Annotated in this window: 76 protein-coding genes; 29 read left to right on the top strand and 47 right to left on the bottom strand. The window is 64.6% G+C overall.

Annotated features, from left to right (window positions below; genetic code table 11):
- Positions 1–343: 343 nt before the first annotated feature.
- Positions 344–1,069, bottom strand: a complete 726-nt coding sequence (locus E3T27_RS12550; RefSeq protein WP_198416534.1) for a pyridoxamine 5'-phosphate oxidase family protein — start codon at positions 1,067–1,069, stop codon at positions 344–346.
- Positions 1,070–1,102: 33 nt separating this feature from the next.
- Here E3T27_RS12550 and E3T27_RS17385 point away from each other — a divergent pair, with 33 nt between their 5' ends.
- Positions 1,103–1,534 carry a GntR family transcriptional regulator gene (locus E3T27_RS17385; RefSeq protein ID WP_104196155.1) on the top strand — a complete coding sequence of 144 codons (432 nt, stop codon included), beginning with the start codon at positions 1,103–1,105 and terminating at the stop codon, positions 1,532–1,534.
- Between the two features lie 42 nt (positions 1,535–1,576).
- Here E3T27_RS17385 and E3T27_RS12540 read toward each other — a convergent pair whose 3' ends face one another.
- On the bottom strand, positions 1,577–2,821 hold the full coding sequence (locus tag E3T27_RS12540; protein ID WP_134573146.1) for an IS256 family transposase: 1,245 nt from the start codon (positions 2,819–2,821) through the stop codon (positions 1,577–1,579).
- Between the two features lie 398 nt (positions 2,822–3,219).
- Here E3T27_RS12540 and E3T27_RS12535 point away from each other — a divergent pair, with 398 nt between their 5' ends.
- Positions 3,220–3,615: a TM2 domain-containing protein gene (locus tag E3T27_RS12535; RefSeq protein ID WP_134573144.1), complete on the top strand. Its 396-nt coding sequence runs from the start codon at positions 3,220–3,222 to the stop codon at positions 3,613–3,615.
- 80 nt (positions 3,616–3,695) lie between these two features.
- Here E3T27_RS12535 and E3T27_RS12530 read toward each other — a convergent pair whose 3' ends face one another.
- On the bottom strand, positions 3,696–4,463 hold the full coding sequence (locus E3T27_RS12530) for an SDR family oxidoreductase (protein WP_104195822.1): 768 nt from the start codon (positions 4,461–4,463) through the stop codon (positions 3,696–3,698).
- A 143-nt stretch (positions 4,464–4,606) separates the two neighbouring features.
- Here E3T27_RS12530 and E3T27_RS12525 point away from each other — a divergent pair, with 143 nt between their 5' ends.
- From E3T27_RS12525 to E3T27_RS12515, 3 genes are all read left to right on the top strand, one after another.
- A complete protein-coding gene (locus E3T27_RS12525) occupies positions 4,607–5,488 on the top strand; it encodes a helix-turn-helix transcriptional regulator (RefSeq protein WP_104195821.1) in 882 nt (293 codons plus the stop codon).
- A gap of 74 nt (positions 5,489–5,562) precedes the next feature.
- Entirely contained in the window at positions 5,563–5,865 is a 303-nt protein-coding gene (locus tag E3T27_RS12520; protein WP_134554354.1) for a hypothetical protein, read from the top strand.
- A 31-nt stretch (positions 5,866–5,896) separates the two neighbouring features.
- Positions 5,897–6,199, top strand: a complete 303-nt coding sequence (locus E3T27_RS12515) for a hypothetical protein (RefSeq protein ID WP_104195819.1) — start codon at positions 5,897–5,899, stop codon at positions 6,197–6,199.
- 150 nt (positions 6,200–6,349) lie between these two features.
- Here E3T27_RS12515 and E3T27_RS17380 read toward each other — a convergent pair whose 3' ends face one another.
- The 18 genes from E3T27_RS17380 to E3T27_RS12415 all read right to left on the bottom strand — a co-directional run bounded on the left by E3T27_RS17380 (position 6,350) and on the right by E3T27_RS12415 (position 22,707).
- A complete protein-coding gene (locus E3T27_RS17380) occupies positions 6,350–7,702 on the bottom strand; it encodes a site-specific integrase (RefSeq protein ID WP_420898067.1) in 1,353 nt (450 codons plus the stop codon).
- Between the two features lie 133 nt (positions 7,703–7,835).
- Positions 7,836–9,038 (bottom strand): flagellar hook protein FlgE, encoded by a 1,203-nt coding sequence (locus E3T27_RS12495; protein WP_134573143.1) that lies wholly within the window; start codon positions 9,036–9,038, stop codon positions 7,836–7,838.
- An 80-nt stretch (positions 9,039–9,118) separates the two neighbouring features.
- The gene (locus E3T27_RS12490; RefSeq protein ID WP_134573141.1) at positions 9,119–9,601 is read right to left on the bottom strand and encodes a flagellar hook capping FlgD N-terminal domain-containing protein; all 483 of its coding nucleotides are present in this window, start codon (positions 9,599–9,601) and stop codon (positions 9,119–9,121) included.
- Between the two features lie 12 nt (positions 9,602–9,613).
- A complete protein-coding gene (locus tag E3T27_RS12485) occupies positions 9,614–11,254 on the bottom strand; it encodes a flagellar hook-length control protein FliK (protein WP_166786208.1) in 1,641 nt (546 codons plus the stop codon).
- Complete coding sequence (locus tag E3T27_RS12480) at positions 11,251–11,934, bottom strand: C40 family peptidase (RefSeq protein WP_134573137.1); 684 nt, start codon at positions 11,932–11,934, stop codon at positions 11,251–11,253. The genes E3T27_RS12485 and E3T27_RS12480 overlap by 4 nt, the downstream gene beginning before the upstream one ends.
- Positions 11,931–12,425 carry a flagellar export protein FliJ gene (gene fliJ, locus E3T27_RS12475; protein WP_134573135.1) on the bottom strand — a complete coding sequence of 165 codons (495 nt, stop codon included), beginning with the start codon at positions 12,423–12,425 and terminating at the stop codon, positions 11,931–11,933. The genes E3T27_RS12480 and fliJ overlap by 4 nt, the downstream gene beginning before the upstream one ends.
- Positions 12,422–13,759 (bottom strand): FliI/YscN family ATPase, encoded by a 1,338-nt coding sequence (locus E3T27_RS12470; RefSeq protein ID WP_134573133.1) that lies wholly within the window; start codon positions 13,757–13,759, stop codon positions 12,422–12,424. The genes fliJ and E3T27_RS12470 overlap by 4 nt, the downstream gene beginning before the upstream one ends.
- Positions 13,756–14,373, bottom strand: a complete 618-nt coding sequence (locus E3T27_RS12465) for a FliH/SctL family protein (RefSeq protein ID WP_104195811.1) — start codon at positions 14,371–14,373, stop codon at positions 13,756–13,758. Before E3T27_RS12465 ends, E3T27_RS12470 begins: the two co-directional genes overlap by 4 nt.
- The gene (fliG, locus tag E3T27_RS12460) at positions 14,363–15,379 is read right to left on the bottom strand and encodes a flagellar motor switch protein FliG (RefSeq protein ID WP_104195810.1); all 1,017 of its coding nucleotides are present in this window, start codon (positions 15,377–15,379) and stop codon (positions 14,363–14,365) included. The genes E3T27_RS12465 and fliG overlap by 11 nt, the downstream gene beginning before the upstream one ends.
- Positions 15,376–16,992 carry a flagellar basal-body MS-ring/collar protein FliF gene (gene fliF, locus E3T27_RS12455; protein WP_134573131.1) on the bottom strand — a complete coding sequence of 539 codons (1,617 nt, stop codon included), beginning with the start codon at positions 16,990–16,992 and terminating at the stop codon, positions 15,376–15,378. The genes fliG and fliF overlap by 4 nt, the downstream gene beginning before the upstream one ends.
- Positions 16,992–17,252 carry a flagellar hook-basal body complex protein FliE gene (fliE, locus tag E3T27_RS12450; RefSeq protein WP_478213407.1) on the bottom strand — a complete coding sequence of 87 codons (261 nt, stop codon included), beginning with the start codon at positions 17,250–17,252 and terminating at the stop codon, positions 16,992–16,994. The genes fliF and fliE overlap by 1 nt, the downstream gene beginning before the upstream one ends.
- 53 nt (positions 17,253–17,305) lie before the next feature.
- Positions 17,306–17,695 (bottom strand): flagellar basal body rod protein FlgC, encoded by a 390-nt coding sequence (locus tag E3T27_RS12445; RefSeq protein ID WP_134573127.1) that lies wholly within the window; start codon positions 17,693–17,695, stop codon positions 17,306–17,308.
- The gene (locus tag E3T27_RS12440) at positions 17,692–18,033 is read right to left on the bottom strand and encodes a flagellar basal body rod protein FlgB (protein WP_134573125.1); all 342 of its coding nucleotides are present in this window, start codon (positions 18,031–18,033) and stop codon (positions 17,692–17,694) included. The genes E3T27_RS12445 and E3T27_RS12440 overlap by 4 nt, the downstream gene beginning before the upstream one ends.
- Positions 18,034–18,190: 157 nt before the next feature.
- Positions 18,191–18,550, bottom strand: coding sequence for a hypothetical protein (locus E3T27_RS12435; protein ID WP_134573123.1), 360 nt, complete (start codon positions 18,548–18,550; stop codon positions 18,191–18,193).
- Positions 18,543–18,971, bottom strand: a complete 429-nt coding sequence (locus E3T27_RS12430; protein ID WP_166786207.1) for a flagellar export chaperone FliS — start codon at positions 18,969–18,971, stop codon at positions 18,543–18,545. Before E3T27_RS12430 ends, E3T27_RS12435 begins: the two co-directional genes overlap by 8 nt.
- Positions 18,972–18,982: 11 nt before the next feature.
- The gene (gene fliD, locus E3T27_RS12425) at positions 18,983–20,362 is read right to left on the bottom strand and encodes a flagellar filament capping protein FliD (protein WP_134573121.1); all 1,380 of its coding nucleotides are present in this window, start codon (positions 20,360–20,362) and stop codon (positions 18,983–18,985) included.
- A 162-nt stretch (positions 20,363–20,524) separates the two neighbouring features.
- Positions 20,525–21,691 (bottom strand): flagellin N-terminal helical domain-containing protein, encoded by a 1,167-nt coding sequence (locus E3T27_RS12420; RefSeq protein ID WP_134573119.1) that lies wholly within the window; start codon positions 21,689–21,691, stop codon positions 20,525–20,527.
- Between the two features lie 191 nt (positions 21,692–21,882).
- Complete coding sequence (locus E3T27_RS12415; RefSeq protein ID WP_104195802.1) at positions 21,883–22,707, bottom strand: sigma-70 family RNA polymerase sigma factor; 825 nt, start codon at positions 22,705–22,707, stop codon at positions 21,883–21,885.
- Positions 22,708–22,979: 272 nt separating this feature from the next.
- Between E3T27_RS12415 and E3T27_RS12410 the strand changes: the two genes are divergently transcribed.
- The 4 genes from E3T27_RS12410 to E3T27_RS12395 are packed head-to-tail and all read left to right on the top strand — an operon-like array spanning position 22,980 to position 26,288.
- Complete coding sequence (locus tag E3T27_RS12410) at positions 22,980–23,483, top strand: flagellar protein FlgN (protein ID WP_338144901.1); 504 nt, start codon at positions 22,980–22,982, stop codon at positions 23,481–23,483.
- A 40-nt stretch (positions 23,484–23,523) separates the two neighbouring features.
- Entirely contained in the window at positions 23,524–24,972 is a 1,449-nt protein-coding gene (gene flgK / locus E3T27_RS12405; RefSeq protein WP_134573117.1) for a flagellar hook-associated protein FlgK, read from the top strand.
- A gap of 3 nt (positions 24,973–24,975) precedes the next feature.
- Complete coding sequence (gene flgL, locus E3T27_RS12400; RefSeq protein WP_134573116.1) at positions 24,976–25,893, top strand: flagellar hook-associated protein FlgL; 918 nt, start codon at positions 24,976–24,978, stop codon at positions 25,891–25,893.
- Entirely contained in the window at positions 25,890–26,288 is a 399-nt protein-coding gene (locus tag E3T27_RS12395; RefSeq protein WP_134573114.1) for a flagellar assembly protein FliW, read from the top strand. Before flgL ends, E3T27_RS12395 begins: the two co-directional genes overlap by 4 nt.
- Positions 26,289–26,318: 30 nt before the next feature.
- Here E3T27_RS12395 and sufU read toward each other — a convergent pair whose 3' ends face one another.
- Entirely contained in the window at positions 26,319–26,798 is a 480-nt protein-coding gene (sufU, locus tag E3T27_RS12390; RefSeq protein ID WP_104195797.1) for a Fe-S cluster assembly sulfur transfer protein SufU, read from the bottom strand.
- Entirely contained in the window at positions 26,795–28,135 is a 1,341-nt protein-coding gene (locus tag E3T27_RS12385) for a SufS family cysteine desulfurase (RefSeq protein ID WP_134573112.1), read from the bottom strand. Before E3T27_RS12385 ends, sufU begins: the two co-directional genes overlap by 4 nt.
- 96 nt (positions 28,136–28,231) lie before the next feature.
- Between E3T27_RS12385 and clpS the strand changes: the two genes are divergently transcribed.
- Positions 28,232–28,516 carry an ATP-dependent Clp protease adapter ClpS gene (clpS, locus tag E3T27_RS12380; protein WP_104195795.1) on the top strand — a complete coding sequence of 95 codons (285 nt, stop codon included), beginning with the start codon at positions 28,232–28,234 and terminating at the stop codon, positions 28,514–28,516.
- Complete coding sequence (locus tag E3T27_RS12375) at positions 28,513–29,049, top strand: DUF2017 family protein (RefSeq protein WP_134573111.1); 537 nt, start codon at positions 28,513–28,515, stop codon at positions 29,047–29,049. The genes clpS and E3T27_RS12375 overlap by 4 nt, the downstream gene beginning before the upstream one ends.
- Here the strand turns inward: E3T27_RS12375 and E3T27_RS12370 are convergent.
- Positions 29,031–30,524: a dihydrolipoyl dehydrogenase family protein gene (locus E3T27_RS12370; protein WP_241992240.1), complete on the bottom strand. Its 1,494-nt coding sequence runs from the start codon at positions 30,522–30,524 to the stop codon at positions 29,031–29,033. The two genes, E3T27_RS12375 and E3T27_RS12370, sit on opposite strands and share 19 nt — an antisense overlap.
- Positions 30,525–30,788: 264 nt before the next feature.
- Between E3T27_RS12370 and E3T27_RS12365 the strand changes: the two genes are divergently transcribed.
- The 4 genes from E3T27_RS12365 (at position 30,789) to E3T27_RS12350 (ending at position 36,719) form a co-directional block, all read left to right on the top strand.
- The gene (locus E3T27_RS12365; protein ID WP_134573109.1) at positions 30,789–31,610 is read left to right on the top strand and encodes an FAD binding domain-containing protein; all 822 of its coding nucleotides are present in this window, start codon (positions 30,789–30,791) and stop codon (positions 31,608–31,610) included.
- 35 nt (positions 31,611–31,645) lie between these two features.
- The gene (locus E3T27_RS12360; protein ID WP_134573148.1) at positions 31,646–34,462 is read left to right on the top strand and encodes a molybdopterin-dependent oxidoreductase; all 2,817 of its coding nucleotides are present in this window, start codon (positions 31,646–31,648) and stop codon (positions 34,460–34,462) included.
- A gap of 127 nt (positions 34,463–34,589) precedes the next feature.
- Positions 34,590–36,002 carry an amidohydrolase family protein gene (locus E3T27_RS12355; RefSeq protein ID WP_134573107.1) on the top strand — a complete coding sequence of 471 codons (1,413 nt, stop codon included), beginning with the start codon at positions 34,590–34,592 and terminating at the stop codon, positions 36,000–36,002.
- Positions 36,003–36,041: 39 nt separating this feature from the next.
- A complete protein-coding gene (locus E3T27_RS12350) occupies positions 36,042–36,719 on the top strand; it encodes a nucleotidyltransferase family protein (RefSeq protein WP_241992239.1) in 678 nt (225 codons plus the stop codon).
- 12 nt (positions 36,720–36,731) lie between these two features.
- Here E3T27_RS12350 and E3T27_RS12345 read toward each other — a convergent pair whose 3' ends face one another.
- The 4 genes from E3T27_RS12345 to E3T27_RS12335 form a co-directional block, all read right to left on the bottom strand.
- Positions 36,732–38,069, bottom strand: a complete 1,338-nt coding sequence (locus E3T27_RS12345; RefSeq protein ID WP_134573103.1) for a nucleotide disphospho-sugar-binding domain-containing protein — start codon at positions 38,067–38,069, stop codon at positions 36,732–36,734.
- On the bottom strand, positions 38,066–40,429 hold the full coding sequence (locus E3T27_RS12340) for a glycosyltransferase (protein ID WP_134573102.1): 2,364 nt from the start codon (positions 40,427–40,429) through the stop codon (positions 38,066–38,068). The genes E3T27_RS12345 and E3T27_RS12340 overlap by 4 nt, the downstream gene beginning before the upstream one ends.
- Positions 40,430–40,730: 301 nt before the next feature.
- Positions 40,731–40,832 carry an MFS transporter small subunit gene (locus tag E3T27_RS17375; protein ID WP_420898066.1) on the bottom strand — a complete coding sequence of 34 codons (102 nt, stop codon included), beginning with the start codon at positions 40,830–40,832 and terminating at the stop codon, positions 40,731–40,733.
- Positions 40,829–42,223, bottom strand: a complete 1,395-nt coding sequence (locus E3T27_RS12335; RefSeq protein WP_104195823.1) for an OFA family MFS transporter — start codon at positions 42,221–42,223, stop codon at positions 40,829–40,831. Before E3T27_RS12335 ends, E3T27_RS17375 begins: the two co-directional genes overlap by 4 nt.
- A 208-nt stretch (positions 42,224–42,431) precedes the next feature.
- Here E3T27_RS12335 and E3T27_RS12330 point away from each other — a divergent pair, with 208 nt between their 5' ends.
- Positions 42,432–44,732 (top strand): FdhF/YdeP family oxidoreductase, encoded by a 2,301-nt coding sequence (locus E3T27_RS12330; protein WP_134573100.1) that lies wholly within the window; start codon positions 42,432–42,434, stop codon positions 44,730–44,732.
- 69 nt (positions 44,733–44,801) lie between these two features.
- Here E3T27_RS12330 and fdhD read toward each other — a convergent pair whose 3' ends face one another.
- The 7 genes from fdhD to E3T27_RS12295 all read right to left on the bottom strand — a co-directional run bounded on the left by fdhD (position 44,802) and on the right by E3T27_RS12295 (position 54,491).
- Positions 44,802–45,653: a formate dehydrogenase accessory sulfurtransferase FdhD gene (gene fdhD / locus E3T27_RS12325; protein ID WP_104195788.1), complete on the bottom strand. Its 852-nt coding sequence runs from the start codon at positions 45,651–45,653 to the stop codon at positions 44,802–44,804.
- Between the two features lie 49 nt (positions 45,654–45,702).
- The gene (gene moaA / locus E3T27_RS12320; RefSeq protein WP_104195787.1) at positions 45,703–46,821 is read right to left on the bottom strand and encodes a GTP 3',8-cyclase MoaA; all 1,119 of its coding nucleotides are present in this window, start codon (positions 46,819–46,821) and stop codon (positions 45,703–45,705) included.
- 130 nt (positions 46,822–46,951) lie between these two features.
- Complete coding sequence (gene fdhA, locus E3T27_RS12315; RefSeq protein WP_104195786.1) at positions 46,952–48,169, bottom strand: formaldehyde dehydrogenase, glutathione-independent; 1,218 nt, start codon at positions 48,167–48,169, stop codon at positions 46,952–46,954.
- 181 nt (positions 48,170–48,350) lie between these two features.
- On the bottom strand, positions 48,351–50,381 hold the full coding sequence (locus E3T27_RS12310) for a PhoX family protein (RefSeq protein WP_420898068.1): 2,031 nt from the start codon (positions 50,379–50,381) through the stop codon (positions 48,351–48,353).
- A 208-nt stretch (positions 50,382–50,589) separates the two neighbouring features.
- On the bottom strand, positions 50,590–51,948 hold the full coding sequence (locus tag E3T27_RS12305) for a GntP family permease (RefSeq protein WP_134573096.1): 1,359 nt from the start codon (positions 51,946–51,948) through the stop codon (positions 50,590–50,592).
- 35 nt (positions 51,949–51,983) lie between these two features.
- Positions 51,984–53,156 (bottom strand): glycerate kinase, encoded by a 1,173-nt coding sequence (locus tag E3T27_RS12300; protein WP_134573094.1) that lies wholly within the window; start codon positions 53,154–53,156, stop codon positions 51,984–51,986.
- Positions 53,157–53,231: 75 nt separating this feature from the next.
- Positions 53,232–54,491, bottom strand: a complete 1,260-nt coding sequence (locus tag E3T27_RS12295; RefSeq protein ID WP_166786206.1) for a CdaR family transcriptional regulator — start codon at positions 54,489–54,491, stop codon at positions 53,232–53,234.
- 151 nt (positions 54,492–54,642) lie between these two features.
- On the opposite strand from E3T27_RS12295, the gene E3T27_RS12290 reads away from it, so the two are divergent.
- A complete protein-coding gene (locus tag E3T27_RS12290; protein WP_104128500.1) occupies positions 54,643–54,915 on the top strand; it encodes a hypothetical protein in 273 nt (90 codons plus the stop codon).
- Complete coding sequence (gene dnaE, locus E3T27_RS12285; RefSeq protein ID WP_134573090.1) at positions 54,912–58,346, top strand: DNA polymerase III subunit alpha; 3,435 nt, start codon at positions 54,912–54,914, stop codon at positions 58,344–58,346. The genes E3T27_RS12290 and dnaE overlap by 4 nt, the downstream gene beginning before the upstream one ends.
- Before the next feature lie 63 nt (positions 58,347–58,409).
- Here dnaE and E3T27_RS12280 read toward each other — a convergent pair whose 3' ends face one another.
- Together E3T27_RS12280 and E3T27_RS12275 are read right to left on the bottom strand one after the other, a co-directional pair.
- Entirely contained in the window at positions 58,410–60,746 is a 2,337-nt protein-coding gene (locus E3T27_RS12280) for a transglycosylase domain-containing protein (protein WP_134573088.1), read from the bottom strand.
- Positions 60,747–61,125: 379 nt separating this feature from the next.
- On the bottom strand, positions 61,126–62,712 hold the full coding sequence (locus E3T27_RS12275) for a flotillin family protein (protein ID WP_134573086.1): 1,587 nt from the start codon (positions 62,710–62,712) through the stop codon (positions 61,126–61,128).
- Between the two features lie 206 nt (positions 62,713–62,918).
- Here E3T27_RS12275 and E3T27_RS12270 point away from each other — a divergent pair, with 206 nt between their 5' ends.
- A complete protein-coding gene (locus E3T27_RS12270; protein WP_233200526.1) occupies positions 62,919–63,773 on the top strand; it encodes a TIGR00645 family protein in 855 nt (284 codons plus the stop codon).
- A 194-nt stretch (positions 63,774–63,967) separates the two neighbouring features.
- On the opposite strand, the gene E3T27_RS12265 is transcribed toward E3T27_RS12270, so the two are convergent.
- A complete protein-coding gene (locus E3T27_RS12265; protein WP_134573083.1) occupies positions 63,968–65,671 on the bottom strand; it encodes an AMP-binding protein in 1,704 nt (567 codons plus the stop codon).
- A 239-nt stretch (positions 65,672–65,910) separates the two neighbouring features.
- Between E3T27_RS12265 and E3T27_RS12260 the strand changes: the two genes are divergently transcribed.
- Together E3T27_RS12260 and E3T27_RS12255 are read left to right on the top strand one after the other, a co-directional pair.
- Entirely contained in the window at positions 65,911–66,411 is a 501-nt protein-coding gene (locus E3T27_RS12260; protein WP_134573081.1) for a GNAT family N-acetyltransferase, read from the top strand.
- Between the two features lie 689 nt (positions 66,412–67,100).
- Positions 67,101–68,642, top strand: coding sequence for a maltokinase N-terminal cap-like domain-containing protein (locus E3T27_RS12255; protein ID WP_134573079.1), 1,542 nt, complete (start codon positions 67,101–67,103; stop codon positions 68,640–68,642).
- Between the two features lie 86 nt (positions 68,643–68,728).
- Here E3T27_RS12255 and ku read toward each other — a convergent pair whose 3' ends face one another.
- Positions 68,729–69,568, bottom strand: coding sequence for a non-homologous end joining protein Ku (gene ku, locus E3T27_RS12250; RefSeq protein WP_134573077.1), 840 nt, complete (start codon positions 69,566–69,568; stop codon positions 68,729–68,731).
- Between the two features lie 71 nt (positions 69,569–69,639).
- Between ku and E3T27_RS12245 the strand changes: the two genes are divergently transcribed.
- From E3T27_RS12245 to E3T27_RS12235, 3 genes are read left to right on the top strand one after another with little or no spacing between them, the layout of a single operon-like run.
- On the top strand, positions 69,640–72,132 hold the full coding sequence (locus E3T27_RS12245) for an ATP-dependent DNA ligase (RefSeq protein WP_134573075.1): 2,493 nt from the start codon (positions 69,640–69,642) through the stop codon (positions 72,130–72,132).
- 36 nt (positions 72,133–72,168) lie between these two features.
- Positions 72,169–72,483: a hypothetical protein gene (locus E3T27_RS12240; RefSeq protein ID WP_134573073.1), complete on the top strand. Its 315-nt coding sequence runs from the start codon at positions 72,169–72,171 to the stop codon at positions 72,481–72,483.
- Positions 72,484–72,525: 42 nt separating this feature from the next.
- Positions 72,526–73,527, top strand: coding sequence for a glutathione S-transferase family protein (locus tag E3T27_RS12235; protein ID WP_134573071.1), 1,002 nt, complete (start codon positions 72,526–72,528; stop codon positions 73,525–73,527).
- Between the two features lie 230 nt (positions 73,528–73,757).
- Here E3T27_RS12235 and E3T27_RS12225 read toward each other — a convergent pair whose 3' ends face one another.
- Positions 73,758–74,591 carry an aldo/keto reductase gene (locus E3T27_RS12225; protein WP_104195769.1) on the bottom strand — a complete coding sequence of 278 codons (834 nt, stop codon included), beginning with the start codon at positions 74,589–74,591 and terminating at the stop codon, positions 73,758–73,760.
- Between the two features lie 397 nt (positions 74,592–74,988).
- Here E3T27_RS12225 and E3T27_RS12220 point away from each other — a divergent pair, with 397 nt between their 5' ends.
- Positions 74,989–75,477 (top strand): DUF427 domain-containing protein, encoded by a 489-nt coding sequence (locus E3T27_RS12220; protein WP_104195768.1) that lies wholly within the window; start codon positions 74,989–74,991, stop codon positions 75,475–75,477.
- Between the two features lie 98 nt (positions 75,478–75,575).
- Positions 75,576–75,893, top strand: coding sequence for a DUF6457 domain-containing protein (locus tag E3T27_RS12215; protein ID WP_104195767.1), 318 nt, complete (start codon positions 75,576–75,578; stop codon positions 75,891–75,893).
- Positions 75,894–75,902: 9 nt separating this feature from the next.
- On the opposite strand, the gene E3T27_RS12210 is transcribed toward E3T27_RS12215, so the two are convergent.
- Positions 75,903–78,194, bottom strand: a complete 2,292-nt coding sequence (locus E3T27_RS12210; RefSeq protein ID WP_134573069.1) for an FdhF/YdeP family oxidoreductase — start codon at positions 78,192–78,194, stop codon at positions 75,903–75,905.
- Positions 78,195–78,352: 158 nt separating this feature from the next.
- On the opposite strand from E3T27_RS12210, the gene E3T27_RS16615 reads away from it, so the two are divergent.
- From E3T27_RS16615 to E3T27_RS12200, 3 genes are all read left to right on the top strand, one after another.
- Complete coding sequence (locus E3T27_RS16615; protein WP_166786205.1) at positions 78,353–78,517, top strand: hypothetical protein; 165 nt, start codon at positions 78,353–78,355, stop codon at positions 78,515–78,517.
- A gap of 172 nt (positions 78,518–78,689) precedes the next feature.
- The gene (locus tag E3T27_RS12205; protein ID WP_134573067.1) at positions 78,690–79,166 is read left to right on the top strand and encodes a DoxX family protein; all 477 of its coding nucleotides are present in this window, start codon (positions 78,690–78,692) and stop codon (positions 79,164–79,166) included.
- Positions 79,167–79,200: 34 nt separating this feature from the next.
- A complete protein-coding gene (locus E3T27_RS12200; protein WP_104195764.1) occupies positions 79,201–79,734 on the top strand; it encodes a GNAT family N-acetyltransferase in 534 nt (177 codons plus the stop codon).
- An 83-nt stretch (positions 79,735–79,817) separates the two neighbouring features.
- On the opposite strand, the gene E3T27_RS12195 is transcribed toward E3T27_RS12200, so the two are convergent.
- From E3T27_RS12195 to E3T27_RS12170, 6 genes are all read right to left on the bottom strand, one after another.
- A complete protein-coding gene (locus E3T27_RS12195; protein ID WP_134573065.1) occupies positions 79,818–80,435 on the bottom strand; it encodes a hypothetical protein in 618 nt (205 codons plus the stop codon).
- Between the two features lie 214 nt (positions 80,436–80,649).
- On the bottom strand, positions 80,650–84,021 hold the full coding sequence (locus tag E3T27_RS12190) for an ATP-binding protein (RefSeq protein ID WP_134573063.1): 3,372 nt from the start codon (positions 84,019–84,021) through the stop codon (positions 80,650–80,652).
- Positions 84,018–84,701, bottom strand: coding sequence for a DUF4194 domain-containing protein (locus E3T27_RS12185; RefSeq protein WP_104195761.1), 684 nt, complete (start codon positions 84,699–84,701; stop codon positions 84,018–84,020). Before E3T27_RS12185 ends, E3T27_RS12190 begins: the two co-directional genes overlap by 4 nt.
- Positions 84,694–86,241 (bottom strand): DUF3375 family protein, encoded by a 1,548-nt coding sequence (locus E3T27_RS12180; protein WP_166786204.1) that lies wholly within the window; start codon positions 86,239–86,241, stop codon positions 84,694–84,696. Before E3T27_RS12180 ends, E3T27_RS12185 begins: the two co-directional genes overlap by 8 nt.
- 59 nt (positions 86,242–86,300) lie before the next feature.
- On the bottom strand, positions 86,301–88,451 hold the full coding sequence (locus E3T27_RS12175; RefSeq protein ID WP_134573059.1) for a S9 family peptidase: 2,151 nt from the start codon (positions 88,449–88,451) through the stop codon (positions 86,301–86,303).
- Between the two features lie 62 nt (positions 88,452–88,513).
- Positions 88,514–89,683, bottom strand: a complete 1,170-nt coding sequence (locus E3T27_RS12170) for an HNH endonuclease signature motif containing protein (RefSeq protein WP_478213406.1) — start codon at positions 89,681–89,683, stop codon at positions 88,514–88,516.
- Positions 89,684–89,769 lie beyond the last annotated feature (86 nt).

Raw genomic sequence — 89,769 nt, 5'->3', positions numbered from 1 at the left:
CCAACCGATCGGCTGGGTGGCAGACAGTACTTCACGTTCACTTTCACCTCGTCCCTCGCTCCGACGACGACGGCTTAGTTCCTTCGTGGACGAAACAGGATGGTGACGTTGATGAGCTCGCTGTTATCGCTGGCAAGCTGAAGTAACATTGCGGATCCCCTTGAGGCATAATTCCGATGCCCCGCTCAAGGTTCGGCTTACGGGCCTGTGCTGGCGCCCGCAGTGGCATTCGCATCCGGCTCGGTTCGTGTCACTCTTGGATGCCCTCGGAGTCACCGTGAATGTTGGATCGCTCTTCGTTGTGGGTACTTTCCCGTTGAACGGTGGCGAACCATCGTGGGTTTTAGAGTTGGTTGAGGTGGTGGCGAGTGGCGAGGACAGAGTAATCGACTGGGGCATTTGCCGTTTCAGCGGAGGGTTCTGGTTCCCCTGCCACGATGCGTAGAGGGAGTAGGCCAGCCCACACAGAGCGATCCTCTCCATCTCCTGGCTCCTCAATTAATGACGAACTGTTGTCTTTCACGCTTGCCGTCGTGAGCGGCACCCGAAGGACCATCGTTGCGGCCAGCTCACGCTGAAGAATTGGCCGTACTTCCCCTGCCCGACCAGGCATCAGGTGTTCAGCCAGCATCACGAGTGCGGCTTCTTTCTCGGCGTCCGGAAGGGCGGTCGCAACCCCGTGAATAACGGCCGCGCGATACCGCATTGAGCTATCGAAGAGCGAGCGAGCATAGACGAGCCCATCGAGATGAGTCACGGTGATGCATAGCGGCACACCCGCGGCCAGTCGTCGGAAGAAGTCGCTACCCGTCGACCCGTGGAGGAGAATTGAATCGCCGTCGCGTGCGAACCCGACCGGCAGTGCTACTGGCAAAGAATCACGCACAATCGCGACGTTCGCGGCCAAGCCCTCGTCGAGCACCGAATACAAGGCGGAACGTTCAGTGGTTTGGTAGTGAGCCAGACGACGCACCTGTGTCTGTTCAGTCAAGGGCAGGGCACCTTCAGCTTTAGTTTCCATTCCATCATCAAAACTGACGAAGCGGACCATGTAATAGACCAGTTTCATAGGTTTCTACTGGACCAGTAGGAAAATAGAGCCATGATCCTCCTCGAGCCTCTTTGCCCTGGCACGGACACGCCACTCTCCGAGCAACTCGCGCGTCAGATACGGTCTGCGGTTGTCGACCAGTTCCTCAGAGCGGGCGATGCTCTCCCGTCATCACGCGAACTTGCCATCACCTTGAAGATCGCGCGAGGGACAGTTGTGACTGCCTACGACACACTCGTTGGGGAGGGCTTTCTCCTGAGCTATCCAGGTCGCGGGACGTTCGTCGAAGACATTCCCCGCCTCCCATCGAGTCCGCACCCTCAGGAAGACCGATCCACCGCTAAATGGACAATGTCGGAGGGAGGCATCGATTTGCGGCCTGGGTACCCATCCACCCGGGGCCTGGCGGATGCGACGTGGCGCTCCGCGTGGAGGCAAGCGACCTCCCGTGACCCGAGCTCCGTGAGGGTCACGTCCCGCTGAGTGGTGGAGTTTCTCAACACCGTGCGGGTCAGTTGGTTTAGTTTAAGCGGCAGCGAGTTCTGGGAGGATCACCGCCTCGTCGAGGACCTCGACGGGGTTGTTCATGGTGGTCAGCTCGAGCATCGAGGCTTCGGAGAAGTAGCGACGTTCGCCGGCTTCCCATTCGTCATGTTGCTCGATCAAGACAGACCCTGCCAAGCGCAGCAGGGCGGCAGCGTTGGGGAAGACACCGACGACGTCAGTGCGGCGTTTGATCTCTTTGTTGACCCGTTCCAACGGGTTGGTCGACCAAATCTGTCGCCAGTGACGCCGCGGAAAAGCAGCGAACGCGAGCAGGTCAGGTTGGGCATCAGTGAGCATCGCGGCGACCTTCGGGTGCGAGCGACCGAGCATGGTGGTGACCTCCCGAAACTGCTTCTCGATGTGCTCACGGTCGGGCTGGGCGAAGATGGTGCGGATGATCGACGCCACCATCTCTTGGGATCCTTTCGGGACCACGGCGAGGACGTTGCGCATGAAGTGCACCCGGCATCTCTGCCAGCCGGCGCCTTGAAAGACCGTCCCGATGGCTTTCTTCAGCCCGGTGTGGGCGTCAGACATGACCAGCTTCACCCCGTCCAGACCTCGAGTTTTCAACGACCGCAGGAAGCTGGTCCAGAAACCTTCGTTCTCGCTGTCGCCCACGTCGAACCCCAGTACTTCCCGGCGTCCGTCGGCGGCTATGCCGATCGCGACGACGACGGCCTGGGACACGATACGGTGTCCAACGCGCGCTTTGCAGTATGTGGCGTCGAGGAACACGTAGGGGAAGTCCTGCGCGGCCAGGGTCCGGTCGCGGAACTCGGCCACTTCCGCGTCGAGGCCGGCGCAGATCCGGGACACTTCCGATTTGGAGATCCCCGTATCAGCGCCGAGCGCCTTGACCAAGTCGTCGACCTTGCGGGTTGAGACACCGTGGACATAGGCCTCCATCACAACGGCGAACAGTGCCTGGTCGACGCGGCGGCGGCGCTCGAGCAGGGCGGGGAAGAACGACCCGGCGCGCAGCTTGGGGATCTTCAGATCGAGGTCCCCAGCCGTGGTGCTCAAAGTCCGGGATCGGGTGCCGTTGCGGTAAGTGGTGCGGTCGCCGGAGCGTTCAAACGGGGCGGCGCCGATGAATGCGCTCGCTTCCGCATCGATCAGTTCTTGGTACAGAGTTTCGGTCGCGACGCGGATGCGGTCGGTGACATCGGTGAGTTTGAGTTCTCCCAGCAGGTTGAGCAGGGCAGACTGGTCTAGAGCCATCGTGTGGTGTCCTTCGTGAGTTGCTTTAGTCGGTACTCACTGACCATCCCACGGTGGCTCCTCGCGTTGGCGAAGCAACGCTCAAGGCCGGGAAACTCCACCACTCAATGGGACATGACCGTCGCGAAAGCCCAAATACGGGTTCAGAGTGGTCATCGAAATTCTCCTCGGTGAGTGTGCGCTGACTGCTGGATTCAGCCATTATGTCCCGGTTCCCCCGGTTTTTCAGCGCGTGGCCGAGCGCTCATTGCGCTGCGCACGCGGTGAATGAAACCCGAGTCTGAGGGTCGACAGGCACCAGCGGAGTGGCCAGAATAGGGGCAACGTTTTGCTCGTCGTTGACGTGCCTGTGTCGAACCGGCGGCGGCAACGGCGTGGTCCCGAAGACGAGAAGTCCGATGAGCACAGGAAAAGCCGACCGCGCCGCGCGCAATCTGTCTGCGAGTCACCCGCCGTACCCCGCATCTTCCGGCTACGCCCCCGTGTCGGATCGCTCCTTCGTAGCAACCTGGCTGTTCTCCTGGTTGCTCGGATTTCTCGCCGTGGACCGGTTCTATCTGGGCAAAGCAGAGACCGGAACACTCAAACTGATCACTCTGGGAGGCTTCGGCCTCTGGTGGCTCATCGATCTGATTCTCGTGCTGACCGGTTCACAGCGTGACAGGCAGGGCCTGCCCCTGTCCGGTTTCGACGCGAACAAAAAAACGGCCTGGCTGGTCACGGTGGTGGGGGTCCTCGTGTCGGCCGCCGTGTCGGGCCTCAGCGCGATCTTTGACGTGCTGGTGGGAGGCTGACCGGCTCACCTCACCCATCACACCGAAACGCCCCCGGCCTCGGTACAGGAGGTCGGGGGCGTTTCGGTGCTGCGGCTGCGTTACGAGGGCTGTCCGGTGGGAAGGACGGCGATGTGCTGCAGATTCACGTGTGCGGGGAGGCTCACCGTGAAGGTGATGATTTCGGCGATGTCTTCAGCGTTGAGCAGTGTGATGCTGTCGTCAGCACCGGCAATCCAATCCGACACGCCGGCGTCGGTCACGTGACCGGCCAGTTCGGTCTTCACAAGCCCCGGTGCGATCGATCCCACGCGCACGCCCTGTGCACCGAGCTCCACACGCAGTGTGGTGGTCAGGTGCGTGACGAACGCCTTCGTGGCGGAGTACACCGAGAAGTTGGGAAAGATGTTCTGCCCGGCGATGGAGCTCGTGTTGATGAGGTCCGAGGGGCCGCCCTTCGCGGCACTGACAACGAGCTGGTCGACGAACGCACCGATGGTGGTGACGAGCGCCGTGACGTTGAGGTCGATCTGGTGCTTCCACTGATCGACGGCGTGCTCCTGCATGGGGGCGGGGAGCATGATGCCGGCGTTGTTGAACAGGATGCTCGTGGTGCCGAGCTCCTTCTCAACGGTGGCGGCGGCGCGGCTGATGGCGTCGGCATCCGTCACGTCCGCGACGATCACGAGCGCGGTTCCGCCGGCGGCGGTGATCTCAGCGGCGAGCGCTTCAAGCTTGTCAGCGCGACGCGCGATCAGTGCAACCGATGCGCCGCGGGAAGCGAGCTGACGTGCAGTTGCCTCACCGATTCCGCTCGACGCGCCGGTGATGACCGCGACGCGGCCGTTGAGGTTTGCGGACAAAGTCATGGTGTTCCTTTCGTGCGGACGTGAATGCCCACACCTAGGGGAACCATCGGAGCGCCCGGATATGCCCGCACAACCGCGCCCCCGTCTTCCTAGGACAAGTTGTCCCCGGCTGATGTGCAGCCGGCCTGGGCGATACTGGAGTCATGGACACCGCTGGCACCCTCACTGATTTTCTGCGCTCTGCCCGGGCTCGGCTTGCGCCCGGCGACGTGGGACTGCCCCTGAACCGGACCGTGCGGCGGGTGCCGGGATTGCGCAGGGACGAAGTTGCCGGAATAGCCGGGGTGAGCGTGGATTATTACGCCCGCATGGAACAGGGCCGCGTGACCCAGGCATCCGACGCGGTGATCAATTCCCTGTCCGTGGCCCTGCGCATGAACGAGACCGAGCGCACCTACCTGTTCACGCTGTTGTCAGCGTCGACGGGTGGGCGGCTCGACGTGCGGGGACGCACGAGCACGGTGCGCGCGCCGCTGCAGGGCATCATGGATTCCCTCACCGGCTCCCCCGCCTTCGTGCTGGGACCGGGGATGCAGGTTCTGGCCATGAATTCCCTCGCGGTGGCGCTGATGGCCGACTTTGGCGCTCGCACGGGTCACCGGCGGAGCCTGGCGCACTGGACCTTTCTCGACCCGTCTGCACGGTCGTACTACCAGGACTGGGACCTGATCGCAGCGGATGTGGCCGCGATCCTCCGACGGGACACGTTGAGGCACCCGCACGACCCCGCCATGACAATGCTGATCAAGGAGCTGATGGAGCAGAGCCCCGAATTTGAAGCGATGTGGGCCGAGCATCGGGTCTACGAGTGCACCTTCGGCATCAAACGGCTGGTGCACCCCGTCGTCGGGCGCATCGATGTGGACTTCGAGAACTTTGCCGTTGCCGGAGAACCGGATCAGGAATTGTTTGTGTACAGCGCCCCGGTCGGCTCGCCGTCCGCCGATGCGCTGAGCATTCTGGCCGCCTGGAACGTGCAGCAGACACGGCCGGCGCGGAGCCCAGAAACCACCGTTGCCGGGTGACCGGGCACCAGCAGCGCTAGGGTCAGGGTATTCGGCTCGACCGCGTTGATCAGACGCGTTATTAGAGGAGACCCATGCGCTATCAGGCAACGATCATTGTGGTGGCGGCCGTGACCAAGCCGGAGGCGCTGAGCGCGATTTCTCAGGTTGTGGGCCGGCCCGTGCAGGGTAGCGCGGCGCATCCGTTCGTCGCGTTGCCCGACGGGGGTCGCGTCACGGTGGAGGTACCGAAGTTCGGCGAAGCGCCCCCGTTGGCCATCGACGTCACCGATCCGCGGAGTGACAGCGACGCCCGGGCTGCTGCTGAGACGCTGCTGGTCTCCCTCGGCGACGCCACCGGGTGGGCCATTCATCATCTGCAGGCCTCGGCCGAGTAGCCGATACAGTGATCTTCATGGAACGATCATCATGAAACTCACCGACGTTGGCGCCCCGGATCGCAGCTTTTCGCGGTGGCTGAGCGACGACGAGATCGGCCAGGTGATCGCGCATAAGCGCGGCTGGCGGCTGGCTCCAGACGGGCGGGTCATTGCCGGCAAGATTTTGCACCGCACCATTGCCTCATCGCTGGCCGCGTTGAGCAGCGCGGCGGTCGCGAACCGTTGGGCGTCTCGCCCGGCCGAGCCGCGCAGCGACGGCAGCGGCCCCACCCACATGATGTGGGGCATCGTCGACGCCCGTTCCGACGCGGAAATCGCCGAACAGATCTAATCACCCGGTGCGCTACGCACCGGCAGGCAGGAACACACCGGCTGGCACGGAGGCATTCGTTGTAGCGTGAGAGCATGACCAACCTGACGCCCCGTTACATCGAACCCGGCCAGCCCTTCGATCGCGACACCAACTACATCGAAGATTGCATCACCCGTGACGCGCGGGACGGCTGACCCGTCCAGACCGGTCGATATCGCCTTGTGGCCGCGCGGGCATGCCCCTGGACGAACCGCACCGCAATCGTGCGGCGGTTGCTGGGTCTTGAACGGCGCTGCGGATGTCGACGCGTTGGGGGTTGCCGTGCATGTCACGGCCGGCGCCGGTGGCGACGCCGAGGAAGAACAGCGCGGCGAGATGGGTGGCGTAGGTGTGGCGGAGGTCGTGACTGTGGACGTGCGGGAAGAAGGTGCCGCGCTTGTGGGCGTTTGTTTCGGCCATGGCGGACACGTCTCCGGTGATCTCTTGCGCGGTAGCGTATTGCAGTGGTGCGCCGTCGCGGGTGGAGATGAAGAGCATGGCGGGTTCGCCGCTGGGAGTGACGAGGCGGCGGCGTTCGCTGGCGGTCATGGTGTTGAAGAGCCGGGCGGTGCCGGTGGTGTCGATGATGCCGCGGAAGGTGGGTGTGGGCAGTTGGGCGACGTGAATGGGGTCGGCTGGTGTCCAGCCTTTGAGAAGTGCGTTGCGGGAACCACCGTCGGGGTTGGCGTAGTCGTGGACGCGTTGTAGGTGGTGGCGGAAGGCTGGGAGGCGCACTTCGCGGCGGATTTTGCTGGTCGCGCCGGGGAGGTACATCTCGACGAGGTCGCCGGGGCGGCTTTGGTCGGGGAGTTCGTAGATGGTGAGGTGGGCGAGTGTGTCGACGCGGCCGCCGCAGGCGACGCCGAGTGCGATGAAGGCGGCGTCGCGGGCGCCGGTGAGGCTTCCGGTGGTGGCGCGGTTGGCGCCGTGGATCCAGGCGGTGCCGAGGAGTTCGTCAATCTGTGGTGGCTCAAGGGGGGTGCCGGCGGCGCTGGCCTTTGGTACGTTGCGGCCTTCACGCATGGAGGTTACGACGCCTCGGGGCGTCCGGATGTTGTCGAGGGTGATGGGGACTTGGATGCGGTGGGTGTCGCGCAGCCACACGTAGAACTGCTTAATGGCTGTGCGGTCGCGGCTCCAAGTTGTTCCGGCGACGCGGGTTTGGTCGTTGACGGTGCGTTGGTTGACGTAAGCCACGATGTGTCTGTTGGTGGCGCCGCGGAGAGAAGTGTTTCGGTCGACGAGGAAGGCGACGTACTGGGAGAGGCTTTCGGCGTAGCTGGCGGACGTCTTCGTGCTGTAGGGACCGCCCGTGCGGGCGGCGACGTAGGCGAGCCATGCTGAGGCGTCAGGTTCGATGTGGCCGTCGATGGTGAGGACGGGGGCGAGCAGGGGTGGGATGTCGAGCGGGGGTTGGCCGAGGTCCTGTTCGATGAGGTCGGGGTCCCAGACGCCGCCTTGTTGGATCCGAACCCGTCGCATTTGGAGCCTCTCGTTCTGAGTGACACCAGTATGACGTGAAGCAGAATTGAGGGATAGTCATGGTCCCGGTATTTACCCGGGACCATGACTTGGAGCAGCTCTGGATTAGGAGACAGACGACATTCCCGGAGATTTACCGCTTCAGGTTGGTGAGCTCCTGCAAGACCTCGTCTGAGGTGGTGATGATTCGGGCGTTGGCCTGAAAGCCGCGCTGGGCGACGATCAAGTTGGTGAATTCCTGCGAGAGGTCAACGTTGGACATTTCGAGCGCACCGCTGGTGAGGGAGCCGAGGCCAGCCGCGCCCGGGGTGCCCAGTTCGGCGCCACCGGAATTGAAGGTCGCGCGGTACGCGGAGGAGCCAGCCTTCTCGAGCCCGCCGGGGTTGACGAAGGTGGCCAGGGCTATGCGACCGATGGCCTGCTGTTCGCCATTGCTGAACAGGCCGATGAGCGTGCCGTCGGCACCGAGCGTGTAGCTGTTGAGCGTACCGGCCGCGCTGCCGTCGTCGGTGTTGCCGGCAACGGTGGGGAGACCGGCGAAGCCCTTCAGGGCGCTCAGGTCCATGGCGATCTCGTCAACCGTCAGGTTATTCAAGCTGGTGAAATTACCCGTGGCCTTGCCTTGCGCGTCGACCTCAGCGGTGAGCTGCAGGGTTTGAGCAGCGTCGTCATTCGTGTTCGACACAATCCAGCCATCAGCGCCGGGCTGGCCGGTGCGGGTGAACGTCAGTGACACCGTTCGGGAATTGCCGAGGTCATCGTAGACATCGACGGTGCGCACAAGGGACTCGCCAACCGGGGAATCCGCTGGCAGGTTTCCGGTGAAGGTCGCGCTGAGTGACCTGACCGCGGGAACAATCGCGCCGACGGGTAGCGTGATGTTGCTGACCGGTCCGCCAGCGTTGACGACGCCGTTGACGGCGCCCCAACCCTGTACGATCGCGCCGTCGGGCGAGACCAGCCGGCCGGCCGAGTCGAAATTGAAGGAACCGGCGCGGGTGTAGAGGCTTTCACCGCCGAGAGACGTGATGAAGAAGCCATCGCCGGAAATCATAAGGTCGGTGGTCTTGCCGGTAGATTGCGCGGAGCCCTGGGCGAAGTTCGTGGAGATTCCGGCGACCTGCACACCGAGGCCGACCTGGGCCGGGTTGGTACCACCGGTGGTGGCCGTGGCGCCGCCGGCGGCCTCGGTCAACTGCGACAGGGTGTCCTGGAATTGAGTGGCAGACGCCTTGAACGCCGTCGTGTTGACGTTGGCGATGTTGTTGCCGGTCACGTCGAGCATGGTCTGGTGTGAACGAAGGCCAGAGATACCGGAGTAGAGAGAACGAAGCATGAGATGCAAGCCTTTCGAGAAAGAAGGAGTACGTGGTGAAGTTGGTGAAGTGACGGGATCGCTGGGCTTGGGGCCGGGGGTCAGGCCGCGGTGGTCGACTCCGCGGAGTCTTTAGCGACTGAGGTGTCGTCGGTGACCGTGGGGCTGGTCACGCCGGAGATGACGTCGAGGGCCACAGGTTCACCGTTGACGGTGACCGTGGGAATGGGGCCGGCGAATGATACCGACGAAGCGAGCCCTGTGATTTCGACGCCGTCGGCGTCGGTATAGGTGACCGTCTCCCCCACCAGGGCTGTCGCCGAGGTGCGCATCTGTAAGGAGAAGCCCTCCTCGCTCGCGGTGGCCATTTCGGTGAGCTTTTCCATCATGGCTAGCTGGGTAGTCTGGGCGATCATCTCGTTGGTATCCATCGGGGAGCTGGGATCCTGGTTTTGCAACTGCGTCACCAGAAGCGACATGAACACCTCCGAGTCCATGGACTGTTTGGGGGTGCGCGTCGTAGTTGTAGACGAGTACATTCCGGTCGGAGCGGCGGCAGTGGCCGCCAGGGCGTCGATAGTCACGGTTTTCTCCTTCTAAGCCAGTACGTCAATGGTGTGGGTAGATCCGAATTGGGGTGGTCGTTGCTCGCGCGGAGTATCCGGTGCTCGGCCGTCTGCGCTACGAGCGTCGCTATTGCGTGCGTCAGCCTCGGAGCGCGGCTGACGGGTGGCGCTCGGATCGCCGGCCTGGCTATCGGACGACAGGTTGAGCTGGGCGCTCAGCCCGGAACCGGCGAGGTCACGACGTAGGTCGGGCAAAATCACGCGCAGGGCGTCGCGGGCCAGGTCTGTAGGAGCGAACAGCTCCACCCGAATACCCTCCCCCGTCACATGCGCCCGCACGGTGACCGGTCCCAGATTGTCGGGCGACACGCTGATGGTCAGCACGTGCTCACCGGGGGCCGCGGTGGTGAGCGAGAACAGTGGCTTCATGATCTGGGCGGTGAGCGGCATGGCGTTGACCGAAGCGGGCGCGGCCACTCCAGCGGTTGTGGGGGTCGACACCACGGCCGGCAACCCGATGGCCCCAGCAGTGGGCAGGGCGGATGCCGCGGGCGCCGATGATGCCGAGTGCGCGACGGCGTCGGTGTCGGTGTCGGCAACGGCGTCGGTGCCTCGCCCGGTCAGCCGTACGGACTCGGGCACCGCGAAGCTAGACGCCCCCGCGATGGTAACCGCGGTGTTCAGCGTGGCAGTGTTTTGCACCGCACCGGCCTGCGCCGCACCAGCCTGCGCCGCACCACCTGCCGCAGTTGCCGGGACGTCTGCCGCAGTTACCGGGACGTCTGCCGCAGTTACCGGGACACCTACCGCAGTTGCCGGGACACCTACCGCAGTTGCCGGGACACGTGACGCAGTTACCACTCCGGAGATTGCTGAGGCGGGCGGCGGAGCCGTCGACGCTGTCACAGACGCTGTGACATCCGCTGTGACTTCAGCCGTGGTGAACGCCGTGGGTGTGGCATCAGCCGCGGACGCTGCCGTGACGGTGGCACGGCTCGAGGCCGCCGCCGCTTGAGCCGCAGCGGTCGGAGCTGCGACGACGACGGAGGCGAACGTCGTGGCGGTCGGGGCTGCTGCGCCCGCATCGCCGGTGGGGAGTACAACAGCGATAGTTCTTGTTGCAGGGTCGGGCGTACGAAGTGCGGGGATCGTTGCTACGGCGGCCGAAGCAATCGAGGCCGCTGAACCCGCCGTGACACCGAACGTACCTGCCGTTGCGGCCAGTGCCGCAACGGCCGCCGTGACAGGTGCCGCCGCATCGAGTGCGTTCCAGTGAGCAGCCGAAACGGAGGTTACCGAATGGCCAGTGCCGTCGGCTACCACTGCGGCCGTATTATCCCACGCAAAAGCCGCCGGGAACGACACGGGGACGACCGGAATGGTGGCATCCGCTGCGACGAAATCAGGGTGCACTACGGACAACGACGACGTCGAACCGGCTGTGGAATCCGCAGCATGATCCCCCGTCGGCTCCGTCGGCTCCGGCGGCTCCGTCGACACCGGCGGCTCCGTCGGCTCCGGGGCCGATGAAGCGCCAGTGCGCCCCGCAAGGGCGTCATCCATGATCGACCCGAAGGCATCGGCGCCCGGCGACACCGACCTCGTCTCGCGCGCGGCGACGGGCGCAGACGGCGCTGCGGCTGGGCGAAAGTGACCGAGAATGAGAGTCATAGTGCGCTTCCCGTGACTGTTGGGTTCTGCTGGGCGAAAGCGGTAAAGGCTGCGTTGAGCATGTCGGCAGGGCCGGCGCCCGTGACAGCGGTGTCGGTCGGAATGATGCGGCGGATGGTGGTGATGTCGGCATCCGTCATATACGCCTCGCGCAGGCAGACGGTGCGGCCTGGATACGGCGCGTGAATGACCTTGTTGTCGCCGGCGTAGATGAGAATGTGGTCGCCACCACTGGTGACGATGAGGTCGCCCGGCTGGGCTTCCGCAAGGGAAGCGACCTCCGTTCCCATCTTCATCTGCCCCGACACGAGTCGCGGCAGTTCTATACCGATATCGGCATAGACGGTCTGCACGAGTCCGGAGCAGTCCATTCCGCTGGAATCTTCACCACCGAACACGTAGGGCACGCCGAGGTATTTCTGTGCGGAGGCGACCACGTCAGTGCCGCTTGCGCCCGTGCCCGATCCGGTCACGCTGGTTGCGGTCGTGCCGGCAGTGCCGAGCGCCGCCGCCAGGGTCGCTGCAAAGCTACCAGCCGAAGCGGATGCCGCACCGGTCGTCGCCGCTGTGGCCGTTGTCGCTGTAGCCGTTGTCGGTACCCGGTCTGAAGCCACGCTGGAGAGCTGCTGCAGTGTGGCCTGGATCTGGCTGATTCGCCCCATGGCCGCGATCATCGTCATGGTGTCTCCTCCTCGTTCATCGTGGCGGTATTGTTCGTGCCGGTACTGTTCGTGGCGGTATTGTTCGTACCGGGATGGGAGCGGTGCCACCGCGCCCCGGCAATTTCGTCGAGCACGGTCTGCTCGGCGTGCAGGTCTTGCGCCAGCAGCGCGGCAGCGTGCCGCTCGTGCAGTTTTTCGAGCGCGACCGACTCGGCCCTGGCCGCGTTGTACGTAGTCTGGGCCGAGTCCAGGCTCTCCTGGTGGTTGCGGCCAACGGCTTCAAGCTCGGCAAGCATGCTGCGCGACGACGACCGCGCCGCGGCCATGGCGTTGAGAGCAGCGATGGTCTGCGGGGAATTGCCGAGGGAACCGAGCGCAGTGCGGGCGCGCCCATGGCGGGCCTCGATCGTCGCCACCCGGGCGTTCGCTTCGGCCAGGTCGAGGGCAGCCTGGTCCTGCTGCAGCTTGCGCAATCGCAGCAGTCCGGCAAGAGGAAAGAGGCGGCTCATGCGACAGCCCCGAACGCACGGGTCAGTCGGGTGAGCTGGGCCCAGGCCTGCTCGCTGGGAGTCTGGTCGTTCATCCGCTGCTGTAGGAAAGCTTTGATGGCCGAGTCATTCTCAACGGCCGCATCGACCATTGGGTTGGTGCCGGCCCGATACGCTCCGACGTCGAGCAGGTCCTGGGCGCCCTGACGGGCCGCCATCACCGTGCGCAGGGCCGTCGCGATCGCGTTTCGTTCCGGACTGTTCACCCGCGAGGCAACGCGAGAAATGGAGGCGAGCACATCGACCGACGGAAAATGGCCGGTGACGGCAAGCTTACGGTCGAGCACAACGTGACCGTCGAGAATAGACCGCGCCGCATCTGCGATCGGTTCGTTGTGGTCATCGCCGTCGACGAGCACGGTGTAAATTCCAGTGATCGAGCCGGTTTCACCAGTTCCGGCGCGTTCGAGGAGTCGGGCCAGCACCGAGAAAGTCGACGGCGGATAGCCACGGGTAGCCGGCGGTTCGCCGACCGAAAGGCCGATTTCGCGCTGGGCCATGGCGACGCGGGTGAGCGAGTCCATCATGAGCATGACGTCGGCGCCCTGATCGCGAAACGATTCGGCGATGCGGGTCGCGGTGAACGCGGCGCGTAACCGCATCATTGCGGGTTCGTCTGAGGTGGAGACCACGACGATGGAACGGGCCAGGCCTTCCGGGCCAAGGTCGTCTTCGAGAAACTCCCGAACCTCACGCCCGCGTTCCCCCACCAGCGCGATGACCGATACCTGAGCATCCGTTCCACGAGCGATCATCGACAGCAATGACGACTTTCCCACGCCGGAACCGGCGAACAGTCCCATGCGCTGGCCGCGACCGACCGTCGTGAGCGTGTCGAGTACGCGTACGCCCAGGTGCAGCGGGGTCGTGATGCGTGCCCGGTGCATGGCCGACGGGCTGTCGTGTTCGAGCAAAACGGCACCGTCGGAATCGAGCGGTCCCTTGCCATCGATCGGGCGGCCGAGACCGTCGATGACGCGCCCGAACAGGCCGCGACCGGTGGGCACGAGCAGGGACGAACCGGCTGATCGCACCCGGGCCCCCGCCTGCAACCCGGTGATACGGCCAAGCGGCATACACCGAATGCTGGTCTGGGTCGTGGCGACGACCTCCGCATCGATTCCTTCGTGGCCTGGACGGGCGTCGAGAGTGACAATGTCGCCGATTGCCGAGCGCAGGCCACGCACCTCCACGCCGAGCCCGACGATGGACGACACGATACCGACCCGCTCAGGGCGGCCGGCTTCGATCGCTTGTGCGAGCTGCGCGGTGCGTGGACGCCAGGCTGTGATCATGCTTCGACCTCGGCAAGGGCGGCCTTCGCGCGGGCGAACGCCGTGCTGATGCGTGCGTCGAGAAACCCGTCACTGAATTCCGTGATGGCGTCTCCGCGCTTGAGCTCGGAATCGGCGACGAAGCGGATGCTCTCCAGCGCCCGCGTCTGCGCGTGCAGCACGACAAGGTCCTCCGGGTGCATGCGAATGCTGTGGACCTCGCTGCGATCGAGTTGGTCAGGCTGGTACAGGGCGCGTTCCAAAGCCCGGCGAGCCGACGGCTCGGTGTGGCTGAGTTCGCAGCCCAGAATGGCTTCGGCCAGTTCGAGCGACGTGTTCACGAGGGTGGATTCCGCCTGCTGAATAAGTGGGATGCTGCGTTCGTCGAGGGCTCGGGCGGCGGCAGCGAGCAAACGCACCACGTGGTCGATCTGCGTTTCACCGTAGCGTTCGTTTTCGGCGTGTTCGGCGTTGATCTCTTCGGCGCGGCGCGCGACATCCCCTGCGGCCAGGCGCAGCCCTTCGGTATAGCCGGCGGCGTGGCCTTCTGCGCGCGACTGCTCGGCAGCACGGTCCTGTTCTTCGTCGTGCAAACGCGGAAAAGCCATACGGCCGAACCCGGTGTCAGTTGACATATTCGTCCTCGGCACCGCGCTGCACCGTGATATTTCCCTGCGCTTCCATATCGCGAATAGCGCGCACGATTTCGGCGCGGGCGTCTTCGACCTGGCGCATGCGCACCGGACCGAGGCTCTTGGTCTCGTCGTCGAGCACATCGCGGTTGCGCTCGGAGAGGTTGGCCCGAATGACCTCGATGACGGCGTCGGTGCTGCCCTTCATCGCCAGGGCCAGCACATTCGTGTCAATTCCGCGTAGTACCTGCTGCACGTCCCGGCTTTCGAGCTTGACGATGTCGGCGAAAGTGAGCATGCGTGAACGAATCTCTTCGGCGAGGGCGGGGTCGCGTTCTTCGAGACTTTCCAGCAGCGCCCGCTCGGTAGCGGCATCCGCTCGATTGATGATGTCAACGAGCGGCTGGATACCGCCGATGACTTCTGCGCTGGCGCGAGCCACGATCTTGCCGGTGCGCAGTTTCAGTGTGTCCGTGACGATGCGGATGGCCTCGGGGGTCGCACTGGACATCGTGGCGATGCATTGCGCTACGTCGGTGCGCAAACTGGCTTCCATGCCGGCCAGAACAGCCGATGCCTGATCGCGCCTCAAGTGCGCCAGAACGAGAGCGACGGTCTGGGGCATTTCGCCATCGAGCAGGGTGAGTACGTCGCCGGGCTCTGATGGGTCCAGAAACTCGAAAGCTTTGCCGGCCATCGACGTGGCGACCCGGTTCATGACGCCCGCCGCGCGCTCAGCGCCGAAGGAAGCCTCGAGCAGGCCGATCGCGAAGTCGTGCCCGCCCCTGGACAGACGGCGGCCCTTGAGGCTAATTTCGTGAAACTCGTTCAGCGTGGCTTCGGCCAGTGCCGGATCGACGTTGCGCAGTTGAACAATCTCGCCCGCGATGACCTCGGCTTCGATATCGCTGAACTCTTTCATGACCTCGGTCGCGCGCTGACGGTCCATGTTCATGAGCACGACGGCGACCTTCTGGGTGCCGCTCAAGACCGTGAGTACATCGCTCATGCTGGCTGCCGATCGTCCATGAGTCCGCGCAGGAACTCCGCGGTGCTGCGCGGGTCGCTCTGGGCGAGCGCGTCGATTTCTGCACGACGGATGTCGGTGTCGCTGGGCACGAACGCCACGGTCGGGAGGATCTGGGTCGGGGTGTCATTGCCCTGGTCAAGGAACAGGGTTGCCGGTGACGCGGTGACCGACAGCGGTGTCGGCACTTCACCGAGCGCGTCCTGCACTGGGGCAAGGTCACCGATCTCGACCGATTCCCGGCTCTGGCGCCGTGATCGGCGTGCATACAGAATCAGGCTGACAACGAGCGTGATGACAATGCCGGCGGTGATCACGGACACCCGCAGAATATCGGCGAACCGTTCGGCGGCCGCGGCATCCGCTGCCGCTTGGAGCGCCGCCGCTGCCGCTGCCGCACCGGCGGTGTCAAAGGCCATGACCTCGACGGTGACTGCGTCACCGCGAATGGCGTCGATTCCAGCAGCGGAGGTGACGAGGGACGTGATGTCGACCACGTTGAGATTGGCGGCGGCATCCGCGTCGACGGCCACGGAGACCGTCTGTCGGGTGATTGCCCCGGCCGGGATAGTACGGCTCTCGGTCACTTTATTGACCGCGTTATTGCGGGTGGTCGATTCGCTTGAGAACGTGCCGTCGGTGGCACCATCGGCCGCGACGGCCGCCTCTGCACCGAGCACACCGGCGGCGTTGCCCCCGGTTCCCGTATAGGTTTCCGTGTCAACGGATTCGTTGAGGGCCGGAGTCTCGATCGGGGCGGTGAACGACTCTTCCACCCGTTCGGCTGATTCATAGCTCATGTCGGCAGCAACAACGACGGTGGAGTTGCCGGCACCGACGACCTTGTCGAGCATGGCCTGCACGGCGTTGCCGACACGAGATTCATAGTCAGAGGCCTGTTGCTCCGCTCCCCCCGTGGCGCCGATTCCAACGGCGGAGAGAACGGCGCCGGTCGAGTCGACGACAGCTACGTCGGCTGCGGCCATGCCGTCGATCGAGGCGCTCGTCAGGTGGACTATCGCCTGCACCTGGTCGTTGGAGAGCGAAACGCCGTTTTCAGTTTCAACGAAAACGGAGGCCGTCGGGTCGTTCTTCTCCGATACGAACACACTGTCTTCGGGGATCGCCAGCCGTACCGAAGCAATCTGAACGCCGTCGAGCGCACCGATGGTCTTGGCAAGTTCGCCCTCGAGTGCGCGCTTATACGTTACCGACTGCTGAAACTCGCTCGACGTGACACCCATGGTGTCGAGCAGGGAATATCCCCCGGTGCTCGATGTGGGCAGGCCGGCCGAAGCCGCCTTGATGCGTTCGTCGTAGACGTTCGCTTCGGGCACCAGAATGGTGGCGCCGCCATTTGCCAGTTCGTACTCCACACCGTCAGCCCTCAGCTGTTCGACGATACTATTGGCGTCCTCGCCGCTGAGGCCGGAGAACAGGGGCGTGAATGCCGGCTTGGTCACCCACATGCTGAGCGCGGCGATGCCGAGTACGAGCACCGCGACGCCAATGATGGCGACCGTGCGCTGGGCGATGGTGAACTCGCGAATAGCGTTTCCGAAGCGCTTGAACACGCTGGTGACCTGCCGGGGCATCAGGCCTGCATCCTCATGATCTCGTTGAACGCGTCGACGCCTTTGTTACGCACGGCTGCGACGAGTTCCATGGTCACCTGCGCGCGAGTAGACGCAATCGTGGCGGTGTGAATGTCATTGAGGTCACCGGTCACGGCCTGAATGGCGAGGGCGTTCGACGTTCCTTGCAGCTGCTGCAGATTGTCGACGGCGCCCGAGAGCGCGGTGCCGAAGCCGGAGCCATCGATGCGCTGCGTGGGGGTCGTGGCAGAAGTGCCCATGACTCCGGAGAGCGACGTTGCGGCGGTGGTTGCGTTGATAGCGCTGAGCGGCATCAGCCACGTCCGATCTGTAGTGCGGCTTCGTAGGCCGTCTTGGCCCGGTCGACGACGGCGGCGTTGGCCTGGTAGCCACGTTGGGCCATGATGAGGTTGCCCATCTGCTTCGCCAGGTCGATTTCGGGGTACCGCACGTAACCGTCGGCATCGGCCAAAGGATGCTCCGGCTCGTAGACGAGGGTTCCCTCAGCGCCGCCAAATGCGGCACTCGCGCTGGCTCCGACGTTGCCGGCTCCTTCCTGCGCCACGATGTAGCGTTCCTGGAAAGCAGCGTCGTTGGTTGCCGTGGCGGTATTGGCGTTGGCGAGGTTGTCGGCGATGGCGTCGAGCCATTTGCGGTGCAGGGTCATTCCGCTTCCGGCGATACCGATGGCGTCGACCATCAGGCGGTCTTCATCGCGGCGCGCATTGACGTGGCCGGCCCCTCGACTGCCCGAGCCGCGAACTGGTAGCGCAGCAACGCGTCGATGTTGGCGAGGGTCTCGGTGTCGAGGTTGACATTGTTGCCGTTCAGCAGGGTCGGATCGAGTGAGCGCTCGGTTGTGGCCGCCGCCAGGCCACTGCCATCGGCGACTGACTGGGCCAGAGCGCTCTCGAAGGAGACGACCTTTGCGTGATAGTTGGGCGTATTGATATTCGCGATGTTGTTCGCGATCGTGCGCTGGCGCAGGGCCAGACCGTCCAATGCGCTGGTGAGGGCTAGGGAGGTCACGGAATCAAGCATTCGTACCCGCTTCGTCGACGAAAGACACGTCGGCCGATCCTTGGCCTGATTATGAGCACTCCGTGCTCACCACTTGCTATCGGTCAGCCCGACAGAACCGTAAGCAGTTCGTGAGAACATTCTCCCGGATTGTTGCGCTACGGGTGATGGCGGTTATTCAACCGGCAACATCCAGATAAACGGATGCCCGCGCATCGCGCTTCGAAGGTACCAACCGCACGGCCGTGAGGTGTTTGAGAGTGACGCTACGCGCTTGTTCGAGCTCGATAATGATTTTTTGCTGGTTGGTGAGCAAATCACTGGCTCGAACGGCGAAATCGGCAGGCAGGGCGCCGAGGCCAACCGGTGGTGTCCAGGTCGTCAGTGCCGACGCGAGTTCCCCCTCTGCGCTGGTTGACCCTGACATGGTTGACACCGCAATGGTTCGCGCCGCAGCATCAAGCGAGAGTTCGAGCGCGCCAAGGGCGGCCGCCCATGCGACGCGAGCGGCGGCATCCGTTGTGGCGGTCTTAGCCAATGCCGAGCTCACCGCTTCGGCCTGTGGCTGGCGCTGGCGTGGCCGGCAGCAGATCGGCCGCTTCGTGCCAGGTCTGCCGCAACGGCTCGAGCAGCACGATGCACTCGTGCGTACGGGCGGGATTGCGGCTGGTGTTCGCGCTGACCATAGCGGTGGAGACATAGGTATAGAGCGAGAAGAGTCCCTCGCCGCCGTCCCACGCCTCGACGATGAGCGACGTGCTCAACTCCGACACGATTGCCTGGGCGTGCAGCAGATTGTCTGACGCCGTCTGCCAGTCCTGACGCTGCTGGGCCGCTTCGGCGCGGTTCAGGTCGAGCAGCAGGCGGTCGTAGAGCATCGTGAGCAGCCGAACCGGGGTGGCTGAGAGCACCGCGTCGCGGTTGTAGCGCGAACGCTGGGCATTGGATCCTGCACTCATGGTCATCGTCATCATTTCGAGGTGGAGCTGGTCAGGGCACTGACCTGGGCGGTGAGCCAGGCCGACTGAGCGTTCATGTTGCTGAGCTGTACTTCCATCGCAGCGTAGGTGCGTTCGAGGGTAGACCGGCGCGATGCCAGTCGAAGGTCCCAGCTGTCGATCTGGGTGCCGAGGCTCTTCACGAGAGACTCCTGCCCGGTGATCTTCGATGTGATCATGCCGTCGTACTTGTCGGAAGCACTCGAGGCAGCAGTAGCGACGCGACTGGAGATCTCACTGAGGACCCGCTTGACGAACTCGGGCTCGTCCTTCATCGCCGTGGCGAACTTATCAGCATCGAATTGCAGGGTGCCGGTCTTGGTGATGCTGATGCCGATCTCACTCGGTGAGCGGCCGTCGACTGGAGACGACGCCGCGTTCAGAATGAGCTGCTTGACATCGCGCACGGTGCTGTCGCCGCTGAACACTCCGCCCGAGACGATAGCTTTTCCGGTACTGTCGGTGCTGTTCACAACGGCAGACTTCGTCGAGATGAGCGCGAAGACACCGTTGAGTGAATCGACGAGGCCCTTGGCGAGCGAGCTGACCGCCGCATCATCACGACTCACCCTCACCGTGACCGGCTCCGCCGACACGGCCGACACCGTGACCGCAACGCCCGGCAGCAGGTCGGCGAAGGTGTTGGTGGACGACGTGATCGCCTGCTCGGCGGCGGTGCCCTTCCACAGGGTGACCGAGGCGTCTTGGGCGGTGCGGATCAGCGCGGCACCGGGTGCCGTGAGCACGTTACTCGAGGTGCCATCGGCCACCATGGCGGAGGTTCCGGCATGCAGCGCGAAGGCGCCGTTCCGGCCAGTTTCGTCGGCAATCAGCTGGAGACGGTATTGCGTCACGCCCGCGGCGTCGGTGCCGGAGGCGATCTTGGTGGCGGTGATGCCGGCCTCTGCCGCATTGATGGCCGTGACGACGTCGTCGAGCGCGGTCGTGGCGGCGGTGATTGCTGTTTCGGTGCCGTCGTTTGCGACCAGGGTGTAGTCGACGGTCGATGCTTCGGTCATCGCGGCGGTGACGCCCGACTGGGCCTGCGCGAGCTGAGCGACGACGATGTCGAGCGAGCCGGTGGCGGCGTTGCTCGACGCGGAGGTCGTCACCGTCGCGGAGCTGCTCGTAGCAGCGTAGATATTGAGGGAGTCGGTCGTGGCGCTCTTGTTGGCGAGCGTGGCGAGCGAGGCGATTGAGGTATTCAACCCCTGGAGCGCGGTTACTAGGGTGTTCGAGCTGGAAACCCTGGCCTTCAGCTGATTCTGCGGGCCGGCCTCGAGGGTCATCAGCGAGTTGATGAGCGCGGTGGTGTCCAGGCCGCTGATCAGGCCATCGACTGCGAGAGACATTGCGTGACCTTCTCTTGGTTTAGTGCTCTGGTGCATTCTGACAGAGCAGATGCCCGTGCTGTGTGAAAAAAGCTTGGGGCTGCCGAGGCGCGTATCCAAAACGCGCCTCGGCCACCACCAAGCTCAGATCAGGATCGATCTGGTCGTGCGGTTGAGCGGGTGTTACTGGAGGAGCTGCAGAACGCCTGAGTTGGACTGGTTCGCCTGCGCGAGCATGGCGGTACCGGCCTGCGACAGGATGTTCGCACGGGTGTACTTGACCATCTCTTCAGCCATGTCGGTGTCGCGAATACGCGATCCGGCAGCGGTGAGGTTCTCCTTGGAGACGGCCAGGTTCTTGATGACGCTTTCGAACCGGTTCTGCGAAGCACCGAGGTCTGCACGGGCGCTCGAGACGCTTGTCAGCTGCTTGTCCAATACGCCGATCGCAGCGGCGGCTCCGTCTGCAGTCGAGAAGTCCAATTTAACGTCCCCAACGGCGTTCGCGGAAGAGACATCCGTCACATCGGTAGCGGCCGTGCCGGAAACCACAATCTTGTTGTCTGTCGTATTAGTCAGCGCCGTGTTGTTCGACAAGATGTTGTACTTGCCCGCCACTGTACCAGCGGTCACCGTGAATTCGCTTCCCACACCGGCCTGCAGCTTCTTCAGTACACTTGCGTCAGAATCGGTAGCCAGCAGATCGATCGTCTTGGTTTCTCCACCGGTCTGAGCGATACTTACTGTCGTTAGAGTGGCTGACTTAACTTGAACATCAAGGTTCTGAACTGCTCCTTTCAGTGCAACTCCATCGGCGTCCAACCCCTTGAGTGCGTTGACCACAGTGTTGACGTTCGCAGTACTAAGTTTGACTGCGATCTGACTACTCGCGTCGCCGTTCGCGCCGACCTGGAAGCTGAGGTCAGCACCACCTGCGAGGAGCTTGGTGCCGTTGAAGTTGGTCGAATCGCTGATACGAACCAGTTCCTCGCGGAGCGCATCTACCTCGGTAGTGATCGCCTGGCGTGAGTCTGCGTTGTTCGAGTCGTTACCGGCCTGAACGGCGAGGTCACGAACGCGCTGCAGAATGGACTGCACTTCGTTAAGCGAACCTTCAGCGGTCTGGATGACGCTGACGGCGTCCTGAGCGTTACGGGCAGCGACGGTGAGGCCACCGACCTGCGACTTCAGGCCTTCCGAGATTGCGAGGCCGGCGGCGTCATCCGCTGCACGGTTGATGCGAAGACCGCTGGAAAGCTTCTCCAGCGACTTCGACAGGTCGTTCTGTGTTGTTGCGAGGTTGCGGTACGCGTTGTTCGCCGCAATGTTTGTGTTTACCTGCATGGCCATGATGAATCCTCCGTGATTGGGTCGAATACACCGGCCCATCCATGGGCCAGCACTTTGAGCTATCGGCCAGTTTCGGAGGCGGGTTAGAAATCCGCAGGGACTGTTTTGTCAGCACCGTGCGTAGTGCTCACTGGCGAGCGTGCGCGATTGCGGCGCCACCGCCGGCGCCGACGTGCAGCGTCAGGAAAGAGTCAGGATGCAGCGCGGGCGGTGTCGAGACGTTGGGGTTCCTGCGCGGTACGAGTCATTCCCACGCTTGCCAGGCCAGCGAGGCGGGCGAGGTAAGCGCTGCGGCGGGCCGGCGCGATGCGGGACTCCGGCTTGAACTCTGCCACGGTCTCGTCGGAGTAGTGCGTGACCAGCCCGTCGCGCAGCAGGCGAATCGCTTCGGCGCGCGTTTGCGACACGGCGGAGTGGGTGGTGCCGAGCTCAGCCGCGATGTCCTTGACCGAGCGATCGTCGAAATAGACCTGCTCGACGATGGCACGCATCTTGTCGGGCAGGGCGCCGACCGCTGCACGCAGGTAGACGAGGCGTTCGGTGGAGAGCAGTGATTCTTCTGGCATGGCCGTATCAGCCACGAGAAACTCGGCGGTTGTGTCGTCGAGGGCCGAGAGGGTGCGGGCCGCATCGGCCAGGCCCGCCGCTGCGGTGTCGCGGTCGACGCCGAGAGCGTCAGCGATCTCGTTCACACGGGGGGTGCGCCCGAGCGCTGCCGAGAGCGTGTCCTGTACGGCGAGTGTTTCTTTGATGCGACGGCGAGCCGAGCGGGTTGCCCAGTCGCTCGAGCGCATGTCGTCGGCGAAAGCGCCGATAATGCGGCGGCGAGCGAAGGCACCGAAGGGAACTCCGAGAGCGGGATCGAAGGCATCCGCGGATGTGATCAGTGCCAGGGCGCCGGCCGACGCGAGGTCGTCGCGGGAAAGGTGACGAGCTTTGGCCCAAACCTCGGATACGAGATAGCCGACAAGCGGCAGGTTCTCCACGACAAGCGCATTACGGTCTTTCCGATTCACAGCGGCCCCCGAAACATGTCACGTGTCTCCAGCGTGGGGAGATGACCTGATCACCCCAACGCGAGGCACATCGGCCTCAGGGTCAAAGCTACCCCAGTTGTGGGCAAATGGGGACCACTTAATGCCCATTTATGGCATAGTTTCGTCCTCTCTTTAGAGGACACGCTCGCTATTCTCACCGTGAATTCCCTAACCGGCATGACACGGTGGCCGATAGTGGTCACGAATGAACCGGACGGCACGCATTGGTGTGACGCTGGCCTAGGCCAAAAATGATGGGTGGAGTGGTCATGGGCGCCAATGAACTGTCTGCGCTGCTGTGGCGCGAACGCGAGCTGTTGGAGCTCCTCATCTTTAAACTCCAGGAGGAGCAGTTGTTGCTCCAGGGCGGCAAATCGCGCTGGCTGCAATACGCCACACGGGAAGTCGAACAGGTTTTGATGTTGGTACGGGAAGCAGGGCTCGCCCGCACGGTCGAAGTCGCTGCGCTGGCCACCCAGTGGGGCACTTCCGAGGACGCCACCCTGAGCGAACTCGCTGCACACTCCCCGGCCGGCCCGTGGGGCGAAATCTTTGCCTCTCACCTGAAGGCCATGGGCGATCTCACCCTGCAGATCAGGGAACTGCGGGACACGAACGAACGATTTATTCGTGCAGCCGTTCGCTCCACTCAGGAGACTCTGAGCACGTTGAACGTCAACACCCGTACCTATGATGCGAGTGGCGCAACCGCCGCTCCCGAAACCGTCGCTCGCATCTTCGACCGCAACCTCTAAGGCACCTTATGACCTATAAGCGACAGGACTGGACCACCCGGTGAGCACTTTCGGCGGTTTGAACACCGCGTACACTGGCCTCGTCGCCGCGCGGCAAGGCCTGAACGTGGTCGGGCAGAACATCGCCAACGCCAATACAGACGGCTACACCCGGCAACGCGTGTCAACCTCTGCTCTCGGCGCCACGGCATCGACCGGCGTCTTTTCGCAGGGCGCTCGAGTCGGTGAAGGGGTAGCCCTGGTCGGGATCGAACGCCTCGCCAGCACCCAACTCGACTCGCGGGTGCGAGCCACTGCGGCAACCGCCGGTTACACGGCGGTACGTGCGAATGCGCTCGCCTCGATCGAAGACTCGCTGAATGAACCCGGCGAGAATGGCATCTCCGCCAAGCTCGACGAATTCTGGGCCGGCTGGCAGACACTGTCCAATGGCACGGACACAGCCGCTCCCGCCGCGCTGCTGCTTGGAACCGCTGGCGAACTGGTCACGCAGATCTCGGAGGGCTACCGGGCCGTCTCGACTGAGTGGACATCGGTGCGCACCGACCTAAACAATATGGTCTCCGAACTCAACGGCGCGGCCACTCAGGTCGCCGCGCTCAACGTGCAGATTCGCCAGAGCCTCGCCACGGGCGGTACGGCCAATGAACTGCTCGACCAGCGCAACTCCCTCACCACCACGATCGCCGCCCTCACCGGAGCCACCGTCACCGAGCAGGCCGACGGCACCGTGAACGTGCTCGTGGGCGGTAACGCGCTCGTCTCTGGGGAAACGGCTCATCAGCTAGACGTCACTGGTGCACGGGTCATGCAGGACAACGTGTCCGTGCAGCTTGAGTGGAGAGGCAGTGCTCGGACACCGGTCTCAGTAGATGGCGGCGAAATCGCCGGCGCGCTGTCATTGCTGGGCCCAGCCAGTCAAGACACTCTGGCCACGGGTGGTGCTTTGGCCGAAGCCGCAGATGCTTATAATTCGTTCGCCCAGGACCTCGCCAAAAAGGTCAACGATATTTACGAGACCGGCTTCACGCAAGCCGGCGAGACCCAGCAAAAGTTCTTCGCCATCGCGGCGGGCACACCGGCCGCGCAGGCTCTCAGTATTGTGCCGAAGGCATCCGCTGATATGGCCGTTCGCGCGTCAAATGATTCTGGCGCGTACGACAGCACAATAGCGGATGCAATCGCCCAGCTGGGCGCCGGATTCGCTCCGGATGGCAGCGTCATCGTGTCACCGAGCACGGTCTGGTCGGACTTCGTGACGAAGACCGGCGTGCTCACTCAGAGCGAGCTGCAGTCGGCAGCGCTGGCCAGCTCGATGTCGTCGGGGGCCGCCAACCAACAACTGGCCAACTCCTCGGTCGACCTCGACGAAGAAAACGTGAACCTACTCATGTTCCAGCACGCGTACCAAGGAGCGGCTCGCATGATGACGGCCGTCGACGAAATGCTCGACACCCTGATCAACCGCACCGGATTGGTTGGGAGGTAGATCATGGTCGATCGAGTGACCAACCAGACCCAGATGCGCGCGGCCCAGCGCAATCTTCAAGAGAACCTGAGCCAGCTGGCGCGCTTGCAGGAACAAGCCAGCACACTGAAAACCATCAATCGTTCCTCCGACGACCCGACCGCCGCCGCAGCCGCGATGTCGGTGCGGGCCGAGATACGCGCGGTCGACCAGTACAGCGCCAATGCTGACAACGGCAACAACTGGCTGACCACGATCGACTCTGCCCTGTCATCGGCCACCGACATCATGAACCGCGTGCGCGACCTCACGGTGCAGGGCGCGAACTCCGGAGCGCTCACGGCTGCCGCGAAGGAGGCGATCGCCGTCGAGTTGGAAGGTCTCAAGACCGACCTCGCGACCCAGGCCAACACGACGTTTCTCGGCCGTAGCGTCTTTGCCGGTAATTCGGATGATGCCACGGCGTTTATCGCGCTGGGCACGAACCCGGAGACATACGACTATATGGGTGGCACGGGCAGCGTCGAACGGCGCATCAGCGCCACCAGCACCGTGCGGGTCGACGCCGACGGCGGCGCGATCTTCGACGCTCCGACCAGCCCGGGCTCCGGCTCGGTGTTCGACCTGCTCGACGACATCGTGCGAGACTTGCGCTCGACGCCGCCCGTTAATGTGGGAGCACGTCTTACGACTATTGATGAACGGATGGCAGTCATGGTTGGTCAGCACGCAGAAATCGGCGCCCGCCAAGTACAAATTGAACGCGCCCAGTCCACCCTGCTCGAAAAAGCCGGCACACTGGATGCCCAGCGCTCCGGCATTGAAGACGCCGACCTCGGCCAGGTCATCCTCGATTTGAAACTCCAGGAAATGACCTATCAGGCTGCGCTCGCTGTCACTGCCCGTGTGCTCCAACCGACACTGATGGACTTTCTCGCATGAGCAGTACTCTCACCAGTCCGACTCTGAGCTTTGTGTCTCCCCCACCCGGGTTGGCTCCGCTCACCGACTTTGTGCTCGACGAGATCGACGGAGCCGCTGGTCTGTACTCCCTGCAGGCATCCGCTCAGCCGACCACGCGCCTGTTCGTGCTCGACGCGGCCATCTTTCTGCCGAGTTACACCCCGGCGATCTCCAACGAGCAGTCCATGGCCCTGTCGCTGACGACGCCCGACGACGCTCTCGTGCTCGTCGTCATCAACCCCGGCGAGAGCACCACGACGGTGAACCTGATGGCTCCCATCGTGGTCAACGCCCACACCGGTGCCTGCGCCCAGGTCATCCTCGATGACCAGGACTGGCCATTGCACGCCGAGCTCGGCGCCCTTGCCGCCTAGCTTCGACTGGTTACCCGGTGCACGACTCGGCTAGCGCGACTCGGCGTCGATCAGCGCAGCCTCGAAGGCGACCCAGGGCAGCATGGCGCACTTGACCCGGGCCGGGTAGCGCGACACTCCCCCGAACGCGGCGGCATCACCGAGAATCTCCTCGTCGGGCTCGATCTTGCCGCGGGAGCGCAGCATCTCGCGAAAGTTGTCGAGCAGGGCGCGTGCCTCGATCGTGCTGAGGCCACGCAGGGTGTCGGTGAGAATAGAAGCGGATGCCTGCGAGATCGAGCAGCCCTCACCGGTCCAGACCAGGTCGGTGACCGTCTCGGCGTCGATCGAGACACGTAGGGTGACCTCGTCACCGCAGGTGGTGTTGATCTGGTGCGATTCGGCCACCCGCAGGGCACTCGCCGTGCCGATCGCTATGGCGTCGGCCAGCGGCGTGAGCTCGACCGCCCCGTGGCGGGCCTTCGCGTGCTCGAGAATGATCGTCTGGTAGAGCTGCTGCAGGTCACTCATGGCTTGACACCGAAGAAGGGAGCGACTTCGGCGAGGGTGGCCAGAAACAGGTCGACCTCGTCGGTGGTGTTGTAGAGGTAGGTGCTTGCCCGGGTGGATGCGGTCACACCGAGCCGGCGGTGCAGCGGCTGGGCGCAATGGTGGCCCACCCGCACGGCGATGCCGGCATCGTCAAGAAACTGGCCGACATCGTGGGCGTGTACTCCGGCGACATCGACGGCGGCGAGCCCGAGCCGTTCCACGCCGAGCCCGGGGCCGAGCAGGCGTACGCCGGAGATCTCGGCAACCCCGGCGACCAGGCGCTGGCCCAGCTGGGCTTCCCAGGCAGCGACCCGATCCATGCCGGTTTCGCTCAGGTAGTCGACGGCCGCCGCCAGCGCGATCGCCTGCGAGATGCGCTGCGTACCGGCTTCGAAGCGTTGCGGCGGCGCGAGAAACTCGGCAGTGTGCATGTCCACGGTGGTGATCATCGATCCGCCGGTCAGAAATGGCGGCATGTCGGCGAGCAGCTCGGCCCGGCCATAGAGCGCGCCGATGCCGGTGGGGCCGAGCATCTTGTGGCCGGAGAAGACGGCGAAGTCCACATCGAGCGCTTTCACGTTGACCGGCAGGTGCGGCACGGTCTGGCAGGCGTCGAGCACGACCAGTGCCCCGACTTTACGAGCCAGCGCCACGAGTTCGGCGACCGGGTTGATGGTTCCGGTGACGTTCGAGCCATGGGTGAAGGCGAGGAGCTTCGTGTGTTGACCGACGATATCCGCTGCGGCCAGCAGATCGAGGCTGCCGTCATCGAGCACGGGAATGAAACGCAGGGTGGCCCCGGTGCGCTGCGCCAGTTGCTGCCAGGGAATGAGATTGGCGTGGTGTTCCATCTCGGTGACCACGATCTCGTCGCCGGTGCCCAGGCTGAACCGGCGCGCGGCCGGGCCGCCGAGGCCGAGGTAGGCGTTGGAGAAGCTGTAGGCGAGCAGATTGATGGCCTCGGTGGCGTTGGAAGTCCAGACGATCTCATCGGTCCCTGCGCCGACGAAAGCGGCTACTTTGTCGCGGGCGGCTTCGAACCCCTCCGTTGCCTCGACGGCGAGCGTGTGAGCTCCGCGGTGCACTGCGGCGTTTCGCTGCTCGTAGTATTCCTGCTCGGCTTCCATCACGCTGATCGGGTTCTGCGAGGTCGCTCCCGAGTCGAGATAGACGAGCGGATGCCCATTCACCGTCTGGTGCAGCACCGGAAAGTCGTTGCGAATGCGTTCAACGTCAATGTTGGTCAGCGGAGCCAATTTTGGGTGCTGGGCGGCATGGGCTGGAGAGTTGGCGGACGATGGGGCAAAAGACGTCATACCCCAAGGATATTCCCTCGCCCCGAACGTGGGCACCGCAAAGCGGAGTATGACACAGCGGTGGAAAACCCGGCGGTAGCATGTGAGGCTTGAGGGATGACTAAGACTGCCGAAAACACCGAGCTGCGCGAGGAGGTATCACTCGACCGGCCGTGGGTGACCCTGGTCTGGGACGACCCGGTCAACCTCATGTCGTATGTCGCCTACGTTTTTCGCAGCTATTTCGGTGTCACCCCCAAGCAAGCCGAACGACTCATGCTGCAGGTGCACAACACCGGCCGGGCCGTCGTAGCTACCGGCAATCGCGAATCCATGGAACGCCACGTCGAGGCCATGCACGGTTATGGTCTCTGGGCGACACTCGCGAAGGCCGACGAATGAGCGTGCCCCGGCGCTTCACGCCGCAGCAGGACGGCCGGTTGCTCGGCCGCTTCGAACCGATCGAAGCAGACCTCCTACGCCTGGCCACCACCCAGCTTCTCGAAATGCTCGACTCCGGCACCACCGACCCGCAGCTCGCCGCGAGCGACGGAGTCTTCGGCCGACTACTGCCCGACGCCTACCGAGATGACGACGAAGCGGCGGCCGAGTTTCGCCGCTTTACGGCGAACGGCCTGCTCGAACGCAAAGCCCTGAATGCCCAGATCGTGCTGGACTCATTGGGTGCCAGCGAACCGGATACCGCCACGCCCGACAGCGGCGATCGCCAACCGGTCGTGGTCAGTATCGACTCCGACGCCGTGCAGGCCTGGCTGCGCAGCCTCACCGACCTGCGCCTGACCCTCGCCGATCGATTGCAGATCTCCCCAGACGGAGTCGTGCACCTCGCCACCGAGGACACTCCGTTTCTGCGCGAACTCTATGAATGGCTGGGCATGCTGCAGGAAGAACTGGTCTACGCGATCGACGTCTGACCGTCCAACGTGACCGCGCTATCGGCCTGCTCGGCCAGCAGGGCCCGGGCAGCGAGCCCGATCACTGCGCTGTAGGTGGGGTAGGCGAATCGCACGTTTGCCAGCGTGGCCAAGTCGATCCCGGCGGCCATCGCCGTCGTGACGGACTGGATGACCTCGACGGCGTTCTCACCGACCGCGTGGGCACCGAGAATGAGCTCATGCCGGCGGTCGGCGATGAGCTTGAGAAATCCCCGTTGCCGATCGTCGATCACCGCCCGATCCAGCAGCGAATAGGGCACCACCGTGACGACGCACAGCTCATCGCGACTCCGGGCGTCAACCTCGGTCAGGCCGACGCCGGCGTAGTCCGGATCGGTGAACCCGCCCGCAGGAAGCAGATGGTGCGGGGTTCGTCGGTTGGCATCCAGCACGGCGTTCTCGGCTGCGGCCTCTCCTTCGAATTGTGCGGCCTGCACGAGCATGTCTTGGCCGTTGGCGTCACCAACGGCGAAAATGTGCGGTATCGAACTTCGAAAATTCGCATCGACGGGAATGGACGACCTCGTCGTGACCACACCGGTATTTTCCAGTCCGAGGTCACTGATATCTGCCGGCCAGCCGGTTGCCATGATCACCGCGTCGAAGCTGCCTGTATTTTCGAGTCCATTCTCACGCCAGGTGAGGGTGATCGAGCCGTCAGGGGCGCGTTGCAGTCCGTCAATACCGTCAATTCCCAGTCGGACAATGACACCTTGTTCGACGAAAGCCTGGGCGACAGCCTGCGAAACGGACTCGTCAGACGTAGCGAGCACGCGGCCGGCAACATCGAGCAGGGTCACAGCCGAGCCGAAGGAACGAAACACAGTGACCAGTTGGGCTCCGGTGTTTCCGCCACCGATCACGGCCAGGCGAGCGGGAACATTCGGGAGGTCGAGCAGGTGCTCTGGTACCGTTGCGAGCTCGGCTCCGGCAACCGGCAGCCGCCGGGAGTGACCACCGACGCATACCAGTACGGCACCGGCCGTCACCCGGCGCCCAGACTCCAGCCTGAGCGTGGAGGCATCCAGAAACCTGGCGCGTCCCTCAAGAATGAGTTCCACACCGGCGTCAGCGAACCGCGTTGCCTCATTTTTCATCACACGCACCCGGTCGACTGTTTGCCGTACGCGGGCGACCGTGGCCGGCCAGTCGATCGGGCGTTCAGTCACTGAGATGCCATAGGCGTCGGCGGTGCGAATCTCTCGCATGAGCCGAGCCGTTTTCGCCAGCACGCGGGTGGGTACGCATCCGGTGTTCACGCACGTGCCGCCCAGGCGGTCAGATTCGCAGACGGCGACGGATGCGCCCAGCTCCGCCGCACGCAGGGCTGCAGCCGTTCCAGCCGGGCCGGCACCGATCACGACCACATCGAAATGATCAGGAACGAGCCCGCTCACATCAGCATGCTGCTGTTCGAACGGCATCGTGTGTTCGGGGGTTGGGGCAGCGGTCATCTCGGTCTCCCACCGTCGTAATCGACGAAATACTGACAGTGTCGGCTGGGAATCAACCTGCGCCAAAGTGACCGAGACACCCCTGTTTGGGGGTGCTCTCTTCCCTGCTAATCCCGGGCCTCCACAGGTAGTCTGGTCGCGACCCGGTGGGGCACCCGTTACCACGGCTGGTTCGCCCCGGGCCGTCAAACCGTGTGCCAGTGACGCTTGCGCGGATGCGCCACCGCCTCTCAAATTGGCTTCACGACATGCCACGGAAGACATATGGACCTCAGCACCCTGACCCACATCACCGCAGCACGGCAGCGCAGCGACCTCATCGCGCTCGGGCCGAGCGTCGTACCGCTAGCCGGCGGATCCGAGCTGTTCGCCGACCCGCGCGTGCACCTCACGGCACTCGTCGATTTGCTGACCCTGGGGTGGCCGGCGCTCACGATCACCGCGGATGGTCTCGAGATTGCCGCCACATGCACCTTCGCCGAGCTTTCCCGGCTGCCGATGCGGGTGGGCTGGGCGGCGCATCCGCTGTTCTACCAGTGCTGCACGGCCCTGTTCGCGTCCTTCAAGGTGTGGAACGTCGCGACTGTCGGCGGCAACCTGGCCACCTCACTACCGGCCGGCCCCATGACCACCCTCGCGGTCGCCCTCGACGCCGAACTGCTGGTCTGGCGGGCTGACGGCAGCGACGCCATCGTGCCGGCCCGTTCGTTCGTGACCGGCAACATGACCAATGCGCTCGCCGACGGCGATGTGTTGCGCTCCATTCACGTGCCGCTCGCCTCGCTGCAGGCGCAGACGGCGTACCGCAAGATTGCCCTGTCGCCGCTCGGGCGCTCGGGCGCAGTGCTCGCCGGCCGACTGGACGCGCTCGGTGCTTTCGTGCTCACAGTGACGGCAGCGACGCTGCGACCGGTGCAGCTGCGCTACCCGGCGCTACCCGCCGCCCACGTTCTCGCCCGTGATATCACCGCGATCGACTGCTGGTTCACGGATGCCCACGGCGCCGCCGACTGGCGACGCGCGATGGGTCTGCTGCTCGGCGAAGAGATTCGCGTCGAACTCGAACTGGCCGGAGGCCGCCAATGACGCTGGAACAGGCGAAAATCGAGGCTGTCGGCGCCATGACCTTTGAGGTCAACGGCACCCAAGTCGAGGCGACGCCGCCTCCCGGTCAGTGCCTGCGCACGCTCCTGCGCGAGCACGAACACTTCGAGGTGAAGACGGGCTGTGATACCGGCGACTGCGGTGCCTGCACGGTGCAGGTCGACGGCACGCCCGTGCACTCCTGCATCTTTCCCGCGTACCGAGCCGCGGGAAAGCACATCACGACGGCGGCCGGCCTCGGCCAGCCGGGCACCCTCTCGCCCCTGCAACAACGTTTTGTCGACTCCGCTGGCTTTCAGTGCGGCTTCTGCACCCCGGGCGTGATCGTCACCGCCACCGCCATCGAAGCGGATACCGGTCTGAGCGTCGACGACCTGCCCCGTCTCTTGAAGGGAAATCTCTGCCGGTGCACCGGCTACCGCTCGATTTCCGATTCGATCGTCGGCGAGCACACCCCGCTGGACGGGTCCTGCCACACCGCGCCGGGGCGCGAGCACACCGAGACGTCGAGCCTCGGACCGGTGCGGGCGACCGGGCGCACCGGGGCTCCGCGCGCCGTCGGCCTGGTCGGCACCTCCCCCGGCGCGATCGCCGGGGAGCGCGTGGTGAGCGGCCTGGAGCCGTACACCCTCGACGTGGCCGTCCCCGGCCTGCTGCACCTGGCCGTGCTGGGTAGTCCGCACGCCCACGCACGCATCCGATTTCTGAATGTCGCCAAAGCTGCCGCGCTGCCGGGCGTGCACCGTGTGCTCACCCATGCCGATTCCCCCACCACCCTGTTTTCGACCGCGCGACACGAGAGCAGGTTCGACGACCCCGACGACACCCGGGTCTTCGACCAGACCCTGCGCTTTCGCGGCCAGCGGGTGGCGGCAGTCGTGGCCGATTCGGTGGCGATCGCCGAGGCGGCCTGTCGGTTGATCGACGTTGAGTACGACCTCCAGGACGCCGTGTTCGATCCGAAGCTGGCCCGACAACCGGGGGCTCCCCTCGTGCACGGCGATAAAGATCCGGTCGTCTCGCGCCTGGCAGATCCCGGGCTCAACCTCGTCGCTGAGCTGCACGGCGAATACGGCTCCGTCGAAGCCGGTCTGGCCGAGGCCACTACCGTCGTCTCGGGCAGCTGGCAGACCCAGCGCATCGCGCACACCCACCTCGAGACCCACGCCACGATCGGCTGGCTCGACCACGGCCGACTGGTCTTGCGCACGAGCTCGCAGGTTCCGTTTTTGGTGCAGAAGGAGATCTGCCGCCTGTTCAACCTCGACCCGGCCGGGGTGCGCGTCTTCACCGCGCGAGTCGGCGGCGGCTTCGGCGGCAAGCAGGAGCTACTCACGGAAGACCTCGTCACCCTCGCCGTGCTCGCAACCGGCCGCCCGGTGCAGTACGCGTTCACCCGCACCGACGAGTTCACCATCGCCCCGGTACGACATCCGATGACGATCGATGTCACTCTCGGAGCAGGGCGGGACGGCCGTCTCACCGCGTTGAAGCTGGGAGTGCTCGCCGATACGGGCGCCTACGGCAACCACGCACCCGGCGTGATTTTTCACGGTACGAGCGAATCCGTCGCGCTCTACAACGTGCCCAACAAGAGAGTGGATGCCCAGAGCGTCTACACGAATAATCCTCCGTCGGGTGCCTTCCGCGGCTACGGTCTCGGCCAGATCACCTTCGCAATCGAATGCGCCCTCGACGAGCTGGCCCGCGAACTTGCTGTGGACCCATTCGAACTACGGCGGCTCAACTCGGTGCAACCCGGAGATCCGCTCGTCGTCACCCACGAAGAAGGCCCCGACCTCGTCTTCGGCAGCTATGGCCTCGACCAGTGTCTCGACCTCGCTGAAGCGGCCCTGAAGCGCGGCAATCGGGTCGTCCCACCGGCCGGGTCACAGTGGCGGTTCGGTACCGGCATGGCGTCGTCGATGATCGCCACGACACCGCCGCGCGGCCACCGCTCACAGGCATCCGTTCAGCTGATGCCCGGTAGCCGTTACCTGGTGCGGGTCGGCACGAGCGAATTCGGCAACGGCACCACGACCGTGCACGCGCAGATCGCCGCGACGGCGCTGTGCACGACGATCGACCGAATCGATCTGGTGCACTCCGATACTGACGCCGCCGGGTACGACTCGGGTGCGTTCGGCTCGGCCGGTGTCGTCGTTGCCGGCAAGGCCGTTCTGGCCGCGGCGTCGGCGCTGGCCGAATCGCTCGCCGAGGCCGCGGCGTCATGCACCGGGGTTGACTCAGCGGTGGCCTGGCAGCTGGAGCGCGACGGGCTCCGAGCCGTGGAATCAGACTCCGGGCTTCTCTCGCTTGACGACCTGGCGCTCTGGGCCGCAGCCAACGACGTGGACCTGACCGCCACGCGGCGAGAAAACGGTGCGCTGCGATCCCTGGCCTTCAACGTGCACGCGTTTCGAGTGGCGGTGAACACCGACACCGGTGAGGTGCGCATTCTGCAGTCGATCCAGGCCGCGGATGCCGGCTTCGTCATGAATCCCGAGCAGTGTCGCGGACAGATCGAGGGAGGGGTGGCCCAGGCGCTCGGCACCGCCCTCTTCGAAGAGGTTGTCCTCGATGGCGCTGGGGCCGTGACGACTCGGGTGCTGCGTAATTACCACGTGCCCCAGCTCGCGGATCTGCCGGTCACGGAGGTCTATTTTGCGCAGAGCCACGACGTGCTCGGGCCCTACGGTGCCAAATCGATGAGCGAATCGACCTACAACCCGGTCGCGCCGGCGCTGGCCAATGCGATTCGCGACGCGATCGGCATCCGCCCGACCGAGCTGCCGATGTCGCGCGACCGCATCTGGCGGCTGTTGCACGGCTGAGCAGGCGCTGCGCGTCGGCCGGCAGCATCGGCCGGCAGCATCGGCCGGCAGCATCGGTGTGGAGAGTGCCGCCGAAACGGAAGGAATTGTCCGCTGCATCCCGTGAATGAGGATATTCTACGTAGATATGTACGAATCAGCGGGTCACGAAGTTTTTCGCGGTCATATCTTTCACATTGCTGGCGCTCCGACTGTCGGTGAGGCTCGCCAACACCTCGTCTCGATTCCCGATGGCGCCCTCGTCACGGATGAAGATGGAAGCATTGTCTGGGTCGGCTCGTTTGCCCAGCTGCCGACGGCGTTCGCCCAGCTGCCGGTGACCCCAACCGGATTCATCCTGCCGGGCTTTGTCGACACCCATATCCATTTTCCGCAGACCTACACCACGGATGCCTACGGCGGCGGCCAGCTGCTCGAATGGCTCGATGAGTGCGTGTTCCCGGCCGAGTCACGGCTGGAAGACCCGGGGTTCGCGCGCCAGGTGGCGCGCGATTTCACGCGGCAGCGGGCATCCGTCGGTACGACGAGCGCCCTCGTGTTCGGGTCGGCGTTTGCGCCCGCGCAGGACGCCCTGTTCGAACAAACGCAAGCGGCCGGCCTGCGGCTGGTGAGCGGACGCGGTATCCAGACCGTCGGCACCGACTCCGCTCGCGCGCTCATCACAAGCGAGCAGGCGGCGATCGAGCTCAGCATGGCCGAGATAGACCGCTGGCACGCTGTTGATACCGGTGACGCCCGCACCGCGCTGCTGCAGGTCGCGATCGTGCCGCGATTCAGCCTGTCGGTGACGCCGACGACCTTGGCCGGGTTGGGTGAACTCTACGACTCGGTGCGCGGCCGCGGGGTGTACTTTCACAGCCATCTCAACGAGAACGATCGGCCAGGCTCCGGGGAGATCGACGCCGTGCGCTCGGTGTTCGGCACGAAGACCTACCTCGACACCTATGACGGATACTTCCTGCCGGGCTCGCTTCGCGGCGGCTCCAGCCTGCTTGGTCCCCGCAGCATTCTCGCCCACGCCGTGCACTGCCAGGACAGTGAGCTGGCCCGTCTTGCCGACACCGGCACGTCGATCGCGCACTGCCCCACCTCGCAGGCGTTCCTCGGGTCGGGCACCATGCCGTGGCGCCGCACTACCCAGTTCGGAGTGAACGTCGCGATCGGAACGGATGTCGGCGGCGGCGACGAATGGCTCGTTTCACGGGTGCTCAACGACTGCTACAAAGTACACCTGTCCGAGCCGGGAGATTCCGGCGTGGCACTCGATCCGGCCGCGCTGTTGTTCACCGGCACCCTTGCCGGGGCGCGCGCCCTCGACATGGAGGAGCGGTTCGGCAACTTCGACCTCGGCAAGGATGCGGACTTCCTGCTGATCGACCCGGGCTGCTGGGAACCCCTCGCACTCGTCCTGGAGAACGCTGTGCGCGCCGACGACGCCGCGCTGGCGGCCGAACAGACCCTGTTCGCACTGCTCCTGGCCCTGCGCGAGCCCGCGATCACCGGCGTCTATGTACGGGGTCGCCGCGTGAGCGTGGATTAGGCCGGGCTTGGTTTCGCAGGCCGCCACAAAAACTCTACGATGACAGTCATGTTTCTTCCGCCGTCGCCCAGCCGCGTGGCTGGGCTGGTGCTTGCCGCCGGTGCCGGTTCGCGCTACGGCATGCCCAAGGCCTTCGTGCGCGACGGCGCCGGGCGCTCCTGGCTGCAACGCGCCGTCGACGTACTGGCCGAGGCCGGATGCTCCCCCGTTATCGTCGTGCTCGGCGCCTGCGGGTCCGAGGCGGCGGCCCTGATCGACGCTGGCGACGATGACCCCTCCAGTGCACCAGCTTGGGGCAGGGACCGGCCACCGGCATCCGTTCTCATCGTGCAGGCCGCCGACTGGGCCGAAGGGCTCTCCGCGTCCCTGCGCGCCGGTCTGCGCTGCGCCATCGAACACCCCGATCTCAGAGCCATCGCGGTCATTCCGGTGGACGTGCCCGATCTGAACGCTGCCACGGTCGAGCGAATGGTTGGCACGAATTTCGGCACCACGGCTGCACCGGGCGCGACCGTTCTCTCGGCCAGCACTCTGCGCCAGGCCCGGTTTTCCGGCCGACCGGGGCATCCCGTCGTCATCGGCCGGGAGCACTGGACGCCCCTCCTTGATACCCTCGCCGGTGACACCGGTGCCCGCCCGTACCTGCGCACGCACCCGGTCGAGCACATCGAGTGCGGTGACCTGGGAACGGGTGTCGACGTCGACCGGCCGAACTGACCGGTTCCTCACCTAACTCCGGGCGGGCACCCGGGTGAGGGCTGCGTAGGCCCGCTCGGCCCCAGATTGCCGGGTCAACGACAGCGCGAGTGCGTCGAGGCGGGCGCGCGGGGCGCCACTCGGGTCGGCACTCGAGTCAGCGCTCAGGCGCAGCATCCGCTCGCAGGCGGCCCGGAGCTCGAGAACCGTAGCGGTATTGGGCGGCAACGAGATGCCGAAGCCCGCGTCATCGAGGGCGGCCGCGCCGGCGAACTGGTCGGTCGAGAACGGCAGCACGACGAGCGGAACTCCGGCCGTCATCGCCTCGGTGACCGAATTGTTGCCGCCGTGGGTGACGGCGAGTACGGCCTGTTGCAGCAGGCGCACCTGCGGCAGGAACGCGCGCACCAGCCAGTCTGCTGGCAAGGCCCCCAACTCGGTGGGGTCGGTCGCCCCGGCGGCGATGGCGACCCGCACCGGAAGGCCGTCGAGGGCGGCGACGACGCGGGTGAGCACGTCACCACGCACCGAGAGAAAACTTCCGAAACTGACGTAGACAACGGGCAGCGAATCGGCTGCCAGCCAGGCCTCGACCTCGGGGTCGACGGACTCGGAGCGCACGGCAGACCCGAGAAACACGTGGGGCGGCAGCTGCCTCGTTCGCGCCGGTGCGTGCAATTCGCCCGGGTAGTTGAGCAGTAGCACGTCGCCCGATTCCTGAAAGGCGTCCCGGCTTGGCTCGGCATGCGGGTCGAGCTCGCGCAGGGCGTTGTTCCACTGGGCCGTGAAGGTGTCGCGCACGGCCGCGCACTGCCCGTGGAGCAGGGCCAGTTCCGAGGCTGCTGGCGAGAACACGGCGGGCCAGGCCGGCGGGTAACCGTAGACCTCGGCGGCCACGGGCAGTGCAGACGGATGCCCCAGTACGACATCCGCGTGCGCGACGCCGGCACTGAGTAAGCCCAGCCGTGCGCTGAAGGCCAGGTGGTCGACGATGACCTGGTCTGGCTGCACCCGGGCGACGATGCGCTGCACCTCGCGCGCGATGACGACCGGGTTGTAGAGCAGATCGCTGCTGCGCGCCTCAGCCTGAAATCGCAAAGTGTCGACCATTCCCCGGCGGGTCGCGTTGAAAAAACCCCGCAGGGCGTCGTCTTCGCCAGCGGGCTGCTGCTCGGCCCGGATCGTGCCGGGGTTGGAGCCGCGGCCCAGTTGGAGATGCTCCCGTTCGAACCCGAACTCGGTCACGATATCGGCCGTGGCCGGCCCGCTCGCAACCACGACGCGTTCGCCGGCCTGCGCCCACGCAACACCGAGCGTTGCGAGTGGGTATAGGTGCGAGGCGTAGTCCGGGCTGATGATCAGCAGGGTCACGAAACGCTCAGTTCCCAGGCGACCGGCTCGGTCGCCACGGCGACGCCGCGGTAAACCTCACCGAGTGCCGACGCCATTGCTTCGATCGTGAACTTGTTCGCGACCATGCTGCGGGCCCGTGCCGCATTGGCGCCACCCTGCGCGCCGCCAGCGAGGTCCAGGGCCTTCGCAATGGAGCGAGCGAGAGCGGCGCCGTCACCGGTGTCGACAAGAATGCCCGTCACTCCGTGCTCGATGTACGTGGCCGGTCCGCCTCCATTCGGCGCGACCACCGTGAGTCCGGTGGCCATCGCCTCGAGTAGAGCGATTCCGAATTCCTCTTTCATACTCGCGCAGACGTATACCCCGAACGGTGCCGCCAGGCCCGGGCGGCCGTAGCGTACGGCCGCCAGCCACCGAGCGACGGTGTCATTGGGGCGATGACCGGCCAGCAGCAGGCCCCGGGCAGCCAGATCGGCCAGGGCGCCACCGGCCAGGTCGCCGCCGGCCAGGTCGCCGCCGGGCAAGATGTGGGTCATGCGCCGCAACTCGATGCCTTCATCACACGACGGATGCTCGAGGTCGCCTCCCACAATCAGCAGGTTGCAGCGAGCTCGCAGTTCGGCGTCAGCGTTCCACGCCTCGACCAGGCTGGCCATACCCTTCACGCGGTGCAGCCGACCGACGCTGATCAGCACTGGCAGGCCTCGCCGAGCGGTCGGAAGCGTCCCGAGCAGGTTGTCGAGCTGGGTGAAGGCCACCGCCGCGGGTTCCGCCGCTGCTCGGGTATGCGCATCGGCAGAAACCAGCAGACTTCCGCCGGTCAGTCCGAGAGACCCGAGAGCATCCGTGCGGGAGCGGTCGATCACCGCGAGATCGATTCCCTCGGGAATGACCGAGTGCCGTTCCGGGTGCGCGTCAATGTCGATTCCCGTCAGGCGTTCCATATCTTGTTGCAGTCGCGGTCGCGGAAACAGCACGGTGTGAGCGGCATCCGCCGCGAGCCGCTGCACGAGGCGAGCCCGAAACCAGAAGTGCTCGACGGCATCGACGGTGCCGAAGTTGGCCCGGGTCAGCGCGCCACTCGCGTCGAGGGAGTCGATCACGCCGTGCGGGTCTGGCGCGACGGTGAAGACGACCGGAATGTCCAGGTCCCGCGCCACCGTTGCAGCGGCGAGGCTGCCGACGTCGGCCATGCGCAGGTGAATCGCATCGACCACACCGGCCGAGCGGAGGATGCGCCGAATGCCGCGCTGCGCGGCAACCCGTCGAGGCCACGCATCGATCGAGGGGACTGCGCCGCCAACGAATGGAATCGCCGCGAATGAGTGCCCACGCCGGGTCTTCCCGATATTGGCCAGGCCGCTCAGCGCCGACTCGTGCGTGCCACGCGACATGGTGATGACCCGTTCTACCGATTCCGTTTCTTTCGCGCGGCCAGCGCTGAAACGGCTGCCGACGAAAGGCGCACGAAGAGCGGATGCGGCGGCGCTCTGCGTTTCGCCGCCCGGCCGGACGGTTGGCCGGGCAACGAGGGCGTCACCGAGCCGTACCAGCAGGGTCGCGATGCCGCCGTTGTCGCCGACGCCCACCGTGGAGAGTTCACCGTCGATGTCGGCGTGGAGGAACAGCTGGGCGATCGTGGTACCCCGGTTCCATTTCGGCCGCGGCGTGTTCGTCGCCGTGAGATCGAACAGAGCCAGCCGGGCTACGGCTGCGAGTTCGATCTCGTCGCCGGAAGCTGCGTTGTCTTGCGTGAGACCGCTGAGCAACCCGAGCACGGCTTCGCTCGGGGAACGATCGCCGAGGCCGGCAATTGCGGCGGTACGAGCATCCAGGCTCTCGGCGCTGTCGGTAGCCACCCGACGCAGCAGGCGTTCGGGAACGCGGCCGGGAATCAGGCCGATGGTCTCGATGAGGCGGGCGCGGGCATCCGTTTCGGAGATGCCGAGCAGCGAACCCTCCAGCAGCAGGGCCACCTGGTCCGCAGCCGAAGAACCCCACTGTTCCAGGGTGCGCTGAGCGAGCATACCGGAAAAGCCACCCTGCCGAACCAGGGTGACCAGGCCGGCGATAGCGTCATAGCGCGGCAGCCGGGCGCCAAAGGCCCAGGCGGCATGCTCGCGCAGAAAGGCGGAGTCGTGGTACAGGAGGGCCACCAGCACCTCATCGGCGGAGTCGTCGAAGACCTGGGCGAGGGCGTGAACAGCAGCGATAGCGGTGAGCTGGTCGCTCAAATCGGTCGCGGCCTGGGCGAGCAGTCGCACAGCGCGGGCGCCCCCATCGCGGCTGGCTGCCACGGTGAGGTCATCGGCGCGTCGAATTCCCTCGAGCAGCGTTGCGGCGGATCGTTGATCGTCGAGTGCGGTGTGGGTAGCCATCGGCTGCTCCTTTTCGTGAAACTCCGCGGATCAATCGTGGCGATTGGGGGTTGCCACGAGTGAACATGGTGAATTTCGGTACTTCCGGTTCGAGAAATGTTGAGGAGCCCGAACACGAAAGCGCACGAATCAGGTTTAGCTAGCTAGGCTAGCAACTTCCCCACTCGCCATCATTGCATGAATGAGAGCAGCCGGGCTGACAGAGTGCCCTAATCGGTGCCGAGCGCTCGATACGCAAAAAAGAGCCACGCCCCAGTGAGTGGGGCGTGGCTCTATGTGTTTAGGTCTGCAAATGTCGGGTTTATCCGAACAGCGCTGTTACCTTCGCGAGTGTCTGAGAAATACCGAAGGCCAGCGGGATTCCCACCAGCGCCCAGGCCAAGATGACTTTTAGGACCTTCATGCGTGCGCCTTCTTTGCTTGTGCACCGACGAGCGGCTTTTCGGGTTCGTGAAAGTCGGTGTGAACCGGTCGCACGAACAGGTTCGCCACAAAACCGACAACGAGCAGCCCGACCATGGTGAGCAGGGCCGGCTGATAGGCCGCTGCCGTCAACGCACCCGGAGCTCCCTGAGCATCCAGGAACGAGTTCACGATGAGCGGACCGGCAATACCGGCCGCCGACCAGGCCGTCAGCAGCCGGCCATGGATGGCCCCCACCTGAAAGGTTCCGAACAGGTCCCGCAGGTAGGCCGGAGCGGTAGCGAAACCGCCACCGTAAAACGAAATGATGATGAAGGCCAGAACAACGTAGAGCGCTGTCGTGCTTGACCCGACGAGGGCCAGCAGCACGTACAACACCGTGCCAACGCCGAGGTAGACCATGTAGATGTTCTTGCGTCCGGTCTTGTCCGACGTAGCCGACCAGGCGAATCGTCCGCCCATGTTAGCGAGCGACAACAGGCCCACAAAACCTCCGGCAACGGCCGCCGAGACCAACGAGTTGCCGTCGCTCTGCCGGAAGAAGTCCTGGATCATCGGTGCGGCCTGCTCGAGAATGCCGATACCGGCCGTGACGTTGCAGAACAAGACGACCCAGAGTAGCCAGAATTGACGCGTTCGAATGGCGTTCTTGGCTGAAACATGGTTGCTCGTGACGAGGGCCTTGACCCGTACCTTGGACGCATCGAATCCGGCCGGTACCCAATCAGCAGCTGGGACCTTGATCGTGAAAGCGCCGAACATCATGTAGGCGAGATAGATCACCGCGAGGGTGAGAAAAAGCTTGCCCACGGAATCGCCGCTCGCCACCCAGTTCGCTGCCCCGGAGTTGGGGTCATAGATGCCGAGTAGCGCCGTCGACACCGGGCTGGCGATGAGGGCGCCGCCTCCAAAGCCCATGATGGCCATGCCGGTGGCGAGTCCCGGGCGGTCCGGGAACCACTTGATGAGCGTCGAAACGGGCGATATGTAGCCGATGCCGAGCCCGATGCCGCCGATGAAGCCGTAGCCGACGTAGACCAGCCACAGCTGGTTCGAAAAGATTCCGAGCGAACCGATGAGGAATCCGCCCGACCAGAACAGAGCCGCGACGAACATGGCCTTGCGCGGCCCGTTGGTGTCTACCCAGGTACCCATGATGGCCGCCGACAGGCCGAGCATCACGATAGCGATCGAGAAGATCACCCCGACCTGCACCAGGCTGGCGTCGAAGTGCGCCACGAGTGCCGTCTTGTACACACTCGTGGCGTAGGCCTGGCCGATACAGAGGTGTACGGCCAGTGCGGCGGGCGGAATCAGCCAACGGTTGAATCCAGGTGGGGCGATGGTGCGGTCTCGGTCGAGCCAGCTCATGGAGATGTCCTTGCTGCCGGTATGGCGATAGCGACTCTGCTGTGCGTTTCGGCTGTCCACGATGGCCGTGGACGTACTCCGCAAACGGATAGATTGAATAGTCTGCGGAGATTATCCTAGACGATTCACCGTGCAAATTTCGTCCCCAAATTCATACCCATTTCATATTTCGGGGGAATTCCCCTTTGCGGCAAGGCAGGATAGGTATATGACACGTTCAGCTCCCATCGAAGACATCAACGAAGATAATCTCGTTGTCACCGCCCCCAAGACCCACGCGGCGGGTGTCGGAGCCGTAGTGGTGGCGCTCGATCGAGGTATCGCCCAGGCTGGTGTCATGCGCACCGCGCGGTCACTGCTGCGCCTGAATCAGCGCGACGGCACCGACTGCCCCGGATGCGCGTGGCCGGAATCTCAGGGACATCGCAAGACCGCGGAGTTCTGCGAAAACGGCGCGAAGGCCGTCGCTGAAGAGAGCACGCTGCGCACGGTGACGCCCGAGTTCTGGGCAGAGCATTCCATCGCCGAGCTGGCTACGAAAACGGAGTATTGGCTCGGAAACCAGGGCCGCATTACGCACCCCGTCGTCATTCGCCCGGGCGACACGCACTACTCGCAGATCTCCTGGGATGATGCATTCGAGCTCATTGGTGAGCAGATTCGCGCCACCGTGCCCGACCGCACCGTCTTCTACACGTCCGGCCGCACCGCCAACGAGTCGGCGTTCATGTACCAATTGTTCGCACGGTCCATCGGCACCAATAACCTGCCGGACTGCTCCAATATGTGCCACGAGTCGTCGGGCTCAGCGCTGAACCCCACGATCGGTATCGGCAAGGGTACGGTCTCGCTCGAAGACATCCACCGGGCTGAACTCATTTTGGTGGTCGGCCAGAACCCGGGCACCAACCACCCGCGCATGCTGTCGGCTTTGGCCGAATGCAAGGACAACGGCGGCAAGATTGTGGCCGTCAACCCGCTGCCCGAAGCCGGACTGTTCAACTTCATGGACCCGCAGACCCCGAAGGGCGTCGTCGGCAAGGGCACCAACCTGGCTGATGAGTTTCTGCAGATCAAGGTCGGGGGCGATCTGGCCCTGTTCCAGGCGCTCGGCCACCTGCTGCTCGAAGAAGAAGCGCGCGTGCCAGGGTCGGTCATCGATCATGAGTTCGTTGCCGCGAACACCGACGGAATCGAGGCCTATCGGGCAGCCCGATCGGTGATCGACTGGGACGAGACGAAGAAGGCCACCGGCCTGGACCGTGCCGCAATCGAGACCGTGGCGCAGCTGCTCATCGCGAGCAAAGCCACCATCATCTGCTGGGCGCTCGGACTGACCCAGCAGCCACACTCGGTGAACACCCTCAAGGAAATCATCAACCTGCTGCTCCTGCAGGGCAACTTCGGCAAGCCTGGCGCCGGCGCGTGCCCGGTGCGCGGCCACTCCAACGTGCAGGGCGACCGCACCATGGGTGTGTGGGAGAAGCCGAAGGAGCCCATGCTCGCCGCCCTCGACGCCGAGTTCGGCATCGTATCCCCGCGGGAGCATGGCCTCGACTCCGTCGACACGGTGGATGCCTTCGTGCATGACCGCGTCGACGTGTTCGTCTCCATGGGCGGCAACTTCGCCCTGGCCTGCTCCGATACCGACCTGCTGGAGAAAGCCATGCAGCGCGTCGGTCTCACCGTGCACGTCTCCACCAAGCCGAACCGCTCGCACGTCGTGCACGGTTTGACCTCGCTCATCCTGCCGACGCTCGGCCGAACGGATACCGATGACAAGCATCCGTCTGGCCGCCAGGTGCTCTCGGTGGAAGACTCGATGTCGGTCGTTCGCACCACCCAGGGACGCCTCGAGCCGGTGTCGGAGCACCTGCTCGCCGAACCGGTGATCATTGCCCGCATGGCCCACGCCACGCTCGGCGACGACCACCCGGTTGACTGGAAGGCCATGGCGGATGACTACGACGTCGTTCGTGACCACATCTCCCGCGTCGTGCCCGGCTTCGTCGATTTCAACGTTCGGCTCAAGACCAAGAACGGCTTCGTGCTGCCCAACCCCCCGCGCGATACACGCAGCTTTGCCACCGACATTGGTCTGGCCCGGTTCTCGGTGAGCCCGATCGAGTATTTGTCGGCGCCAGAGGGCCACTTGATCTTGCAGACCATCCGCAGCCACGACCAGTACAACACCACGTTCTACGGGCTTGACGACCGCTACCGCGGCATCAAGAACGGTCGTCGCGTCATCCTCATCCACGAAGACGACGTCACCGAGCTGGGCTTCGCCGACCGCGATATGGTCGACGTGATCAGCACCTTCCAGGGCGTTGAGCGCCGAGCCGACACGTTCCGCCTCGTGGTCTATCCGACACCGCGCGGCTGCGCGGCAGCGTACTTCCCGGAGGCGAACGCGCTCATGCACCGCGAGCTCGTGGCCCGTGAATCGAACACCCCCGGTTACAAGGCCATGACCGTGCGCTTCGTTCTAGCCGGGGCCGCCGCCTAGCCTGGGTCAGGCGGCCTGCTCGTCACGCTGTGCGTCGATGATCAGGCCGTCGTCACCGCCTAGCCGGGGTCAGGCGGCCTGCTCGTCACGCTGTGCGTCGATGATCCGGTCGCCGCCGGCGTAGACGACCATGGAGTTGCCGCGGAGAAAACCGACCAGGGTCATGCCGACCTCGGCGGCGAACTCCGCGGCGAGTGACGACGGCGCCGAGACTGCCGCGAGCACCGGAATGCCCGCCATCAGGGCTTTCTGGGTGAGTTCGAAGCTCGCCCTGCTCGACACCATGAGAACCGTGCCGGTCAGCGGCAGCCTGTTCTCCTTGACTGCCCAGCCGATGACCTTGTCGACGGCGTTGTGCCGGCCGACATCTTCGCGCAGCACCAGGAGTTCGCCGGTGGCGGCATCGAACAGTCCGGCAGCGTGGATGCCACCGGTCTTCTCGAATACGTTCTGCCCGGCGCGCAGCTTGTCAGGAAAAGTCGTGAGCGATTCGGCAGTCACGTGCACCGCGTCATCCGCTATCTCGAAGACTGATTTGGTGCGCACGGCATCGATGCTCTCCTTGCCGCACAGGCCACAGGAGCTGTTGGTGATGAGGGAGCGCTCCAGGCTGGGTGCCGGTGGCGCGACGCCGGCACCCAGGGTGACGTCGAGCACGTTATAGGTGTTGACTCCGTCGATCGCCCCGGCGCAGTAGCGGGCAGAATTGAAATCGTCACCCCGTGTGATGACGCCCTCCGAGACCAGAAACCCAGCCGCAAGGTCGATATCGTTGCCCGGGGTGCGCATCGTGACGGCGAGGCGGCGGCCGTTCACTCGAATTTCCAGGGGTTCTTCAACCGCCAACAGGTCTTCGCCAGCCAGAGGCTGGGCACCGACGGTGATTCGGGTAATTTTGCGTCGCGCGGTAATTCTGCTCATTCTTAAAGTCTCCCACGCTGGTGCTGTTACCGCACTCCAGCGCTATTGATTAACCGCCGATGTAGGACATTTCGATTTTCTTGGCACCGGATGCCCGTAACTCACTGGTCTTCGCGCTGCGCAGCTGCGAATAGCGGTCAGTGCGCTCCCGCCAGAGGTGTGCCATGACGGTGGACAGTTCGGCGTCGGAGCAGCCGCCGCGCATGAGTGCCCGCAGATCGTGGCCCTCGGTGGCAAACAAACAGGTGAACAGTTTGCCGTCGGTGGAGACGCGGGCGCGGGAGCAGGACTGGCAGAACGACTGGGTCACGCTCGAGATGACGCCGATCTCGCCGCCGCCGTCCTGGTAGCGCCAACGCCTTGAGGTTTCACCGCTATAGTTCGGGGCGATCTCTTCGAGCGGCAGCTCGGCATGGATGCGCGCGATGACGTCCTTCGACGGCACGACCGCGCCCATCTCCCAGCCGTTGCTGGTGCCGACATCCATGAATTCAATAAACCGTAAAATGTAGGGGGTGTCCTTGAAGTGGCGGGCCATGGCCACGATGTCCTGATCGTTCTTGCCGCGCTGCACCACCATGTTGACCTTGATCGGGCCGAGCCCGACCGCTTCGGCCACGTCGATGCCGTGCAGTACCTTCGCAACGGGGAATTTCACGTCGTTCATGGTGCGAAAAGTCGTGTCGTCGAGCGAGTCGAGCGACACGGTGACTCGTTTCAGTCCGGCGTCCTTGAGCGCCTGCGCCTTGACAGCGAGCGCCGACCCGTTCGTGGTGAGCGCGATGTCAATCTCACGGCCGTCGGGAGTGCGCAGCTCGGCTAGCTGGGAGATGAGATCTTCGAGCCCCTTACGCAGCAGCGGCTCTCCGCCGGTCAGTCGGATCTTCTCAACGCCGTGGGCGACGGCTATACGCGCGAGCCGGGTCAGCTCCTCGAAGCTGAGGAGTTCGTCGTGCTCCATGAACGCGAAGTCGCGACCAAAAATCTCTTTGGGCATGCAGTACACGCAGCGAAAGTTACAGCGGTCGGTCACGCTCAGGCGCAGGTCATGCAACGGCCGGTTCATCCGGTCGGTCACGGTCCCTGTGGGCGTTTCGAGGTTCAACGGAATGTCCGCGCGTTCTCGATAGAAGCGCGGAGCTGATTGTGCAAAGTCGGCGCCGGTCATACTTCCAGCCTAACCCCGCGCCCCGCACGGGGATGCCCAGAACACCAGTTCTGAGCGGATGCTGATCAATTCCGAAACAGGGATGGCCCGCCCGGGAGAATCCCCGGGCGGGCCATCCGCTTACCTGCTGCTAACCCTTGACGTAGCCATTGGGGTTCAGCACGTACTTCGTCGCCGCGCCGGCGTCGAATTCGGCATAGCCACGCGGGGCATCTTCGAGGCTGATCGCCTGGGCGTTGACGGCCTTGGCGATGTGTACCTTGTCGTACAGGATCGCCATCATCAGCTGGCGGTTGTACTTCATCACCGGGCACTGGCCGGTGGTGAACGACAGCGATTTGGCCCAGCCGAGTCCCAAACGAATCGACAGCGAGCCCACCTGGGCTGCCTTCTCCTTGGCCCCCGGGTCACCCGTGACGTAGAGGCCCGGGATGCCGAGGGCACCACCGGCCGCTGTAACCGTCATGAGTGAGTTGAGCACGGTGGCCGGAGCCTCGTGGTCAGCGTCCTTACCGTGGCCACGCGCTTCAAAGCCCACCGCGTCGACGCCGGCGTCAACCTCTGGCACACCGAGGATCTGTTCGATCTGCTCCCCCGGCTCGCCTTTGCTGAGATCGATGGTCTCGCAGCCGAAGCTGCGGGCCTGCGCGAGTCGCTCCGCGTTCATGTCACCGACGATGACGACGGCCGCGCCCAGCAGCTGCGCCGAGACGGCGGCCGCGAGGCCCACCGGGCCGGCACCGGCCACGTAGACGGTCGATCCGATACCGGCACCGGCAGTGTAGGCGCCGTGGAATCCGGTCGGGAAGATGTCGGACAGCATGGTGAGGTCCATGATCTTCTCGAGCGCCTGGTCCCGATCGGGAAACTTCAGCAGGTTCCAGTCGGCGTAGGGAACCAGCACGTACTCGGCCTGGCCTCCCACCCAACCGCCCATGTCGACGTAGCCGTATGCACTACCCGGACGGTCCGGGTTGACGTTGAGGCAGATGCCGGTCTTGCGTTCCTTGCAGTTGCGACAGCGACCACAGCTGATGTTGAACGGTACCGACACGATGTCGCCGACCTTGATGAATTCGACGTCGGGACCAGTTTCGACCACTTCACCGGTGATTTCGTGACCCAGCACCAGGTTCGCCGGTGCGGTCGTGCGGCCACGCACCATGTGCTGATCGGAGCCGCAAATATTGGTGGTTACTGTTCTGAGAATGACGCCGTGCGGCACCTTCCGGCCGATGTTGGCCGGGTTGACCCCCGGTCCATCTTTGAGTTCGAACGTGGGGTAGTCGATGTCAATGACCTCGACGACTCCAGCACTTTTGTAGGCAACTGCTCTGTTCCCCGTCATGAATTACCTTCCTCGTTTTTCTTCGCGGAGCAGGCCAGACGACCTTCTCCGCACTGGGTGAGCGCTGCCATTTCTGACAGCAGCCCCTTTACTTCACCACGAATCTCAGAAATTACAATCAGCAAACTCCCAGTTCGTGACCCCCGTTCTGGCTACAGGAACGGCCAGAACGGGGAACGACTCAGGGCTTCCAGACCTGCACGACGGATGGCCGCGGCCCGGCCCACGCGCCAGCCGGAGCGGTCGCCCTCTGCGCAACATAGTCCGGGAATCGGCTGGCCTGGGCGGCCCAGCTGCCGTCCTCCCCCGGATGCTGCACGGCGACATAGACCATCGACTGCTCCGAGCGGATGACCGGTCCGCAGGTCTCCGCCTGCCGCGGCACCGCGAGGAACTGTTGCACCCGCCCGCGCTCGGGTCCGACGAGCGGAACCTTGAACAGTCCGTCGCAGAATCCGATCGTGCTCGGTGCGCCGTCGGTGGAGATCCACAGGTTGCCTTCGGTGTCGAAGGCCACGTTGTCTGGGCATGATATCGGCGACACCTTGTCGCTCGGGAAACCGGCGAAGTAGGTGCTCGTGTTGGTCTTCGGGTCGCCGCAGACCAGCAGCAGGTTCCAGTCGAAGGTCACCGAGGTGGCATCGGATCCGGTTTCAGTGATCTCCACGATGTGACCGTCGCGGTTGATCGCCCGCGGGTTGGCCTCGGTGGCACCCTCCTTGCCGAGCCGGCCGCGATCGCTGTTGTTGGTGCAGGCGACATAGATCTTGCCGGTCACCGGGCTCGGCTCGACGTCTTCGCAGCGGTCCATTTTGGTGGCGCCGACGGCATCCGCGACCAGGCGGGTGTTCACGAGCGCATCATCCGTGGTGAAGCCAGCAACCTGGCAGACGCCGTCGATGACGAGCGCCACCCACTGGCCGGTGCCGTCGAATTGGCCGTCGGCGGGCAGCTGGCCGGTGCCGGTGATCTCGGCGGCTGGCGAGTTGCCCGTGAACCGGGCCACGTACAGGGATCCCCTGGTGAGCAGGGACTTGTTGTGGGTGCGCGCCTTCGGGCTCTTCTTCTTGTCGAAGCGGTCGTGGGAGACGAACTTGTAGAGGTAGTCGAAGCGTTCGTCGTCGCCCATGTAGGCGGCAACATGGCCGGTCTTTCCAACGATCACGTTGGCGCCCTCGTGCTTGAACCGGCCGAGCGCAGTGTGCTTGACCGGGGGCTCGTTCGGTGCTTCCGGGTCGATCTCCACGATCCAGCCGAATCGGTTGGGCTCGTTCTCGTTTCCGGCGACGGTGGCATCGAAGCGGTCGTCGATCTGCTCCCAGAGCCGACCGGTGGGGCGGTTGGCCAGGCCGTAGCGGGCATCAGCTGTGCTGGTGCCGTTGGCGCGGAAGTATCCGTTGAAATTCTCCTCGCCGGAGAGCACCGTGCCCCAGGGGGTAGTGCCACCGGCGCAGTTGCCGAGGGTGCCGAGCACGGTGCGGCCGGTGGGGTCGCCCTTCGTCTTCAGCAGATCACTGCCGGCGGCCGGACCGGTGACGGTGAACGGCGTACTCGCGGTGATGCGCCGGTTGAGGCGGTCACCCACCCGGTAGGTCCAGGGCTGCCCGGCGCGCTTTCGTTCGAGGGCGACCACGGACATGCCGTGGGCCATCATGGCAATGCGACGCTGCTCATCTGCCTCGGCCGGCGTCGTGGCGGGGGCGAACATGATGTTCTCGTTGGTGTATTCGTGGTTGGTGACGAGGATGCCATCCCGCCCTTTGCGCCCCGGACCCTCGAGGATGTCGAGGTAGTCGTTGTTGTAGCCGAACTGGCGCGCCTGCGAGGCGGCCGTCTGGTGTTCTGGGTCGAACCGATCAGTGGCGGCGAACAGCGGGTCTCCCCAGCGGATGATGGGGTTCCAGGAATAGCCGGCGGGCACCGAGAAGGCGTCGACTGCGGCCGGAACGGGCGCGATCGGCGTGAATGCGAGGCCACGGCTGACCGGACCGCCGGATGCCGCCAGCGCGGGTACCGACTGGCCCGACCCGAGTACGATCGCCGCAGCACCGACGCCCACACCCACGAGCAGGGAACGGCGGCTCAGTGCAGCGCCGACGATGTCACGAAAGTAGTCGTTCTTACTCTCGTTGGGTACCGGGTGAAAGCAGGCGTCAGCGCACTTGAGGTGGCAGGTGACTGCGCTGCGCTTGCCGAGCGTGTGCCCCTCCATGGGCAGCAGCGGCAGCAACGGCCGATCACGATCGGTCGTGTGCTGACGGGGGCCGGTGGATTCACGATTCAACATGCGAGCGCTCCTCATGGTTAGGGTGAGCCCCGAGCTAGGGGTGAGTCTACCCTCCCGCCGCGCGGTGTCTCAAGGGTTAACCGAACATGAACGCTCGGTGTCGCCGGGCACACAGGCCTACAGTCACACAGGCCTACAGAACGATGAGGCCGATCACCCAAACGGCGGCGAAACCGGCGACACCCTGAATTGCCGTGGCCGGGGTGAGCGTGCGGTACGCGGTCGCTACTGGAATGCGGCTGAGCTGCGACACGACCCAGAAGAAGCTGTCGTTGGCGTGCGATACCACCATGGCGCCGGCGCCGATCGCGAGCACTGAAAGCACCTTGCCCAAGTCAGAATCAAGGCCGAGCGCCGGCAGCAGGGGCAACAGCAACACCGAGGTGGTCACCATCGCTACCGTAGATGAGCCCTGGGCAGTCTTGAGCGCGGCCGAGATCAGGAACGGCACAGCGAGCCCGAGACCGAGGGTCGACAGGGAGCTGCCGAGAAATTCGGTGAGGTCGGAGGCGGCGAGAACGGCTCCGAAGGCAGCACCGGAGGCCGTGATCAGCAGGATGGGTGCCGAGATGCGAATGCCCTCTGTGACGCGTTCGCCGAACATGTCGAGCTTGCCCTTGCCCCGCAGTAGAAACAGAGAGGCGAGCAAGCCGACGGCCAGGGCGATGACGGGGGTGCCGAGAAAGACGACGGCTATGTACAGGCCGGACTCGCCGAACGGTAGACCGGGAAGCTTGGCGATCGAGGCGATGCAGATCAGCAGGATCGGCGCGAGAATCGGCAAAAAGGCCATGAACGCGTTGGGCAGTTTGCCGTAGGAGGCGCGAATCTTGTCGTAGTCCTGCTCATCTTCTTCGCCGGCCACTTCCGGCATGAGCTCGATGTTCTTCTTCAGGAACCGGTTCGCCCAGAGCAGCCCGGCCACCGCAGAAACCGCAGCGGCGATCAGGCCGAATCCGATGATCAGTCCGAGCTGGTCGATGACGTTGAGATTGCCGGCGGCGGCGAGCGGTCCGGGGGTCGGCGGCACGAACACGTGGGTAGCGTACAGGCCGGTCATCAGCGCGATCGTCATGGCCACCAGCGACACCTTGGCGCGGGCGGCGAGCGATTTCTTGAGCGAATTTAGAATGACGAAGCCGGAGTCACAGAACACCGGGATCGACACGATGAAGCCGATGACGCTCATGGTGAGGGTCGGGAACCGGGTGCCCAGCACCCGAATGAGGGCTTCGGCCATGGCGATGGCGGCGCCGGTGCGCTCGAGGATCACCCCGATGATCGTGCCAAACAGAATGATCAGACCGATGTTGCCCAGAGTGGCGCCGAAGGCCGTCGTGATGGTCGGGGCGATCGTGTCGACTGGTAACCCGAATGCGAAACCACCGACTAAGGCGGCGGCGAGCAAGGCGAGAAAGGGATTGATCTTCAGCTTCGCGGTGGCGAAGACGATGGCGGCGACGAGAGTCACCAGGATGGCAATGCTCAGCATTGAGACGATCTTTCTATTTCTGGGTGGAGCGGTAACTAGTGGGACTGAAGAAAGAGGGCGACGGCCTGCGCCGTCGTGTCGCGCACACGTTCGGCCGCGTGGTGCTGCAGGTCGTCGAGGGTCGCCGGTCCCCCGGCGATCGAGAAGGCGGCGGTGACCCCGGATGCTGCGGTGTCGGCCGCAGGCAATGACACCCGTCCCGCGATGACGACGACCGGGCATCCTGCCGGGGCCAGACGAGCGACAGCCACGGCTACCTTGCCGCCGAGGGATTGGGAGTCGAAGCTGCCTTCACCGGTGAGCACGAGGTTGGCGTTGGCGATTTTGTCGGCGAGGCCGACGGCATCCGCTACCAGGGTGGAGCCGGGAACCAGCTCGGCGCGAAGCAACGGCACCAGAGTGGCCGGCATACCGCCGGCCGCTCCCGCACCGGGCCGGTCGGTCATGTCCTCGCCGGTTTCGCCCAGAACGATGGCGGCGAGGTGGGCCAGACCGGCGTCGAGCTCGGCAATGTCACTCGGCGCGGCACCCTTTTGCGGGCCGAACACCGCGGCAGCGCCGGTCGGGCCGCAGAGCGGATTGTTCACGTCGACGGCGACACGCCAACGCACGGCGCGGGCGTGCGGGTGTAGTCCGGCGAGGTCGATCGACTCGATCTGCGCCAAGCCGGCCCCGCCGGGAGCGACGATTTCGCCGGCCGCATCGAGGAAGCGTGCGCCGAGCGCGGCGAGCAAGCCGGTTCCACCGTCGGTGCTGGCCGAGCCGCCGATGCAGAGCAGAATCTCCTCGACATTTTGATCGAGCAATTCCCAGGCGAGCAGACCGACGCCGAAGGTGTCGGCGCGCTGGGGCTGGGGTGCGGTATCCGCTACCAGCGGCAAACCATTGGACTCGGCTGCCTCGATCAGGCCGACCCGGCCATTAGCTGACCGGGCATAGCGGGCCAGTCGGCTGCGGCCAAGCGCATCGACGGTGGGCATGGTGCAGGGTTCGACGCCCCAGACAGCGGCGATGGCATCGAGGGTCCCCTCACCGCCGTCCGCCATCGGACAGAGCGTGATCTGGGCCTGCGGTTGACCGAGGGCGATGGCGGCGTCGCGGGCACCGTCGGCCATGGCGGCGGCGGCGGCGGAGGCGCTGAGGCTTCCCTTGAACGAATCCGGCGCGATGACTATTGTGAGCGGCTTCAATGCCGGGCGACCGTTCATTAGTTCAGGCTAGGTCACAATCGTGCACATATTCAGGTGGAGTGAACCCATATTTTTCGCTAAGTTTCGAGACGATTACTGTGCACCGTCCACATAGAGGGCGTCGTCGGCCGCCAGTGCGACCCGCATCGAGACGGCGGAACTGAAATGCCGCATGTTGAGGGTCGTGAGCACTTCGATGCGGTCGAGTCGCTGCACGACGGTATTGCGGTGCACGCCGAGCGCTCGCGCAGCGCCGGCGATCGACAGTTCGTTGCCGAGAAATACCCGGGCGGTTTCGCGCAGGGTGGCACTGAGCGGGGCGAGTACCGACGCGGCGAGGTCGTCGATCATGGCGTCGGGCAGGCCGGCGATCGCAAGTTCGAGCCCCAGTGAGTCGAGTCGAATCTCGGGGCTGGCCCGCGTGGTGAATGGGACGAGCAGTCCGGGCCTGGCCAGCAGCGTGCCGAGGCGCTCCGCGTCACCGGTGAGTTGCGGCATCGTCGCGCCGACCCGCCCGGTCAGAAACCACAGGGGCTGCGCGCGGGACTGTTGCAGGCGTTGCCGGAGCAGGGACAGGCCGATCGCCGTCGACGATCCGCTCAGCACCCAGACGGCGCCGTTGATATCGGCGGCCACCACCCCGGAGAGCTCGCGCAGCTGGCGCAGCAGCGACACCGACGAGTTTGCGCCGGGCGCTGTGTTGAAGACTCCGGTCAGGTTCCACGGCGGCTGCAGGGGCACGTCGATGCCCCGCAATCCCGATACCAGGCGGCTTTCGGTGAGTTTGCCCAGCGACAAAGTCGAGAGGATGTCCCGGGTCGCCGATTCTCGCCACGATGCGTTGTCGCGCAGTCGTTCCTGGGTGAGCAACATGTGAACGGTCAGCACGAGCACCTGCGCGACCGGCAGAACCTCTGCGGGGGTTCCGGTGACCCCCACGACCGCGACGACGTAGCCGTCGAGGATCAGCGGAATGTTCACGCCCGGCCGGGTACCTTGGTGTTCGTCACCGGGGGCGATGTGTACCGCTTCGCCGCGGAACGCCGCGTCCCGGGCTCCATCGTGCCGGGTGCCGATGCGGGCAGCGTCCATCGAGCCAATAATCATGCCGGTCGCATCCATGATGTTCACGTTGTGCACCAGGCTCGGCGCAAGTTGTTCGACCAGACGCTGGGCGAGCTCCCTGGTGATCTGCGCTGTGCCGGGTGAGCTGCCGGTCGGTGCAGTGCCGTTCGGTGCAGTGCCGGTCGGTGAGCTGCCGTTCGGTGCAGTGCCGTTCGGTGTTACTTCGATCATCTGGCCATCGTAGATCGCGAGCGTCAGCTGGGCCGCAGGCAATCGCCCATGGCGCATGTCGGTGGGGTGACATACACTTTTATCTAGAAGAGATATTCGATAGTGATTGGTTTCAACGAGATTTTGTTCGAACTCATTGTGGGTTTTTTTAACCATCGCTCATCAGGTTTTTACCATTATCACCCGTCACGAGCCTAGGGAGCCTACCTTGCCCCAAATTATTGATGCACCGGTCGACGTTGAGTTGTCCCCCGACGGCGACCCGCGCGCATTCATCTGGAATCGGTTCGAACACACCGTCATCGGACAACCGCAGGCGGTGTTCAAACGTACCCGGTGGTGGGAAGACGAGGGAACCCCTACCCGCATCGACACCGAGCTGTGGCGGCTCGACGCCAGTCGCGGCGGCGAAGAGCAGCACCGCTACGACCTGCGCCGTGGCATTGACGGGTCCTGGACTCTAGCATTGGACTGGGGATGAGCAACGCACCGGCGACGAGCTTCGCGCACCTACACGTCGCGAGCGCCTACTCGACCCACTACGGGGTTACGCTTCCCGAAGCCCTGGCCGAGCAGGCGGCCGCGCAGGGCGCGAATTTTCTGGCCGTCACCGACCGTGACGGACTCTACGGCGCCGTCAAACACGTGCGAGCCTGCGTAGCGGTGGGTATCCGCCCCGGGCTCGGCGCCGAACTCGCCGTACACGACGAGGAGTATCGCCCGCTCGGTCGAGTGGTCGTGCTCGCCCACGGCCACACCAATGGTCGCGGGTACGCCGCGCTCTGCCGGGCGGTCAGCTCCGCCCACGACGGTGGTTCCGGTCAACGCTCCGCGCTCACGCCCGGCAGCACCGGACCGAGCATTTCGCGCGATCGCCTGGCCGACCTGGCCGGCCTCGCCTCGCTCACCGTGCTGCTCGGCCCCGACTCCGACGTCGGTCTCGCCATCGCCCGCCGCGACAATGCGGATGCCGCGGCGCGGCTCGCCCACTGGCAGCGTGCCCTGCCCGCCCAGGCTGTCGTACTCGAAATCGTCTGTCACCTGGCCGAAAGCGGCACCATCGGCAGCGTGACGCCGGCCACGCGCATGCTCGCCCTCGCCGAGAACGCCGGGCTCCCCGCCGTGCTCAGCAATGCCGTGCGATACGGCACGCCCGGCGAGGCAGTCACCGCCGATCTCGCCGATGCCGCACGCTTTCTGCTGCCGCTTGCCGAACTCGAAACCCCCCAAACCAACGGCCAGGCCTGGCTCAAACCGGCCAAAGCGATGCGCCAGGTGGCCCGCATGGTCGTCGATGCCGGCCTGCACGATGACGGGGCGCTCGAACGACTACTGCGTGACACCGAGCAGCTCGCCGACCGGTGCAGCCTCGACCCGGTTCTCGATATCGGGCTGGGGCGCCCGCGCATGCCGGAGGCGCGCATCATCGGCGTCACCGGCGACCCGGTCACCGAACTCTGGCGGCGCGCCACAAGCGGCATCGCCGACCTGTACTCGGCGAGCGGCTCCCGCGCGGTCGAAGCGGCCCACGCCCAGCTCGCCCACGAGATGAAAACGGTCGAACACTTAGGCTTTGCCAGCTACTTTCTGACCGTGTCACGGGTGGCCGACATTATTCGCGGGATGGGCATCCGCATTCAGGCGCGCGGCTCGGGGGTCGGCTCGGTGCTCAACTACGCGCTGCGCACCTCCTCGGTCGAACCCATCGGCAACGGGCTGCTCTGGGAGCGTTTTCTCTCCCCCGAACGCCAGACGCTGCCCGATATCGACATCGACGTCGAGTCGGCCAGGCGCCACGACATCTACCGTGAAGTGTTTCGTGCCTTCGGCAGCGACCGGGTCTCGCTCATGTCGATGACCAACGCCTACCGCGGCCGTGGCGCCGTGCGCGACGCCGGTCTCGCCCTCGGCCTGCCCGATGCCCAGATCAACGTGATCGCCAAGCAGATGTGGCGATTCAACGCCCGCGACTTTCGCCGCGCCCTCGAAGAGAAGCCCGAACTCGAAGCCCTCGCTGCCGAGGTACGTGAGTCGCAACAGCTCGACCTGCTCGTCGACCTCACCGCGAAACTCGACCGGCTCCCCCGACACATCTCGGTGCACCCCTGCGGCGTGATCCTCTCCGACGCGAGCTTGCTCGACCGCACCCCGGTGCAGGCGAGCGGCATGGGCCTGCCGATGTCGCAGTACGACAAACACGACATGGACCCGATGGGGCTGATCAAACTCGACATTCTCGGCGTGCGCATGCAGTCGGCGATGGCGCATGCCGTTGAAGAGCATCACCGACTCACCGGCGAGAGTATCGACCTTGACCGGGTGCCGCTCGACGACCCGAAAACCTTCGAGCTCATTCGGTCCACGCGCACGCTCGGTATTTTTCAGATCGAATCGCCCGGTCAGATGGAGCTGGTCGGCAAGCTGCAACCGGAGGTGTTCAACGACCTCACTGTGGAGATCTCGCTGTTTCGGCCCGGTCCGATGAAAAACAACATGCCGCTGAAATATCTGCAGGCCCGACACGGCGAGGTCGCCCCCGACTACATTCACCCCCGGTTCGAGCCGATTTTGCGCGAAACCAACGGCGTTGTCATCTTTCACGAACAGGTGATGCGGCTGTTCGACGAACTCACCGGCTGCGGCCTGGGCAAAGCGGATGTCTTTCGCCGGCACCTGGGTAAACCCGAGCAACTCCCCGAGATCGAAGAGTACGTGCGCGAACGGGCGCTTGCGCGCGGGTTCAGCGTTGCCGTCATCGACCAGGTCTGGACGGTGTTGGCCGGGTTTGGCAGCTTCGGCTTCGCCAAAGCGCACGGCGCAGCCTTCGCCTTGCCCACCTACCAGTCTGCCTGGCTGAAAACCCATCACCCGGCCGCTTTCCTGGCCGGGCTACTCACCCACGATCCCGGCATGTGGCCCAAAGACCTCATTGTCGCCGAGGCCCGGGTGCTCGGGGTGCCGGTACTCCCCCTCGACGTGCAGTCGAGTGCGCTGGACTACCGGGTGGAGGATCTCGCCGACGGAAGCCAGGGCATCCGTCTGGCGCTGCCCGAACTGGTCGGTAGCACGGAGACGGAGCGGGAGCGCATTGCGCAGCACCAGCCGTTTAGCTCACTGCAGGACTTTCGTGACCGGGTGCACCCTAGGCGGCGCACCTTCGAAGCACTCGCCCGAGTGGGCGCCCTCGACACGTTCATCGGCTACGACCGGGCCCGGCGGCACGAACTGCTCGCGCATATTCAATCGCTGCGCGGCACTGCCGTGGTCATTCGCGCCGACCAGCTAGCGTTCGAGGTGGAGCTGCCGGTGCCGCAGTACTCGGGTGATCGCGCCGGCACCATCACCTCACTCGAACTGCGCGGCCGCACCCAGACCGATCTGGAGCTGCAGGACCTGAACCTGGCCGTCGGATCACACCAGATGAAACGCTTTCACGCCCTGTTCAGGGAGTTGGGGGTGACCCCGGCGAGCGAGCTCGGTAACCTGCCCGGCGGCACCGAGGTGCTGCTTGCCGGAGTTCGGCGGGCCACGAATACGCCTCCGATGCGCGGCGGCCGCCGCGTGGTGTTCATCAGCCTCGACGATGGCACCGGCCCGGTCTCCAACGTCGTGTTCTTTCACGACGCGCAGGAGCGGGTCGGTGGGCACGTGTTCCAGACCAATTACATGCTGGTGCGCGGTCGCACCCGGCGCTCCGGTGCGCGCGGCGTCTCGGTGACCGGGGAGAATCTGTGGGACCTGTTCGATGTGGCCCGCCAGGTGAAGGAGCGGCACGCCGTTGAACGGTTGGCTGCCGAGGAAGCGGCCAGCGCAGCGGCCTACGCGGCCGAACTCGCCGCGCAGCCGGCGGCTCAGCTGTCATCGCGCCCCGGCGGCACCCTGCACCATCTCAATGCGGCGCAGAGCGCGTGAGGCGGCGCTAACGGCCCACCCACTACTGGGCGGTGCTAACGGGCACACCACTCCGAAGCGGCGCTACTGGTCAGGCGTGATGGGAGCGGCATCCGGCGGCGCAGGCGCTGCCGGCGGAGCTGCTGGTGGAGCTGCCGGCGGAGCGACCGGCGGCGCTGCCGGTGGAGCTGCCGGCGGCGCTGCCGGCGGCGCCACCGGTGGCGCCACCGGTGGCGCCACGACCACGGGCGGTGGAATGTACTTGGGGGCGAGTTCATCGAAGGCATCTCCGCCGTACTTGGCGTTGACGACCGACATCACGACCGGCCACATTCGGTGCCGGGCCGTCGCGATCTGGTCACGTCCAAAGAACTGCCGCCGCTGGCTGAGCGCTCCGGTCAGACTCACCACGGCGACCACCGTGGCCACCTTGGTACTGGCGCCACTCATCCAGGTGTCTTTGGCACCATCCGTCGTTCCGGTCTTGCCGATCATCGGCACCGCAGGCAGGGCGTTGGCGTTGGACTGCCGCCCGGTACCGCTCGTCATAACCCGATGCATCGCGTAGGCCATGCCGGCCGCGACCGTCGAATCGACCGACTGCGTGCAGACCGACGGGGGCACCGTAATCTCCACCCCACCCGGACCGACGATGCGATCAATGGCAATCGGCAAGCAGGTCACTCCCTTGTTCGCGATGCCGGCAAAGGCAACAGCCATGGTCAGCGGGGCGATCTCGTTCGTGCCGATAACGGATGCCGCGGACTGCGAGAGCGGGTTGCCATCGGCCCGGTGCACGCCGAATGCCTCAGCCGTCTGGCGAATGCCGCACAGGTCGAGCCGCTTGGCCATTCCGATGAAACCGGTATTGATCGAACCGACAGTGGCCTGCAGCGCGCTGTAATTGGCGCCGGATTCGTTTGCATCGTTGCGCGGGTTGAAGCCCTCCTTGTTGTAGTTCTGGGGCCCGAGGCAGCTGTCCTGAAAATTACCCCAGTTCGCTTTGCGCCTCGAGTCGACGCGCTCGTTGAGGGAATGGCCCTCCTTGAGCCACTCGGCCAGGGTGAAAACCTTGTAGGTCGATCCGGGTTGAAACCCGCTCGAGCCACCCTCGGCAAGGTCGGTGGCGTAATTGATGCCGGTGTAGTTGGCTCCGGTCGCCTGCACCGTGGGGTCCTGGCTGTAGTCCTTGTTCTGGGTCATGGCGAGGACTCGACCAGTGCCGACCTGCACACTCGTGATCACCGCGCCGACATCGCCGCCAGCGTAGACCTTGGGAACCTGCTGGTTCATGGTGGTGACAGCCGCGTTCTGCACGTCGAGATCAAGGGTTGTATACACGTCGTAGCCGCCCCGGCGAAAGTTGAGCATACGAGTGGCAGCGTCGGTGCCGAAAGTGGGATCGTTCTGCAGAATCTTGGTCACATAGTCGCAGAAGAACGCGTTGGCCGCGGCAGTCTGGCAGCCTGTGCTCGGTTCGGTGATCACGGGTTCGACCGGTAACGCTACGGCGGCGTCATAGTCGGAATTCGTGATCTTCTTGTACCGCAGCATCTCGCGCAGAATGTAGTCGCGGCGTTGTTTGTTGGCCGCGTAACCGTTTGCGGCCCCATTGGTCTCGCTCGCGGGTTTGTCAAGCTGAAACTTCACCGGGTTGTTCACGATCGCGACCAGGCTCGCCGCCTGCGTCAGGGTGAGGTTGGCCGCGGTGGTGTTGAAGTAGTAATTGGCTGCAGCTTCGATGCCGTAGACCGTGCCCCCGAAGCCGGTGATATTGAAGTATTGCTGCAGTATGTCGTGCTTGCTGTATTTCTTCTCGACTCCGATGGCGAGCCGCATTTCCTTGAGTTTACGATCAGGCGTGGTCTCGGTCGCCGCTCTGTAGCACGCGTCGTGAGCCCGCTTCTCGGTGAGCAGCTCACACTTCTGCACGAGCACATTCTTCACATACTGCTGCGTGATAGACGACCCACCCTGCGTGTTTCCCCCGGCCACAGTCGTGGCCGTTGCCCGCAACGTGCCCTGCAGATCCACCCCGCCATGCTCGAAGAATCGAGGGTCTTCTCCCGACACCGCGGCATCCTTCGCAAACTGGCTGATCGCATCCCAACTCACCTCGATGCGGTTTTGATCGTAGAACGACGCGAGTAGTTCGACCGTTCCGTCACTGCGGGTGGCGAAGATGTCACTCTTCTGCGACAGAGGCTCGATGTTGACGTAACCCGGCAGATTCTCGAACACCGAGATCGTGTTGGTCGCAGCTATGCCCGAGAGCGCCACGACCGGGGTCACCGACACGGCAACCAGAATGCCCGCCGCTGCGCTCATGGCGACGAACCCGAGCAGGCCGCCCAGAACGCCATGAAGAGAACGCCGCCATGATTGGGCCGCGCCAGCCGGAACCTCGGTCACCTGAACCACGTTTACCCCCCACCGAATCCACCCGATACGAAAGCCCACGCCTACACATCGGTGCGTGACTAAACGTCATGTTAGTCATATGTGGGTACCCATGGGGTTGGCTGGCCGAGCTGAGAAGATATCGGCTTGATACCGTTTTTTCAGGCTCAACCCGCGCCGCCATGCTCGGGCAGGTGCTGACCGCCAAACCCCGCAACGTCCACCCCCACGATCCCGGCTGCTGTTGCCGAGGCGCGCCGCACGACCACCTTCCGCCAGCCTTGCCGATTGACAGGTAGAAACCGCGCCTGCGGTACCGCGCGAGCACTCGCAGGATTATGCCGCCTCTGGCCCATCATTGTGATGTTTGGCTACCCCTGCGGCCAGCCGGGCGTATTCGCTACGGCAGCAGGTGGTCGCCTTCTTTTCTGGGGAGCCGGGCCGAAGCGGCGTCCGTCGCCGCCGATGAAGACACTGACGACGGAACAACCGCCGGGACCGCTCCTGCCGGTGCGGCGGCGGTCGATGTCGAGGCTGGCGTCGTGTCATAACCGGCAGCGCCGGTCGCAGTCGAACGCGTCGACGCGACAGTGGGTGAAACGGATGCACCGGCGTGGGCCGGCGCGGCGTTCCGCAGGGCGGCTCCGGCTGTTCCGCCGAGCAACCCGCCGAGAAGGTCCTTGATGCCGATTCCCATGGTGGAGCCGAGCACGGCGTCAACCTCGCTGAAGCCCGACGCGACGTTCTTGGAGAGTTGGCTGGCGCCATCCGTTGAAATGACGGTGAGCTGGTCAATGTTGCCCATCGGGGCGGCGAGCTCGTGCGCAATCTGCGGAAGCATCTCCACCAGGCGCAGCTGAATGAGCGCCTCCGACTGCTGCGCGACGGCCTCGGCGGACAGGCGGGTGGCCGTGGCCTCGGCGGTACCACGGGCGAGAATGGCATCGGCCTCGGCCTGACCCTCGGCGCGGGTGGCGTCCGCGTTGGCGACACGACTGTCGCGATCAGCGGTGGCCTTGGCGACGGATGCCTCGGCGGCAGCAATGGCGGTCACCCGGATGCGGTAGGCATCGGCGTCGGCGATCGCATTGACTTCGGATTCCAGCTCGGCCTTGCGCAGGCTGGCGCGGCGCTGGGCGGTGAGTTCCTGCTCCTGCACGATGGCCTGCTGCGCCTTCGCCTCGGCGAGGGGCCGTGACGCGGCGGCCTCAGCGGAGGCCTTGTCGGTGTCGAGCTGCAACGCAGCTTTACGCAGGGCGAGCGTGTTCTGCGCTTCGGCAATAGCCTGCTCGGCGGTGATCAAAGCTTCCTGTGACTCGCGGTTCGCCACGTGCTCGGCCACCTCCGCCTGACGACGAACCTTGGCCTGCTCGGCACGGCCGATGTCGCGGATGTAGTCGTTCTCGTCGGTGATGCCCTTGATCTCGAATGAGTCGACGTCGAGGCCCTGGTTGGCGAGCGACTCCCGGGCGGTGGCGAGCACCGAGGTGCCGAGCTCGTCTCGCTTTTGAATGACGGTCATCACGTCGGTCGCGCCGATCGACGAGCGCAACGAGCCGCTCAGTACTTCCTGTGCGAAGCCGTCGATGTTCTTGTCCTGGCCGAGAAACCGCTGGGCTGCGGCACGAATCGACTGCGGTGCGTCCCCGACCTTGACGATGGCCACGGCGTCGACGGAGAGCGTGATGCCGTTGCGGTCCTGAGCGACTGCAGTGATCTCGATCGCCCGGCTGCGCAGGCTGATCTTGAACGCCTTCTGGAAGAAGGGAGTGATGAAGACGCCCTGTCCGTGCACGACGCGCTGGCCGGACTCCTCGAGCGTGGCACCATCGACGATGGTTTTGCGACTCTTCTTGCCGGTGATGATGAGGGCCTCATCGGGCCCCGCGTTTTTATAGATCGTCTTGGCGTAAATCAGGCCGATGAGCAGAACCACAACGATTGTGAAAATGATCCCGGGGATCGGGCTGAACAGAAAATCGAGCATGGAGTCCTTCCGAAGCGCGTGGCGCCTACGTCGTTTCGGCGATCCGGTCTGTCTCCCGTGTCGCCGAGCTGTGAGTCCAGTCTCGCAGGCCCCTGCGCCGGATGCGAAGGGTGTCGTCACAGCACCTGCTCGGGCGCTGCCACCTCGAGCACCTGAGCCCTCCGCTCACAGGGGGTTCACACTCGGGCTCCATTTATGATCAACCGGTGATTGAAACAGCCCTCCCCCGCCCTTTTCGCCCTCAGTCCCGCTGGGTACGCAGCGTCGGGCTCATGATCTTCTTCAGCCGCTGGCTGCAGGCACCCCTCTATATCGGACTCATCATCGCGCAGATCATCTACGTGATCGTGTTCATGGTGGAGCTCATCAACCTCGGCGGCGACGTCTGGACCTCATTGACCGTGCCCGGCGACGACGGTGGCATCCACGTCGAAGAAGCAGCGATCATGCTCTCCGTGCTCGGCCTGATCGACGTCGTGATGATCGCGAACCTGCTGATCATGGTCATCATCGGCGGCTATGAGACGTTCGTCTCGCGTATCCGTTTAGATGGCCACCCCGACCAGCCGGAGTGGCTCAGCCACGTCAACGCAAACGTGCTCAAGGTCAAACTCGCCATGGCCATCGTGGGAATCTCGTCAATTCACCTGCTCAAAACTTTCATCGAGGTCGGCGATCTGGCCGCGCGCGGCACCCCGATCGATTCCAGCCCGAGCGAGACCATCACCGGCAACGTCTACACCTGGGACGGCGTGCTCTGGCAGGTCATCATCCACATGGTGTTCATCCTCTCGGCGATCGCGCTGGCTTGGATCGACCGCATGTCCCAGGCCGGGCACGCAGTCCCACCCACACCATCACCCGCGGTCGCGCATGGGCCGGCCATCGCCCCGGAGCCGGTCACGGCCCTGAATGCCGCGCCCATCCGTCGCGAACTCGCGCCAGCGGCATCCACCGGTATCGCCCTGCACTTGACCCAACTGGGGCAACTGCGTGACGCCGGCGTCGTCACGGACGCCGAGTTCGTCGCGAAAAAGACGGAGCTGCTCGCCCGCTACTAAGACGCGGCCCTTTGTATGAGTTCTTTCAGGGCGCGTACCTACTCGGCGTTCTCCTCGCGGCAACGAATCACGTCTTCGGCACTCGGTTGCTCGTCGAGTGCGACGCGGTTCTCCGAGAAGGGTCTTGCCTCAACGGTATCGGAGCCGCCGGGCCGCGCCACGGGACGTGAGCCCCGTCTTTCCAGCGGATGCTGTTAGCGCTTGAGTCCCGGAAACTGGTCATCGCGCCACTCGTCCGGCAGGCGGGTGCCCGAACCGGCCGCGTCGTTTTCACGCTCGCGCAGCTCGACCCGGCGAATCTTGCCCGAGATGGTCTTGGGCAGGTCGAAAAACTCCACCCGCCGCACTCTCATATAAGCCGGCAGCCCGGTGCGGGCGTGTCGCAGCACGGCTTCTGCGGTCTCCGCCGTCGGTTCCCAGCCGGGTGCGAGATGAATGTAGGCCTTGGCAATGTTCAGCCTGGTTGCGTCGGGAGCGGGAACGACAGCGGCCTCGGCAACAGCGGGGTGTTCGAGCAGAACGCTCTCCACCTCGAACGGCGATACCTTGTAGTCGCTCGACTTGAAGACGTCGTCAGTGCGGCCGATGAAGGTGAGGTAGCCATCGGAATCCATCGTGGCGACATCGCCGGTGTGAAAAAATCCGCCGCGAATGGCGTGCGCAGTGAGGTCGGGTTCGCCGTGGTAGCCGCTCATGAGGTTGACCGGGCTCTGCGAGAGGTCGAGGCAGATTTCGCCCTCGTCGGCGGGCAACTCGGTGATCGGGTCGAGCAGCTTGATCGCGACGCCGGGCAGGGGCAGGCCCATCGACCCGGCTTTTAGCATGGATCCGGGACCGTTTCCGACGATTGCGGTGGTCTCGGTCTGGCCGAATCCGTCGCGAATGGTCAGTTTCCAGCCGTTGTCGATCTGCCGGATCACCTCGGGGTTGAGCGGTTCTCCAGCCGAGAGCAACTCGCGGAGGCTAGCCGGGCGGGCGCCGATATCCGCTTGGATGAGCATGCGCCAGACTGTCGGCGGTGCACAGAACGTGTTGACCTGAGCGCGGTGCAGCTGCGCGATGAGGGCAGCCGGATCGAACTTGGAGTAGTTGTAGACGAACACGGTGGCCTCGGCGATCCACGGGGCGAAGAAACAGCTCCAGGCGTGTTTGCCCCAGCCGGGCGAGCTGATGGCCAGGTGCACGTCGCCGGGGCGCAGCCCCAGCCAATACATGGTGGAGAGGTGCCCGACCGGGTAGGAGGTCTGCGAGTGCAGCACCATCTTCGGCTTGCTCGTCGTGCCCGAGGTGAAGTAGATCAGCGAGGGGTCGGCGGATTCCACGACCGTGGTGATGGGTTCCGGGGTCACCCGATAGGCATCCGCGAAGTCGGCCCACCCAGGGCGGGCCGCGCCGACAGCGATGCGGGTGTAGTCGCCGGGAACGTCGTCGAATTTGACCGCGTCGGCCGAATTGGCGATCACGTGGGCGACGCCGCCGCGCTGCACGCGGTCGGCCAGGTCGTGCGAGGCGAGCACGGCGCTCGTGGGCATGATGACGGCGCCGACCTTCATGATGGCGAGCATCGCCTCCCAGATCTCCCGCTGGTTGCCGAGCATGAGCATGACGTGGTCTCCACGCCCGACGCCGTGGTGGCTGAGCCAGGTAGCGATTTGGTCGGATCGATGAGCCATCTCGTCAAAGGTGAGCTTTTGCTCGCTGCCGTCTTCTTCGACGATCCACAGCGCGATTTTGTCGTTGCCGCGGGCGAGCACGTCGAACCAGTCCGTGGCCCAGTTGAAGTGTTCTCCCACATCTGGCCAGCGAAATTCCTGCGCGGCGCGAGCGTGATCGTCGCGCAGGGCCAGAAGCTGGTCGCGTGCGGCACGGTAGTTACTGGTGCTCACCTGGTGAGTCATACGCCGTTGTCTCCTTGAACGAGCCGCCACGAGCGAAACGGCGACAGTCCATTCTCTCAGGGCTGCAGCTCGGCCCGCACCGGGCCTGGCCTGGCCGATAGCAACGCGCCCGAATCGGATGCCTGCGAGCGTGCCCGAGCCGAGGAACGGACCCAGCCTGATGACCACGTGTCACTGCGGGATGTGGCGACCCAAGCCATGAACAGCAGACTTATCGTGCACTGGCCTATCGTTGACGGGTGACCTACTCGATTCGTTCCCTGATTCCCACAGATCTGCCGCTCGTACTCGCGCTCAACAATGCTGCGGTTCCCGCGGTCAACGAGTTGGATGCCGACGCGCTGGCCGCGCTCGTCGAGCACAGCAATCTTGCCGTTGCTGTCGTCGACGACGATACGTCCGACATCGCCATCGGCTTCGCAATTCTGTTCATCGCCGGGGCCGAATACGCGAGTGAGAACTACCGCTGGTTCTCCAGCCGGTCCACCGATTTTCTCTATGTCGACCGCATCGTCGTGGCCGACGGGCATCGCGGGCAGGGCCTCGGCCAGGTGCTCTACGACGCGATTTTCGGGGCCGCCCGCCGTCTGAAGCTCTCCGAGGTGTTTTGTGAGGTCAACCTGGAGCCGCCGAACCCGGGCTCGCTCGCCTTTCACGGCCGCCTCGGCTTCGCCTCGGTTGGCCAGCTGTCAACCAAGGCCGACACCGTCGTCGTGAGCCTGCTCGCGGCGACCGTTTAGGGAAGACCGCTGTCACTGATAGTGGCTAGTCGTTCGTCACGGCGATGTTCGCGTCGATTCTCTGTATACACAGTCGCAGGTCGCTGAATCCATTCGTTTGACCAGTTGCAGAAGAAATGGCCTTGCGTCCGCGAAAACGGGGGCAGACATACTGGTCTGTATACATAGATCAGCTGAAAGTTCAAGGGGGCGCGGCAACAGGTAATTGCCCCCTATGGTCTAGTGGACGCGAGTTACCGCTTGCGCAGAACCAAGCCAAGGGACAACCCTCGATGCGAATTACCTGCCCGTTTTGCAAGTCACAGGCCGACCTGAAACCGAACCCCGCGCAAGCCCTCCGGCTCTCGCTCCCCCTCTACGTTCTCAAATGCACGGGTTGCGAGCGCACCAGCATCCGTGTTGAACCCGTGCGTCTGCCGCACGCCCTCACCTCCGCTTAACTGCTCGACCGCGACGTCCTGCCCCCGGCTCCTCCCCCACATGTGCCGTTGACCCATCAATCCGACCGGTCAGCGGTGCACCTGGGGCGAGTCGCGCGAGTCTGTGACAGTAGCTCAGCGCCTCGCGATATTCGTGAAAGCCTATCTCGGCTCTCAGCGGCGCTGTCGCTGGCACCCATTGCGCGAAACACGGGCGACGGCACGCCCGAACACTCGGCTTAACCCGGGCGGGGAGGATACGCTGGCGGCATGATCGATGGAGACAGCGCCCCGAATGCAGGCCCCGCCGCTAATCCCGACCTCGCCCCGGCCCATCGGGGCATTCCGATGCCCGATTATGTCAACGCGTGGGTATCGACACAGCGGTGGTTCGGCAACAAGGGGCAGATGCCGGTTCTTCGCAGCATTGGCCATTTCTCTCTAGACTCGGTCGACCCGGACGTCACCATTCGCGTCGACCTCATGTTGGACACGGCGAGCCTGGGCCTCACCCTCTACCAACTGCCGACCACGGAGCGGGCTTATGAACTTGCCGGCTCAGCCAATGCCCTGATCACCGAGCGCAAAACCGGCTCCGACCGAGCACGCTTCATTTATGACGCCGCCTATGACCCGATCTTCGCCTCTGCAGTGCTCAGCTTCATGGAACTGCAGGGCGTGACGAGTTCGACCGGTACTCCGGCACATGACCGTACCGCCGCCAGCGCGCACGGCGAAGATTTGAGACCGGATTCCGCCTCCCCTCGGGAGGCTGCTGTGGTCTCCAGCCGCGTCCTCGAAGGTGAGCAATCCAACACCTCGATCGTCGTGCACCGCACGGACGCAACCGGTACGCCGACAACGCCGATCATCTGCAAGATTTTTCGCATCATTCATGCCGGTGAAAATCCTGATGTAGTGGTGCAGGCCGCACTGTCCAGCGCCGGATCAGAGCGGATCCCGCTCCCTTTCGGTGACATTCTTGGCCAATGGGACGACCCCGCCGAACCTGACAGTCGGGCCGTCGGCCATCTGGCGTTCGCCCAGGAATTTCTGCCCGATGCCCCCGATGCGTGGCGCACAGCCCTGGTCGCCGCGGCTTCCGGCAGCGACTTCACGGGTCCGGCTTTTCGACTGGGACAGGCTACCGCCGATGTGCACCAGGACCTCGCCCGCACTTTGCCGACGCTGGATGTGACCCCCGCGGTCATCGCCGACGAAATGGCCAAGATGCGGCAGCGTTGCCGCCAGGCCCTGCACGAAGTACCGATTCTGACCCAGTACGGCGCTGCCATCGAGGCGGTCTTCGCTCGCGCGGAGACGGCGACCTGGCCGCGATTGCAGCGCATTCACGGTGATTTCCACCTCGGCCAGGTGCTGGACGTGCGGGGTCGTGGCTGGGTATTGCTGGACTTTGAGGGGGAACCTCTGCGCACCCTGCGGGAACGGACTCGGCCCGATATCCCGCTGCGCGATATCGCCGGAATGCTGCGATCGTTCTCCTACGTTGCGGGTGCTATGACGGAAGCGACGGGCGACTCGACCAGGGCGGTGGCGCCGGGCGAACCAGTCGCCGGTGAATCGACGGCTGCCGGAGCCACTATTTTCCAGTGGGCCATGGCCTGCCGCACTGCCTTCCTCAACGGTTATGCGGAACGCTCCGGCGTGAAACTTGCCGATCAAAGAACCCTGCTCGATGCGTTCGAACTCGACAAGGCACTCTATGAAGCCGTCTACGAGATACGTAACCGCCCGACCTGGCTGCCGATCCCTCTCGCCGCGATCGAGCGGCTGGTCGATGTGTCGAACTAACTGCCGTTGTGGAAAATGCCGAGGTGCGGTGACACCATCCGTTGGGCCTGGAACCAGACCTGGTCACGGTCGGTGAGCAGACCGATTCAGGAGGCCGACCGGGACTGCTTCGCCGTGCGTTTGCGCGTCGGCTTGGCTCGTTCACGGCTAGCCTCGACGCTGCGTCGCAGGGCCTCCATCAGGTCGAGCACCTCGCCGCCTTCTCCCTCTTCGGCGGCTTCGCCGTGGGTCGCCTCGGTCGACACGGCATCACCACTTTTCAGCCTGGCTTCGATCAGCGCACGTAGCTCATCCTGATAGTCGTCGCTGAAGGCATCCGGTGCGAAATCCGCCGCGAAGGACTCGACCAGCGCCGCTGACATGTCCAGTTCCTTGGCGCTGATTTTCACCCGCACATCGAGGGATGCAAATTTGGCCTCTCGCACCTCGTCGTCCCAGAGCAGGGATTGCAGCATCAGCACATCACCGTGTACGCGCAGCGCGCCGAGGCGCGTCTTCTGTCGCAGCGCAAAGTGCACAATAGCCGTGCGATCGGTCGCTTCCAGCGTGCGCCGCAGCAACACGTAAGCCTTCGACGATTTACCGTCGGGTTCGAGAAAGTAGCTTTTGTCGAGCATGATCGGGTCGATCTGGTCGCTCGGTACGAATTCGACCACGTCGATCTCTTTGCTGTGTTCGGAAGGCAGTGAGGCGAAGTCCCCGGAACTGAGCACAACCGTATGGTCGCCGTCGTCGTAGGCCTTGTCTATGTGGTCGTAGGGAATAACCTTGGCGCAGATCTCGCAGCGACGTTGATAGCGGATGCGCCCCCCATCCGCATCGTGAACCTGGTGAAGTGCGACGTCGTGATCTTCGGTGGCGCTGTATACCTTGACGGGCACATTGACGAGCCCGAAGGTGATCGCACCGGTCCAGATGCTTCTCATACATCCAGTACACACCCGAATGAGACATTCGTCGTCTAGTAGACCCAGAGTTTCCGCGGCACAGTTGACGCATGAACGCCAGCAGCCAGGTGGTCTCCATCGAGGGACACCGCATCACGCTCACCCATCTCGACAAGGTCCTATACCCGAAGACCGGAACCACAAAGGCCGACGTCCTGGCCTATTACGCGGCGAGCGCCGATGTGCTCATCGGTCATGCCGCGAACCGCCCGGCCACCCGCAAGCGCTGGGTGCACGGCATCGGCACGATCGAAAACCCCGGCGCGATGTTTTTTCAGAAGAATCTGGACCCATCGACGCCGAGCTGGGTGAAACGGTACCAGATCCAGCACAAAGACCATGTGAACACCTATCCACTGGTGAACGACCTCGCCACCCTTACCTGGCTCGGGCAGATGAGCACCCTCGAAATCCACGTGCCACAGTGGCAGTTCGGCCGCACCGGTACCCCGCGCAATCCCGACCGGCTCGTGCTCGACCTCGACCCGGGGCCGGGGGTTGGACTGCTCGAGTGCGCCGAGGTTGCGCGGCTGGCCCGCGCGATTTTGCACGATATGGGGCTGGAACCGATGCCGGTGACCAGCGGAAGCAAGGGCATCCACCTCTATGCGGCGCTCGACCTGTCATACAGCTCTGACCAGGTCTCGGCGGTGGCGCATGAATTGGCGCGCGCCCTTGCGGCCGACCACCGTGACCTCGTGGTCAGCGACATGAAGAAAAGCCTCCGACCTGGCAAAGTCCTGGTGGACTGGAGCCAGAACAACGCCGCGAAGACCACCATCACGCCGTACTCGCTGCGAGGGCTCAGTCACCCCATGGTCGCAGCCCCGCGTACCTGGAAGGAGCTCGCCTCGGCCGACCTCGAGCAGCTCGACTACAAGCAGGTACTTGCGCGCCTGAAACGACGGGAAGATCCGCTCGCGCAGCTCACAGCCGGGTCTTTCGAACACTCGGTGAGTGACGCCGGCGCAGCGAGCAAAGGCTCGGCCCCGGCGCTCGTCACGCCGGACCGGCTGACGGCGTACCGCGGCAAGCGGGACGCCGCGAAGACACCCGAACCGGTTCCGGTCTTGTCAGTTGCGGCATCCGCTGGCTCGTCGTTCGTTATTCAGGAACACCACGCCCGCAGCCTGCACTGGGACTTTCGGCTCGAACACGACGGGGTACTCGTGTCGTGGGCGTTGCCCCGCGGCGTGCCGGTAACCCCCGCACAGAACCGGCTCGCGGTCCACGTCGAGGATCATCCCCTCGAATACGGCGGCTTCGAGGGAAATATTCCGGTCGGAGAATACGGCGCCGGCGACGTGTCGATCTGGGACCACGGCGAGTACGAACTCGAAAAGTGGCGCGATGACGAGGTCATCGTGACCCTGCACGGCGAACCAGACGCCGGGCTCGGCGGCACCGCCCGGTTTGCCCTTATTCGCACGAGCGAGAGCTACAGCAGCAAAACAAGGAACAACTGGCTGATTCACCGCATGAAACCGAACATTTCGGCCTCGGGCGGCTCGCGCACGAATGCCCGGCCGCACAGTAGTGCCGCGGCTACCCCGACGCCCGCACCACCGAAGAACGCCTACTCTCCCATGCTCGCCGCTGCTGGTTCCGAAGCCGACCTCGGCGACGAGGAGTGGGCCTTCGAAATGAAGTGGGATGGAATGCGGGCCCTCGCCTACGTGTCGCTGCGTGATCAGGCTGTTCGCCTGGTCACCCGCAACGGGCATGATGTGACCGCGTCTTATCCAGATCTCGTGGCCGACCTCCTTGCTGCGGTAGCAGCACGGTCAGAAACGGATTCCGCGGTGCTTGACGGCGAGATCGTGGCCGTCAATAAACGCGGACGGCCCGATTTCGGCCTCCTGCAGACGCGGATGAAACTTACCGAGGCTCGGGAAATCGCGTCGGCGACCGCGACAGCGCCCGTGCAGTTCCTGCTGTTTGATCTGCTCGAAGAGAACGGGCACCCACTCACCGACCTGACCTACAGAGCGAGACGCGACCGGCTCGAGTCCGCGGTCACGGCAACCGGCTCAACCCATGTGCCGCCGCGGTTTGAGGGTGACTTTTCCGAGGCATTCCACACCAGCCGCCGACTGGGGCTGGAGGGGGTCATGGCCAAACGGCTCGACGGGCGCTACGCGATGGGTCGCCGGTCCCACGACTGGGTGAAGATCAAACATTATCGCAACCAGGAAGTGGTGGTGGGCGGCTGGCGACCCGGCCGCGGCAACCGGTCCGGCGCGATCGGCTCGCTGCTGCTCGGGGTACCGACCGACACCGGGCTGCGCTTCGTGGGCCGGGTCGGCACGGGGTTCGGGGAACGCGACCTGACCGACATCCGTTCCCGACTGACCGGCCTCGTTCAGAAGACCACACCGTTCAGTGACATTACGCCAACGGATGCCCAAGGCGCGGTCTGGGTGCGCCCCACGCTCGTCGCTGAGGTGGAATTCGCCGAGTGGACCGCGACCGGCCGTCTGCGCCAGCCATCCTGGCGGGGGTGGCGTCCCGATAAAACCCCCGGCGACATCACGATCGACTAGTGCGGGCCGGGAGATACGGGCGGGTACAGTATGGGCATGAAGCTGATCGCCATCGACCCGCCCACCCGTAGTTTTTCGCGCTGGCTGACCGACGAAGAAATCGGTCGGGTACTCGCCCACAAGCGCGGCTGGCGTCAGGCACCCGATGGCAGCGTGTTGGCTGGCAAGATTCGCAAGGTGCTTGTCAGCGCCTCGCTTGCGCAACTCGGCGCCGCTTCCGTCGCGCACGGCTGGGCCAGCCGACCACGGGTCGAGCCGAGCGACGGCAGCGGTCCCACCCACATGATGTGGGGCATCATCGATGCGCGCACCGACGCCGAGATCACGGCGGAGTTGCGCGGGGAAGTCTAAATTGGCCCGGCCAGTTCGACGCCAGTCGCGTAGCGTGGATGCATGAGCCTCAACCCCAGCTACATCAAGCCCGGCCTGGACTTCAACCGCGACACCAATTACATCCAGGACCGCATCACCCGGGATGGCCGCGACGGCTGGCCGGTTGAACCGGGCCGCTACCGACTCGTTGCTGCCCGCGCCTGCCCGTGGGCGAACCGCACTACGATCGTGCGCCGCCTTCTGGGCCTCGAAGGCGTCATTTCTCTCGGCCTGCCCGGCCCCACCCACGACAAAAACAGCTGGACCTTCGACCTCGACCCGGGTGGGGTCGACCCGGTACTCGGCATCGAACGTTTGCAGCAGGCGTTCTTCACCCGTTTTGCCGACTACCCGCGCGGCATCACCGTCCCGGCGATCGTCGATGTGCCAAGCGGAAAGGTCGTCACCAATAACTATCCCCAGATCACCCTTGATTTCGAGCTCGAATGGACAGACCACCACCGGGCCGGCGCCCCTGACCTCTACCCGGAAGCGTCACGGGCCGAAATCGACGAGGTTGCCAACCTGATCTTTCACGACGTGAACAACGGTGTCTACAAGTGCGGCTTCGCTGGCAGCCAAGAATCGTACGAGCGGGCTTACGACGCCCTCTTCGCCCGGCTGGATTGGCTCGAACAACGCCTGGCGGGGCAGCGGTATCTTGTGGGCGACACGATCACCGAGGCGGACATCCGCTTGTTTACCACCCTCGCCCGCTTCGACGCGGTATATCACGGGCATTTCAAATGCAATCGCAACAAGCTCAGCGAGATGCCCGTGCTGTGGGCCTACGCCCGCGACCTGTTTCAGACGCCCGGTTTTGGGGACACGATCGATTTCGAGCAGATCAAAAGGCACTACTACGTGACCCACGTCGATATCAATCCCAGTGGCATCGTGCCGAAGGGACCGGATGCTGCTGCCTGGCTGGCTCCGCATTCTCGCGCTGATCTCGGCGGCCGTCCGTTCGGCACCGGCACGCCGCCCGAGGCACCACTGGCCGCTGAACGAATCGTGCGCTGAACGAATCGTGCGCTGAACGAATCGTGCGCTGAATGATCGTCGGACCGTAGCGCCCTGGCTCGTTTGGATTGCGCGCCCGGCCCTGGTGCGCGCTGAACCGTTGCAGTGACAGCGCACGGTCACCGTTGGCCCGCACGAACGCCTCGCCCACCACGATGACGTGGTGGGCGAGGTCGAGTGTGGTGATTCCTAGTTGGCAGCGTCAGCCTTCAGCTGTCCTGAACCAGGGACTACGGGATGTAGTTGAACTCGTCAGGGTTCGGGCCCGTGCGCTCATCGCGGTTCAGGGCAGTGATCGCGGCGATATCCGCTTCGGTGAGGACGAAGTCGAACAGGGCGAAGTTCTCGTCGACTCGGCTGCGGGTAACCGACTTCGGGAAGACGATGTCGCCCCGCTGCAGGTGCCAGCGCAGGGTGACCTGAGCGGCAGACTTACCGAGACGGTCGGCGATCCCTGTAATCACCGAGTCGGAGAGAACTGCGCCCTGCGCGAGCGGCGACCAAGCCTCAGTTGCGATGCCGTGCTCGGTGTTGAACGCCCGCAGCGCATCCTGCGTGAGGTACGGGTGGACCTCGATCTGGTTGACGGCCGGCACGGTTTCGGTCTCGTCGAACAGACGCTGCAGGTGCTCTCGCTGAAAGTTGCTCACTCCAATGGTGCGCACGCGACCCGAGAGCTGCATTTCCTCCATTGCCTTCCAGGTCTCGACGAAGTCTCCGACAGCCGGGAGCGGCCAGTGGATGAGGAACAGGTCAAGGTAATCGAAGCCGAGGGCGTCCATGGTTCGATCGAAGGCGGCCAGCGCGTCGGCACGGTCATGGAACCCGTTGTTGAGCTTGCTCGTGACGTAGATCTCGGACCGGTTCAGCCCCGACTCAGCGACGGCTTCACCAACCTCTTTTTCATTGCCGTACATCTCGGCCGTGTCAATGTGTCGGTAGCCGGCCGCAAGAGCGGCAAGAGTCGCCGCCTTGGTCGTCTCCGGCGTGACTTGGAAGGTGCCGAATCCGAGCTGCGGAATCGTTGTGCCGTTATTGAGGTTGACGGTGGGGACTACGGTCATGGATGTATCTCCTCGTTCGATATTTGAGTGCGCCGCTATCTGTCTCGCCGATCACTTTGCCGCTGGTGTTACACAGGGAAAGCTTGCTCGGTCACATCAGGGACGTCAGCAGTGTCACGGTGAACGTGCCTAACGGCGTGCACGTCCATCAAAACCAGCCTACCGACGGAGATATTCCGCACGCCTAATGGCCGGTCACACTCCCAGCCCGCACACAGTATTGGTGAACGGGCACACGATGCCGTCGTGAATCACGCGGGACACCTCGTCGACGGTCAGCTATAACGCATCGAACTGGTGCGCGTTCGCCCGCCCGGTCCGGGAGCACAAATACGCCGGCAGGTACGGGCATTCGCCCGGCAGCGTTCTTCGCAGGTTGCCGTCCTAGCATCGGATCATGATTGAGCGAGTGCAACGCGACCCCATCCGCCCCGGCCAGGAATCCGTCTGGGACTACCCACGGCCACCCCGCGTCGAACATACCGGGGAACACCTCACCATCGAACTCGACGGTGTGATCATCGCCGACACGAGAGATGTCGTGCGGGTGCTCGAGACCAGCCATCCACCGGTGTATTACCTGCCGCGGGGTGCCTTCACGCCGGGCGTGCTTCAACCGGATGCCGGTCATTCTTATTGCGAGTTCAAGGGCGCTGCCGGATATCTCTCGGTCGGCTCCCGCGCCCGGTCCGCCTGGTTTTATCCCACACCAAATGCGGGTTTCGAGTCTCTGACCGACCGCGTCGCTGTTTATCCGGGGGCGATGGACCAGTGCACGGTCGACGGTGAAGCGGTGCGCGCACAAGACGGCGACTTTTACGGCGGCTGGATAACCGAAAAAATCGTCGGGCCGTTCAAGGGCGCGGCGGGCACCATGGGCTGGTAGCCCACGGTTCGACACAAGTTCATCGCACGGAATTTCTCAGCTTGGGGTAGCCTCGGACAAGCCAGGCATCCGACGTACTCGAAACTGAAGGAGTTGCTGTGACCCACAACGCCGTAGACGAAGAGATTCTCAAGCAGTGGACCCGTCGCCTCAGTCAAGCACTGCAGATTGTGGACCTCGAGATAGACAACGACCTCGTTCTCACCGTTGCCGATGAAGCCGCCCACGCGGTGAATCCGATGGCCGCCCCGATCACGACGTTCATGGTCGGCTATGCCGCCGGTCTCGCCGCAGCCAACCCGGCGATGCCCTCAAGCACAGCCGTGGCCCGGGCTGTGGATGTGGTCACCGCCGTCTGCCAGCAGCCCGAGAAGGAACACCCCGACGCCACCGGCTGGGTGAACACCGCGCAGTAGCGTCAGAAGTCACGCAGCACGCTCCAGTCGAATGATGACAGCCTTCGACACCGGTGTGTTGCTGCCGTCGGCGACACTATCGAGCGGCACGAGCACGTTCGCCTCCGGATAGTAGGCGGCGGCGCAACCGCGTGGTGTCGGGTATGCAACCAGCCGATAGCCGCGTAACACCCGGTCGACGTTGTCACTGAACTCACTATGCACGTCGACCAGATCGCCATCGACGAAACCTAGGGTGAGCAGATCTTTCTTGTTGATGAAGACAACATGACGGCCCTTCTTGATACCGCGATAGCGGTCATCGAGGCCGTAGATGGTGGTGTTGAACTGGTCGTGACTGCGCAGCGTCTGCAGCACCAGACGCCCGGGCGGTACTTCAAGATACTCCAGGGTGTTCGTGGTCAGCATGGCCTTGCCGATCGGGGTGTTGAAGGTGCGCGAGTCCCGGGGCCCGTTCGGCAACATGAATCCGCCCTCCTGCCGGATGCGTTCGTTATAGTTCTCAAATCCCTCGACTACGTGGGCGATGTGGTCACGGATACGGTCGTAGTCGGCCTCGAACCCAGCCCAGTCGACCGCGACCGAGTCGGCGAGCACAGCGCTAGCCAGTCGCGAAATAATCGCGACCTCCGAGAGCAGGTTTGGTGCGACCGGCTTGAGCTTTCCCCACGACGGATGCACCGCGCAAACCGTGTCCTCCACGGAGACAAACTGCACCCCGTCGGCCTGCTCGTCGATTTCGGTGCGCCCCAGGGTCGGTAGTATCAGCGCCTCCTCTCCGGTTACAGCATGCGAGCGGTTCAGTTTCGTGGAGATCTGCACGCTCATTTCGGTGCGTTGCATGGCGGCCTCGGCAATGCCGGTGTCGGACATGGCGGCAACGAAGTTGCCGCCAAGCCCTACCCACACCTTCAACTTTCCGTCGCGCATCGCACGCACTCCGTAGACGGCATCAACGCCGTGCCCGCGTGGCGGGTTGAAGCCGAACTCTGCTTGCAGGGCGTTGAGGAAAGCCGGCGGCATCTGCTCCCAGATACCCATGGTGCGGTCGCCCTGCACGTTGCTGTGGCCGCGAATCGGTGAGGCACCGGCACCGGGCTTGCCGATGTTGCCGCGCAACAGCAGCAGGTTGATGATTTCCTTGACGGTATCTACGCCTTTTTTCTGTTGCGTCACCCCCATCGCCCAGGTAATGATCACCCGATCAGCGGCCAGGTAGCGTTGGGCCAATTCGTCGATTTGTGCGGCCCGCAAGCCGGTCGCGGCCAACACCATTTGCTCGTCAAGCTGGGAGAGATGTTGCCGCAGCTCGGTCAGCCCGTGGCAGTGTTTGTCAAGGAAAGCCTGATCGAGGACGGTTCCTGGGGCGGCGTCCTCGGCGTCGAGCACGCGCTTCGAGACGGCCTGCAGCAACGCCATGTCGCCGCCGAGGCGAATTTGCAGAAACTGGTCTGCCATCTCGGTGCCATGGCCAATCACTCCACGCACCCGCTGCGGGTTCTTGTAGCGGCGCAGACCGGCCTCGGGCAGCGGGTTGATCGCAACGATCTGCGCGCCAGCATCTTTAGCTTCTTCGAGCGCGGTGAGCATACGCGGATGGTTGGTACCGGGGTTTTGGCCGATGATGATGATGAGGTCGGATTTCGCAAAGTCGTCGTAGCTGACCGTGCTCTTGCCAATACCGACGGTCATGCCCATGGCCCAGCCAGTGGATTCATGGCACATATTGGAGCAGTCCGGCAGGTTGTTGGTGCCGTACGCGCGCGCGAACAGCTGGTAGGCGAATGCGGCCTCGTTGGAGGCGCGGCCACTCGTGTAGAAGGCGGCTTGGTCAGGCGAGTCAAGACCGTTGAGCTTGGCGGCGATCATGCGAAACGCCTCGGGCCAGCTGACCGGGCGGTAGTGATCACTGCCGGCTGGCTTGTAGACGGGTTCGACCAGCCGACCCTGCATGCCGAGCCAGTATTCGCTCTTCTCGTACAGGTCGGGCAAGGAATGCTCGGCCCAGAAAGTTGTCGGGATGGTGATCGGGGTGGCCTCCCAGGTGACAGCTTTGGCGCCGTTCTCGCAGAACTCAAAGGCCTTGCGGTGCCCGGGGTCGGGCCAGGCGCAGCTCATGCAGTCGAATCCGTCTTTCTGGTTCATCGCCAGCAGGGCGCGCATTCCCCTCGCAGCGCCCATCTGCGTGATCGCCGGCTGCATGGAGTGCAGCACGCCCGGTACGCCGGCGGCCCAGGATTTGGCGTGGGTGACCTCGATGTCGATGTCGGTGACGTCGTTGATCGGGGGTTCACTGCTCATGCTGCACCGCTCTCGTTGCGTTATCGCTTCGCCGCCCATACGGTCGACGCTGGCACGATACACCCATGGGGTTGGAAGCATCCGGTAGTGCCGTGATTATGCCATTTATACCCCCATGGGTATAGCATGGAGGTAATCCCGAACGAAAGGCACCCATCATGTGCAGAGCCGTCACCTGCAAGACCTGTCAGAAGACCACCTGGGCCGGGTGCGGCCAGCACGTCGACCAGGTCATGAAGGGTGTTCCACGCGCCCAGCGGTGCGAGGGCCATGTGCAGGAGAAATCCACCGGCGGCTTCTTCGCACGCCTGCTCGGCCGGTAGCCGCGGAGCCCAGGCCGGCCCGGGCGCCGCAGCCGAAACCTCGACTTGTTCCGGGGCCGGGGGTTCACAGACACGCCGAGTAACTCGGTCGCCTCACCCCCGATTCGATGTGCGCACCATGATTGGGAGCGTCCTGGTCAAACGCTCGACCGAACACTTACACTCAAGGCACATGACTTTTCCGGAAACTGGCGGTGCCGCATCGCGCTCGCGCCGTTCGCTGCCACGGCTGCTCGGCCGGCTGGCCCTCGGTGCCGCGCTGCTTTTGGCTGGAATCAGCCACCTCACGTTCAACCGGGAGGCATTCCAGGCTCAGGTTCCGGCGTGGGTTCCGTTGGACGCCGACCTGGTCGTCGTACTCTCCGGAATAGCCGAAATAATACTGGGAACCGCATTGCTTACGCTGCACCGGTGGCGGGTACCCGTCGGCTGGGTCGTCGCAGCGTTCTTCGTGGCAATCTTTCCCGGCAACATTTCACAGTTCGTCACGGCAACTGACTCATTCGGACTGAATTCAGATCTGTCGCGAGGCATCCGCCTCGCCTTTCAGCCACTGCTCGTGCTGTGGGCGCTCTGGGCTACCGATGCATGGCGAACGTGGCGAGCCCGGCGCAGCCGGGTTGCGGCCCGGCCTCTGTCACACCGATAGCGGGAGTATGCCCGCCATCGATAGTGTGGGCCAAATGGACCCGCTAACCTTTCGTCGCGCCACGACCGATGATGTTTCGGCCTTACTGGTCTTGGTGACAAGCGCCTATCGGGGCGATGCAAGCCGGCAGGGCTGGACCTGTGAGGCCGACCTCATCGACGGGCAGCGCCTCGACGCCGACGTACTCCGTGGAGATCTCAGGCGTGCTGACAGCGTCGTTCTTCTCGGTGAACGCGAAGGCGATCTGGTGGGGTGCGCGCATATCGCGAAGGATGTGGGCGATACGGCCTATTTCGGTATGTTCGCCGTGCGCCCGACCGGCCAGAGCCAGGGCGACGGCAAACGTATCCTGGCCGAAGCTGAACGCCTGGCTGTCTCGGAATGGGATTCAACTGTGATGACGATGACGGTCATCGATGTGCGAGACTCCCTCATCGCGTTCTACGAGCGGCGAGGCTACCGCCGAACGGGCGTGCAGAAGCCCTTTGACTTCGACACACGCTTTGGAGTACCCCGGCGCGACGACCTACGTCTCGAGGTGCTCGAAAAAGTTCTGCAGCACGGCTGAACATCCCACCTTTTCGAGGCGCGAACATCAGCCGGTGATCGCGCCCCGTGTGGGTTGTGACGAATGGCAGGCCGCTTTCCGCATCAGGGCGCGGTACTGGTGGGGCGTGAGCGCAACCACATGCCCGACGGGGGCTGAAACGGCAGCAGGAAATGTAGGAGAAGTCCGGACAGCGCCGTGACGGTTACCGCTCCGATGGCGCCGAAATTCGTGAACTGTGCCTCGACGTTGACCCCGGCCAATGTCGTCACGGTCCATCCGAGTGCCCACAGTGTGGCCATGCCCAGGGCCCAGAGCCAGCGCCGGCGCGTGCGCGGCGGTAACCCCATGGCCTGCGCGGCACCGAGCACGATCCCGGTGATCGCTCCCATCAGGGCCAACTCCGGCAGCGTCGTGTGATAGTCGACCACCGTCGAGCCCAGAAGCAGACCCAAACCCAAACCAATCCCGGTCAGCGGAACCCAGTTCAGCGGATTGAGACGACGCCGACTGACCAGCACCTGGCCGAAGCCGATGACGACCCCACAGACCGCGCCACCGATAAGGGCCGATACGGGGTTACTGACGCGCCCCCCGACTGCCGTGCCGGCGAAACCAGCGATCGGGAACGCGAGAAATCCCACGCTCCACAGCAACCAGGTCGAGAAGAATGTGGGGTTTCGGAAGCTGGGATTGCGATGGAGTCGCCGTATTCTGGTCACGTTTCTACTCCAGTCCAAGGTACTGGTCGGTGAGTGCAGCCCAGGTCATTGAGAAGAATCTCGGACCGGCATGCAGACATGCTACGCCCAAGCCAGTGCGGCCCGACAGCGTGCGGGGATAGCCGAACATCGAGGCACCTGATCGTTGAACGCCGCTTGGACAACGGCGCGTGCGTTTTCGCACGCAGCACCGCCCGCACTACGCGGCCGGCGCTTAGGCCACCAGTACCTCCGGGGATGCCAAGGGAGTGATGTAGGAGTAACCGGTGGCCGTGTTCTTGGTGATCGACAGCACGAGTTGCATGGATGGTTCGAGGGCGGTGACCTTGTCGAGCGGAGCTCCGACGATGAGTTGAAAGCCGAGGCCCTTCCACGCAGCGACGGCTCGGCCGGCGAACTCAGCGTCGGATTTAACGAAACCCTCGTCGAGAAACACCGGCGCGAAGCGCGGCCGGGTGCGGCTTTCATCGCCGAGCTGAAAACGCAGGGCTGCGCCGACCACGAAGGCCACAAGCTCCTGCGACTCGCCACCGCTCTTTCCGCCGAGGGACGAGTAGGTGCTGACGCGGGCACCGTCCTGCGTCACGCGAACAGCCGTGATCTCGACGTGCTGGCGTACATCGAGCAGCACATCGCGCTGGGAGGTGGTGGTGCCGTCTGGGCGCCGAATCACAGCCATGAACTGCTGCAGCCGGGTGAACCGATCCTCGGTTTGATCGTCGGTGAATTGTTCCGTCGCACCGGAGGAGAGCGCTTTGAGCTCCTTGCGGAACGCGGTCGCGTCGTCTCGGTGCAGTCGTCGCAGCGAAATCTGTAAGCGGTCGCGGGTTGCGCCGAACGGCAGGGTCGCGAGGATCTCATTGATTGGCCGCAACCGGTCTTCGATCTCTTCGATGGCCGTGTTGAACGCACCGGTGAGCGGCACGAGGTCCTGCCCGCTCCATGCGGAGAGCCGGCGTTTCCATTCTTGGCGACGCTCGGAAAGACCGAGGGTGCGGATGGCGTCGAGAATATCGGTGTAACTCGTGACCGATTCGAGCGCGACACCGATATTCGGGTCGGGCCAGCGAGCCTGGTACGTCTCGAAGATGCCGATCATGGTGGCACGGTCGCGCGCGGCACCGTCACGATCCTGCGCCGACTGATTGATCAGTCGCTCACGCAGGCGTTTCAGGCCGCCGGGGAAAGTGGCGAGGTCGTTCTGGTCGGTGACGCGCGCGAACTGCTCATCGAGGTGCAGAAAATGTTCCGGCGACAGGGTCAGCGTGTCACTGTGTTCGATCTGTTCGAGTCGATCATTCACCGCGTCCTGTGCGTCGACGATGCTGCCCTGCTCGTCATTGAGCACGGCCCCGGCCTGCTCGGTGCTGTGCTTGAGTTTCTGGGCAGCATCCAGCTCGAGGGCGAGCCGGGCCCCTTCGTTACTCAGAGCGCGCAGAATATCGCTGCTGGCCAGCATCCGCTCTTGTTCCGATTTCTTGCCCTGGATGCGTTCGGCTGCTGCCGCGACGTCAATGGTCAGCCAGTCGGTGTCGAGAATGTACTGGTGAGCGGCCTGTCGGTCGCGCAGTGCACCGAGTTGCTCGGTAACAGCGGATGCCCGCCCCGCGATCGCGTCAGCGGCCAGCCCCTGCGCGGCCAGCTCTACAGCAATGTCATCGAGCCGGGCCCGGCTCGAAAAACCGATGATCGACTTCTGGCCGGTGTTCCAGCCATGGGCGCCACGGGAACCGTTGCGCGTCTGTCCGCTCGGCGTCACCCGTGCACCCTCACCAACCAGCTCGGACGGGTTGGCCACGCAGAGCGCGTCGAGGCTCGACGACCGAAGGCGCGCCTGCACCCAGCTGCTGAACGGCGAGTCCTTCAGGTCGAGCTTGCCAGACACATAGCGGGCGTCGCCGGTCACGGCCTGGTGCTGCTTCAGCGCCACACCCTCGAAGTGGATGCGCAGAGGCAGCTGCAGTGGGTCGATCGCCGCGCTCAGGTGTGCGAGGCGAGTCTCGTCGACGAGCAGAACCCGAACGACCGACGACAGGGTCACCTCGGCGGCCTGCCGCCACTGTTCCTCACCGGCGGTGATGTCGATGAGTTCGGCCACGAACGGGAGTTCCTGGGCCGGAATTCCCGACGCTTCGGCGATCAGCAACCGGGCCTGGTGCAGGGGCTGTGGCACCAGGCTTTCGCGCCCGGTCAGAAATACGCGCTCTTTTTTGAGGAAACGGATGCCCTCCTCCACGGGGTACGCCTCACGCTGCAGTGCCGCGCGCGTCGCTTCCAGGGCAGCCTCGGCGGCGGCGAATTCGGCGGTGAAGCGGTTGGCCTCCTGCTGGGCGGCGGCGAAGGTAGCAGCGGAATCGATCGATGCCGCCAGAATGTGTACCCTTTGGCTGAAACTCTCGTGCTCCCGAGCCACAGTGTCGCGTTGGTCGCTGAGGTGCACGAGCTCGGTTTGCAGCCGTTCGAGCACATCGCCGCCGTTGTCGCGCTCCTGCTGTTGCACGTCGACGACCCGAATTTTCAGCGCGGTCTCGGCGTCGCGCGCCTCTACGAGGGCGGTCTGGTTGTCGCGGCGGGCTGCCCGGTTGGTGTCGGCGGCATTCTCGAGCAGGGTGTGCTCGGTGAGCAGCTGCCACAGCACAAACGGGGTGTCCCCAGCTCGGTGCACCCCGAAGGTGTCGACCAGTTCGGCCTTGGCGGTTGCGACCTGGTAAGCCTGCTGCAGTTCGGGCAGGCGTTCGAGCACCTGGGCCTTCTGCGCTTCGGTGACCATGGCACCGTAGGAACGTTCCAGGTCTTCGAAGTGGTCGACGGCTTTGTCGGCGGCAGCGAAGGTCGCAGGCTCTTCGAGCACCATCGACTTGTAGAGTCCGTCGACTGTTTTCACCTGCTGGCCGGCCTGGATGCGGGCGAGCAGGCGCAGGGCCTTGCCGCCCTCGCCGTTGGCGCCGATACCGAGCCGGGTGTACAGGGTTTGGGCGAACGCCGCGTAGGTATCGAACACGTCGAGGCCCTCGAAGCGGGCCTTGAGGGCGCGCTTGTCGAACCGGTTCTCGGCGCAGGAGGCGAGGTCGCGCAGGTCAAGGCATCCGTCGGTCGTGGCCATTTTCATGGCGACGTCGGCGAATTTATGGGCGCCACGCGGTAGGAAGTAGACCCGCAGCACGGTGAACCGACGCTCGTTGTCGTCGATGAAGGTCAGGGCGATGGCGCCCCAGGTAGCCTCGTGCGCGCCGCGCAGCACCTGGTCGGTCAGCTCGCCGGTTGCCGCTTCCCGGTTGGCGTCGGTCTTGCCGCGCAGGTAGGTCATCAGGTTGCGCTGGTCGTGGCTGCGGGCACGGCCCGAGCCGGCATCGTTCGAGGCACCGTTGAACGGGGTGTCCGAGGGCATCATCAGCGCCAGGTAGGCATCGAGCAGGCTGCTCTTGCCGGTGCCTGAGGCACCGGAGACGAGCGTGGCCGCGGCACTGAAGTCGATCGTGTGGTGACCGTGAAATCCGCCCCAGTTGACCAGTTGCATGGATTCGGCCCGCCACTGGGTAGTGCCCTCGGTGGCGCCATCGATGTAGAACAGCGGGGAATCGGTCATGCGATTGGCTCCAGGGGCGAGGCGGCGAGCGGTTCGGTGTCGTCAGTACGGTTTTCCTGACGCAGCCAGTCGAGCAGTTCGCCGAGGCGTTCCACCGACAACAGCACTTCGATCACGGCCGAGATGCGAAACCGGTCTGGGTCGCTGGTCTTCAGCAGCACCCTCGCCTTGGCGAGGCTATCGACCGCGGCAGCGGCCTTTCGCGCATCACCGGAAAGGTCGGTGGCGTGTTCCGGGCGAAAGTGCGCAACGTTCTCGACCAGGTTGTCCCGGTCGACGAGCACGATCTCCTGGCCGTTGGCCCGTTCACTGCGAAAGCGCTGGCGCAGCAGCACGAGCAGAATTGTCTCCTCGCGGGTGTAGGCCACGTCGTGCAGCAGCGTGGGAAACCGCTCGCCGCCTTCCGCGAGGGCCTGCCGCTTGAAGGCGACCTCGTAGTGATGGTCGACATGCAGGTCGAGGAAGACGTCGTTCAGGCGGGACTTGAGCAGGCTCTGCGACTTCAGCAGGGTCTGCCATTCGGCAGGCTGCAGGGCTGCCGAGATATAGCGGTGTTTCAACAGCAGCACGAGGGTACGACGCTGCTCTACGCTCAGCCCGCCCTCGTCGCCCTCGAACAGGGACAGGGTCTGGGGGTCGCTGTCGATGGCGGTGCCCTCAGCCGAAAAATCGTCAATCATGCTGGGAACCCAAATTCTGGGCGGCCAGGGCCGCCGTGTCGTCGTCGGTCAAGATGCGTCGCGGCACGTCGAAGACCCGCACCGAGCCATCCGGTCGTATCGCTTCGAAACTCTCCAGGCTTACCGGGCCGGCCGACGTGCCCAGCTGCGCGGCCAGTTGGAGCAGGCCGAGAATTTCAACCGGACGGCGCAGGCTCGCGCCGAAGCTGTTGAATGCGCTGCCAACGGATGCCGCCTCCCCCGCCGCAACAGCAGCCACGAGGGCGTCGCGCAGGTCTTCGAGCAGCGGCCCGCCCTGCAGGCGCAGGTCGCCCAGGCTCGGTGCTGCAGGCGCAGCGTCAGACACATCGGCCAGCGCGGGCGGCCCAAGGTGGGCAACCGGATCGTAGAACCGTTCGCGTAGGTGTTCCACCTCGAGAGTGCCGGGCATGAGTTCGGTGGTGACAGTGGAGCGCGGGCCGGCGGTCTGCATCCAGACGGCGAGTTCGCGGTTGACGCCGCGCAGCACGAGCTCGAGCTCGCGGTCTTTCACCACGTCGTGGTTGACGATGTGCTCGCGCAGGGTGGTCGAGAGCCCGGTGCGCTGGGTCAGAACGTCATCGATGCCCTTGCGCAGCAGCGTCACCGTGCTCATGAAGCTGCGACGTTCGTTCAGGCTCAGTTCGAGGGCGAATGGGTGCAGCAGGATCGACTCCAGATCGGCCTTGAGCCCCTGCATGAGCGTGTCGTTGCGCAGCAGGGTGAACGCCCCCTCGAAGGCGCGCCCCTCAGCCGTCGACGACATGAGGGCATCCGTTTTGGCCAGATAGTCGTCGAGAACCTCGCTGATGGGTCGTTCCTCGCCGCGAAAGTCGTTGACGATCTGCCGGTGCATGGCCGCGACCGATTCCTCGACCCGTTTGAAGTCGCTCGGAAGTTGCTGGATGAGGTCGATGAGGTTTGCGTAACCCTCATGCATCTGCTCGTTCGAGGCCGCTTCGACAGCGCCGCCGCGAGCGAGACGATCACGCTCGCTGGTAAGTTCATCGATCTGCTGCTCGAGGCGGCGAACCCGCTCTGCGCGATCGGGGTTGGCCTCCGTGGCCCGGTGGCGCACGGTGTCGACGATCGTCGAGAGTCTGGACTCGCTGATCAACGCCCGATCGCGGGCGAGGCCGTCCACGAGAAGCAGGGCTTCAAGGGCGTGGCTGGTGAGTGAGTAGTGCTCCACATTCTCGTCATCGCTGCCACCACCATTTGCGCCGCCATTTCCGTCGCCCAGATCGCGCACTTCGCGGTAGAGCCAGAGGTCGTTCATCCACTGCACGCACAGGGCACGGCCGGTCTTCTCGGGGGCGTCGACACCGGTGCTGCGGAGGTCGGCGAGGTAGGCATCCACTTGGGCATGCAGCAGCTCGCACGCCACGCTGCGGCGGTCCCGGCTGAACGAGCTCTTGAACACCGCGAGCACGAACGGCGCCCATTTGCGGTCGAGCAGGCGCAGAGTGGGTTTGTCGAAGGCTTCGCGTACCCGCGCCAATTCGCTCGCAATATCACTCAACAGCTGGTTCCTCTCCAGCTCTCCACTTTAACCGACTGGGTGGGTTGCCCCTGACCCGCTCAGCCGAGCAGGCGCGGCCTGTTCCAGTCGGCGCCGTGCACGTGCTGGTCGAGAAAGGCGAACACGGTCTGATACCAGAGAACAGCGTGTTGCGGTTTCAACACCCAGTGGTTCTCATCGGGAAAGAAGAGGAACTTGTGCTGGGTACTGCCGTCGGCAGTGGCGTGGTGTTCGGCGAGCTCCGACCACAGTCGCAGGCTTTCGCCGATCGGCACCCGGTAGTCGTGATCGCCGTGAATCACGAGCATGGGCGTGACAATGTCGCGCACGGCCTGGTGCGGCGAATTGTCGACCATGCCCTGCGGGGAAAAGATGCTCTGCCAGTACTCGGAGTTGTCGGTCGTGCCAGCGAACTGGTCGAGCGACCAGAGACTCGCGTGGCTGACGATGGCGCGAAACCGGTCGGTGTGCCCGGCGACCCAGTTGGCCATGTAGCCGCCGAATGATCCGCCCATCGCCGCGGTCAGTGTCGCGTCAATCTCGGGGCGGGCCTCGGCGGCGTCGGTGATCGCGAGCAGGTCGGTGTACGGCTTAGCGCCCCAGGCGTTCCAGCCGCGCGCGATGAACTCGAGGCCGTATCCGGTCGACAGCGCGGGATCGGGCAGGAGTACCGCGTAGCCGCGGGCCACGGCGAGCAGCGGGCTCCAGCGCCAGCTCCAGGCGTTCCAGCTGTTCAGCGGGCCGCCGTGGATCCAGAGCAACAGCGGGGCCGGATGCTGCGCCGAGGCTCCGTCAGGCAGCAGCAGCCAGGCGCGCACCCGGGTTCCGTCTTCGGCGAGGGTCTCGATCTCGGTGATCGTGCCGGGAACGTCGGTCAGCGCGGCCGGTGTGGCCAGCGTGATGATGGTGCCGGAACGGCTGATGCGCACCGGATGCGCCGGTGCGATCCAGGAGGAGCGCAACGCCACGAGGTCACCGGTCTGGGCATCGACGCACACATTGGTGTAGGTGAAGTCATCGGTGGTGAGCTGTTCGGGGGCCCCGCCGTCGAGCGGTACCCGGAAGATGGGTCCGCGGCCGTTGTGGTCGGCGGTGACGATGAGGGCCGGGTTGGATTCACCCGGAGCGCCGCCGTGCGGCGCGTCGAAGACCAGGCTGGTCGGCCAGCGGTCCCACTCGGCGGCGAGGCGGCGTGGGTGGCCGCCGTCGAGGTCGGCGACCCAGATTTCCTGGTCAGCAGGACCATGCGGGGTACTGACCGCGGACCGCACGAAGGCGATCAGTCGTCCGTCGAGACTGACGGCCGGTGACTCGAAGTCAACCTTCGGTTCGTTGAACAGCGTGGTCTGGATGCCGGTCGAAACGTCGATCGAAACCAGAACGTACCGGGCGGAGCGCTGCTCGGCTATCCGCCGGGCCACGATGAGCGTTGATCCGTCGGGGGTCAGGGCCTGGCCGGCGGTGTCCATGGTGCGGCCGGGGGTCGGGGTGAGGTCTCGGGGGCGTGGCAGATCGGCCGGGTAGGGAGCGGGAGCATCCGTGTCACTGTCGCTGGCACGGTCACTGTCGCCGTCACTGGCACGGTCGCTGTCGCTGTCGGGAAGTGTGACGGTGTCCTGTAGGTCGGCGAGGTCGAGGGCGAGCAGGTGCGGCTCGGCGGGGCCGAGGTCGTGGTCCCAGTAACGCACGGGGTAGCTCTCGTGCAGAATGGCCGCGACCTTCTTGTCGGCGCGCTCCTTGCGTGCAACGCCATCCGATTCGAGGTCGGTGGCGCTCGGCAGCAGGTCGGCGGCGATCACGAGTGAGGGGGCGATCGCGGCGACAGCGGCGATGCCGGATACTCCCCCGGCAAGGCGGGTGATAGCGCGGGCCTCCCCGCCGCCAGCGGGCAGCAGCCAGAGCTGGGCGGCCTCGGTGTCTTTTTCTGCAGCAGCATCGGGCCGGCTGGAGACGAACAGTACATCGCCCGCGGCGGTGAAAGCCGCCCCGGATTCTCCCTTGGCCGACCGGGTCAGGCGGATCGGAACACCGGTCCCGTCGGAGCAAACCGACCAGAGTGCCCGCTCGTAGGTCGTGCGATCGCGGGTGAGTGTGGCGACGGTCAGCACGACGCGCACCCCGTCGGGCGAGAGGGTGAGACCTTCCACGCGGGGCAACGCAATGTAGTCGTCGAGGCTGGAAAATGGCGTGCTCTGGGACTCCGATGTCATGGTTGCAGGCTAGCCGATGCGGATGCTCAGTCTTGTGCTCACCATGAGTGGCAGGGTTCGTTTTAGTTGCGCCAGTACGGTTCGGGGCTGGGGGTGTTGGCGCGGTGGCTGTGGGCGGGGCGCCAGGTTTGGGTGGGGTCCCACAAGATGGGCCCGCGTACTTGGGGTTTGCCATTGATCATGCGGATTGTCCATCCGTTGGTGTTGATGGTGTGGTGGTGGAACCAGCAGAGGAGGACGCCGTTGTCGATGTTGGTGGGGCCGTGTTTGTGCCAGGGGATGACGTGGTGGACTTCACTCCAGCGGGCGGGGATGGTGCAGCCGGGGATGATGCAGCCTTCGTCGCGGGCGGCGATCGCGGCGCGTTGTTTGGTGGTGAAGCAGCGGACGGTGTCGCCGAGGTAGAGGATGTTGCCGGTGGTGCCGAAGATGACGTGTTGGGCGCCGCCGGCGCAGATGGCTTCTGTTACCCGGCGAAACGAGATGGGGGCGTCGACGCCGTCGATCCAGCCGACGCCGCGTTCGTGGTTGAGGTCGGTGGCGTTGATGTGGATCATGACGGTGGGGGCGGCGCCGCCCATCGTGGGGGTCTTCGGATCGCGCGCGGCCGCTTCGAACACGAAGCGGAGGATGTCGGCGCGTTTCTCGCCGGCGGTGCGGGAGTCGCCGTCGTAGCGGGAATCGCCGCTGAACGGGTCGGCACTGAACCGCTCACCGTCTGTGTTCGGGTCGGCAACNCAGCCGACGCCGCGTTCGTGTTGAAGGTCGGTGGCGTTGATGTGGATCATGACGGTGGTGGCGGCGCCGCCCATGGTGGGGGTCTTCGGATCGCGCGCGGCCGCTTCGAACACGAAGCGGAGGATGTCGGCGCGTTTCTCGCCGGCGGTGCGGGAGTCGCCGTCGTAGCGGGCGTCGCCGTCGTAGCGGGCGTCGCCGGTGAACGGGTCGGCACTGAACCGCTCACCGTCTGTGTTCGGGTCGACACCGTCGACACCGTCCAGCACGCTAGGGTCGTCGCCGGATTCGGTGGGTTCGAACCGTGGCGTGCGAGACCGGGCTGACAGGTAGGTGTCGAAGAGGGTGTCCATGATGCCGCGCAGCTCGGGGGTGACATCGGCGCGCAGCGGGTATAAGCCGTGGCGCAGCAGCCCGAACGTCAGCGTGCTTTTCGCTTCGACGGTGTCGTCGTTGGGGGCGGTGCCGTCGGGATCGAGCCGGCCCTGCCACTCCACGGCTTGCGCCCGCAGCAGGTCGGGCGTGAAGCGGATGCCGGCTCCGGGTAGTCCGGCAGTTTCCGGGGTGATCGCGCCAGTCGCGG

The sequence above is a fragment of the Cryobacterium lyxosi genome, from assembly GCF_004403345.1.
GTDB classification, from domain to species: Bacteria; Actinomycetota; Actinomycetes; order Actinomycetales; family Microbacteriaceae; genus Cryobacterium; species Cryobacterium lyxosi.
This window is presented reverse-complemented; position numbering and strand designations above follow the sequence as displayed.

What these genes read in the sequence shown, in the direction of transcription:
- E3T27_RS12515 (WP_104195819.1), top strand. Translation starts at nt 5,897, where the DNA reads ATGAAACTCACCGACGTTGGCGCCCCGGATCGCAGCTTTTCGCGGTGG.
- E3T27_RS12485 (WP_166786208.1), bottom strand. Translation starts at nt 11,254, where the DNA reads ATGACTCTCATTCTCGGTCACTTTCGCCCAGCCGCAGCGCCGTCTGCG.
- E3T27_RS12310 (WP_420898068.1), bottom strand. Translation starts at nt 50,381, where the DNA reads ATGGAGGGGCACACGCTCGGCAAGCGCAGCGCAGTCACCTGCCACCTC.
- E3T27_RS16615 (WP_166786205.1), top strand. Translation starts at nt 78,353, where the DNA reads ATGTGCAGAGCCGTCACCTGCAAGACCTGTCAGAAGACCACCTGGGCC.
- fliD (WP_134573121.1), bottom strand. Translation starts at nt 20,362, where the DNA reads ATGTCTCTCGCAGTCGATGGCCTGATCAGCGGCCTGGACACCACCGCG.
- dnaE (WP_134573090.1), top strand. Translation starts at nt 54,912, where the DNA reads ATGAGCAACGCACCGGCGACGAGCTTCGCGCACCTACACGTCGCGAGC.
- E3T27_RS12335 (WP_104195823.1), bottom strand. Translation starts at nt 42,223, where the DNA reads ATGAGCTGGCTCGACCGAGACCGCACCATCGCCCCACCTGGATTCAAC.
- E3T27_RS12200 (WP_104195764.1), top strand. Translation starts at nt 79,201, where the DNA reads ATGGACCCGCTAACCTTTCGTCGCGCCACGACCGATGATGTTTCGGCC.
- E3T27_RS12525 (WP_104195821.1), top strand. Translation starts at nt 4,607, where the DNA reads ATGGACACCGCTGGCACCCTCACTGATTTTCTGCGCTCTGCCCGGGCT.
- E3T27_RS17375 (WP_420898066.1), bottom strand. Translation starts at nt 40,832, where the DNA reads ATGAAGGTCCTAAAAGTCATCTTGGCCTGGGCGCTGGTGGGAATCCCG.
- flgL (WP_134573116.1), top strand. Translation starts at nt 24,976, where the DNA reads ATGGTCGATCGAGTGACCAACCAGACCCAGATGCGCGCGGCCCAGCGC.
- E3T27_RS12530 (WP_104195822.1), bottom strand. Translation starts at nt 4,463, where the DNA reads ATGACTTTGTCCGCAAACCTCAACGGCCGCGTCGCGGTCATCACCGGC.
- E3T27_RS12245 (WP_134573075.1), top strand. Translation starts at nt 69,640, where the DNA reads ATGAACGCCAGCAGCCAGGTGGTCTCCATCGAGGGACACCGCATCACG.
- E3T27_RS12465 (WP_104195811.1), bottom strand. Translation starts at nt 14,373, where the DNA reads ATGTCAACTGACACCGGGTTCGGCCGTATGGCTTTTCCGCGTTTGCAC.
- E3T27_RS12275 (WP_134573086.1), bottom strand. Translation starts at nt 62,712, where the DNA reads ATGCTCGATTTTCTGTTCAGCCCGATCCCCGGGATCATTTTCACAATC.
- fliE (WP_478213407.1), bottom strand. Translation starts at nt 17,252, where the DNA reads ATGGGCACTTCTGCCACGACCCCCACGCAGCGCATCGATGGCTCCGGC.
- E3T27_RS12185 (WP_104195761.1), bottom strand. Translation starts at nt 84,701, where the DNA reads ATGATTGACGATTTTTCGGCTGAGGGCACCGCCATCGACAGCGACCCC.
- fliF (WP_134573131.1), bottom strand. Translation starts at nt 16,992, where the DNA reads ATGCCCCGGCAGGTCACCAGCGTGTTCAAGCGCTTCGGAAACGCTATT.
- E3T27_RS12420 (WP_134573119.1), bottom strand. Translation starts at nt 21,691, where the DNA reads ATGGCCATGCAGGTAAACACAAACATTGCGGCGAACAACGCGTACCGC.
- E3T27_RS12205 (WP_134573067.1), top strand. Translation starts at nt 78,690, where the DNA reads ATGACTTTTCCGGAAACTGGCGGTGCCGCATCGCGCTCGCGCCGTTCG.
- E3T27_RS12495 (WP_134573143.1), bottom strand. Translation starts at nt 9,038, where the DNA reads ATGCTTCGTTCTCTCTACTCCGGTATCTCTGGCCTTCGTTCACACCAG.
- E3T27_RS12265 (WP_134573083.1), bottom strand. Translation starts at nt 65,671, where the DNA reads ATGACTCACCAGGTGAGCACCAGTAACTACCGTGCCGCACGCGACCAG.
- E3T27_RS12385 (WP_134573112.1), bottom strand. Translation starts at nt 28,135, where the DNA reads ATGACGTCTTTTGCCCCATCGTCCGCCAACTCTCCAGCCCATGCCGCC.
- E3T27_RS12480 (WP_134573137.1), bottom strand. Translation starts at nt 11,934, where the DNA reads ATGACGATGATCGCGGCCATGGGGCGAATCAGCCAGATCCAGGCCACA.
- E3T27_RS12210 (WP_134573069.1), bottom strand. Translation starts at nt 78,194, where the DNA reads ATGAGCAGTGAACCCCCGATCAACGACGTCACCGACATCGACATCGAG.
- E3T27_RS12340 (WP_134573102.1), bottom strand. Translation starts at nt 40,429, where the DNA reads ATGGCTACCCACACCGCACTCGACGATCAACGATCCGCCGCAACGCTG.
- E3T27_RS12540 (WP_134573146.1), bottom strand. Translation starts at nt 2,821, where the DNA reads ATGGCTCTAGACCAGTCTGCCCTGCTCAACCTGCTGGGAGAACTCAAA.
- moaA (WP_104195787.1), bottom strand. Translation starts at nt 46,821, where the DNA reads ATGACCGGCGCCGACTTTGCACAATCAGCTCCGCGCTTCTATCGAGAA.
- fdhD (WP_104195788.1), bottom strand. Translation starts at nt 45,653, where the DNA reads ATGAGCAGAATTACCGCGCGACGCAAAATTACCCGAATCACCGTCGGT.
- E3T27_RS12410 (WP_338144901.1), top strand. Translation starts at nt 22,980, where the DNA reads ATGATGGGTGGAGTGGTCATGGGCGCCAATGAACTGTCTGCGCTGCTG.
- E3T27_RS12350 (WP_241992239.1), top strand. Translation starts at nt 36,042, where the DNA reads ATGACAGTCATGTTTCTTCCGCCGTCGCCCAGCCGCGTGGCTGGGCTG.
- E3T27_RS12430 (WP_166786207.1), bottom strand. Translation starts at nt 18,971, where the DNA reads ATGAGTGCAGGATCCAATGCCCAGCGTTCGCGCTACAACCGCGACGCG.
- fliG (WP_104195810.1), bottom strand. Translation starts at nt 15,379, where the DNA reads ATGAGCGATGTACTCACGGTCTTGAGCGGCACCCAGAAGGTCGCCGTC.
- E3T27_RS17380 (WP_420898067.1), bottom strand. Translation starts at nt 7,702, where the DNA reads ATGCGACGGGTTCGGATCCAACAAGGCGGCGTCTGGGACCCCGACCTC.
- E3T27_RS12225 (WP_104195769.1), bottom strand. Translation starts at nt 74,591, where the DNA reads ATGACCGTAGTCCCCACCGTCAACCTCAATAACGGCACAACGATTCCG.
- fliJ (WP_134573135.1), bottom strand. Translation starts at nt 12,425, where the DNA reads ATGAGCCGCCTCTTTCCTCTTGCCGGACTGCTGCGATTGCGCAAGCTG.
- E3T27_RS12360 (WP_134573148.1), top strand. Translation starts at nt 31,646, where the DNA reads ATGACCTTTGAGGTCAACGGCACCCAAGTCGAGGCGACGCCGCCTCCC.
- E3T27_RS12240 (WP_134573073.1), top strand. Translation starts at nt 72,169, where the DNA reads ATGAAGCTGATCGCCATCGACCCGCCCACCCGTAGTTTTTCGCGCTGG.
- clpS (WP_104195795.1), top strand. Translation starts at nt 28,232, where the DNA reads ATGACTAAGACTGCCGAAAACACCGAGCTGCGCGAGGAGGTATCACTC.
- E3T27_RS12330 (WP_134573100.1), top strand. Translation starts at nt 42,432, where the DNA reads ATGACACGTTCAGCTCCCATCGAAGACATCAACGAAGATAATCTCGTT.
- fdhA (WP_104195786.1), bottom strand. Translation starts at nt 48,169, where the DNA reads ATGACGGGGAACAGAGCAGTTGCCTACAAAAGTGCTGGAGTCGTCGAG.
- E3T27_RS12305 (WP_134573096.1), bottom strand. Translation starts at nt 51,948, where the DNA reads ATGCTGAGCATTGCCATCCTGGTGACTCTCGTCGCCGCCATCGTCTTC.
- E3T27_RS12355 (WP_134573107.1), top strand. Translation starts at nt 34,590, where the DNA reads ATGTACGAATCAGCGGGTCACGAAGTTTTTCGCGGTCATATCTTTCAC.
- E3T27_RS12370 (WP_241992240.1), bottom strand. Translation starts at nt 30,524, where the DNA reads ATGACCGCTGCCCCAACCCCCGAACACACGATGCCGTTCGAACAGCAG.
- E3T27_RS12235 (WP_134573071.1), top strand. Translation starts at nt 72,526, where the DNA reads ATGAGCCTCAACCCCAGCTACATCAAGCCCGGCCTGGACTTCAACCGC.
- E3T27_RS12550 (WP_198416534.1), bottom strand. Translation starts at nt 1,069, where the DNA reads ATGAAACTGGTCTATTACATGGTCCGCTTCGTCAGTTTTGATGATGGA.
- E3T27_RS12295 (WP_166786206.1), bottom strand. Translation starts at nt 54,491, where the DNA reads ATGCGCCATGGGCGATTGCCTGCGGCCCAGCTGACGCTCGCGATCTAC.
- E3T27_RS12375 (WP_134573111.1), top strand. Translation starts at nt 28,513, where the DNA reads ATGAGCGTGCCCCGGCGCTTCACGCCGCAGCAGGACGGCCGGTTGCTC.
- E3T27_RS12300 (WP_134573094.1), bottom strand. Translation starts at nt 53,156, where the DNA reads ATGAACGGTCGCCCGGCATTGAAGCCGCTCACAATAGTCATCGCGCCG.
- E3T27_RS12520 (WP_134554354.1), top strand. Translation starts at nt 5,563, where the DNA reads ATGCGCTATCAGGCAACGATCATTGTGGTGGCGGCCGTGACCAAGCCG.
- E3T27_RS17385 (WP_104196155.1), top strand. Translation starts at nt 1,103, where the DNA reads ATGATCCTCCTCGAGCCTCTTTGCCCTGGCACGGACACGCCACTCTCC.
- E3T27_RS12190 (WP_134573063.1), bottom strand. Translation starts at nt 84,021, where the DNA reads ATGACCGATTCCCCGCTGTTCTACATCGATGGCGCCACCGAGGGCACT.
- E3T27_RS12220 (WP_104195768.1), top strand. Translation starts at nt 74,989, where the DNA reads ATGATTGAGCGAGTGCAACGCGACCCCATCCGCCCCGGCCAGGAATCC.
- E3T27_RS12365 (WP_134573109.1), top strand. Translation starts at nt 30,789, where the DNA reads ATGGACCTCAGCACCCTGACCCACATCACCGCAGCACGGCAGCGCAGC.
- E3T27_RS12175 (WP_134573059.1), bottom strand. Translation starts at nt 88,451, where the DNA reads ATGACATCGGAGTCCCAGAGCACGCCATTTTCCAGCCTCGACGACTAC.
- E3T27_RS12395 (WP_134573114.1), top strand. Translation starts at nt 25,890, where the DNA reads ATGAGCAGTACTCTCACCAGTCCGACTCTGAGCTTTGTGTCTCCCCCA.
- sufU (WP_104195797.1), bottom strand. Translation starts at nt 26,798, where the DNA reads ATGAGTGACCTGCAGCAGCTCTACCAGACGATCATTCTCGAGCACGCG.
- E3T27_RS12535 (WP_134573144.1), top strand. Translation starts at nt 3,220, where the DNA reads ATGAGCACAGGAAAAGCCGACCGCGCCGCGCGCAATCTGTCTGCGAGT.
- E3T27_RS12255 (WP_134573079.1), top strand. Translation starts at nt 67,101, where the DNA reads ATGATCGATGGAGACAGCGCCCCGAATGCAGGCCCCGCCGCTAATCCC.
- E3T27_RS12440 (WP_134573125.1), bottom strand. Translation starts at nt 18,033, where the DNA reads ATGCTTGATTCCGTGACCTCCCTAGCCCTCACCAGCGCATTGGACGGT.
- E3T27_RS12470 (WP_134573133.1), bottom strand. Translation starts at nt 13,759, where the DNA reads ATGATCACAGCCTGGCGTCCACGCACCGCGCAGCTCGCACAAGCGATC.
- ku (WP_134573077.1), bottom strand. Translation starts at nt 69,568, where the DNA reads ATGAGAAGCATCTGGACCGGTGCGATCACCTTCGGGCTCGTCAATGTG.